Raw genomic sequence first — 115,343 nt, 5'->3', positions numbered from 1 at the left:
CGAAATCCCGCTTCCATATTGGTGAGGCCCAGAATACCCATGTACGCGATCTTCCCTTTGCCGCCCAGTAAACGTACCATCTCGTTACCCTGCATCTTACCGATCTCATACCAGTCGGTGCCCAGAAAGGCATGGCGTTTTGAATTCGGTATATCCGAATCATACACGACCGTTGGTATGCCAGCCGCCACCGCCTTGTTAAGTGCCGGTCCAATAGCCGGATCGGTACCGTTGATGAGTAGCCCGGCCGGACGGGTGCCAATTACCTCCTCAATGGTGTTGATCTGCGCCGGAACGTCCCAATCGGCAGGGCCCAGAATGGATACTTTCACCTTGTGTTCGCGGCCCCACCGCAGGAACGTAGCCTGATCGTGGTTAACGTACATGGGCATCGACACGGCGGTTGTCACCATGACGTACTCTTCCGTAGTACCTGTTGGGGCTGCTTCGGCAACGGAGTTCGCCATGTCGGCGGTCGAATTCTGACGGGGAGGAAGTTCGCAGGACACAACCCCTAACAAACTGAATAGCAGTAGTTTTTTCATGGTTAAGCTACCCGTTTTTGCAGGGCTTTATCGGTCCAGACGGCGGCCATTAAAATTAGGCCGAGAATAATTTCCTGCCAGTAGCCCGACACCCGGGCGAGTACCATGACATTGCTGACCAGCCCCATGAATACGGCACCGAGCAGCGCACCAGGGATCTTGCCGTGTCCACCCGATAAACTGGCGCCCCCCAGAATGACGGCTGTAATCACTCTGAGCTCCAGGCCACGACCTGCGGTAGGCAAGGCTGTACCAAGCCGGGAAGCCAGCAAAATACCGGCTGCTCCGGCTAGTAAAGAGGTCATGACAAAACCCCAGAGCTTCATCTTTTTAACGCGGATTCCCGACAGTTCGGCGGCCCGTTCGTTGCCACCAATGTAGTAATAGCGCCGAAAAAATACCGTTTTGTTCATCAGGAAAGCAAACGTACCCACAAGCAACAGCATGTACCAGACGGGCATCTGTACTCCCAGCAGGCGGGATTGACTGATGGCGTTGAACCAGTAGGGCAGATTCTGAATGCCGGAGCCGCCCATTAGCAGCGCTCCCCCCCGAACGATTCCCATGGTGGCCAGGGTCTGAATCATCGGATTTATACCCTGATAGGCAATCAGATAGCCATTCGAGAGCCCGATCAGTCCGGCGCTGGCCAGCGCTACGAGTAGTGCCAGAGGGATGGGCAGGTTCAGCGACATTATACTATAAGCCGCCACGCCACCCGCAAACGCAACGACCGAGCCAACCGATAAATCAAAAGCCCCGGATACTAAAAGCAGCATCATGCCGATGGCCACAATAGTATCGGTACTCAGGTTCAGCAAGAGCTGGCTCCAGTTGCCCATTGTTGGAAACGTCTGCGGAAAAGCTATGGTCGCGCCAATGCCCACCAGCAAAATTGTTAGTGTCAGCGAATAGATTCGTTCCTGAAGAAGTATGCGCATCTGGTTAGCTATACATGTTGGTCAGCAAACGCTCAACTTAGTTACAGAGCAGCGTGATTTTTGGCCGCATCGTCCAGTACCAGCACCCAATCCTGGCCGTACCCGTGCGTGGGTGGTTTGAACTGAAGCGGCTTCTGATTATCGAACGTACCCGCCGACTGCGTTTTTCCCGTGCGTGGATCGAACCAGGTGGCGGTAATGCTGCTGCCGGAAATCTTTGCGGGGTTGACCGTAAAAGGCTTGCCAGCGGCAGAATACACAAAGGCGTAGTCGGTGCCCCGCGTGGCCTGAATACGTTCTGCCGGGCTCAGGTTGTTTTCGACAATGAGCGATTGGTCGGGTACGCGGTCAAGCAGTGGACGGGCCGTCATTAACTTTCGAACATGTTTCATCTGATTGGCACCGGGCAGGTCCATGGCTTCCTGCCAGTAGAGGTGCGGTCCATTGACGGCTGGCCGTTTAGCACTATACATTTGCCAGATGTCGTGGCATCCGTAGGTGTGGCCATGTGCCCCCGCAAACAGATCCAGATAGGCGTATAAACGCACGTCATAGGCATTGGAGGTTCCCAGATCTTTAACGTTGAAACAAACCGGATGATCTTCGTAGATCGGTTCGGCATCCATCGTGGGCTTGGTGGGCTGGAGGTTGTAAGATACGGTGATGTTGTCATACATAGCTGTATTACGGCAGTGGCCGTTCTGGTGCATGTTAAAACTGAACCAGTCATCTTTTTGAAACCATTTTGCTGCCCCTCCCTCCAGGCCGTTGGGCTGTGGATGATAGGTTATGAGTGGCTTTGCAGCACCGCCAATACCCTGTTGAATACCAGCGGCCATTGCCCGCCAGGTGTCTACATCCGATGACCCCGCGCGGGGCTGCCGGTCACCACCTAGCACCCAGACGATATTTTCGCGGTTTTTGTACCGATTTCCCAGGTATTGGCCATACGTCCCCGCATTCGTGGGGTTGAAAATCTCCGGGCCGTTGCCCCATCTATCCTTGAAGACCTTATCGCCCCAGGTTGGCAAAAACGCGATCACCAGACCATACTCGGCCGCTTTGTCGATGATGTAATCGACGTGTTTGAAATAGGCTTCGTTGGGTTTGGTCGGATCATTGTTAACAAGGGGTACTTCACCGTAGGGGTTTTGCTCTTTGAGCCCATCGAATTCGGCCAGCGCCACCGCCTGAATTACCGTAAAACCCTGTTCGGCGCGGTGTTTGAGATACTGATCCGCTTCTTCGCGGTTTAGTCGGTGAAAGAGCTCCCAGGCCGTATCGCCCATCCAGAAAAAAGGAGTGCCGTTCTGATGAACCAGGTAGCGTTTGTTGTCAGACACCTTTAACCGTCCGCCAGTAAAGGGCTTCTGCGCCAGTACCAGCCCCTGAATAGCGGCAAACAAGAGTAGAAAAATAGACTTTTTCATGGTTTAGGAATGAAAGAGATTAGGCCGGTAAATCCCGGTAAGTTGGTTTAACCCTAGCGGGCTGTAATATCCCTGACCTGCTCGCGGATGTCGTCAATTTCAAAAATGCGTTCCCAGCCTTCGCGAAACAGAATGGGTTTGGCACGTTTCGAGATTTTATACGCTGCATCGGAAAACGTCCCGTTGACCTCCCTGAACAGTACCGCAATCTGAATACGGAGATGACCCAGCACAAAGTCGCGGGCGGCCGCTTCAGGAACGCCGAGGGTTACAATCCGGTCGAAGCCTTCTTTCACCACTTCCATGCAGGTCTGGGCGAGTGTTTCCACCATAGCCGGTTCCAGAATGGCCATTTGTTCCAGCGTAATTCGATGGGTATCCTTAATGGGCCCATACATGTCCTGCGCGACCTGTTCGCCCAGCGCATAGTGTGCTTCTGTGCCGTGCATGAGCGCAACCACAATGGATTGTTTCGCGGAGATACCGCCGTAGAAATCCCGAAAAGCAGCCTCAGTTGGCTCCCAGTTGAACACCGTCGGGTGGCAGGGGTGTGCGATCACATAACCCAGGTCGTCGCGGTGGGCAATTACGCCATCCAGTGGGGCCGCCGGGTCCAGTGTCAGCACAAGCGCACCCGGTTTCATTTGCGGAATAATCTGCTCTGAAAGTTTGCCAATGGCCACATCCGGCAAAGCCAGAATAACCACATCTGCATCGGCGATGGCGGCACTTTGTTCACTAACGGATACGCCCCGCTGCCGAAGGTTTTCAATGCCCTGTGGCGCTATTTCCAGGTAGGAAACCGTGTACGTAGCCAGTTTTAAAAAGTTATCGGTTAGTCGGCAGCCCATCTTGCCACCCGCGCCAACCAAAGCTAGTTTAGTCATTGTTTTGTATCCGTTGAAAAGTAAAGAGTACTTTTATCTAGTAAATAAGTTGCTGTTTATGAGGTAGTTTATGCTGTCAACTGCCCATCTTTCCTCTTTGTCGATACTGACTGGCAGGCTTGACTCAGGCACTACCCATTGCTCTAAAATGGCGGTCTGACAGCGGTTGTACGTGGCTACCTGCTCCACCAGCCATGGTATGTTTAACAGGCCCTTTCCGGCGGGCCGCCCATCAATCTGGAAGCCCATCAAATGGGGTAACCGCCGAATACCAAAATCCTTCAGGTGCAGATTGACCGTATACGGCGCCAATGTGTGTACGACCTCGGCCAGGCCTTCGCCCGCGCCCATCGAGTTGACAGAATCCAGGCAGATACCAAGCTGTTCGCTCCCAACCTGCTCAACAATATGGGCAAACTCGCGGGCCAGCAAGCGATCGTGATTTTCCAGACCCAGTGTAATTTTCGCCTTCTTCAGGCTGGGCAGCGCGTTTTTCAGGATACCAATGACCGTATCGAGCGTTGGCTCGTAAGCAGACGAATCAATGACGAAGCGGAGCAATCGGCTTTCCAGATCTACGGTCAGGTTGATATATTGGTCAAGATTGGCTTCTGTTAACCCGCGTGCGCCAACTTCGAGCCGGATGTCCTGTTGCTGGGCTTGTTGCTTAAAGACACGTACTTGTTCCATGGACAGCGTATGCAGTGGCAAATTGTCGCCAATCTGCACCAGTCTGAGCCCCAACGCGGCTGCGCGGTTCAACAGGCCCAGCTCGTCCAGGACTCGATCTGGTCTGTTGCCGGGCATGCCTACCGCCCAGCCATACGTATATGTCCCGATTCCAAGTTGCATGGTTTACAGGGAGTTTCGCTGGATTAATCCGCCGGGGTTGGCAATTTTCTCCCGCTGGCGGCTGGTCAGCAATCGGCCTGCTGTTTTTCCCATCTGCGCAAAATCGGTCGAGATAACGCTTATACCCCCAGCCAGAATTTCTTTCATGGGCGTATCGTCATACGACAGCAGTCCCACTTCCTGGCCAAGCCTAAGACCCAGATGATCAACCTGTTTCAGGAAGGAGACCAGATCCCGGTCGGCGAAGAGCAGAAAGGCCTCGCCCGCCTGTACCAATGCATCCGAATAGGAGTCGACAACCTGGCAAGGGAAGTTATGATCCCGCCCAAATTGCCGGAACCCCGCCAGCGTAGCCGCCGGAATATATTGAAACCGGTCTTTCGACTGCACCAGGGTCAGGCTGTTGTATTGTTTCAACCGGTCAGATGCGGCAGTCAGCGCCTGGTAAATATCCTGTTCAAAATCCTGATACACCGCTGAATAATCGCCTGGCAAGCTGGGCAGTAGCTGGTCCAGCAGCAACAGTTTATCGACCGGAATCAACGCTACGGTATCCGTAACATCGCTATCGAAATGGGGCATGAGTACGTAAGCGTTGTATCGGCCAAGGTTGTTCCGGATCAGCGATTCAAACACGCTGGGATTGTAGTGATGAAAGAATACACTTAGGCTGGCATCGGCCGGTAAGGCGGCTTTCAATTCATCGTACAGCACTTCCTTGTAGGCGTTGAGTGTATCGAAAATCATGAGCACATTCAGCGATGCGCGGACGTTGGTGCTGGCTACGTAAAAGCCTTTGCCATGCTGCGACCGCACGACGCCCCGTTGCCGAAGCTCTTCATAAGCTTTGGCTACCGTCACTTTCGCTACGCCCTGGTTACTGGCCCATTCATTGATGGAGGGCAGTTGCTGACCCAGTGTGAGCGTTCCCTGCTCAATACCCACCAGAACAGTTTCAATTAACTGCTGATATTTTGGCTGAGCTGCATTTGGCTGGGCCACATTTGGCGGATCGACTAGGCTATCCTGCATACGCCCTATTACTTTTTTTAGATTTTCTTGTGAATAAGACAAAAGAAGCTACATTTGCTTCAGAACTTAGCCAGTACAGTAGAGTAGAGTACAGTAAGACAAATGTACTGCCTTTTTGAAATAGTCAAACAAAATCGTCTAAAAAGTAAAAATATTTGTTGATGAGCCATTCACCATCAGTGGGTGTTACAGCTCGCAGCTCGACAACTAGTACCACGCAGAAAAACTTTACACGAAATGAAGTCGTTAAAATTTGCCGTAATCGGAACGGGATTCTGGGCTAATTACCAGATTCCTGCCTGGTTCACCGTTGGCGGAGTTGAACTGATTGCGCTCTATAACCGTACCAGAGCCAAGGCCGATGCATTTGCCCGGCAGTTCAATGTACCGAATGTGTATGATTCGATTGATGAACTGCTGGACAATCATGCACACGAACTCGACTTTGTGGATATTATCACGGATGTGGATACGCATCTGCATTTCACCAGCAAAGCTGCCGAACGGGGGCTGGATGTGATCTGCCAGAAACCAATGGGAGCCAGTCTCCATGAGGCCAGACAGATGCTGGACATTTGCCAAAAAGCGGGTACCCGGCTATACATCCATGAAAATTTTCGCTGGCAAACCCCTATTCGAGCCATCAAGGCAGCCCTTGCGTCGGGTGTGATTGGCACGCCGTTTAAAGCACGGGTTAGCTTCTGCTCAGCTTTTCCGGTTTTTGATAATCAACCCTTTCTGGCCGAGTTGGAGCAGTTTATTCTAACCGATATTGGGTCTCATATTCTGGACATTACTCGATTTCTGTTCGGTGAAGCACAGTCGATTTATTGCCAGACGGCGCGCATAAATCCCCGCATAAACGGAGAAGATGTCGCCAACGTATTGCTCCGTATGAAAAGCGGTCTGAGCTGCTACGTGGAGATGTCGTATGCCTCTATTCTGGAAAAAGAAGCGTTTCCGCAAACGCTCGTCAGCATTGAAGGATCAGCCGGTTCGCTAGTACTGACCAACGACTATGTGCTAAAAACGACAACCGCTGCCGGAACGACTACCACCATAGCGACGCCCCCAAACTATACCTGGGCCGATCCGGCGTATGCGCTCGTTCATGCATCCATCGTTGCCTGCAATCAGAACTTACTCGCTGATTTACAGCAGCAAAACCGGTCCCCGGCTGGTCCTGCCGAAACTACAGGTTCCGATAATTTCGAAACGATCCGACTGGTTTATGCCGCCTATGATTCGGCCCGGCAAAATGAAGTGATTAACCTGACGAATTGATTCACCCGTGTATGCTCCAGCTCCTCAACATCAGCAAGCAATTTCCCGGCGTAAAGGCACTTGACAACGTATCACTAAGCGTCGATTCGGGCGAAATTCAGGCGCTCTGTGGTGAAAATGGAGCCGGTAAAAGCACGTTGATGAACATACTGACAGGAAACCTGCAACCCGATTCCGGTCAGATTCTGCTTAATGGACAGGCGGTTCAGATCGAGAACCCGGCCCATGCAACCGCACTGGGTATTGCTATCGTTTACCAGCAACTGAGTCTGGTTGATAGCCTGACCGTTGCCGAAAATATATATGCAAATCGCCAGCCCAAAAACCGCTTCGGTTTAATCCAGTATAAGACCTTATACGCTCACACCCAAGCCCTGCTGACCAGGCTGGCTTTACCCGATATACGGCCGCAAGCGCTGGTGAGTGAGCTGTCGCCGGGTCAGAAACAGATGGTTGAAATTGCCAAAGCTTTGTCGCAAGATCCGACAATCTTACTACTGGATGAACCCACGGCCTCTCTAACAAACCGGGAAACGGCTACCTTATTTGCGTTACTACGGCAGTTACGAACGGAGGGCAAAGCCATCGTTTATATCTCGCACCGACTCCCCGAACTGTTCGAACTGGCCGACCGGGTTTCGGTGCTGAAAGACGGACGCTACCAGGGAACCGAACAAATGACCAGTACCACGCCCGATGCGCTCATTAGTCGAATGGTTGGTCGGCGTTTAGTAGCGGAGAAAAGTGCATCATCAGCTACAAATGACGTGTTAATGCAGGTACAGAACCTGTCGGGTGAGCGGTTTGATCAGATTAGTTTTCAGCTTCATAAGGAAGAAATCCTTGGTATGGCTGGCCTGGTTGGTGCTGGGCGCACGGAGATTGCGCGGGCTATTTTTGGGATCGACAAACACGATTCAGGAACCATCCGGTTGCATGGAAACGAATTGACTATTAAGCACCCGTCCGATGCGGTCCGGTATGGGATTGGCTACCTACCCGAAGAACGTAAACGGCTGGGCTTATTCATGGAACAGACTGTTGCTCAGAACATTGTCGCAGCCAACCAGCCAGCGGCAGACCCCTGGTATAACCGCAGCCGGGCAGCGACTGTAGCCGAATCATTCCGGCAGCAACTGAGCATCCGAACGCCTTCTGTCCAGGAGCTGGTGGGAAATCTGAGTGGGGGAAATCAGCAAAAAACAATGCTGGCCCGCTGGCTGCTGGTCAACCCCGACGTACTGATTGTTGATGAACCCACGCATGGCATCGATGTGGGCGGCAAAGCCGAAATTTATGCCATCCTCCGAAGCCTGGCAGCGCAAGGCAAGGGTATTCTGCTTATCTCGAGCGAACTTCCGGAACTGCTGGCCCTCGCCGACCGTATTCTGGTGATTCGTGACGGCCAGCTTTCTGGCGAACTAAGCCGCGAGGAAGCGACCGAAGAACGAATCATGAGGTTGGCTACTCAATGACGGTTGACTGCATCCAGCGGTCGTACCGAGCTTTATTGGGGAGTAGCCAACATTCGTAAAAGCCACATCGTCTTAGGAAGAAGCGTTCTTCCAAGACTGACCCATTCGGTTACAAGTCCTGGAAGAACGCCCCTTAAGTTTTCTATTCGCTTATTGACTTACAAGCCGGTAATTATACGGGCGTAGACATTGTTGGTCGAGTTACTATCATACGTCCTGGTGGCATCGTCATTCACATTGACGGTAATGTTGGAGACACTCCCGGCGTTGGCACTGGTGCGCGTGACCGAAAGTCCAACCACCGCGGCCTCCCCGCCAGCAATCGACTGCCCGGCATTCATCACCAGGGTAAGTTGCTGATCGTTGATGGTGTTTCCAAGGTGCCACTGATTGTTGGTCACGGAAGTTGTGCTTCCCCCCGCCACATCAATACTAGTTCGGGTATTGTCAAAGGCAACGGAATAGCCTGTTGGCACGGTAACGGTGAGGGTGACAGACGCCGATGAAGTAGGTAGCCCTCCCGTTTCAAAGAGGTTAACGATAAAATTATGGGTTGCGGTAGGGCTAAAGTTGGCATCTGGCATAACCAGGGTCGGACTAAGATCGGGGCCGTCGGAGAGGGTTAGGGTCACGGTCTGGACCTGCTTACAACTGCCCGCACTACCCGTTACTGAGTAAGGACCCGCTGTACTGACCGAAATAGCCGCTGTTGTTGCGCCCGTTGACCACTCATAGATGGCAGCCCCTGAGGCTGTGAGCGTAGCACTGGTTCCGCTCAGGATCGTTAGAGAAGGCGTAGCCCCGATTGCCACCGGGAGGCTGCAAGGACCCCGGCTGACCTGAACTGAAGCCGTGGCGGAACAAGCGTCTGTTGTACCGGTAACCGAATAGGTACCCGTGGCGGAGGTCGAAATAGCGGACGTAGTTTTGCCCGTTGACCAGGTATACGAGGTGGCTCCTGATGCTGTGAGCGTGACGCTCTGACCGGGGCTTATCGTGAGGGAAGGTGTGGCCGTAATGCTGACTTCAGGCTGCAAACAACCTGAGGTCATCACCAGCTCAGCGTGAGGACCGGCCAGATCGTTGGCGACGGCCACAAACAACCCATCGCCGAAGGTCATCGATACCCATTCATTATTATTCGCTGGAGATCGTTTGGTCCAGGTAATGCCATCCGGACTCGTCATGACATAGATTGGAGGATTAGTGAAATCTATACGAGCAACGGCTACAAACTGCCCATTGCCGTAGACGACCGATGTCCACTCCGCCACGTTTGAGAGGGCATTTCGTTTGGTCCAGGTAATGCCATCCGGGCTGGTCATTAATAACCGAGGTTTGACATCATAGTTCCCCCCACTATTGCCCAGAGCGACATACATCCCATTGCCGTAGGTAACCGTTTTCCAGAGTCCACCCGGATCTGATGGGGCCGTTCGAGCAGTCCAGGTGATACCATCGGGGCTGGTGATCACCCCCTCAACACCGACGGCCACAAATTTACCTCCTCCATATGTGACACTAATCCAGCCCGTACCCGGGACATTTCGAAATGTCCAGGTGATGCCATCCGGGCTGGTAATCACGCCATTATTGCCGAAGGTCACAAACAGCCCGTTGCCATAGGTGATTGTCCCATAGCCACCAGGGCCCAGAGCTACCTGCTTGGTCCAGGCAGCCCCATCGGGACTCGTCGATATACCACTGGGCCCTGTCGATACATACAGCCCTTTGCCGAAGGTTACTGACCCGCCCACTAAAGGGGTATTATGGGTCTTCCAGGTGATTCCGTCGGGGCTGGTCATCGACTGCTTGTAATAACCATTGACGGCCACAAACCGTCGATTGCCATAGGTGACTGACCCCCAGCTGCCTGCCCGCGTTTCAACGATCCCGGTCCAGGTGACGCCATCGGTGCTATTCATCACCCGCTTGTAATCGCCGTAGGCGGCTATGGCCACAAATTTTCCATTACCATAGGTAACCGCTACCCAATCATTATCTGACGATGCAGCTCGTGAGGTCCAGGTGATGCCATCGGGACTGGTCATGACCCGATTGCCCGTCCCTGAGCTAGCCACGGCCACAAACAACCCGTTGCCATAGGTAATCGCTTTCCAGTCATTATCGGCGGCTGCGGTTTGGGCGGTCCAGGTGATGCCATCGGGACTAGTCATGACCCGATGATCATTACCCGCATTGGCTACGGCCACAAACAGCCCATTACCGAACGTGACAGCCTGCCAGTCATTGTTGGCGGCTGCGGTTTGGGCGGTCCAGGTGATGCCATCGGGACTGGTCATCACCCGATCCCCCGTTCCCGAGTTGGCCACGGCCACAAACAACCCATTACCATAGGTGACTGAAGACCAGAAATTAGCCGAGGGCGCTGTCCGGCGCGTGTACGCGATTCCATAGTTGGTGCTGGTCGCCACCCCCTCGCCAACGGCCACAAATATTCGGTTGCCAAAGGTCAGTGACGAGCAGTTTTGGGTATTGACGGTACCATTAGTTACATCCCAGGCGGTTCCACCATTAAAACTGTGAGCTCCATAGTAGTGGTCATCATTGCCGATAGCCACAAACTGTCCATTGCCAAACGTCACTGCCTGATAGCTAAACTTATAATTAGGCCCGGCTGGCTTTCGGGATGTCCAGGTGATGCCATCGGGACTGGTATGGATATTACTTGCACTGTTGCTTTCTCTGGCGACGGCAACATAGAGCCCATTACCATAAGCAAGAGACGTATATTCAGTAGTGGGAGCCGCTTCCCGTCCTGTCCAGGTAAACTGCGATTTTGCCAGCCCTGGCAGCAGGCAGAGTAGTCCAATCCAGAAGCGAACCAGAAGAAAATAGGGCCGATAACGTGATACCAGCGTGTGATTTTTCGGTAGATGTAACGATTGTTTCATAACGATCCAGAATTAAACGCGTGGCTGAGATAATTGCCACGGGCTAAAACTAGCCTCGCTACGATTGGCGGGCCTGCACTATTGTAACATCGACTTGACCTATTGTAACCACCCGATAAAGGACGCTAAAAAGAAGCCCGATAGGCCGTTGGCATGTTCATTAACAGGTTTTACATCTTGACAGTCACCCCTGCTCTGCCTGGCTGAAAGCGTTCAGCTTATGTACCGCAAACTCAATTATAGGATCAATTAGCCTATAAAATAGTAGCTTGATAGTTTCATTTATTCCTATTCGGTAGTTACCCTTATGGGCAATGTCAGTCAGGTTGCCTTGTGGATGCGGCTCAACGGGTAAAGAATCAAGCCCAACGAGTCATGTATAAACATAAATAATAGACAGTTTAGCCAAAGCCTTCACTCAGTAATCGGATCATGTGCTTTCAGATTCGTTTTTTTCGGCCGTTGTATAAGGCCCTTAGCAGGAGATGGTGGCAACCAATAGGCTACGTATGTATCGTGATGGGCGCACTCCTACCCACACTATTGGCGCAATCGTTCACCCTACCCCGACCTGAACTGATTACCGCTCGCCAGGGTCTGCCACAGGCATTTGTACCAGCCATCGTTCAGGATCGGCAAGGGTTTATCTGGATGGCAACTCGGGATGGATTAAGTCGGTATGATGGTCGTAGTTTCAAGGTCTTTCAGCCTACAGCCGAACGCCCGTCACTATCGTCTTCATCGATGGCGGATATACAGACGGATACCAGTGGGCGGCTCTGGATCATGAGTGAGGAGAAAGAGTTCGATTTATTTGATCCCATCCGGGAAACGTTCATTAATTATTCCCGGCTACCGGTCTTTCGGCGGCTACTTGGGCATCAACAGGTTGATAGATATTACCCCGATCGGCAGAATCGCCTTTGGCTGATCCTCCGTAATTCAGGTCAGGTGGTCTGCCTTGATTTAGCCACGAACCGCGTTCACCAATTTCCTGCATTAAAACATATTGTCGCCGTTCGGCAGGATTGGGAAGGAACCATGTGGTTAGCCACCCAAAGTCAGATCTTCCGGCAGAATAAACAGACGGGCCAGTTTACAAGCTGGTTCACGCAGGCTGAAACGGATCCGTCGCGCCCAGACCCCATTCGAAATATGTATATCCGGCCCGACGGCTTACTCATGCTGGGATCGGACCGGTATATGACGATTCTACACCCCCAGCAAGGCCTGTTCACTCGGATTCTTTTGCCGCTTTATCACTCTCAGTGGAAATTTTACTTCGCTACTGATAGCCGCGGCAACACCTTCTTTAATCTCGATACGTTGCTGCTCCGCTACAATCCAACTGTAGATAAGCAGCGTCTGGACGAGCTTCCCGGCTCACGTTTCTGCCGAAGCCTGTTTATCGACCGGTCTGACGTGTTATGGATGGGTACCAATGGGCACGGTATTCAGAAGTTTAACCTGCGTGCGGCCGCCTTCGAGGCCCGTCCGTACAAGCTTGATTTTATGGACGATCTCCTCCTGATGCATCTTGGCGTGTCAGCCAGTCAATTTACCGGGTTCCCGTCCCTTTCCTCGACATATGCATTCCGATACACGTTTGATCAGGCCGGGCAATTCTGGTTCAATGCAGGTACGACACCGTTCTACCGGCTGGACCTGACTTCCCGAAAAATCACCCCCGTTCCGTTTCCGGTGACGCTCACTAAAAGCGCGCTGGATTTAAATCAAACGGCTCCACTGGCGACCGATCCGGCGGGTCGGGTGTGGGCTATTTATGATTCGCTGGTGGTTTATTGGCAAGACGGGCAATGGAAACGGTTTCCGTTCCCAATTCGGGGGAAGATCAGTGTACCGGCTGTACAATTGGTGGTTGACCAGCAGGCACTGTGGCTGGCCACCTCCACAAAGGGACTTTACCGAGTTGACCGGGCCAGTGGGAACGTCCGGCACTACGTTTCCCAGTCAGGTAACAAAACATCATTGAACAGTAATGAATTGATCGCCTTATTTGCTGATCCGCTGGACACTAACCTCTTATGGATTGGCACGTTTGGCAATGGCCTCTGCCGGTTCGACAAACGAACCGGTCAGTGTCGGCGACTAACCACGCAGAATGGTTTGCCCAACAACGTCGTGTATTCGGCTATTCCTGACCGACAGGGCGGAATCTGGGTCGGCACGAATCAGGGACTTTGCCGGGTTGACCGTCATACGTTTCGTACCCGGACCTATACACAGGAGGATGGTTTACAAGCTGATGAGTTTAATCGATTTCACAATTTACACCTGCCCGACGACCGCATTTTTCTGGGGGGAGTGGATGGCATTACGGGCTTCGACCCTAAACAGATTGCGGAGGATACGTACCAGCCCGATGTCCAGTTGACCAGCATTCAGGTGAATAACCGCCCATTTCATCCCGACCGCGATTCGCTTACCGTACAGGCCATGCAGGAACTGGTATTGACGCATGATCAAAACTTTGTGACGGTTGGCTTTGCCGCCATGCAGTACAATCGCCAGACAAAAATTCAGTACCGATACCGGCTGGAAGGGCTGAACGATAACTGGATTTACACGGACCGTCCGGTAGCCGATTTTACAGCCTTACGCCCTGGCACCTATACGCTCCGGCTGAACTCGTCCAATACGTCAGGGCATTGGAGTTCGCATAGTCGCATGCTTACGGTGACAATTCAATCGCCCTGGTGGGCAACCTACTGGGCTTATTTGTTCTATACTGCGCTGGTGGCGGCAACCGTCTATTCATTGGCGCGGCAATACCAGAAACGGTTTTTTCTGAAACAGTCCGTTGCTTTCAAACAGAAAGAAGCGGCTCAGCTGCGCGAAGTCGATGCCATGAAGACGCGCTTTTTTACCAACATTACCCATGAATTTCGGACACCGCTGACGCTTATCCTAACGCCCGTTGAGCAAATGATGCAGGAAGATCGGTCGACAACCGACCAGCGCCGACTCACGGTAATTGATCGAAATGCGCATCAACTGCTGGGTCTGATCAATCAGTTACTCGACTTGTCAAAACTGGAGTCAGGCCATCTGAGCGTTAACGAAAGCCGAGGTTCGCTGGCCGATTTTATCGGAGAGCGCATGCAGTCATTTGGCGCTGAAGCCGAAGCAACGGGTATTCAACTCCAGTATCAAGCTCAAATTGAGGGCGATTACTGGTTCGACCGGGATAAGCTGGAGGGTATTCTCTCAAACCTGGTGGCGAACGCCCTCAAATTTACGCCGTCTGGCGGCACGATTACCGTAACGGTAAAGCCCGGCATTTATCTATCCGTTTCCGATACAGGCATTGGCATTCCCGCCGATCAGACACCGCATATTTTTGACCGATTTTATCAGGTCCCGTCTGGATTGGTAACACCCGATTCGGAGCAGAGTCGTTCCACCGCCAAACCGGAAGGGACAGGTATCGGCCTGGCTTTGGTGGTCGAATTGATTGAACTTCAGGGCGGTTCCATTGATGTCGTCAGTCGGGTTGGGTCAGGTACTACGTTTACTGTATTTCTTCCGTATCGTTCGGTTACGTCTTCAACGGATCAATCGTTGGCGTGGACTGCAGCTGACTTGGCAACCGAGCCGGAACGTGGGTTAGTCGATTCAGAGGCTGAAACTGGTAGTCAAGCTGATGAAACACCAACGGTATTACTGGTGGAAGACAATGTCGAATTGCTGGAATTTATTGCCAGTAGTTTACCGCCAACCTACCGGATTTATCAGGCAACCAACGGTCAGCAGGGGCTGGAAGCAGCCATCAGCAACGTGCCCGACCTGATCATCAGCGACGTGATGATGCCGGGTATGGATGGCTTCACGCTGTGCCACCACCTGAAAGAAGATCCTCGTACCAGCCACATCCCGGTTATTCTGCTGACGGCACGAACAGCGCTGGAAAGTCGATTGCAGGGTCTCTCGCAAGGGGCTGACGAATACCTGACCAAGCCGTTCCATGTTCAGGAGCTTCGCCTGCGGGTTAGCAACCTGTTGAAACGTCAGCGCCAATTGCGGAATCAGATTCGAAAGGAGTTGACGAGCCCCGACACCGCACTTCCGCAACCGGATAAGCCAACCTCTCATCCATTTCTGGAACAACTCTATGAATTACTGGAAAGCCATCTGGATGATTCAACCTTCGGCGTGGATGAATTAGCCCGAAAGGCCTACCTAAGCCGTATGCATTTACACCGTAAACTTAAAAATTTAACGGGCTTATCAACCTCCGATTTCATACGGGCTTACCGACTCAAGCGGGCTACGCAATTACTGATCCAGGGACAACCGGTTAGTCAGACGGCCTATTCAGTAGGCTTTGAGAGCCCAGCTTATTTCACTCGCAGTTTTCGTCAGCTATATGGTATGACGCCTTCCGACTATGCTGGGAAGACTCATTAAAAACCGCTTAATTCACCTTCTTCACTTCGGGCTGATACAAACTCAGTAATCTCCTACTGATAAAATACGGACCAGCCGTCAATAGCATTAAGTAGAAATTCGACTACCGTCCTTAACCGATCAGAAGCAGGCACCCTATTTTTTCATAACGCTCCGATACGGTTGGCTTACCCGTCTTTGAGCAAACAGCCACTCCAGTATGCCAGGCGTAGCGTCTAAGCTAGGGTTAAGATAGTGCCCAATTCCCGCAAACTCGGTGTAACGTGGGTGTCCACCCGCTTGTTGAATTGCCTTGATGAGCGTCCGGCACCCCTCAACCGGTACATTCCGGTCCGTTTCTCCGTGGAAAGCCCAGATAGCTATGTCCACCATATTTTTGGCCAAGGTAGGGTCACCGGCTCCACTTAAGGGGATGGCAGCGGCAAACACACCAGAGTGAGTCCCAATGAAAGACCAGGCTCCATATCCCCCCAGCGAATGGCCTGCCACGTACCGCCGATTGGGGTCAATGCTAAATTCTCGTTCCAGAGCGTTCAGCAAGTCCAAAACGATCGTATCCCGGGCAACCAGGTGCGGCAAACCGCCCCAACTGGTGCCACGGGGACACTGAGGGGCCAGAATAAAGGCGGGGTACTTTTTTCGATTCTCTGGCTCGGTTAGCCGCTGAATTTCCCAACTGGCTAATTGGCGGATATTGTCGGTGCCGTAACCGGCTCCGCCGTGCAGGCTGACCAACAGTGGATAGCGTTGGGTAGAATCATACCCTTCTGGCCTGAGCAGGCGATACAAGAGCGTGTCGCCACGCTGGTTTGTAAAGGTGCGCGCTTCGAAAATTCGGGCCTGCCTGATGGCTTCTGGCTGGGGATGGCTGGCCCTGATTCCTTCGCCGTACAGGCTTACGCCCAGAAACAGGAACGCAGCTATGCCGATCAGTCGAGCCGCATCCACCAGGATTGTTTGCCAGGAAGATAGGTTCGAATCCACGGGTTGTGATGGTACAGCCGGATGCTGCCAAAAATAGCCGATGAAAAACAAAGGCTGTAAACTGGCCATAAACGAAAGCCCCAGTTGCCACCTCTCCAGGGTTGGCGTACTCCGGCCGTTATGGGCCTGCATCGAAAAGATCAGCAGGGCTAGGGCACTGCTTGCCACCAGGAAGCTGTACACGCCAGCGGCTTTTAACCAGCCGTTTTTTCCTGCGCGTGAAAGCACCAGACTGATCGCAGCTAAGAGGCCAGCACCGAGATCGAGTACTAACACCAGGGGATAATAGCTTTCAAAGGCCCTGGTCAGCGGGACCAGTAGACTATAAAGCAGTACTACACGCAGCAAGGCGGTAAAAAAAGCGATCAAACCCGTTACAAAAGCTACTTGAAATTGCTGGATATAGTATAATCGAAGTAGATATGCTACACCCAATAAAGAGATCAGATTAGACGCCAAAAAATAATTGGCGAACGAGGGTTGCGTCACCAGGTCCTGGCCAACTGTCAAATAGAGCAGGCTTTGAAAGAGGCCCATGACTGTGGTAAGGCCCAGAAAGAAAATGGCAGACTGGCTAAACGTTTTTGTCATGATAAGTGTCGATCTGGAATGGGCCTAGCGATAGATCAAAACCTTATCTCTAAACGGGAACACGCAATCTTTCTGGAGAAGTCACAATAACTTAGCCGACAAAAATGTAATAGCTTTTCATCTAAACCAAACTCGCTCACTACCAATGACTGAATCAGAGATTTTGCTTAATCAGACCGAAAATGCTTATCAATGGATTAATAAGTTGGTGGAGACGGTGCCGCTTGAAACGTGGAATATCATTCCTCCGACAGTTGAATCAAGTATTGATTGGCAGCTTGGGCATTTGCTTATCAGTCATTATTTCCATTCTATTATGGTCATTCGGGGGCACCAACTGGATATACTCCAGCAGCTTCCAATTCGAGAATACAGTGAGTTGTTCACAACATCAGCCCCTTCCCTATCCGTAGGCAAAGTAGATTCAGCGAAATTAGTAGAGGATTTAAAATATATGCAACAAAAGTCGTTGGCTATCCTGACGACGCTGCAAGCGTGGGAACTGGACAATCCGCTGGAGCCCACCCCTACTCCTCACCCTATCGCCACCACAAAACGGGAGGCCATTGATTGGAATACAAAGCACACCATGTACCACTGCGGTCAGATTGGGCTTATTAAACGTGTGGTGGATAAGCGCCATGATTTCGGTCTACGATTAGCCAAATGACAAACTCATCAACGCATTTTTGTGCTGCCGGATATCCGTTCTATTCTTGACGATGGTAGTTAAATCGGCTGTTGTCTGCTGAACAAACGTACAACTGCCGAATTAACTACCATCATTGAATAGAGAACGTTTGGTCCCACTTTGCCAAGCCGATGTTACCGGCAATTGATTCTTTTACTTTTGGCGCGATAAAGTTGCCAATAACTCTTCCAGGTTTTTCAATGCCATAGCCGTTCCTTCTTTGAAGCCCATGTCGAGCATCTTCTCTAAGCGGGCAAGCGATTCATTATAAATACTGACACGTACCGTTGTCTTCCCGTTTTGCTCGCTGAACGTTAAATCCCACTCCGAACCTGGCAATTCCGGGTTTTCATCTTTGTCGGCAAACGCATTCATCAATTTGAAATTGGTTTTCGGACTGATGGACGTGTATGTTTGAACGGACCAACGCTCTTCTCCTTGAGGGCTTACCATCGCATAAAACCGACGGCCACCAACCTCAAAATCCATAAATTTAGTTTTTGAGGTCCAGGGTTTTGGAGCCCACCATTGATCAAGAATTTCCGGCTTCGTGTATGCATCCCATACCAACGAAAGGTCGGCATCAAAATCTCTGGAGAAGGTTACTGTTTTTGTTGTTTTGTTAACGGTGAAATCGTTCATGTTTAGCCTTTTTTGAGGGTTGATAATACGTCGTCAAGTTGATTAAACCGAGTTTCCCAAAGTTTCCTGAATTGGTTTATCCACTGATCAATCTCTTTTATTTTTTCCACTTCCAGTGAGTAGTAAATCTCCCGGCCTTGCTGCTGCTGTTTCACCAGGTCGCATTCTGTAAGTATGCGTAGATGTTTGGAAACAGATTGTCGGGTCGTGTTGAAGTTCTCAGCAATGGCGTTGGGCGTCATTGCCTGCAAGGCAATCAGGGTTATGATTGCTCGCCTTGTAGGGTCGGCTATGGCCTGAAAAATATCTCGTCTCATCTGGTATAAATTTTACTCTGCGAAACCGAATGGTTGCAAATGTACGTGCAACCATTCGGTTTCGCAAATTTTCTTAGATTGAAAAAGAATCAGTTCGTATTGTCGGCTTTAAGGGCATCTTAAAATGGTTACTGACTCGCTGATTGCCTCAGAAAACGCCCCAATTATAGAGAAGGCACAAGACCAATCTTTCGTCTCAGGCAGGAATGTTTGCCGGGAACAAATCGCTGTTGATTAGATTCTTAGGAGACTCTGCGATTGCCGTTGACATGCGAACCAAACCATCTATGTAGTATGTATTACATATTACCTTGTATTGTAATATAATTGTTGTAAAAAGATAATCTTATGACCAACATTGAGTCTGTTGAATCAACACCATTTTGGTTTCCTGGCCGTTGGATTGAGGGCGTTTCCATGATTATTGCACCACTGCTCCTACTTCTTGCCCAACTGCTACTCCTCCAATTTGAGTTCTTCTTTCCCCAACAACTTAAAGCCTTTGCCCAACTGCCAACTCAAGTCACGACGGCTTACAGTCTGTTTCTGGCTGGTAATATCCTCTTGTGGCCAGCGGTAGTCACCTTAGCTAAATTGGTTGGGCAAAGACAACCGGCTTGGGCACTCTGGGGAGGAACCATGGTGATATTGGGCTTATTCGCTCGTACTTTCCACTATGGGATCAATCATTTAGCCTTTCAATTAGTAAAGGTGCAAAACCTGCAGCTCGCCACCAAGGCCATTGCCGACTCATACGGTGCTTTCCACATTGTTTCAAGCTTGTCGGCGGCCATCATGTTTGGCTGGGCTATCCTGGCGATTGGGGCTTACCGCTCAGGTGTGCTAAGTCTGGTTGGCTCAATTGGCTTAGGCCTGATGTCGGCTTTAATGTTAGGCGTACTCAAGGGTGCTTCACTCGTATCGGTCTTGGCCACAACGGGTCTTTGCGTAGCTCTGTTACCCCTTGGCAGGGGCGTGTTAATGGCTGGCCCCATACCTGGCGTTCGAACGGTAGTAAGTTGGTCATTATTGATTCTAGCCTTAGCTACACTTATGTACTTTTTCGGGCAAGCAGGCTAATGTAAATGAGGAATATATCGTGGCAAGCTCATAAATCACCCCATCTTAGAAAGCACAGAATGAAGGCTATTTCGGCTTATCTAAGAGCTTTTGTGAGATTCCAAAACGAACAATAACGTACACAAAAACATTTTCATAGTACCAGTCTATTAACCAGCCACAACTTTTCTACACATACTATCAGCACTGATGTTGAGACGATTACTGACTATATACTTGATTAGTTATCCATAATCGTACAACCGTTGTCCGCAACTAAACTGCTTTATTAACCGCCCAATAAAATCCCTCTCACCTATTCTGCTTCAGAGGGTTGGGGTAAAGCCGCAATTCCTAACATGAATCAGTAAAATTGAACGGATTTATTGAACGAAACAGGCCGATTCCTACCCTTCTCTCCTAGCCTGCCACCTTTTAGAAAAACGTCCGAATGCTTTCAGGAAAAACCGTCGGCGATGGTCGGCATTCTTTTTTGCGGCAACTGCTTGAGTACCTCCTAAGCAAAGCTTCACTCCGCAGGTATAAAGCGACTGGCCTAAAAACGAACAGATATGGCCAGAATCCAAACGACCGTTCATTAGAATTAAAGGAATTTTGTCAGGTAGTCATCAAGGCCCGCTCCTGATATCCTATTAATTAATCGAACCGTATGAAGAAGACCGTTTTTCTGAAATGGATTTTGGGTGGCGTCCTGTCATTTGTGCTAGTAGCCTTAGCCATCGTTTATAGCTGGTCAATGCTGATCATGCATAAAACCTATGACGTCCCGCTTACCACAATTCCCATTCCTTCGGATACAGGTGCCATTCGGGCAGGAGCCAGACTGATTCGGATCGAACACTGCCAGCACTGTCACGGTGAACAATTCGAAGGGAAACGATTTCAACACAGTCCGTATCGAGCAGATCAGGTTGCTCCTAATATTACCGCCCTGATCGCTACCTATTCGAACGAAGAATTAGAACGGCTCATCCGGCATGGGGTCAAGAAAAATAGAGAATCTGTTATTGGAATGCCCTCGCAAATGTTCTTTAACCTCAAAGATGAATCGGTCGCCAACATAATCGCTTATTTACGAACGCTGAAGCCAATCCCTTCCTCACCAAACCTGCCAGCATCCTCTACGATCTATCCATTGGGCCGCTGGGATATAATAACAGGGAAGTATCTACCTGCAGCGGCACGAATTAATCACCTTGCCTCTCGGCAATTGGCGCAACACGACAGTTCCCAACTCGCTTTGGGGAAGTACCTTGTCATGACGGCCTGTACCTCCTGTCACGGGGGAAATTTGCAGGGGCAGGGCCATGCCCCCAATATGCGTATTGCCGGTGCCTATACGAACAGACAATTCATTCATTTTTTGAAGACCGGCGAAGGCGCCCTGGGCCGAAAAGAGCTATCGGTGATGAGTGCGATGGCCAAAAATCATTTAAGTTATCTGAATGCGACCGAAATGAACGCCATTTATACATTCCTGAAATCGCTATCTGAACCCATAAAACTCGCCGAGAAGTAACATGCCAGCGCAGTCTCTAGTAAACCGAGATTCTATGATAAAAGAGAGTTACAAAGTTTGTACTGGCCAAATGGCCTTCTATACCGCACTTTTGAAACAGGAAATGTCTATCCACACCCTTATTAATCCTTTACCAAATCTGAAACTACTTATTGGCTGATACTCATTTTCTTCAGCGTTACATTTTCATTCACTATTTACTAAATCCTAGAAAGATGCCCTCTCCTCCTACTCCCGCTGAAATTGCCGTGTTGCTTGACATCTTTAACAACAAAGATGGCATATTTCGAAAAACAGACTCAATTGACCTCAATCATTTAACGAACTTATTCGATGAGGAAGTGAACCGGCTTCGCCAGTTCACTAATGACAGTAACCTGGATAGAGCGACTACGCTCACACCGAGTCGTTTACAACTAATCAGGAGTCTCTCAGCCGTAGACACCTTTACGATTGCTCCTGTTCCTATCAGTAGTATTCGGGCCTTTATTGACGCATTGAACCCTTCATTAAACTATTTAGCTATCTATTATGGATTTGACCTAAGCACCCAAAAGATAGTACTGGTGATGCAGGGCATCCGATTAGATGGCAGTGGTGATGGCAGGAGACTTGCCAATAAACTACTTGAGGACCAGGTATCTGAAACCCAGATTACAACGACGGATTTAACACCCCAGCCACGAGATTTTACCCTTGTACGGCAATTTAGAGAACTGTTTCGGCCCATTCATGGAAAAGAAAATTTCGTGTGGGGTGCCTATATGAAACTCAATGCGTTGAGACGGGTTCTATCCGAATTTAATGATGAGGATTGTGATCAGGTAAAAATTACGTTTGGGTTCCAAAAAACGCTGGCCGTACGGATAAGCACGCTGGATCGAAATTGTTTTCATTTGATTTTCAGGGGTGTAAAGCCAGATGGCACGCTTTCAACCAATATATTCTCGACATTTGATGGAGAGCCAGGGTACGTGGCTCCCAAACCAAGCTGCCCGCCTTTCGGCAGCTTCGATGAATAATGGTATTGTAACAGTTAACGCACTGCTGATGAAACTGGTTGACGTGGCTATGTATCTGGTATACATAGCCACTTATGGTGTTATCGTTCCGGTTGGGATTGGACTTTATTTAATCAGGCATCTGGATAAACCGCTCAAAATAGTATGGTTCGGTCTGTGCTTATCCCTGCTGCTTGACCTAGGACTGCTGGTCGTAAACTTTAAGACGACCAATACCTTCCTGTATGCATTTTCGGGTGTCGATTTGCTGATGATGGCCTGGCTCTACTCATCGGTCATTACACATAAAACGCTCAGTACCATCATTCGGTGGAGCGGTATTTTCTTTATTCCCCTGGTTGTTCTGGATGCCTTTTTCATCTCTGGCCTGACAAATAATGGGTGGAGCAATGCGGTGGAAAAATTCTATGTCATGCTCGTTGCTTTGTATTATCTGGCTCAGTTGTTTCAGGAGAAGATTGACGATGATATACGTCGGCAACCGCTGTTTTGGGTAAGTGCCGGGATCGTGGTCGCCAACTTAGTAGGTTCCTTTGACATTTTTAGCAGACCGGTCATTAACTACTCACAGGCATTCTATTTGCAGTACTACATGTTCTGGTCCTTTGTGACCATCCTGATGTTTGGCGCTTTTTCCTATGCTTTCTGGCTGAGCCAATCTGAGCGGTAAACACCCCCATTTTATGAACTATGTTACGTTTCTGTTACTGCTTGTAAGCCAATTCGCACTGGCCCAAACCAACCGCCCACTGGCTAAAATTATCAGCGTAGAAGCGGGGAATAATCAGATGGACTCGGCTTTTTCTACAATCAATCTACAGCAAAAAAAACCGGTTATCCTCGCCTACGATCATAACTATCTGCATTTCAAGTTTATTAATCCGTACAATCCCGCCCTAAAATCCTTTTCCTACAAACTCAGCGGTTTAGATTATACCTGGGTAGACTGCACCGATTGCTCACAAGTGCAGTATGCTCATCTCGACGGGGGCGATTACACCTTTGAGGTAAAGACTACCCAGGCTGGCGATGCTCCAGCGCAATTCAACTTTACTGTCGAAGGCAATCTGTTGCATAAATGGTGGTTTGTGCCCATGCTTTTCCTGTATCTTCTTCTCTTCGCTGGCATTATTATCTACTTCTTTATTTTATTTCAGTTTAGGCAAAAGCTTAAAGAGCAGCGACTCATTCACAAAGAAAAAATGGCCTCTATGGCCGAACTGACGGCGGGCATTGCTCACGAGATTCAGAATCCGCTAAACTTCGTCAACAACTTCGCCGAACTTAGTGTCGAACTAATTGAGGAACAGGCCGAAACCTTAGTCAAAGGCGATATTCAGGAAGCGCAGTTTATTGCCAACGATCTGAGTCAGAATTTGCAAAAAATCGTCCACCACGGTAAACGAGCCAGTAGCATTGTTAAGAGCATGCTCGAGCACTCCCGAACCAGTTCTGGTCAGAAGGAACCCACCGACCTCAATGCCCTGGCCGCTGAATACCTGCGGCTGGCTTATCAGGGTTTGAGAGCTAAAGACAAATCCGTTTCCTGCGAGCTAATCACCAACTTGGCCCCAAACCTGCCGCTGGTAAGCATAGCACCCCAGGAGATTGGAAGAGTGCTACTCAATCTCTACAATAATGCTTTCTACGCCGTTCGAGAAAAGCAAAAGACGACCCCAACGACTTATCAACCAACCGTTTGGCTCAGTAGCCATCGACTGGCCAATACAATTGAGATTCGGATAAAGGATAATGGCACCGGAATTCCCGAATCAGTAAAAGCTAAAATCTTCCAACCCTTTTTCACCACCAAACCAACAGGCGAAGGCACGGGCTTAGGCCTGTCGTTAAGTTATGACATCATCACCAAGGAACATGGTGGAACCCTGGAGGTAACTACCGTTCTGGATGAATTCACAGAATTTAGTATCGTATTACCAGTTAGCTAACCCACTCCATATCAGACTAGCCGACTGCGCTGTCAATCCCGACTATGGCTTTGCAAAAGAACCTATCCGTTTTGATGGACAACAGGTAATGGCCTAAAATCAAACACATTTGGCCTGAACAGAAATGCCCGTTCAGTGAAAGTTGAGGAATATTGTCTGCTTGTCCCAACCCGACTTGCCTTCATCCTATTTTTCAGACAAAGGCCATGAAATCCCCTTATCACAACAGTTGTTTATCCATCCTTCGTATCGCTACGTGGCTTTCCGCTTTTATCCTACCATCTGTTCTTACCGTCAACGCTCAGTTAATCGATACGTATCCCGGTGCAAGCTGGCAGAAAGCGAATCCCAAAACGCTGGGCTGGTCGGCTGAAAAGCTAATGAAGGTTACGGACTATGCCCAGACGCTCGGCCCTGGTGGTCTGATGATCATTGATGGTGGAAAGGTCATTACCGATTGGGGCGATACCGATCAGCGGCATAAAGTCAGTTCCGTTCGAAAAAGCCTGCTCAGTGCATTGTATGGCATTCATGCCGAGGCTGGCCGCATTGATCTGACAAAAACACTCGAGCAGTTAGGCATTGACGACAATGCACCCGCGCTTACCCCGGCGGAAAAACAGGCCACGATTCAGATGCTCCTTCAGTCGCGGTCTGGCGTGTACCATGATTACGTCAGTGGTACGCCTGCCATGCGGACGACCCAGCCTGCCCGCTACAGCCACGCACCAGGCACCCATTGGTATTATAACAACTGGGACTTCAATGCCCTGGGCACCATTTTCGAACAGCAACTGCATACGAAGATGGCGACTGATTTTCAGGAGCGAATCGCCAGGCCCCTTCGCATGCAGGATTTTCGGCTGGAAGATCAATATTACGTAACGGCTAAGGAATCCATTTACCCCGCCTATCCGTTTCGAATGACCGTTCGTGATCTGGCCCGATTTGGCTATCTCTACCTACGGCAGGGGAAGTGGGAAGGCAAACAGATTGTTCCGGCCAACTGGATTAAAGAAAGTACACAGAGCTATTCGGATGCAGGCGAAAATGGCGGCTATGGGTATCTGTGGTGGGTTGCTCAAAAGGGTCATCATTTTCCAGGAGTAACGCTGGAAGACGGCAGTTATAGTGCCCGGGGAGCGGGCGGGAAATACATTGTTGTTCTGCCTGTCCGCGATCTCGTGATAGTTTATTGTACCAATGTCGATTACCCGGATCATGCCGAGCATATAGCAGCCTCGGAGATTCCCAGGGGCATAACCAGTGCCGAGATGGGGCACTTGCTGAATCTCATCCTTCAGGCCAAGCCACAGCCGTAAATCCTTTGCTGACGTGAGGAAGATCATCCTTTTATGCTAAACTTATTAATCGTCCAGGACAAATGAAACGTAGAAATTTCCTTCAAAACACAGCCTTGTGTGCGGTTGCCGTTAGTACCACCGGTTTTATTCAATTTACTGGCGAAGGCTACACCGGCGATTGCGAAACCACAACTGATATTCTGGGGCCGTACTACCGGCCCGACGCCCCGCTCCGAACCAACCTTGTTCATAAAGAAGACTCCGGTCAGGAGGTTATTCTGAAGGGGATTGTCCGGCATAAAGACTGTATTACGCCTTACAAAGGGGCTAAAGTAGAACTCTGGCATTGCGACCCAGGTGGCCAATATGATAATACGTCTTCAGCATTTCGGTATCGGGCTACGACCCTCTGTGATGAGCAGGGGCGCTATGAGTTTCTGACCCTATTGCCCGTTCCCTATGACGATCAGGGCAATGGTGTATTCAGGCCCGCCCATTTTCATTTACTCATTTCGGCCCCTGGTTATCAGAGCCTGGTTACGCAGCTCTACTTTTCTGGAGATCCCCACCTATCCACAGACCCCTATGCGGCTTCATCGACGGCCAAGTCGAGAATACTAACCGTCGAACCAGTACCTGAAGGCCGAAAACAGGTATCCTTCAACGTTACCATGACCGAAAAACGACAGGTTGAGCCTAGGGTTATTGACCGATTAACGGGCATCTATATCGATGAGAACGATAAGACCTTGAAAACCGAATTCTTTAAACGGGGTGGACAGTTATGGCGGAAATCAGGCCGTGTTGTCTATGGCCTGAACTACGACTATATTGGCAATAACACCTTTATTCAGAGCGGCTTACCAGCCGGGCTTGTCAATGCGTGTGCGTTTGAATTTCTGCCGTATGGTGCGGTAAAAATGACCCGTACGCAAGTTACGGGCAAAGGGGTTAAAACAGTCAATGTCGCTTTCAAAGATCGCTAACCCTCCTTCTCAATTCCATGAAAAAACTTACCTTTCTCTTCTTTCTGGGTGTCTGCACGGCTCCGGCCCAATCACTTGTCAAACCTGAAATAGATATAATAGCCACGGTCAAAAAACAGATGCCCGAAACCGAAGCCTTTCTGGAAAAAGTGGTGAACATCAACAGTGGTACGCTCAATAAAGAAGGAGTTCGCCAAGTTGGTAAGCTGATGGCGGCTGAGTTTGATAAGCTGGGTTTCATGACCGAGTGGATCACTTTGCCGGATTCACTTAACCGGGCAGGGCATCTGGTCGCTACCCGACAAGGAAAAAAAGGCAAAAAGCTCTTCCTGATCGGTCATCTGGACACCGTATTTGAAAAAAGCCTGCCTATGGAACCGTTTACCCACACGACGGATTCGACGGCCACAGGCCAGGGCGTCAGGGACGCTAAAGGTGGTGATGTCGTGATCATTACCGCGCTTAAAGCCCTGCAAGCCCAGAACCTGCTCGACGATACCTCCATCACCGTCTATCTGACAGGGGATGAAGAGACAGGCGGAACGCCAGGTAATGCTGAAGGGCGCCGGGATTTCATCGAACGGGCGAAAGGCTGTGATGTTGCGCTGGGTTTTGAACCGGGGTTAGGCTTTAATCTGATCGTAACCAGTAAGCGAGGGGCCAGTACCTGGACACTGGATGTGAAAGCCCGTTCAGGTCATTCCTCAAAAATCTTCGCCGAAATGGGCTACGGCGCGGTTTTCGAAGCCGTTCGAATCGTGAACGAATTTAGGCGGACGCTGGGCCAGGAGAAAAATCTGACGTTTAATCCCGGCCTAATCGCTGGCGGAGCGGAGGTGCATTACAATGAAAAAACAGCCAAAGCGGAAGTCGTCGGGAAAGATAACATCGTAGCGGGAATGGCTGTAGTGAAGGGCGATTTGCGGTATCTGACCAACGCTCAGAAAGAAAGTGCCAAAGCTCGAATGCGTGAGATTGTGGAGAAAAGCCTGCCACTCACCAAAGCCACCATCACGTTTACGGATCTTATGCCACCCATGGAACCGACGGCGGCCAACGATGCGCTGCGCCAACAGTTGGAACGAGTGAATCTGGACCTAGGCTTAGGCCCCGTACAAGCCGTTGATCCGAGCGTACGTGGTGCCAGTGATATATCGTATGTTGGCCAGTATCTGCCGGGTATCGATGGTCTGGGGGCACCGGGCAAGGGCGAGCACAGCATCGAGGAAACCATCTACACGAAAGAGTTGGGGCCAGTCATTCAGCGGGTGGCCCTGTTCATCTATCGTTTGACGCGCTAATAATTCACGGTAAAGCTTACTTTTAGTTATAGTGCCAATAGCTACTCAACGATCTCTATCATAATTACTTTAAGAATGAGTGAATAAAATAGTATGCGTATCCTCTTACGCTTCACCCGTCTGATTATGAAACCTGCTCTACTGGTTATTTTGTGGTTTTACGTTCAGGTGGCCTTTGCCCAAAATAAGGTAGCTGACAGCTTAGTACACCAGTTAGCCGTTGCCAAACAGGATACCAGCCGGGTATTGATCCTTGGCAAACTGTGCGAGCTATATCGTTGGAACAAGCCTAACATTGCCATGAACTATGGGCAACAGGCCCTAACACTGGCACGTCAGATCCACTTCACTCGGGGCGAGGTAATTGCCTTGCAGGAGACGGGCTACCTCTACCGGGAGCTTGGCAATATACCCCAAGCCTTAGAATTAGTCCTGAAAGCCCTCAGCCTGGCTGAAGCGAATCAGTATCTGGCCGAAATAGCCCGATGTAATTCACGTATTGGGAGCATCTATCACGACTTAAAAGACTACCAGCGAGTAATCTATTATGGCCAGAAGAGCAAGAAAATTGCTGATCAGATCAGGGATGAACACCAAATTACCGTACAACTCTTCAATATTGGGTCCGGCTATTTATACCTCAATCAGTTAGACTCGGCAAGCCGGTATTTACAAACTGCTTATAAACGCATTAGTCAGCGTAAGATGGTTACCCAATATCCGTACATATTCAGATGTCTGGCTCTGTTGCAGGATAAATTAAAAAACTACCCGCTGGCACTGTCCTATTATCGGCAAGCTATTCGGACGGCGCTAACCAATAATGACCATCGCAATGCGGCCTTTAACTATACTATTTTGGCGGCATTTTATCTACGGGCCCATCAACCGGATTCATGCATTGTGTATGCCCGTAAGGGTTTAAGCGAAGCCCAGGCCGGACCTTTCAATCTTAAGATACTGGAAGCTAGTGAGTTGTTGGCCAGTGCGTATAAGCAAAAACAGGACTTTCGGCAGGCATCTGCCTATCAGGAATTGACGCTCAAAACCAAGGAGGGTTTGTTTGGAGCAGGTAGCATTCAGGCTCTACAAACCATCGTTGCCAATGAAGAGAAACGTCAGCAGGAAGTAGCCCAGGCTAAAGAAGCTTATCAAACCCAAATCCGGCAAGTAGTGCTGTTGGGTGGATTACTGGCCATTGGGTTGATCGCCTTTATACTCTATCGCAATAACCGTCAGCAACAACGAGCCAATCGGCTGTTGCATCGGCAAAAAGAGGAAATTGCTCAGCAACGCCATCAAGTCGAGCAGGCCAATGCCGGTTTGGAAAGGACGCTTTTTGAACTCAAAGCTACCCAAACTCAACTCATCCAACGGGAGAAAATGGCCAGCCTGGGTGAACTGACCGCCGGGATTGCCCACGAGATTCAAAACCCCCTCAACTTCGTCAATAACTTTTCGGAACTCAGTACCGAGCTAGTGGAGGAATTAACCCAGGAACTGGATGAGGGACAATCCAAAGAAGCCAAAGCCATTGCTCTTGATTTGAGTCAAAATCTCCAGAAAATCGTCCATCACGGCCAGCGGGCCAGTAACATCGTCAAAGGCATGCTCGAACACTCCCGAACGAGCACTGGTCAGAAAGAGCCTACGGATATCAATGCCCTGGCTGACGAATACCTGCGACTGGCTTATCAGGGCTTTCGGCGGTCCGGCGATCCGGCCAAAGACAAGGAATTCAACTGCGAACTGATTACAGACTTTGCTCCTAATCTGCCCCTAGTGAACCTAGTGCCCCAAGAGATTGGGCGAGTCTTACTGAATATATACAATAATGCCTTTTATGCCGTTGGGCAACGCTATACCGTAGCGACAAGGCATGCCTTGTCGCTACCACAAACCTATCAACCCAAAGTTTGGGTCAGTACCGTTTTGCTCCCTCTCCTGCCAGGAGAGGGCCGGGGGGAGCGGGTCGACGCTTCGGTAGAAATTCGGGTCAAAGACAACGGCACAGGAATTCCCGATGCGATCCATGAGAAGATTTTCCAGCCGTTTTTCACTACTAAACCTACAGGCCAGGGCACTGGATTGGGATTGTCGTTAAGCTATGATATTGTGACTAAAGGGCATGGTGGAACGATGACAGCAGAGAGTGAGGAAGATACCTTTTCTGTGTTTATTATCACCTTACCCACTCGAGGATCGATATGAGACAGTATTACATCCTTTTGCTATTGTGGGCTTTACCGCTATCGATAACCTTGGGCCAGAACGCCCAGATTGATAGCCTCAGACATCTGCTTAGCCAAACTCGCCAGGATACCAACCAGGTTTTGATTCTTACGGAACTGGCTGATAATTATAGCCGCTATTCCCCGGATTCCAGCCTGAAACTGGCTCAACAAGCGTTGAGTCTTACCCACAACCTCAGATTTGCCAAAGGAGAAGCTAAGGTCTTTCAAATCTTTTGTACGGTGTTTCGGGTGAACGGTGATTTTCCACAAGCCCTGGCCTACGGCTTCAAGGCTTTGGTGCTTCACAAAACACTTCATAATGAAGATGGTGAAGCATGGGCGCAGAACCTGATTGGTATCACTTATTTCGATCTGGGCGAAATCCGTAAAGCGCTCGACCATTACCAGCAGGCCGGGCAAACTTTTAAAGTTCTCTCAGACGAAGTAGGCACTGGCACTGTATTGAACAATATGACCAATGCTTACATCAGCCTGCAATTATTGGATTCAGCACGCATTGTCAACCAGCGAGCCCACCAGTGGATCAAACGAATCCCTGGAAACTCCCTTCAGAAGCGTGTATTATGCCTGTATTCAGGCCGACTGGCATTCTTAGCAGGCAATTTCGTAAAAGCACTTCACTTCTATCAGCAGGCCTTGGCATTGGGTATACTATCCGATGATATTCGCATTCAATCAACCACTCAATTGAATATAGCCGAGTTGTTTAGCCAATTTCATCAACCCGACTCCAGCCTCCACTATGCGCATCTTGCCCTAAACAATAGTCATCGGCTGAATTATAAAACCAATGTCTTGCGTGCCACCAACTTACTGGCTCAGCTTTATAAGTCAGCGAATAATTCCGACAGTGCTCTATACTATCAGGAAATCGCGAGAGCCGTTAATGATAGTTTATACGGTCCTAAAAAATTTCACCAACTCCAACTCCTACTGCTCACCGAACAACAACGTCAGCAGGAATTGGAAGCTACTCAGAACGACTATCAAAACAAGGTTCGCGTTTACAGTTTGCTATCGGGGTTGGGCGTCGTCTTGCTACTGGCTTTTGTGCTCTATCGCAGCAACCGGCGACAGCAACGGGTGAATGGCTTACTGCATCGACAGAAAGAAGAAATCGATCTTCAGCGGGCTAAAGCCGAACAAGCCCTCGCAGAACTCAAATCCACCCAAACCCAACTCATCCAGCGGGAAAAACTGGCCTCTCTGGGCGAGTTGACTGCCGGTATTGCTCATGAAATTCAGAACCCGTTAAATTTTGTCAACAACTTCTCCGAACTCAGTGCCGAACTGGTGGAGGAATTGAAAGAAGAAGCCCAGTCCGGCCAAATCGATGAGGTACTCGGCATTGCCGATGACCTCACTCAGAACCTCCAGAAAATCACCCACCACGGTCAGCGGGCCAGTAGCATCGTTAAGGGTATGCTGGAGCACAGCCGAACCAGTTCGGGCCAGAAAGAACCGACTGATATTAATGCGCTGGCTGACGAATACCTGCGACTGGCTTATCAGGGGCAACGCAGTAAAGACCAAACCCTCAACTGTAAACTGATTACCGATTTTGCCGCCAACCTGCCTCCAGTCCATATAGTGCCCCAGGAAATCGGTCGAGTCTTATTGAATTTGTTTAACAACGCCTTCTATGCCGTTTTGCACAAGCAGAAAACGGCCCCTGCCGACTACCTGCCTGCCGTTACGGTGAGCACTGTTTTACTTCCTCTCCTGGCAGGAGAGGGCCGGGGGGAGCGGGTCAACGCTTCGATACAGATTCAGGTGTGCGACAATGGGCCTGGTATCGCCGACCCTATAAAAGACAAAATCTTCCAGCCCTTCTTCACCACCAAGCCCACAGGAGAGGGCACGGGATTGGGCTTGAGCCTGAGTTATGACATCGTCACCAAAGGGCATAATGGCACGATGGCGGTTGAAAGCCAACCCGGTGACCATGCGTTGTTTGTCATCACCTTGCCGATTTCTAAACCTGTCTGATCATGAAGCTTACTCTGTCCATATTGTTTTTGCTTTGGGCGGCCAGCGCCTATCCGCAAGATCGGCAAATTGACAGCCTGAAGCATCAGCTTACCCTGGTCAGACAAGACACCAGTGGGGTACTGGTTTTGGCTGAACTAGGCTTTCGCTTCAGAAATTTCAATCCCGATTCCAGTTTACGCTACTTAAATCAGGCGCTTGCTTTAACCAGAAAGCTAAAATTTCTGAAGGGCGAAGCCCGGATACTGAGTTTTATGTGTACGACCAAACGCATTCAGGGCGACTTCCCGAAGGCACTGGAAATGGCGCTAACAAGCCTGAAAATAGCTAAAGCGAATGGCTATCAATTTGAGGCCGGAAGAAGCCTGAACAATATTGGTGTTATTTATACTGAATTAGGGGAGTTTCAAAAGGCGCTGAATTTTCATAGACGATCAAATAAGTTATTTGTTAGCCTGCATGATACAAATTATATAGCTCAAACACTGGCGAATATAGGTCATGACTTTTTACAAAATCGCCAATTAGATTCGGCTTTATATTATACGCAACGAGCCTACCATTTAACTCAGATTAATAAAGATGAAAACACCTTTTTAATTAATTTGCTGATTATTGGGGATATACAAAAAGAGTTAAACAAAAACGAATCTGCACTTAGCTATTACCAGCAAGCCCTCCAACTGAGTTCGAAAGAGAATCGTCGATTGAATTCTCTCGCCAATAACCGAATTGCTACGGCATATAGAAACATAAATAATACCGACTCCTGTATTTATCATGCAAAAAGGGCACTTGCTGAAGCGCAGCAGGCTCATTATCTCCAGGAAGTTTTAAAAGCCAGCACGTTATTATCTGAAGCGTATGAAGCAACAAATACGGCCGAATCGTTTCGCTTTTTAAAAATAGCGACAGCCGTAAAAGACAGTTTATGGGGTGTGAAAAAAGTACAGGGGTTACAAAAAATCCTTGCGGCCGAACGGGAACATCAACTGGAAGTAGAAGCAGCCCAAATAGCTTATCAAAACCAAATCCAGCAATACAGTATGTTGGCCGGATTAATCGTACTTTTAGTCATTGCGTATATCCTGTATAGGAATAACGGCCAAAAGCAGAAAGCCAATAACCTTCTTCATCGCCAGAAAGAAGAAATTAATCACCAACGAGATAAAGCGGAACACGCGCTCGCTGACCTGAAAGCTACCCAAACGCAACTCATTCAACACGAGAAAATGGCCAGCCTGGGCGAACTCACGGCGGGTATCGCCCACGAGATTCAAAACCCGTTGAACTTCGTCAATAATTTTTCAGAACTGTCTACAGAGCTGGTTGAGGAATTAACCCAGGAACTGGATGAGGGTCAACCCAAAGAAGCCAAAGCTATTGCTCTTGATTTGAGGCAAAATCTACAAAAGATTACCCACCACGGCCAGCGGGCTAGCAGCATTGTCAAAGGCATGCTGGAACATAGCCGAACCAGTTCGGGCCAGAAAGAACCGACTAATATTAATGCGCTGGCTGACGAATACCTGCGACTGGCTTATCAGGGATTTCGCGCGAAAGACCAAACCGTTAATGCTACACTGATTACCGACTTTGCTGCTAATCTGTCCCCTGCGAACGTAGTACCGCAGGAAATAGGTCGGGTCCTATTGAACCTGTACAACAATGCCTTTTATGCGGTTGGGCAGAAACAGAAAACCGCTCCGGCTGAGTATCAACCCACCGTTTGGGTCAGTACGCAACGCAGCGAATTAAGTGTAGTCATTCACGTTCAGGACAATGGCACAGGGATTCCAGAATCAGTCAGGGCCAAGATTTTTCAGCCCTTCTTCACCACCAAGCCCACTGGTGAAGGTACGGGGCTAGGGTTGAGCTTGAGCTATGACATTGTCACCAAAGGGCATGGAGGAGAGATGTGGGTGGAAAGTCAGGAAAATAGGTATACCGAGTTTGTCGTCACATTACCCACCAATAATGTGTTATGAAACGATTTTGTCTTTTCCTCCTCTTATGGACCTTTTCTATTGCTGTAACCACCGCTCAGTCTAGCCGAACTGTTTCGGTTGACAGCCTCAAACGGTTGTTGGCCCTCCCGAAGCAAGACACCAGCCGGGTACTGGTTCTGCTGCGGTTGGGGGCAGAATTACTCTATACAAATCCTGATTCTGCCATGAACTATGGCCAGCAGGCACTATCATTAGCGCGTCAGCTTAAATTCTACCGGGGCGAATCACGGGCGTCGATGGGAGTTGGGTATTTGTTCAGAGAGACTGGTAACCTGCCTAAAGCGTTAGAAGTAAACCTGAAAGCTTTGCGTATTGCTCAGGACCACCAATTCCAATTAGAAATAGCCATGTGTACACAACGAATAGGGGGTATTTACTATGATTTGAAAGACTACGCCAAAGCGATACAGTATTATAAGCAGAGTGAGAGAATAGCTGATGTGATTCATGATGAATCGCTTATAGCTGTTCAGCAAAATAATCTTGGAGCTGCCTACTTGTATGCCAATCAACTAGATTCAGCCGAACAGTACTTACAATCAGCTTACCATAATTCAATTCGATTAAAGTTAGACAGACACCTTTCATACATACGGAGAAACCTGGGTATGTTACATCAACAATTAGGACATAATGACCGCGCCTTGTCGTATTACAAGCAAAGTGCGCAGTATGCTCTCCAAATTAATGACCTGCGCAATGCTGCATTTGCTTATAACCACATTTCTGGCTTCTACTTGAAACTAAATCAGGCTGATTCGGCTGTTGTGTATGCCCGAAAAGCATTGGCGCAGGCAGGGTCGTTTACATTACAAGTACTGGAAGCGAGTAGGTTGTTGGCCGCTGCCTATAAGCAAAAGCAGGATTACCGACAGGCCTTAGCCTATCATGAGCTAATGCTGAAGACTAAAGAAAAATTGTTTGGGGCGGGTAGCATTCAGGCCATGCAGGCCATAGTAGCCAATGAGGAAAAACGTCAGCGGGAAATAGAACAAGCCAAAGCAGCCTATCAAACCCAAATCCGCCAATATGGTCTTCTGGCAGGGCTGGCAGTGGTATTGCTGATTGCTTTTATCATGTACCGAACGAATCGGCAGCAGCAAAAAGACAATCGGCTACTGCGTCAGCAGAAAGAAGAAATTGATCATCAACGCCATAAAGCAGAAACCGCTTTCACCGAACTAAAAGTTACTCAAGCGCAACTGATTCAGAAAGAAAAAATGGCCAGCCTCGGTGAACTGACTGCTGGGATTGCTCATGAGATTCAGAACCCGCTCAACTTCGTCAACAATTTCTCCGAATTGTCAGCAGAATTGGTCAGCGAACTAACTGATGAGCTGGACCTAGGAGATACGCAGGAGGCTAAAGTAATCGCGGGGAACCTGTCACAAAATCTGCAAAAAATCACCCATCATGGCCAGCGGGCCAGCGGCATCGTCAAAGGCATGTTGGAACACTCCCGAACCAGTTCAGGCCAGAAAGAACTTACCGACCTCAACGCCCTGGCCGCTGAATATCTCAAACTGGCTTATCAGGGCTTTCGGCGGTCCGGCGATCCGGCCAAAGACAATCAATTCAATTGCGAATTAGTCACAACGTTTGACCCGAATTTACCCAATGTAGAGATAGCTGCTCAGGAGATTGGTCGGGTACTCTTGAATCTGTACAACAACGCCTTTTATGCGATTGGGCAACGGGCGCGGGGCATAGGTCATGGAGTTGATTACCAGCCCACTATTTGGGTCAGCACCCTTTTGCGCCCTCTCCTGGCAGGAGAGGGCCGGGGGGAGCGGTTCGACGCTTCGATAGAAATCCGGGTCAAAGACAACGGCATGGGTATTCCCGACTCAATAAAAGCCAAGATTTTCCAACCGTTTTTCACCACCAAGCCTACGGGTGAAGGTACAGGATTGGGCTTGTCGTTGAGTTATGATATTGTAACCAAAGGGCATGGCGGAACACTGTCTGTAACGACCGAGCCGGGTGCGTTTACGGAATTTAACATCTTACTGCCCTTATAGGGTGTTGCGACAGGTAATGACCTAAAAACGAACACCTTTGTCCTAAAATGAAAAGCCTGTTCACCAGACGTTAGCCAATATTGTACACCAGTCAATGCGACTGAAATGTACACGCCAATCCGTCTTGTGAACCATGAACCTATTTTATAGTTTAAGCTGCTTTCTCATTGGGGTATGCACACCCGCTTGGACTCAAACCCGGCTTACCGGAGCGATCTGGGATGATAGTGGCAAACCCCTCCCCTTTGCCAGTATCGCCCTGCTGAGAAGTCCTGACTCGAGCTTGGTAAAAGGGACCATCAGCCAGGAATCGGGTAGCTACGCGCTGGATAATATTCGACCGGGTCAGTATCGACTGGTGGCCTCAGCAGTAGGCTACGCACCCGGTCGGTCGGAGCTGGTGTTGGTTGGTACAACGCCCATTCAACTGCCAGTGCTCACCTTACAGGCGGCTACGAAATCACTTCGTGAAGTAGCCGTAGCCGCCAGGAAACCCCTGTTTGAGCAGCAAATTGACCGTCTGGTGATCAATGTCCAAAGCAGCATTACGGCAGCGGGTGGCTCCGCCCTGGACATCCTCGAACGGTCGCCGGGTATAACCGTTAACCGCCAGAACAACAGCCTGACCTTGAGCGGAAAAGGGGGCGTGATGGTAATGCTCAACGCTAAACTTACTCGCCTGCCCATAGCGACGGTAATGGAAATGCTGGCGGGTATGCCAGCCAGCGACATTGAAAAAATTGAACTTATTACCAGCCCACCAGCCCGCTATGATGCTGAAGGCGACGCGGGGCTTATCAATATTGTTACGAAGAAAAACAGTGCTTATGGTACCAATGGTAGTCTCTCTGCTACCGTCGGCTACGGCTGGTATGAACGCCCTTCGGCCACGCTCAACCTCAACCACCGGCAGCAGAAACTCAATCTGTACGGAAGCTACTCGTTTGTCCGAAACCGGAGTTGGGAAGAGTATGCCCTGAATCGAGTGGTGTCGCAAACGGACGTCCCACTCATGACCGACATTGTCTCGAACCGCTTTACGTTACGTACCATCCATACGGCCAGACTTGGGTTCGATTATACCCTAAATCCGCATACAACATTAAGCGGACTGATCTCTGGATTTAGCAATAAATGGTCGGCCGATATGCCCACACGTTCGTCTATCTGGAAAAATGGCGAACTCATCAGCCAGAACACGATACAGTCAGATCGAACCAACCAATGGAAGCATGGACTTATAAACCTTACCCTACGGCATGTTTTCACGAATAAGCAGGAGTGGAGCCTGGACATTGACCGACTATATTACTACAATCAGAATCCAGCTTACTATGCCAATACGATTCAGTATCTACAGGCAGCTACACAGGATAAGCAACAATTCAGGACACTGAAAGAAACGCCCGTTCGGATGTGGGTGCTAAAAACAGACTTTACGAAGCCGCTTGGCACGAAAGGACGTTTAGAAACCGGCCTGAAAACTAGCATTGCTTCGCTCAATAATTCTGTCACCTTAGATCGACAAACCGGGGATCGCTGGCAGGCGGATACACTTTTTACCAACCAATACAGCCTCACCGAGACGATTCTGGCCGGGTATGTCAGCCTAAACCAGCCACTCGATGCTAAAACAACCCTTCAGGCTGGGGTTCGCTATGAATATACCCAAACCGACATCGACACCCCAGAAGGCAACTCGTTGGTACACCGGCGGTATGGCAACTTTTTTCCAACTATTTTTCTGTCACGAAAACTCAACAGGCAACACACCGTCAACCTGACCTATACCCGACGGATCACCCGGCCATCCTACGACGCTCTGGCACCTTTTTTTGTCTTTTATGACCCAAACACCTTCCTTTCTGGCAATCCAGCCTTGTTTCCTGCGATTTCAGATGCCATTCAGGGGAGCTATATTTTTAAGGATATTTATGCGTTTTCGATAAAATATACCCAGAGTCGGAATGTAATTGCGCCCCTTCAACCGCACCTTAACCCAGCCACCAATCAACTGTACTACTACCCCGAAAATATGGCCCGGCAAAACACGCTTTCGTTAACCACAAGCTTACCGATAAAGATTACGTCCTGGTGGCAAAGTCAGAACAATCTGACGGGCCTTTACCAGAACCTGACGACAACGTACCAGAATCAGCCCATAAACCAGGCCCTATACACGCTTCAGCTTACGTCGTCGCATACGATTAAACTGCCTCGCCGATTTACGGCCGAAGTGACTGGTATGTATCAGGGCCCATTCGTTTCAGGCCTGTATCGTACGCTGGCTTCAGGCCAAGTGACGGTTGGTGTTCAAAAACTACTGCCTGCCGATAAAGGAACGCTCCGGCTGGCAGTCAGTGATTTGTTCTGGACCAACGTGTATCGTACACAAAGTAATTTGCCTACCCTTAACCTGAACGACCGGGGCACCTACCATTTCGAGCCACGTGTAGTTCAATTCACCTACATGCGCAATTTCGGTAGCCAAACCGTGAAAGCAGCCAATCGACGCGTTACGGGCTCGGAAGAAGAACGAGGGCGGCTTAGCCAATGACGTCAAAGATTAATGGATAATGAAAATGAATAATGGATAATGACTTACGATCTGTTCATCAGACACTTCATCATTCATTTTACATTATCCATTATCCATTATCCATTATCCATTTACTTAAACCTTCTCTTTTAAACCAGCCGATGAGTCGCTTCGTACTATGGATAATCCTGCTGACGTTGCCATTGATGAGCCTCAGCCAGTCGCCACGAGCCTATTTTGAGCAGCTTACAACGGCTAATGGCCTACCCGAAAATTCGGTTAGTTGCCTACTACAGGATCATTTGGGATTCATATGGATGGGTACTCAGAACGGATTAGTGCGGTATGATGGCACCCGGATGACCGTGTATCAGTACGGTCCGAATGACCCATATAGCCTGAAACACAATGCCATTAGCTATTTGTATGAAGACCGACAGGGCAATGTATGGGTAGGCTGTGTGGGTGGGTTGTATTGCTTTGACCGGGCCACCCAACGATTCACGTCGTACTCGACAGAAAAAGGAAAGGAATTTCCAGGCCTGTTTGCCTTTATTTATCAGGACAGGCGGGGTAATTTTTGGGTCATTACCGACAAGGAAAATTTACGAGTCCTACATCAGTATAATTCAAAAACGGCCCGGTGGACGCACTACGAGCATGATCCCGCTCAACGGGATGGCCTGGCGTATACCGATGTGTTGATTATGTCGGCAACAGGGGTTCGGATGGCCTGTTTCCAGGAAGATGCCCAGGGCGATATTTGGGTAGTAACCCGCAATGGAGCCACCGTAAATTCCGACGCACTGTTATACCGATATGACCGGGCCAGTGATCGGTTCAGGCCCTATCAGCCCAAAGGCATTTCAGCGATACATCCCCCCCTGAATTATGTTAAAGCTCCCTATGTAGACCGTAAAGGCATGCTTTGGGTGCCTACCCACGGAAATGGCCTGTATCAGATCAATCCCAGAACCAATCAGCTCATCGCTCATTATCGGAACAATCCACACGATGCCCATAGCCTGATTTCCGATACGACCCGGACCATCTATGAAGATCGCTCTGGATTTTTCTGGATTTCTACGTTTTATGGCCTGGATCGACTAGACCCTAAAACCCATGAATTTACTCATTTTCCGCATGACCCCAACAACCTGCATAGCCCATCCGATAAAGTACTCGATGCATTTGGGGAGACGGCCAGTGGCAACGTCTGGTTTGGGACAGCGCTGGCCGGAATCGATGAATATGACCGAAAGACAGGGCGTTTTGTTCGCTACTCGCGGAACACTGGGCAGCCGGGTGGTCTGGCAACCGGAAAGCCGGGATCATTTATGATCGACCAAAGCGATTTGGTCTGGGCAGGAACCATTCGAACTGGCCTCAACAAGCAGAGCCGGATGACCCGTTTCTCCGTTTTCGATTACCGATCTCAACTACCCGGTCACCTGGCTTCTTCTACGGTAAGCACAGTCTATGAAGCTCCTTCCGAACCAGGTGTGCTTTGGTTTGGTACGGATGCAGGACTTGATCGGTATGATACTAAAACAGGCAAGTTGACCCATTATGCACTGGATCTGAAGAATGTAGCCACCACGGGTAACGACCGGGTGAGCAGCCTAACCGAAGATGCCAATGGCCATTTTTGGGTGGGAACCACCAACGGGCTTTACCGGATGGATCGAAAACGGGATACGTTCATCCGGTATGGACAGAATCCAGCTAACGCGAATTCGCTGAACTACAATTGGATCAGGACAATCCTGTCGGCACGGGATGGTACGGTATGGATTGGCACTAATTACGGGCTTAATCAATTTGATCCGCAAACAGGCCAGTTCACCCATTACTACCTGGCCGATACCCTCTATCATCCAGCCCTCTATCGCTTCGTTAACGCCATTAGTCTCCCTGAGCGTCGGCTTGCTTCGGCCTGGCACACCAAAGAGGGAAACGATGTTACGAGGCTATTTACACTCTCTCAACCAACCACAGTCGCCATTTCGGCGCTGGGATCAGTCACTTCGGCCCAAAAGAATGAGTATGGCTGGATTGAGGATGCCACCGGACGTAAGGTATGGGAACTAAGTTATCCGCGTACTCGCTATGCTGGGAGCGGAAACAAACGGATGCAGATCGAGCCACTGCATTTACCCGCAGGCACTTATCGCCTTCAGTATAGATCGAATGACGGGTCTGCCCAAACGCGCTTCAATATGCCCGTTCCTACACCCTATCATCCAGAGCTTTGGGGTATTCAGGTCGTAAAAATTTCGCCTGTGGAAGCGGATACCCTAAGCCGGTTGGCCAAAAAGTGGGTTTATTCCGGCTTGTCATCGGTTGTTATCAATGTACTCCACGAAGATAAAAAAGGGCGGATCTGGATTGGCACCAGCGGTGGTGGTCTGAACAGCTACGATCCCGCAACAGGCAAGTTCATGGTCTATAGTGAACCGATGAACGGGTTTAGCCAAATCATGGCCATTCACGAAGCACCCAACGGAACCCTGTGGGTGGGCGATTATTTCCATGGATTGTTCTCGTTTAACGCCGACAAAAGGATCTTTAACCACTACACGACCGCCCAGGGCCTATCCCACAATAGTGTCATGGGCATTGTGTCGGATGGGGATGGGTCTCTCTGGTTGAGTACCTTCAATGGTCTGTCCCGGTTCGATCCGGCAACCAACCGCTTTCGCACCTACTCGAGTGCGCATGGATTGCAGGGATTAGTGTTCCGCTATCCTCCGTTTCGAAGTTCGGCAGGCGACGTGTTCTTCCCCGGCGATCATGGTATCAGCACCTTAGCTCCCAATCAGCTTTTCGATGATCCTCATCCGCCAAAAGTTGTGCTGACCGACGTAGCGATATTCAACCAGAAAGCAGCCATTGGTCCCGATGCCCCACTGCTTGCCGATGTATCGATTGCGGATAAAATTACTCTGGCCCACGACCAGAATGAATTGACGTTTTCATTTGCCGCGCTGCATTATAACCGTAGCCCGGAGTGCCGATATGCCTTCAAACTTGAGCCCTACGATACCGAATGGGTGCAGGCAGGAACAACCCGGCAGGCCCGGTATACAGCCCTGAAACCTGGCTCCTATACCTTTCGGGTTAAAGCGGCCAACGCCGATGGCGTTTGGAACGAAAAAGGTACACGTATTTCAATCGTCATTCTACCTCCGTGGTGGCAAACCTGGTGGGCCTATTTGCTCTATGCCGTCTTTATTGGAGGAAGCATAGGGACGTTTATTCAATACCGTTCGAGTGCCCTACGGCGAGAAAATCGGGTGCTGGAAGAAAAAGTGGCAGACCGGACGAACCAACTCCAGGAATCCCTGGAACAGCTTAAGTCTACTCAAACGCAACTCATCCAGCGGGAGAAAATGGCCAGCCTGGGCGAGTTGACTGCGGGTATCGCCCACGAGATTCAGAACCCGCTCAACTTCGTTACTAATTTCTCCGAACTCAGTGCTGAATTAACCGATGAACTTAAACTGGCGGCTACCCAGGGCGATACGCAGGAAGTCCTTGCGCTTACCGATGACCTGGGTCAAAATCTTCAGAAAATCGTCCACCACGGCCAGCGGGCCAGTAACATCGTCAAGGGCATGCTCGAACATTCCCGCACCAGTTCAGGTCAAAAAGAATCGACTGATATCAATGCCCTGGCCGATGAATACCTGCGACTGGCTTATCAGGGTATTTGTGCCAAAGACAACTCGTTCAGCGCATCCCTGGTTACCGACTTTACGCCCAATCTCACACAGGTTCATGTAGTTCCTCAGGAGATAGGACGGGTCTTATTGAATCTGTACAACAACGCTTTTTATGCGGTTGGGCAACGGGCGCGTGGCATGGGGCATGAAGTTGACTATCAGCCCACTATTTGGGTTAGTACGGCACAAGTGGGTAGTCATGTACAGATTCGGGTCAAAGACAACGGGATGGGTATTCCCGAAGCGGTGAAAGCCAAAATTTTTCAGCCCTTTTTCACCACCAAGCCCACGGGCGAGGGCACAGGGTTGGGTCTGTCGCTGAGTTATGATATTGTGACCAAAGGGCATGGCGGAACACTGACGCTTGAAAGTCGGGAGAGGGAGGGAACAGCATTTATTATCACTTTACCCATAGCTAACAAACTATGAACCGATTGTTTGGAATCTTCCTCCTTTGGGTCTTTTCAATACCAGCGGTAATCGGTCAGACCACTCGAATTGATAGTCTGAAACGATTATTGGCCCAAACTGCTCAGGATACCAGCCGCGTGTTATTACTGAGCCAACTGGTTACTGATTTTGTGCTCTATTCGACCGATTCATGCATGAATCGGGCTCAACAAGCCCTGCAACTGGCTCAAAAAATCCATTTTGCAAAAGGAGAGAGTCAGGCCTTAACAGCAATGAGTATTGCTCATCGGGAACGTGGAGAGTTTCCTAAGTCCTTAGAGTATGCCCTTAAAGCGCTATCGATTGCCCGAGCCAATCAGGATCAACCGAAAGAGGCATTTGTACTGCATAATATCGGGGTTTTATACAATGCACTGGGCGAATACCGACAGGCCATCAATTACTACTCGGGGCCAAACACATTTACGAATCACTTTCCGACAAGCAGGGAGTTGTTAATATGTGGACCAACATGGTAAATCCATATATGGAACTGAACTTGCTGGATTCCGCACGATTTGTTGTTCAGCAAGCGTATCGACTAAACGGGGAGAAACTCAATGCTCAATTACCCAATATCCTAAGGAGTTTAGGTCGGCTTGAGGCTCTGGCTGGCCATAATCAGGAAGCCTTGCGTTATTACCGGGAAGCTTTGCGGTTAACCTATTTGACTAACAATGTTCGCAACCGATCCAGCATCCAAACCTTTATGGCTAGGCTGTTCGATGAGATGCATCAGCCCGATTCCAGTTTGTATTACGCGCGGTTGGCCTTCGTGAATACTAGACAAGCCTATCAATCAAGGTTGCCAGAGGTTAGTCTTTTATTGGCGAAACTCTATAAGTTGATGAATCAACCGGATAGCGCCTATGCCTATCAGGAAATTGCCCGGGTCGCTACCGACAGTTTGTTTGGGCTTGCAAAATTTCAGCAACTTCAACGCCTTACCCTGGCCGAACAACAACGCCAGCAGCAGTTGATCAACGCTCAGAAAGACTACCAAAACCAGGTTCGGTTTTACGCTGTGCTAATTGGATTGGCCGTTTTGGGTTTACTGGCAATTATTCTTTGGCGCAACAATCGACAACAACAGAAGGCGAATGAACAGCTTCATCGTCAAAAAGAAGAAATTGAACGTCAACGAGGTAAGGTTGAACAAGCTCTTACAGAACTGAAAACTACACAAACTCAACTCATTCAACGCGAGAAAATGGCTTCTCTGGGTGAGTTGACCGCTGGCATAGCTCATGAAATTCAGAACCCCTTAAACTTCGTCAACAACTTCTCCGAACTATCCACGGAGTTAATCGGGGAACTGACTGAAGAGCTGGATAGGGGTGATACCAACGAGGCCAAAGCCATTGCCACAGATCTGACCCAAAATCTGCAAAAAATCACTCATCATGGTAAACGGGCCAGCAGCATCGTTAAGGGCATGCTGGAACACTCTCGTACCAGTTCGGGACAGAAAGAACCCACCGATCTCAGTGCCCTGGCTGATGAGTATCTACGAATAGCTTATCAGGGCTTTCGAGCGAAAGACAAGACCTTTAATGCTGAGCTAAAAACCAATTTCGATCCTGATTTACCCTCAATAAAGGTAGTGCCCCAGGATATCGGACGAGTCCTGTTGAACCTGTACAACAATGCCTTTTATTCGGTTGAGCAACAGGCGCGGGGCATGGGGCACGGGGTTGACTATCAGCCCACTATTTGGGTCAGTACCCTTTTCCTCCCTCTCCTGGAAGGAGAGGGCCGGGGTGAGGTGCAAATCCAGATTAAAGACAACGGGATGGGTATTCCTGAAGCGATAAAAGCCAAAATATTCCAGCCCTTCTTTACCACAAAGCCCACCGGCGAGGGGACGGGATTGGGCCTAAGTTTGAGCTATGATATTGTCACCAAAGGGCATGGGGGAACGCTGGATGTAACGACTGTTCCAGGAGAATTTACCGAATTCATCATCGCACTACCAATCGCTTAACCAGAACAGCTAGTGGCCTGAAAACGAACATAGTTGACCTGAAAACGACTGTCTATTTTCTAAATAATAAGGAATATTGTCTGTCCATCAGGATGGCACTCACCTTTCAAAATTATGAAAAGATACCAGTTTATAAAGACCTGTTTGGCGGCAGGTGCTTTCGTGGTTTCGCCCATTGCTCTGATTGCCAACTCAATAAAGAAATACAGAGTGGGTAATGGGTTTATGGTAGGCGCTGGGAAAGATCGATTTGATAAACCAATTACGCTTTTACAGGGAGACACTTTTTTTACCAAGATTTCAACGCAGGATACCAATGGCGACTTGTTTGTGTTCGAATCGACTCGGTTAAAGGAAGGCGGCCCGTCGCATCATTATCATTTTAATCAGGACGAGTGGTGGTATGTCCTTCAAGGTGAATTTCTGATCAAAGTAGGAGAAACGACGTATCACGCCAAAGCCGGTGACAGCGTTTTCGGCCCCAGGATGGTTCCTCACAGTTTTGCCAAAGTTGGCGAAGGCGAAGCAAAGCTTTTAATGATTTTTCAGCCTGCTGGTCGAATGGAGGAATACTTTAAAAAAGTGAGTGAAGGTGCCACCAAAGATTTAACGGAAGAACAGCGCATACGGCTTAATGAAGAATTCGGCGTAAAGCAGGTTGGCCCTCCGATAACCTATTTAAAGCGATAACCTTCCTCTTTATTTACCATGAACACTAGCCTGAATCCCCTCCCGGCCCACCCACCCATACCTTCAGCCAACATCCGCATCGAATCCATTGATGTACTTCGTGGCATGGTCATGGTGATTATGGCTCTGGATCACGTCCGGCATCTGTTTCACAGTACGGCCTTTACTGCCGACCCACTGGACCTGACAACCACAACGCCACCCCTGTTTTTTACCCGGTGGATCACCCATTTTTGCGCCCCCATTTTCGTATTTCTCTCGGGTACATCCATCTATTTACAAAGCCAGCGGAAGACAAAGCGGGAACTAAGCAATTTTCTGATTAAACGAGGCTTATGGCTGATTTTCGCCGAGCTAACGATCATTACGCTGGGCATTACCTTCAACCCATTTTATAATGCCCTTATCTTTCAGGTAATCTGGGCCATTGGCATGAGTATGCTTATCCTGGGCCTGCTGATTCACCTGCCTTTCAGGCTGATGCTGGTAATAGGGTTGGCTATTGTGCTAGGGCATAATCTGCTCGATATACCCGAAGCTGTGCCGGGATTTAAGCCTGGTTTCTGGTGGTCATTACTTCATTATCCGAACAGGTATTCCTTCGCGGTCGATCATCGGCTTATCTACGACTATCCCTTTCTGCCGTGGTTGGGGCTGATGATCGTCGGTTATTGCGCGGGTGTCTTCTTCGAGTCTACCGTCTCACATGCACAACGACGCGCGCTATTGATTCGCATGGGTCTTGGGCTGATTGCCTTCTTTTTCCTGCTGCGGTTCAGCAATCTTTATGGCGACCCGCTGGTGTGGAGCCCGCAAAAGAATTGGCTTTTCACGCTGCTTTCGTTCATCAACGTGGATAAATACCCGCCCTCCCTGCTCTTCATGTGTATGACGATTGGCCCGGCGCTGCTCTTCCTGGCTGTTATCGAATCCGTCAAAAATCAGTTTACAACTGTCATGCACACCTTTGGCCGGACGGCGTTTTTCTACTACATTGTGCATTGGTACCTCATTCATACGCTCTGCCTGATTGCTTTTCTTCTACGTGGCCATACGTGGGCAGATACCTGGAACATACCAAAGGCCACCAAGTTTATCGTGCCCGGTGAGGGAGTCAGCCTGCCTGTTGTTTACATGATTTGGGGATTGGTAATCCTGACGATGTATCCACTCTGCCGGTGGTACGATACCTATAAAACCAGCCACAAAAACCAGTGGTGGCTCAGCTATTTGTAAAAACAGCTTCTTAGGCGTTGAAGATTACCCGAACTTGTTAATTCCAAGTGTATTACGTCCAGAAATTCGTAATTTTTACGCCAAATAATCAGCCAGTTATAGCGACCCCATGATAACAATTTTAGTTGTCGATGACGAAGTGGATCTGGAGCCGCTTCTGCGCGGTAGATTTCGGCAGCAGATTCAACAGAAAATGTACACCTTTCTGTTTGCTCAGAACGGTCGCCAGGGCCTCACCATCATTCGGGAACAGCCTGCCATCGACCTGATTCTGCTGGATATTCAAATGCCGGAGATGGATGGGCTGGCGCTACTCAATGAACTAGCGGCCCTCAACGTATTGATTGGTACGGTCATGGTGTCGGCTTATGGCGATATGAACAACATCCGTACGGCCATGAACCGGGGCGCCTTTGATTTTGTGACGAAGCCAATTGACTTTGCCGACCTCTCACTGACTATTGAAAAAACGGCCCGCTATGTACAACAACTACGTGAGTCGCAGCAGTTAAAAGTGATTAGTGAATTAAAAACGCGCTTTTTTGACAACATTACCCATGAGTTCCGTACGCCACTCACGTTGATTCTATCACCAGTCGAGCAACTTCTGCAACATCCTCCCGAGCCTCAGGATCTGCGCACGAGTCTGCTGATGGTGGAACGTAACGCCCAACAACTGTTGCGACTCATCAATCAGTTGCTGGATCTGGCTAAACTCGAAGCGGGATACTTACCCCTTTCCCCAAAAGCAGGCGATTTAACGGCTTTTGTGGGGCAGATTGTACAAACCTTCAAACCGCTCGCCGATAGTCGGCAGGTCGAGTTAGACTATCAAAGTGACCTGGCTGGATTCTACGTCTTCGACAGCGAGAAACTTGAGCAAATCATATTCAATCTGTTGATGAATGCGCTCAAATTCACGGCTGCGGGTCAAGTAACTGTGCAGGTAACCCAACGGGCGACCATTCAGATAAGCGTCTCCGATACAGGCATTGGCATTGCGCCAGAAAAATTACCCTATATTTTTAATCGCTTCTATCAGGTTATTCCTTCCGGGCACCGACAATTCATTAAAACCGATGAAGTGCCTGGCTTTACAACCCCAGGCACGGGCATTGGTCTGGCTTTAGTGAAAGAATTGACCGAACTTATGGGCGGAACGGTATCTGTACAAAGCACGGTCAGACACGCAGCCGGTGAAAAATCGGGCACCCTTTTCACGATCAGTTTACCGTTTCTGGCTGTGTCGGGTACACCCCCAATTGATTCGGATGCCAAGCCCGTATTGCAGCCGTTGGAATGGCTAAGTCAACCAGCAACTACCCCATCGAATCAACCTTCAGGGTCGGTAGGTACAGAACTTACCCGTTCGTCGGATTCAGAAAAAGCTTTAGTGCTGGTGGTTGAAGATAATCCTGAACTCTGTGCCTTTATCGCGAAGGAATTATCGAGGGCATACCGAATTCTAACGGCTGACAATGGCGAAGCGGGATGGAAACTGGCAAAAGCCGAGCTACCCGATATTGTGTTAACCGATGTGATGATGCCCGGAATCGATGGGTACGAATTAACCCATCGACTGAAAAGTGACCTCACTACCGACCATATCGCCGTGGTGATCCTCTCGGCAAAAACCGCTCATCCAAGCCGGATAGAGGGCTTACAGCAAGGGGCCGATGATTACATCAGCAAACCGTTTCATGTTGACGAATTGAACCTGCGATTACAGAACCTACTGACCCGTCAGCAAACCTTACGGGCTCATTATCAACAAGTACTTTCTCAACCAGGCAATCTTTCTCCGACTGAAGTGGTACTGGACAAATTTCTCCAGAAACTACAAGCCTTGCTCGAAAAGCATTTAGATGATAGTCAGTTTGGGGTTAACGAACTAGCCTATGAGGTAGGCATGAGCCGCCGAACGCTTGCCCGGAAATTGATGGCAATAACCAATTTATCCATCAATGACTTTATGCGTCAGTTTCGATTGCTCCGAGCAACACAGTTCCTTCAGGAAGGCCATAACGTATCGGAAACCGCTTATATGGTAGGATACGAAAGTCCGGCCTACTTTGCCATTGTTTTTAAAGAGTTTTTCCAGAAGACTCCATCCGAGTTTATGAGACGTTAGTGCATGATTCCCAGTGCTATAAAAAGGTCAACCCTCTATATTGGGTACCTTTCTAATCGGCATAGCTGTAGCTTTTGTTACTCAGATACGTATATAGATATTTATATTTTCACCAGACTGTACACGTCTTATAACATATGTTTGGCAATCGGCAACAAGATGATTAACTTGTAGCCGCCAAATCTGTACCTTATGACGATTACGTTTACCCCAATTGAGCTCCCTTTCAAAGTAGGCGCTACTGTATATGTCAATCAGGAGCATGGACAGCGACTTCAGGATGAGAAAGGGCCAACCTTTCCTTATTTTGAGGCCCAGATCGAGCGCATTTTCTTTGATGGCCGATTAGAGGAAATGAGTGTCATTGATCAGCCGGTTGATGTCTATGAATTGAAAGTAGCAACGGCTGTCTATGAACTAAAACCGATCGGTCAGTACGACGGTCTGGTCAAAATGCCGTTGAAGCTGAAACTGCCCGTAAAAGAACCCAAGCTATTTGGTAGTGAACAGGAATTGATGGATTACCTGAAATCCCTACAGCATATCGAACAGCATGTTATTCCATCTAAGACTGACCCGGAAGGCGAACCGTCTTAAACCAGTACTCCCGTATACTGATCACAATATCCAGCAGTTGGCTGTGGGTAGACGGCTTCATAATGACGGATTGAGCCCCTAGCTGATAGGCTAGCGACACTTTATCGACATCTTCAACACCCGTGAGCATAATAACCGGAATATCGGCCCACTGTCGATTGATCTTTAGATTCATCAGAATTTCCAGCCCGTCGGGAAAGGGCATGTGCATATCCAGAAAGATCAGATGAGGGCGGGCTGATGGGTCGGCCAGTACTTCCAACAGAATTAATCCATTGTAGAAAATCCGTAAGCGACAATTCGGGATAATTTCGTGGATAGCCATCTCAAACAGGATGGCATCTTCCTCATCATCATCTACTAAATACACTAATCGATTAGGATCACTTTTGGGTAGAGATGATGATGTCATAAGTTGAGTTTTCAAAGTATGAATACGTAGCTATTCATACATAACTAATGTGGCCCCTGAACGTCCCTGATAAATTTAAATTTTACGTCAAAGCTATGACTTTCTCAGCGATAACCATACGAAAGCTGGACAATTAGGCCGAAAGTAACTTATTGGTTTTCAGTTTATGGTTTATTGAGAACTGGGCATCAGGAAGATTGCACACAGCTCCTGATAAACCATAAACCGAAAACGCTTACGGAAATTTTGGAAACTTGCTAAAGTCGGGTTTGCGCTTTTCTATAAAGGCCTCTTTCCCTTCTTTGGCTTCTTCTGACAGGTAGTACAGCAATGTAGCATCGCCAGCCAACTGCTGAATACCGGCCTGCCCATCCAGTTCGGCATTAAACGAAGCCTTCAACATCCGAATGGCGATCGGGCTCTTTTCGAGGATTTTCCGGCACCAGCTAAGCGTTACTTCTTCCAGTTGATCGAGTGGTACTACTTTGTTGACCAAACCCATTTCCAACGCTTCCTGTGCGTCGTACTGATCGCACAGAAACCAGATTTCGCGGGCTTTTTTCTGACCAACAATACGCGCCAGATAAGAGGCACCAAACCCGCCATCGAACGAACCAACTTTAGGCCCGGTCTGACCAAACCTTGCATTTTCGGCCGCAATGGTTAAATCGCAAACGACGTGCAACACATGCCCTCCTCCGATGGCGTAGCCTGCTACCATGGCAATGACAGGCTTCGGAATGCGCCGGATTTGCATTTGTAAATCCAGTACGTTCAGGCGTGGTACTTTGTCCTCTCCAACGTACCCACCGTGTCCACGCACTGACTGATCGCCACCCGAACAGAACGCTTCACCCCCTTCGCCCGTCAAAATAATGACGCCAACCCGTTCGTCCTGTCGGGCTATTTCCATAGCCTCCGACATTTCCTTAACGGTCAGCGGAGTAAAGGCATTACGCTTATGTGGCCGATTGATACTGATTTTAGCAATCCCTTCGTAGTAGCTGAACAGGATTTCTTTGTATTCCTTAATCGTTTCCCAGGGGTAATTACTTGTCATAATGATTGAATTACTGAATGATAGAATGATAGAATGGGTGTAGGAGGGTTATATTTTCTCACTTTCACCCATTCTATCATTCTATCATTCACTCATTGAAAATTCTGTTTCATGATACTGCACATCCCAGGTATGATCGGCCATCATACGGACGGTGGCGAGGCAACGCTCAAACGGGAATTTTCGTCCCCATTCGGTTGGCCCTACCATCGAGAGGAGGTCTGTGCCATTTTTACGCTGATAGAAATAGTACGTGTGTCCCACTACCGGTTCGAAACTCATGTGCGCGGCATAAATGCGCTCCGATATTTCGACGCGATTTCGTATAGCCGTAGCCTGCTCGGCCAGCAACTGCATCTGTTTATACAGTTGACTGAGCTGCATGTCGGTTTGTTCGCGCATGGCCGCTACGGCCCGCCCTGTGATTTTACCCTTGTCTTCAGGGCGAATAATAGCCCCACCGACTGAGTGTGCATACGCCAGCAGTCCCGGTGACTCGGCAACTTTATCCGGCGAAATCGGATTGATGAAAACTTTCGCTTCTTCCATATTTGTTAATTGGGTAACCGCCCGGCAAACGTCTTTGTTCGCTGTCGTTGAATGACAAAAAATAACGCATATTTACGCCGATGATTTCGGCATATTGCCACAAAAGTACACCAAAACCGTTATGGATACTACGTTTCTGCCCTCAGATCAGTCAACTATGCATCGTCAGGAGTTTTTTCGGCTGGTGGGTATCAGCATTGGCACCATACTGCTCAAACGTTGTATGATCGGGTGTAGTGACCAGGCGGATGGGAACCCTCCCCCCACCCCGACTCAAAAAGTTGACTTTACCCTACGACTGGACGATAAAATCAACGAAAATCTGACCGTTAAGGGTGGCTACGTGATCGCTAACGGGGTAATTGTCGCCCAAACGAAAGACGGACAGTATGTAGCCGTATCGGCCAACTGTACTCACCAGAACACGCAGCTTGTCTATAAATCCGTTGAAAATCAGTTCTATTGCCCACTACACCTCTCCCGCTTCGCCACCAATGGCAGCGTGATTGCGGGTCCGGCAGTCGTTCCGCTCACGCAGTACACTGTGGAGCCTAACCTCTCGGCTGGTACCATACGGGTTCATAATTAAGCGACCATTCAGCTAGTGCGAAATCGGGTTATTTATGGGTTATTGACGATTTGTATCGTCGGAGCTGGACTGGCATCCAGGGCATATATGAGCCATAGTTCGTTCGTTAAAAATTACGTTGGCGATGCCTTATGGGCGCTGATGGTATTTTTGGGATTCGGAATTCTGTTCCGTCACTGGTCGACAGGCAGGCTTGCCTTGGTAGCCTTCTTTTTCTCGGCAGGTATTGAATTTAGTCAATTGTATCACGCGCCCTGGATCGATCACCTACGCGCTACGCGGCTGGGTGGTTTAGTTTTAGGGTTTACGTTTATCTGGAGCGATCTGATCTGTTATGCGGTGGGTATCGGAGTCGGCGCCCTTGCCGAACATCTGCTGTTACCTACTTATTCTACAAATCACCAACATAAGCCGGTACAGTCAACTCGTACCCATTAGTGTTCTTATTCCATGTTTATTCCATCATCTGGACAATGGCCTTCGCCCAATACACTCTATGAATCCGAGACATTGGCTTTTTGTCAGGCCTGGCAAAGTGGTCAGCAGGAATTTACCCTGAAAACATCCGGCTCAACCGGCATCCCTAAACCCATTCGGCTTACACGGGCGCAAATGCAGGCGAGTGCTCATTTAACCGGGCAAACGCTTGGCCTACAGGCAGGTGATCCAGCACTAGTTTGCCTGAATATTCAGTATGTAGCTGGAACAATGATGCTGGTACGCGGCCTGGAACTAGGGCTACCCATGACCATTATCGAACCCACCAGCAATCCATTAGAACAATTTGACCCAACCAACAACCACTTTGTCTTTACCGCTTTGGTCCCGCTGCAACTGCAAACGATCCTGGACACATCGCCCGAGAAACTTCCAATCCTCAACGGCATGAAAGCCATTCTAATTGGTGGAGCGGCTACCAGTCCAGCGTTAGAGAAGGCGTTGCAACGTATTACGTCCCCTGTTTTTGCCACCTATGGCATGACCGAAACAGTTTCGCACATTGCCCTTCGGCGGCTCAATGGCCCCGATTCAACGGACAGTTTTACGGCCCTTGACGGAGTAACACTTGGCACCGACGAACGAGATTGTCTGCACATCACGTCGGCGGCCACTAATTTTGAGCGGGTTCAAACCAACGATGTCGTCGAACTACTCGACAGCCAGCATTTTCGCCTGCTGGGCCGGGCCGATACCATTATCAACACGGGGGGGGTAAAAGTGCAACCCGAATCAGTAGAGAAAATTATTAGTCATGTACTGAGTGACAATGGCTTTCTGAACAGGGTTATCGTAGTTGGACAGACCGACGAACAACTGGGGCAGCGGGTAGTGGCCGTAGTCGAACAAGCCGATGCGATTCCGTCTGAGCCATTTTCACGAGCCTGGGAAGTGGCAAGGGCCAGCATCCGTCAGCAGATTGGTCGGTATGCCGTTCCAAAAGATGTCATTATTGTCCCTAAATTTGTCGAAACCGCTACGGGTAAAATTGACCGTCGGGCAACCGTCGCCAAGTATCTTGAACAATCGGCCTCCTAATGGCTGGTTTTCTACCAACGCCTATGTTTAAACACCTCCAGATTCGTTTTCAGACGGCTCGTTCGCTGCCTGCCCCATATGCCTATTTTTACACGCTGACAGCCCGTCCAGTCGGCACTAATTCCCTACAGGTCGAACTCGTCGTCACCTATCCTGATCGCGACGATATTGATGATGATGAGTTAGAGGCAGAAGGTTATACCCGCAATGACGATTTTAGCTGGAAAGGTCAGTTGCCTAAAACCTGGCTGGATACCCTGACGAACCTGATTCGCAAAACAGAATTACAGCCTCTGGAGGAAGATGCTCTGGACGAAGACGATGATTTCTGGAACATGACCATCGAAACTAACAACATCCGGCAAGGTCAGCCCAGCAACAACGACGATTGGCATTATCTGGTACAGGAATTGATGCAGGCCACCTACGAACTTACCGGAAAGGAACGCCCGTTTGAACTAACTTACCTCGACCTGAACAGCCGCCAGGGCGACACAGAACTCTATCTGACGGGCTCCTTCGCCGAACGACAGGTAACCCTTCGCAGCCTACAGCAGCGACGTGAAGGCACACGTACCCTCCCCTGGACGACTTTGCAACAGGTTATGAGTAAAGTGTACAATCATGATTTCTCAACGGTTGAAGCGCTGACCAAACGCCCAAAACGGGACGGGCGCTGGCTAAATCTGGGCGGTGAGGAGTGGTACGATGTTCATTCGATACCTGCCCTAACCAAGCTATTCGGCAACTTGTAGGCAATAAAATTCCTGAATCTATCGAGTCCAGACTTCCGAAGCCACCATCCCTTGGAAGCGGTGTTTTTGTTCACGCAATGCTAAGCCCGTTTTAGCCAGCACCAGCTGCCAGTTGGCTAACTGTCGGATCTGGATACCGGCTGCCACCCGAAAAAATCGGATCATCAGCCAGAGTAATGCCTGCTGCCACCAACGAACAGTGGACACAAAGTCGGTAACGAGCCAAAATCCGCCGGGTTTCAACACGCGATACAGCCGAGGGACAAACGTCGTTTGCAGAAATGATGCCGTAAAGAGGTCGAGCACAAAAGGGGTCATGATCACATCGAACTGATCGTTTTCGGTCAGGCTGGTTTCATCGCCCAGCCGAAATTCCACAGAGCCCATGACCGACTGATCTAAAATCCGCCGACTGGCACGGGCAAGCATTTGAGACGATGTTTCCAGATACACCACTTGCCTGGGCTGGCAACGGGTCAACACTTGTTGGAGCAACCAGCCCGTTCCTCCACCAACTATCAGAATGGTAGCCCCTGTCGGAATTCGGTTTAACCAGATCAGTTGCGCCTGCTGTAGTGTACGACCAAACACCATAAAAGCCAGTGCATCGTAAATCGGTGCTATTGCATTGAAGTTTCCACCCACTCTAGGTTTATTGGTTAATTATTTTTCCATCTCCTCACCAAACGACAGGAAGTCTTTGTACATCGCGCATTCGCGAATCATTTCCTGATTGAACGGACTACGGGTGTGATTGTTGAAAAAGTCTTTGTAATACTGGGCGTATTTCGTTTTACGGAGAGCCAGCATATTTTTGACAAAGGTTGAATCTTCTTCATATACATACCCGTTTCGAACCTGCTCGATGGACTTCTGCAAGGAGAACGCATTGGCTTCGCACCGAGCTGCCATATAAGCCGACCGATCAGCCAACGCAGGCGTTTTGGCCGATTTAGCCGATTTTTCGAAATAAGTACGGGCCGTAGTTGTTGTATAATAGTCCGTATTCATCAACTCATCGAATCGCTTTTGCTTTGCTGTCGGATCGGTTGGCGTGTTGTAAACTGGCGGCTCTCCCCCACTCCAGAACGATTTCGTTACCAGCCAGGCATTACCGTACCAACTCATATTCCAGGCCCCGCAGCCTAACTGATAATACAATTCAGCCGCTTTGTCGCCCGAAGCACCTTTAGCCTGCTGTTCCAACTCGGCCATCCGCCGGGCAAACGTCACAGGAGTATAGGCATTTTCCTCAGACTCAGCGGGGAAGCTCATACCTTTCCCTTGCAAGCGAGGCATTTTTACAGCAAATGGATTTCGGGTAAAGAAGGTATTAAAGGCATCGTTCTCCCAGGTTTTCGGGTCAATTTTGGCAAATACGTCGGCCGCTTCAGCGTAGTGGTGTTCCATCATCAGCCGTCGCCCCAGCAGCAGATTCAGGTAATCATTGGTTAGGCCCGACAGCTTCAGCAGTCGTTTGTCAAAGTCCGTTAAGCTTTTCTGGTTGGCGTAGACAAGTGTCTGCTGAACGGTGATTGACGGAATCGAATCTTCAATGGCAATAGGGTCGCCGATGCTCGAAAAATCGCCATTGCCCTGAGTCGTCAACATGGTTAGCAGGTAGGCTTTCGCCTGACTCGGGCCGTCTACATCAGATGTTTTCGAACGCGAACAACTGGAAAACCATCCAGTTTTAGTTTCTTGTTTCTGCTGGTAAATTGACGCAAACTGTTTGCAGGTAGCGACAAACGCATTATTTAGCCGAAAGCTCTGAGTCGTATCAAACTCTTCCAGATACCCAATGAGTTGATTCTCTACTTCGGGCGTCATGGCTGAGGTTTGAGCGGCCAGCAGCAACATACGTTGTAACGCAATCTGCTTTTTCAGGTTCGGATTGTTGGTCGGTAGCTGAGCTGCCTGATCCAGATGCGTTTGTGACTCTTTATAGTCTTTTCCGATGTAGTCCAGGTAGGCAGCCGCTGTGTACCAGAAAGCCCCATCGCCAAGTTCTTTGCTTTCCGCTGATTCGAGGGCAAACGACCGAAGCTTATCGAAGTACGTAACCGACTCTGCCTTACGACCAACGAATCCAACTGAATCGGGCTCCATACTCATCGTACTGCTCATGTATTCCGGCCCATCGATAAAGAAATAATATTCGTTCCGGTTGATTTCCCGCGCCATCACCAGCTCGACCAGCGGGTTTTTAGGTGCCAGATGGACCAACGCTTTAAGCAATTCGAGGGCGTCCTGACCGGGTTGAATGGCGCATAAGGCATAAACGGCAGCCCGCTCCCCATCGGTTTTGGCGTACTGCAGCGCTTCGTCGTGGAACTTGATGCCGTATTTCCGCAGACTCGTTTCGGCCGCTCTCCGGCGCGATGGACACCGATCAAATACCTGCGCAAATTCATAAATCGCCAGCGACGTATCGCCCAATGCCAACGATGCCCCCGCCCGGCGACACAACGCCCAGTCGCTCATGAACGTCTTTTTAGGCAACGGCTTGACAAGCTGGTCATACAAGTTTGACGCCTGTTTGTAGTCGGCCAGTTCACAAGCCAGCTTTACTGCCTGAAACGCATACCGTTCTTTCAAAAAAGCATCATTGGTGGTCTTGTAAGTGGATTTTGCTTCCTCCAGCAGTTGCGGTAGTCTGGCGCTATCTACGGGAGTTGCATCAGCCGACCATGGATTTGCCTGTCCATCGTCGGCCGACCAGGCAAATTTCAGATACGATACAGCCGGGGCTTTGGTCCGCTCTAACGCCGAGGTGAGCTTTGTAACGGCTTCAGCCTCTTCGCTATACAATGCCTTACTGACTTCCGTTTCGGACAATCCCCCCCCAGCATATTCGGCCCAGGCTTTTACATTCTCATCGACGACAATCGTGTCTTCCGGGTACACTCCCCATTCGGTATCGGCATAAAGTTGTGGAGAGAAGACAAATCCCCGATCACTCGGCAGCATCGTTGCCGATTCGGGTTGAAAAAAGCTCATGAACTCGTTGGGGTCGAAGGAAGGGCCACAGGCAAAACCCAGCAGTACAGCAACAGACAGGGCAATCTTACGGAATCGAATGGAGGAGGGTTTGGATGGTTTCACGGGAATAAGCCGATAGAACGGTAGAATCTAGGTGGTATAATGTAAATGTAACGGTCGGGTTGCTAATCTGATGAAGCACTCTATTTTTTTCAGTCATTAACACGTCAGCCGAAACGGCTTCGGCCCGGAACAAGTCGCCCCGTCGAATAGAAAACCCAAAAGCTAACGTATCGCGGTTCGCTACAAAACGGTTAGTGTCGGCCTGTATTGCCAGAAAACGGCTGTCTATCAGCGCCTTTCGGTCTATGTTATTCAGAAACGTCAGAAAGCGATTGTTTCGATATACGACTGTCCAGCGAATCAGAGGCAGGACCAGGTCGAGCGGTAACGGGTAAGTGGCTACGTACGACAAATACTGGTTCGCTACTTCGGCATCATAAATGGAATTGCGTGTATCAGCCCGTTTCCAGTCGGCCAAGTTATACAGCATCAGCATGCCCCGACTTACGGGTGGTATTCCCGTCTGGTCGGTGTACTTGATTTGATGAAGCCGAATGGTAGCCGAGAGCGGGCAACGAAGTTGAGTGCTCAACAGCTTCAGCAGCCGGAAATAGCGATCGCGGGTACGGGTGCTCCAGTCGCAGTCAAACTGGACTTCCTGAAAACCAATAGCCTGCTGTTGGCTGATTTGCCGAATGGTTTCGGAAATATGTGTAGCCAGTTCGGGTAAACTCGCCGATGTCAGGTTCAGCAACGTCCGATTGGTGATGAACACAACCGGTACGATATGACCCATCGGTTTTTGCCGAAACCGGATCAACGCTTTAGGAACCGCCTGCCGGGTTTTCGCATCCCAATCCACATCGAACAGGTGCAGATACAGTGTTTTAACCTGTACTTTCCTGAGCAGGTCAAGTTCAGATGCGGTCGGATTGTAGGTTGCCTTCCAGTGATAAAACGCGGGTGTAAGTTGTTTTGGCGAGTCGGCAGGCTGGCAGGAAAACAGAAACAAACCTACCCCGGCCAGGAAGTATATATTGCCAAAAAATCGTTTCCGTTTACCCATTTAACGCAAATGAACAAGTAAGAATAGAACCGCACCCGGTGCGGTTCTATTGATAATTTACCGATATAATTTAGATGGATTTTCGAGGGTATTGATCCAGCGCTGAACTTCTTCTAATGTACCCATCATGGCGCCTGCCTGCCCTTTTACCCAACCCTGATTTTTCTCGATATCCAGCGTAACCTCGCAGGATAATAAACCGGGATAAAGCCGAAGGTGCATCGTAACCGTCGAGGAGTCTAGCCATTTCACATCATCACCAGACCACAAATAATCAAGCTTAAACAACGTGACATCATCACTCACTCGGATTAAATAAGGTTGATCAATCCAGTGGCTCATGCGAATTTCATTACTGGCAAAACTCACTTTGTAGCGCTGATCGGGTGAAAAAACTTCTTCCATTGGTCATTGTATCTGTTAGGCAGCAAAAATAGGTGGACAAGAGTGGTATCGGCCATACCCATTTAGTATCTGGTAATCCTGCCTGAATAGTTGGTCCAGAAAACCAAACCACTTACAGAAAAGCCAACATCCCGAACAGCTTTACCTGTTCGGGATGTTGGACAGATCAGCAACACCACTTAACGACCGAAATTCAATCCATAAGCGAAATTGAAAGAAAATGCCCCACTCCCCTGACTGAAACTGGTAATGAAACTAGTTCCTACATCCACATAACTTCCATTAGCCAATCGTATCGCATAGCCGAACATGGGCTCAAACCGAAAGGCAGTAGTCGCCAGTTGACTGACCCCAATATCGACACCAAAGTTGAGCCCTGCATGTAAACCGTCGATGATGTAAAAGCGTGGACCCACCGTGATGGGGATGGAGATGCCGGAAGCCGTATTGTAGTAATACCGATAATAGTCCTTGTAGCGACCTTTTACCAGAAAGTACTCCATACCGGTCTTCCCCGTGATGGCAAAGTTGGCTCCCAACGGCTGCTGATAGCGAATATCCAGGCCTGTCTGGAAACCCGTTCCATTGTATCGGCCTACGCCAACTGCCACGGGCGTACCGATGAATAGTATCCGGTTGCGGCCCTGAGCCCGGACCGAGGTATGCAGAGCCATAACGGCCAGTACCAAAAAAGCAATGCGTATGATGCTGGGTTTCATGGCCGATCTATTTGGACGCGTTGAACTTTAAGGCCAGTGATTCACCCGATTGTGCGTCCGTTTCCGACAGGTTGAAGATAATCGAACCACCGTCGGCATCGGCCACCAGCTCGCCATCGACATAGAGGCCATACGCTTCGCTGGATTTCTGCACTTCAACATTATCAATATCAATAGACGCATCCTGCTGACCAGTGGCTTTGAGCGTGAGGGTCATCGTAACATGATCGTCGTCGGTAGCGGTCAGTCGTACTGTACCCGAAATGGTTTGTCCGCCTTGCGAGTATGGGAGTTTGGGCAGGTCGATCTCGTCGGTACCGGCTGCGTAGTAGAAAGAAGTTAGTTTATACGAGCCCGCAACGGCTTCGGCGGGTTTCCGCGGATTTACGTCGTTATCCCCTTTTTTACAGGCGCTGAAAATCAATACGAATCCTACGAAAAGAATGAGCGTTTTCATGATGCTTGGCTGTTTTACATTGGCGATTACCGTCAATCACCGAGGCAAAACTATCCACCCAACCAAGGCCCATCAATACCGCATTTGTATGATTTTAATGATTGAATTATTGAATGATAGAATGATTGAATAAGCTCTCTTTCCGTCTATTCAATCATTCTATCATTCAATAATTCAATCATTGTCTTCTCCCTAGGTACTTATTCACGGCTTCCACTTTGGAGTGGACCTGGAGCTTTTCGTAGATGTTGAAGATGTGTTTGCGAACGGTCGTTGGGCTAACGAATAACTCTTCGGCAACTTCTTTATGACTATGACCTTTCGACAGTCGATCCAGAATTTCGCGTTCGCGAGGGGTCAGTACGTCCAGTTCGCTGGTAGCCGTGGGGCTTACATGAAAGGAAACAGCGATTTTACGAGCAATGGTGCTGCTCATGGGTGATCCACCTTCGTATAGTTCCTGAATGGCTTCGAGCAGTTTGTGGGGTGGGCTACGCTTCAGAATATAGGAGTTAGCGCCCGCTTTGAGGGCTTCGAACACGGTTTCGTCCTCGTCGTACATGGTACACATCATAAACTGCGTTTGGGTACACAGGGCTTTGAGGTGTCGTACACAGTCGATACCGTTCATGCCCGGCAGATCGATGTCCATCAGCACAACATCCACGCAATGACCCGGTAGATACGCCAGTGCCGCTTCGGCCGTTTCGAAGGTAGCCTGACAAGCAAATCCATCGGCTCCGTCGACCAGAATGGCTAGCGATTGACGGATTGGCTCTTTGTCTTCAACGATGGCAACCGTAATGGGGGTTTTCATCCAGCAATATTGACCGTTTTTTCAATTCAATGCTATACTACGTTTGTAGTATTTTGTCCATAGCGACAGGTGGGTATGGATATGTAATTTTTACGTGTGTACCCGCCGAAGTCGAAATAATTTCGCACGTTCCGCCCGATTCGGCCATACGATTCTGCATATTTCCCAGTCCATTCCGCAAAGACGACCTTTCAGAAGGTGTAAATCCATGCCCGTTGTCGGCTACCTCAATTACTAGTTGGTCTGTTTCCGGGCGCATTATCAGCGTCACCCGTGTAGCCTGCGCGTGTTTGACCACGTTGTTGAGCGCTTCTTTCACCGTCAGAAACACGTTCCGGCGGTCAGTCCCTCGCATGGCAATCTCCTGGGGTGATTCGTGAACATCCGTTTTCAGAATAAGGGGTGTATTGTCGATAAATTCGCTGGCATACGACCGGGTGTAGGCGATCAGGCCGTTCAGGCTGTCGTTTTTGGTGTTCAGCGACCAGATGATCTCGTTCATGGCCGTTACCATCTCAGCCGATATGCTCGAAATCTTTTCAATTTCGGGCGTGGTGTTTGGCCCCATCCGACTTTTCACTACCTCACTCAGTAACCCAATCGCTGTCAGGGAAGCCCCCAGATCGTCGTGCATCTCTTTCGAAATTCGTAATCGTTCCTTCTGCTGCCCCTGCAATTCCGACTGCACCACGGCCAGTTCGCGCTCACGCTGAGCCGCCAGCAAGGCATTATGAGCTGACTGTTGGCGCTGGCGGGTATACAGGTAAGCGAACCCCAACGCGCCGATAATGCCAACGACAAGCAGTCCAACAATAAGAAGCCATAAATTCTGACGCGCCTGTTTTTCCTGTAACAGATCGATGTGACGTTGTTTTTCGGCCAACTGCTGTCGCGCTTCTGCCTGTTTGAGTTTCACTTCATATTCTTCTAATAACACTTTCGTTTCTTTGGTAGTCAGCGAGTCCTTAATACCCATGAGCTTATCCATCCACTCTACCGACGCTTTATAATCCTTAAGACCATAACTGGCCAGTAAGTATTCGCGGTAAATATTATCCAGCTCGGTTAAGCCAGGTTTGGTTTTTTCGGCAAGTGCATTCGCCTGATCAAGCATTTTTTTAGCCTGGCGATAATCGCCCGTCTGGTTAAGCGTCTGAGCCAGCGACATGAGCTGATGGAGTTCATGACGAGGATTGTTTAGAACTCGGCTTAGCCTGAGCGATTCGCGTCGGTAATACAGGGCCGAATCATATCGCTTCGCAAGGGTGTACTCAAAACCCAGGTTATTATAGAGATTGACCATAAAATCGATGTCGGTTTTAGGGTCAATCCATTGTCTGGCCTTTCGATAATAAGAGAGCATCTCTCGGTTTTTGCCCAGGTCACTATATACCACACCCATATTGAAATAATCGCCGGCAATCGCCCGACGGTCGGCAGGTTCCTTCGTCCAGGTCGTATCAATTGCCAGGGCTCTACCATAGTAGTCGAGCGATTGCTGATACATTTTCTGGTGTTTATAAATTAATCCAAGGTTTTGATAAATGGCCGATATAGTACGCAGGCTCCCAAGTTGGCGCATATAAGTGGCGGCCTGTTGGTAGTTAGGGATAGCCTCCTGGTATCGGCCCATGTGTAGCGCTGTATTGGCTACGGCAAAATAACTAAGCCCCAGGTGCCGTTTTGACGTATCCTGTTTCGCTTTCTGTACAGCTGCCAGGGCAATTTTCCGGGCTTCTTCGTGTCGCCCCAGATTATTGAGTTGATAAGCCAGTAGTCGGATACTCTCAAAGTAACCTTTGGTAAAATTTATTTTCTTCGAGAAGGCAAAGGCTTTCTGGTAATAGGTCAATGCTGTGGTAGGTTGGCTGGTTTCGACAGCCTCTCCTTTTTTCAACAAAGCCATTACGTAACTGGTATCGGTCGGATTGGGAACAGACTGAGCAACGCTTGCTATAGCAACCATAACCAATACTCCCAATAATGGCAGACAAAGATAGAAACGAGTAAACATAGCCGCTGAACAGGTGCATTGATTAACAAAGATAATCGACTTGGTCAGTCATCATCTATCTGCAAATGGCAATTGGAGCGTGTGGTGTCAGATGTGAGCATCTGACCCTGTGAGGTTTCTCAAAACCGAACGGTGCAATAGGTTTTGAGAATCGCAGTGGCGAACCACCCCACAGGGTCGGTTAAAAGTAACCGAACCCACAGTAGACTCAGACATAACGTCGATGCATCCGTTTACTTAATCAAGGGCAGGGCAACGACGAAATCGGTTTCGGTTTCCTCTACAACTGGGGTTTCCTGACCCAGCAGCTGGTATTTCGACAGGATGTTTAATAGGCCTTTCTGCGTCGAGTTGACCCGGTTCGTTGATTTTCGCTGGAGTGTATTCCGTACACGTAACCAGCCATCTGGATTAGTATCCAACTGAATCGACAACGGCTGTTCGGCCGAAACGATGTTATGCTTTACCGCATTTTCGAGCAGCAGCTGAAGTGTCAAGGGCGGAAGCCTATACTGTAAAAAGCGGTCATCAACAGTTTTATCCAGATTTATGCCAGCGCCATAGCGGGTTTTAAGCAGATGGTAATACGACTCTACAAAGCCTAGTTCGGTTTGCAGGGTGGTCAACTCACTGCCATTGTTACGTAGCAGATACCGATACACGCTCGACATTTCATCGACAAACCGCTCAGCCTGTTTCGGATCATCGGCAATGAGCGACGACAGCGTATTGAGGCTGTTAAATAAAAAATGGGGGTTGAGCTGCGACTGTAAGGCCATCATCTGCACGGCCGACATCTGTTGCTGAAGCTTTTCGGTTGTTAGCTCTGACTCAAGCCGCTGTCGTTGTAAAAGCTCCCGCTCGCGGGCCAGGCGTTGCTCTACTATGGCACTTTTTATAGCCGCCCGACGCTGTCGATAGCCTAAAATCAGGGTGAAGCAGATCAGTTCGGCCAGTATCCCAAATTCAAAATAGGTCAGGGGTGCATCCAGAAACGAATCAGGCTCTTTCAGCTTAAGCCCCACCGCCGTCAATACCATCGAAGCGGCTCCGCCTATCAAAATAAATCCAGACCCGAGGGCTACATACTTCGGCACAACACCATTTAGTCGGTAGATGCGCCAGACGCCATATCCCGCCAGGCCAATCATGAAGAGTCGCATCGACGTATGGGCAACATCGTAAAGGGTCGGATACCACTCATCAACGACGAAACACAAAGCCGCCATTAAGACGACATAGGCCAGAATGAGCCCTTTGGCGGCCGTAAACCAGCGAAACAACACCGGCAACCGGTCCCGAATCTGAATCAGCGCATTGGCAAAATCGAAGTAGACGAAATAGGCAAACATAGGCGCGGCCACTCGCACAAAATACCAGGTGCTGTTTGATACGTAATGGTAAATCTCGGCCACCCTCAAACTAAAGTACACCAACCAGGCCAGCATATACAGCGTGTAAAGGCCATAGAGACGCTCGCGGTAAATGCCCCACTGCACGATGTTCAGCATTAAAATCGAGCTGACCATTCCCGTAAACAGCAGATTCCAGGTGGTAAACGTCATGAAGTACGATCTCAGTTAGGTAAAAGCGCTTAAGATGGTCATTTTCAGTAAAATCCGTCAACCATTTACCGAATGAACCGGCAGTTCGTCCCTATGAAGCATCATAAAGTGGATATGAACCGTCATTCAGTCTTTAAGCAGTAACCGGGCAAATTTACCGATCACTGCCATACAGAACACACAACCTTTGTTCATATGCCATCTATAAAAAATGTGGGCTTTCTACGCCTGAACGGCATAAAAAGCCCACTCCAATTTAGTAACTGTATTAAGATCAGATTGGTTATGCCTCAACTTTACTACCCACCGTTTTTTTGCTTTCGGGTTTCACCACGACCTCTTTCCCAAACAGACGGAGGGTTACTGGCTCCCCAGAATAGTTGTGAACCGTAGTGTCGGTCTGAGTAGTTGTTACTTCCAGGAGTGCATTCCGGAACCGGATCTTAAATGAGAAGGCCGTCCAGTTATCGGGGCAAGAGGGATTCAACACCAACTGCTGGTTTTCGACCCGCAATCCGCCAAAGCCTTTCACCACGGCCAGCCAGGTTCCGGCCATGCTGGTAATGTGGCAGCCATCTTCGGTATCGTTATTATAGTCATCAAGGTCGAGCCGGGCGGTGCGGAGGTACATTTCGTAGGCCTTCTTTTTGAGACCTAGTTTCGAGGCTAAGATGCTGTGTACACAGGGTGATAGCGACGACTCATGAACCGTCATGGGTTCGTAAAACTCAAAGTTACGTCGGAGTGTATCCGTATTGAACTCGTCTTCAAAGAAGTAAATTCCCTGCAACACATCGGCCTGTTTGATGAAACACGATCGCAGAATTCGATCCCACGACCAGTTCTGATTAATGGGCCGCTGCCCTTTCGGAATGTCCGAAACCGGCATCAGGTCTTTATCCAGGAAACCTTCCTGTTGCAAAAACACACCCATTGATTCATCGGCTGGCAGGTACATGTTATCGATGATCTGCCGGGCGGTGGCCAGTTCTTTCTCTTCACGGAAATGAATCCGGTCGATCAGTTCGGCATATTTTGCGGGGTCCAGTTCCTTAACTTTAGCTACCGATTCGGAGGTATAGCGGAGTGTCCAGGCGGCTATGTAATTAGTGTACCAGTTGTTATTGACGTTGTTTTCATACTCATTAGGGCCCGTCACACCCAGCATCACGTACTTTTCCTTCGCCTTCGACCAGTTGACGCGCTGGCTCCAGAACCGACTGATGGCAATAAGAACCTCCAGCCCATAATCGACCAGATACTGCTCATCGCCCGTGTACCGAACGTAATCGTAGATGGCGTAGGCAATGGCCCCGTTCCGGTGAATTTCTTCGAACGTAATTTCCCATTCGTTATGGCATTCTTCACCGTTCATCGTCACCATCGGATACAGAGCTGCACCCGCCCGGAAACCTAATTTCTGCGCGTTTTCGATGGCTTTCCCAAGCTGCTTATACCGATATACCAGCAGGTTTCTGGCTACTTTCTGATCGGAGGTGGCGAGGTAGAAAGGCAAACAGTACGCTTCGGTATCCCAATAGGTCGAACCGCCGTATTTTTCGCCCGTAAAGCCTTTGGGGCCAATATTCAACCGTTCGTCTTCGCCCGTATAGGTCTGATTCAACTGAAAAATATTGAACCGAATACCTTGCTGAGCGGCAATGTCGCCTTCAATAACAATGTCGGCCATTTTCCACTTATCGGCCCAGGCCTGCTTCTGCTCAAAGAGCATTTTATCGAAGCCTTTACGCGTAATTCGCTGGATATAGTGCCGGGCCTCTTTGATAATGGTATCGGAGTCGTAATTCAGCGACGACAGATTGACTCCGAATTTATAAATAACTGTTTCCTGCCCTTGCCGACAGTCGAGCGTAATCCGATTGGCCACATACTTTTCATACTTGATCGGCTGGGATTGATAATCAACCCGAACGCCATCCTGCTCGATCTCAACGCACATTCCCGTAGCGACGTGAAAGCCCGTTTTGCGCGTCCGCAGTTCGATGTATGCTTCGCCATAGCCCGTTTCCTTCCGTACTTCATCCCAGAAGGTTTCGTCGTAGTTGGCGTCACGGTTGCGGATGTCGCCGTCGATATAGGGAGTTATGGTAATTTTGGCGTCGAAGTTCAGGGGTTTGATAGCATAGCGAATGGCTCCCGATTCGTCGTCGACAATCGAACAGAATCGTTTGGCAATGACCTGTACTTCCTTGCCGCTTTTCAGCCGGGCGATAAACGAACGCTCCAGAAAACCTTCCTGCATATTCAGCACCCGCCGAAAATCGCGCACCTCACAATGTGCCAGATCGAGCGTTTCGTATTCAATATCGATGTCGATGCCAATCCAGTTGGCCGCGTTCAGGACTTTGGCGAAGTACTCGGGATAGCCGTTTTTCCACCAGCCTACGCGGGTTTTGTCGGGATAATACACGCCGGCCACGTAGTTGCCCTGAAGGGTTTTGCCGGTAAATTTTTCTTCAAAGTTTCCCCGCTGCCCTAACCGGCCATTGCCGAGTGACATCAGGCTTTCGGTAATTTCGTTATAGTCACGGTGAAAACCTTCTTCAACAATGTTCCAGGGGTCTTGGGTCAAATACTGTTTCATTCAAATCATAGGTTATATATTTTTTACAGGGTATTCGGGTTCCAGGTAATGTAGCCTAGTTCACGAGCTAACCCGTTCATTCGTTCATCAGCACTAGCCAGAATCACAGTCGGATACGGAAGCTGTTGGAAAGTTGCCAATTGAATAGAATCCAATGTACGTAGCGAATGTCGAACAGCAAATGTCTGAATCAACTGTTCAGCCGACCGACAAACCTCTCTACTAATCGGTTCAATGTAAAAATTAGTTAAGGATTCCTCAAATGCCTGCATGGCATTTAGCCATTCTTGATGGTCAATTTGACTTGTACGGCATTTGGTAGCCAGCGAACTTTTGATTTCAATACAAGCCAATTGCGAAATAAATATGTAGGTATCAGGGTCCTGAATAATAGCGGTTACCTGCTCAGTTCCTTTTTCGTTTGTATAGTATTTAACTAACGCTGAGGAATCAAAAAAATAGATCATATTCTATCTTCACGTTCGACAATGGTAGACTGGCTAATAGAACCGCTAACGTCTTCCAATGCCTTTCGCACAGTTAAATATGCGTTGTTCTTGGTCCGGCGCGGGGGCAATTGCCCTTGCAATTCTATAATATACTGTGACACCTTCGCCAGTTCCGCTTCTGACAGTTGATTCAGCTGAGAAGATACTTGTTCTTTAAGGCTCATAACCAGTTATTCATTAAGACTGAGCAAAAGTACCCAATTCTGCTTTAACTCGCAGAGCTTGCTTTAGATGCCGCTCGGTATGGGCCACCAACATCAGAAACGCGTCGCCCAGCCGAATCTTGATCCAGTTACCAAACAGCGTCATAACTTTGTCCTGATTCCAGTCGAGATAAACCGCTTTATCCAACAAGTCGCGCAGCAGCGTTTGTAGATCCATAAATTGACTCAGCACATCAGCCGGATTTAGGTCGGGGGCCGATCGGGGACGAATCATGCCGGGTGCGGGTAGTTTAACTTTCCCTTGTGGATCTACCGCAAACAGCAGCGCTTTTCCTACCCAATCGCTTTGCAACACCTGGTCCGTTGCTACGGTCTGGACTAAACCCAACTTATCGACTTTATGCTGAATATTTCGAATGTAGAATCGTTCGGCCAGATTCAGGTGCTGTAAACACTCGACAATACTCCAGCGGTCGGGGGCCGGTTTCCAGCGAAGTTGCCCGTCGGTCAGCGAACCAAACTCCTGTTCTACCGTTTGCAGAATCGCCGAAACTCGCCGTTGGAGATCATGAGCCGTTGTAAGTTTTTGCATATAGTTAAACGCAGAAATACCAGAAACACAGAGACCGACTCGCAATATATCTATAAAACTTGGAGCCCGTTGTGTCTCTGTGTTTAGTCAAACCTAGTGTGCTTCCATATGTGCCTGTTGAAATAACTCAACATCCCGTTTGGTATTCAAATCGATCGAGCCCGCTTCAAATGGCACTTCGGCACAATCGTCCCGGTGACGGACAATGATCCATTGCAGGCTTTTATCGCCGTCTAACTGAAGTAGTTCCGTGATATAATCACGATGGAAGATAGCGGGTACTCCGATCTGTGTTCCGTATCGACAGGCGATAATCCCTTTGTCCAACTCGTTTCGCACCTCAAGCATATGCAGTAATAGCCCAAGCGACACCAATGGCTGATCGGTATGAAGTACCAATAGACCATCTATATCTTTATGTGTCAGGTAGAGTGCCGCCAGTCCTGTTTTCAATGAAGATGCCTGACCGGAAGCCCAGCCAGGATTATCGATAAGTGTGACAGGCAATCCTGTCAGCTCTGGTATAATTTGTTCGCGATTGGCCCCAAGCACGACCACCACTGGGCCACGTTGCAGGGCTAAAGCACTTTCGGTAATCCGTCGGATGAGGGTTTGCCCTTTGTAAATCAACAATTGTTTGGGATCACCACCCATACGGGAAGAGTCGCCCGCAGCTAATATGATTGTTCCTATTCTCAAGAGACGTTGTTTTTGCTTCAAGACGAATGTAGGAAAAAGTAGTGAGTAGTTAGGAGCGAGGAGTGAGAATAGCTGACGCAACAAGAGAAAATATGCGTCAGCTATTCTCACTCCTCGCTCCTAACTACTCACTACTTTTATTAGTAAACACCTCTATCGGGTACCCTACCTGTACAAGGGCCAGCCCTTCGGCCGGAGCCGCTCGCCCGGCCTGTCTGCGATCACGAGCCAGGATGATTCGCTCAACATCAGCCACGGAGAGTCGCCCTTGCCCTACAGCCAGCAATGTGCCAACTATAGCCCGTACCATACCATGCAGAAATCGATTTGCCCGGATGTGAAACACTAAATCGCCAGTCGGTTTTTGCTCCCAATAGGCCCAATAGATCTGACAATGGAACGTTCGAACGTCGGTTTTCACTTTACTAAAACTTTCAAAATCAGTATGATTCAGAAAAAGAGAGGCTGCTTCGTTCATCTGCTCTACAGCCAGTGACGGCGTAAACACATAAGCAAGTCCTTCCATGAACGGGTCTTTCCGCCGGATAATCTGGTATTGATAATAGCGAAAGGTAGCTGTATAACGAGTGTGATCGTCGGCTCGTACGGGAAAGCAGTCATAGACAGCAATATCGGGTGGAATCAGGCTGTTCAACGAACGTAACAAATGCGCGGGAAGTGAAGCTTCGGTTTCGAAATGGGCAAATTGCTCACGGGCATGTACACCCGCATCGGTTCGGCCGCTGCCCACAATGGTTATGGATTGACGTAATACGGTCGAAAGGGCTGTTTCGAGTACTTCCTGAACACTCAGTCCATTCGGCTGACGCTGCCAGCCGTGGTAGTTGGTTCCTCGATAAGCCAATTGAAGAAAATAACGCATAGCCGCAAAAATACGGTCTTATCCGCGTATCTGAACAGCAGGGGCTTTGGTACCCGGAAAAACCAGTGTCCAAAGCCCCATTCTTAGAGGAAGGGGCGAAAAAGCGATACGAACTAAACTGATTGAGCAGGCTTGTTGATTACGTATTCGTATCGAGAACAGCAACTTTTACCTTTAAAAGCAGGTGACCACGTTGGTATACTCCCCAACGACTAATCGGTAGATAGAGTTCTATTTTATTGTTTCAAGTTTAAGGTTTCAGGTTGGCTGGCGCATCAATAAGTTTTGCGCCAGCCAACCTGAAACCTTAAACAGATTACAGTCTTTCCACTTCAAATCGCATCTCTTCGATGAGTTGCCGAAGCCGATCCATATTGGGCGGAAGCGGGGGCATGGTCTGACTCACAAAAGCACAAACCTCCCAAACCTCCAGTACTTCCTTTAAGGCAATTTCAAGATTCGGAATATCGGCCCGGTCGGCAGTTAGCAATAAAGTCCCTTTTATTTTTACCTGATTATACACACGTCGACAACAGATCCCCGACCCCGCCGAGGCAACCAAGAGTACATACTGCTTTCCATCGGAAATATCGAACCAATTCCGGATAAACCGACCGACAAGCAGCGCCCCCGGAAATACGAAATCATCTCCTGCCTCAAACGCGCGGTAATGGCCTTCGGGCAAGGTGGGCAGTTGCATAGCTGGCAATCGATACAGGAAATCGGGTTGCTGATGTCGTTGTCTATACTCACCAAAGAGCCGCTGCATGACCACCGGAATACTGGGAGCTACCGACTGTGATCCACCCGAAGCGGGTACCGATCCAAACGAGTCCTTATATACGTTATTGAATGTCAGCGGCTCCTCCTGTCGGGGAGCAGGCATCGTTGACCTTGGAATCGAAGACTGACCAAAGAGTTCATCGACAGCCGGTTGGACTGGCTGATTGATAGGCCGAACACTCGGCTGCACCGACTGAAACGAGGCTGGCTGGCGTGACTGTTCTGGCCGAATTGGCGACGTAATCACGGGCGGTCCCGGTATAGGATGCTCGGTTGGTCGGCGGGATTCTTCCTGGGTTTTGTAATACTTGTTCAGTACCGACGATAAAGGTTGTGGCTCGGGGATCGATGGTGACGGCTGGGCAAAAATATCCGGGAAATCGGGATGTTGAAATGGGTCGTTTTCGTCCGCGTCAAGCTTTCCGTCGGTACGAATAGACGAGGACCGTGAATCTATTGGTTTTGAAGCTTGCCCAAGCGGGATACTTAGATTCGGGGTTTCGCGAATTTTCCGCAGGTCCTGCCGCGTCAATAACTCAACGGTTGTGTTGAACGCTTTGGCAATCGCCTGCATGTTCTGCTGATTCGGATTGGCACGGCCCTCCTCATAAGCTCCAAGTAGCGAACGCTTTATATTAATTTTTCGAGAGAATTGCTCCTGCGTCAACCCATTGAGCTTGCGCAGGTAGCGGATATTATCACTAACGAGCGACATCCAATATTGGTGATAAAGTTTCAGCTAAGATAAACGATTCATCCTGTAAATCCATATCAACCATTATTTTGTATTTTTATCGTAAAAAGTATTCGGTTTACGGTTTTCAGTTTACGGTGGACTATCGCAACCTTGAACCAGTCTATCAGCAACACGTTTAACTAATCTTTCCAAAACCGAATACGGTAAACCGTAACCCTTTACCCTATGACCACTTCAGCTCCGAAAATTGACGTTCACCCTACGATTCAGGCTGCCTTTGATGCCCAGCGTCGGCAGGCTCCTCAACAGGCGCTGACCACTGTTGACCAGCGAAGCGAACGCATCCGACGCATCCAAACCTGGATTACGGTTCATGAAAAGGACATTCAGCAGGCCATGTATGATGATTTTCGGAAACCATCGGCCGAAGTCATGATCGGCGACCTGATTCCACTTCATGCCGAAATCAAGTATGCGCTCCGACATCTGAAGGGCTGGATGAAACCTCAGGCGTTACCCACTCCATTACCCCTGCTCGGAACGCGCAGCTACATCCGTCATGAACCCAAAGGGAATGTGTTGATCATCTCGCCCTGGAATTATCCGGTTTCGTTGAGTATCCGTCCGCTGGTATTAGCCCTTGCGGCTGGGAATGTAGCTATTCTGAAACCGTCTGAACTGACACCCCACACCTCGGCGCTACTCAGGCAGATGATAAGCGAGCTGTTTCCGCCGGAAGAAGTCGTTGTCTTTGAAGGGGATGCGATGGTTTCACAGGCGCTGCTTGACCTACCATTTAACCACATCTTTTTCACCGGAAGCCCGGCCGTTGGTCGGGTTGTCATGACGGCTGCGGCCAAACACTTAGCCTCGGTAACACTCGAACTCGGTGGTAAATCACCGGCCATTATCGATGAATCAGCTAATTTAAGCCAGGCTGCCGAACAACTGGCCTGGGGCAAATGTCTGAATGCGGGCCAAACCTGCATTGCGCCCGACTATGTGCTGGTACATCAGTCGGTTAAATCGCCGTTTCTACAACTCCTTCAGGAGCGCTTACGAAAAATGTACAGCCCCGATGGTCAATCCGTCGTCGAATCGTCGGACAGTTATGCCCGGATTGTCAACAACCGCCATTTTCAACGACTGCACCAAACACTGACCGATGCGCTGGCCAAAGGGGCTACTATTGCGTATGGCGGGAAGGTGAACCCTGCCCAAAATTTCCTCGAACCCACCGTACTGGAAAACGTGACGGACGACATGCAGGTGATGCAGGATGAAATCTTTGGGCCAATCTTACCGGTCGTCTCATTCAACGATCTGGATGAGGCTCTGCAAACAGTCAACCGACGTGAAAAGCCGTTGGCGCTTTACATTCATAGCCGCAACCGGGCGCATACAAACTATATTCTGGAGCATACGTCGGCAGGCGATACGGTAGTCAACGATGCGTTGATCCAATTCTCGGCTATTGATTTGCCTTTTGGGGGTGTCAATCACAGCGGCATCGGTAAGTCGAACGGGTTTCACGGATTTCAGGAATTCTCAAATCAACGGGGGGTGATGTACCGCGATTTCGGAACTATGAAATTCATTTATCCGCCCTATACCGACACCGTAAAAAAACTAATCAACTATATTGTGAAGCTGTTGTAGGGTTTAGACCTGTATTAGTAATCCCTTACGCTTACTTTTGGGCAAAAATCCCAAGACAACTCATTGCCCGACTGTTTCTCTGACAGCTCTCTGCCCAACGTTACCATATGACAAATTCCTCGTTAAGTAATCTACTGGCTCGGGTTGGCCTCGACTGGTTTATTCTGGCGTTGCTGGGCATGATCGGGCTGGCAAAACTCTGGCCGGAACCCGGTACACAGGAAGGACTTTTATCGCTCTCGTCGCTAGCCACCTATGGTGTTTCGGCCATCTTTTTCTTTTACGGACTTCGGCTGAATATGGATCAGCTACGAGCTGGTTTGCGCAATCATCGGCTGCATCTGGTTATTCATCTGACCACGTTTGTTCTGTTCCCGGCTATCGTTCTCCCGGTCCGCTCCCTGCTGATGACACCTGAAACCTCCTTACTATGGCTGGGTATTTTTTATGTGGCTGTCCTCCCCTCCACAGTATCCTCGTCGGTGGTTATGGTATCTATTGCAGGGGGGAACCTTCCGGCTGCTATTTTCAACGCCAGCATTTCGAGCCTGATCGGGGTATTCATTACGCCCCTCTGGATGAGCGTTTTGCTGACCAATACAAGCGGGCAGTATGATCTGGGCAGTGTGATTGGCAAATTAACAGTCCAGGTTATTGTACCCGTTATACTTGGTCTGCTGCTTAACAAACGGCTGGGCTGGTTTGCCAGTCGATATAAGACCTACCTGCGCTATGGCGATCAACTTACCATCCTGCTCATTGTGTATACGTCTTTCTCCGAATCGTTTTCGCTCAACCTGTTTGCCAACTACTCCCTGGGCGATCTGGCCTGGCTGGCGTCGCTGATGCTGGGATTATTTTTCCTGGTCTTTGGTCTGGTTTATCTCATCAGCCGGTTCATGAAATTTTCCAGGGAAGACAACATCACGGCCTTGTTTTGCGGCTCCAAAAAATCGCTGGTACAAGGCAGTGTTATGGCAAAAGTCCTGTTTCCAGCCACTACGGCCGGGGTTATGCTCCTGCCCATCATGATTTATCATGCGCTTCAGCTTATCATCGCCAGTATACTTGCCCAGGCAATGGCTCGCCAAACGAAAATTTCAGAGGTCATTCAGGAGTGATTTCAAGGGCTTCGTCGGGTCGAAACCGGCATTCAGCCAGAATGACCCATAGGCCGATTAAACGCTGGTGGTGGCTTTCCTTCTAAGAATCAGTAACGCACAATAAAACAGATACTGATCATGAAAAAGACCATCGCCACCGCCCTTACATTTTTCGCCTTTGCCACTACGGTAACCTTTGCTCAGGGCGTATATTCAAAACCTTTCGATAACCGTGCTCCCCAATATGGCGGCCAGCGCTACGATAGGGATCAATTCCAGGATGAGCTGAAAATAGACCGGATCGATGCCCTCGTTGGCTTATCCCGTCGTCAGGAAAAGCAACTGCATAAAATCGAGGACAATTACGACCGCATCATGCAGACGTCCCGCATGAGCCCTGATGGCCTTCGTCAGCTTCAGCTCCGCAAACGTCAGGATATGCTGGCCGTACTGACCTCGGCTCAACGCGATCGGTTATTTGCGGCCCAATCCAATACCCGTTATAACCGCAACATGCCTCCTTTCGGCCGTCGTGGCTAATAAATAGTAATGAAAAATGGATAATGGATAATGAAAAATGAAAAATGAAAAATGGTAGGCTATCAACCATTATTCATTATCCATTATCCATTATCCATTATTCATTATTCATTACCATACGCCTGTATATTAAATTATCGGGTTGGGGATTATCTTTTAGGGTAACCCGGTAGCTTTGCGCGTTCAGCAAACAACGCATACACGCTGTGTTACTTAACTCAACGCTACAAACTGATTTTGACCGTCATGCCTTTGGACCTGATTTTACCTGGGGGACTGCCACAGCCGCTTACCAGATTGAAGGAGCAGTAGACCGTGATGGACGCACACCTTCGGTATGGGATATATTCAGCAAACAGAAAGGGAAAATAAAAACCGGCGAAACGGCCGATAGTGCCTGCGAATTTTACGACCGCTACGAGTCCGACCTGTTGCTTCATAAAGAGCTGGGATTTAACGCGTTTCGCTTTTCGTTGTCGTGGCCTCGTATTTTGCCCGATGGAGTTGGCCCTCAGTCGGGCGGACGTATCAACGAAGCAGGAATCGCTTTTTATGATCGACTGATCGATCATTGTCTGGCGTTGGGTATTACTCCCTGGATTACCTTGTATCATTGGGATTTACCCCACGCCCTCGAACAGAAAGGTGGCTGGCCCAACCGGCAGATTGTCGATTGGTTTGCGGAGTTCACCAATATCTGTACCCTGGCTTTTGGCCATAAGGTTAAGCACTGGATTATTCTGAACGAGCCACTGGCGTTTTCGGTACTGGGCTACTTCACTGGTCAACACGCTCCGGGTCGGCGGAGTTTTCGGAATCTGTTGCCTGCTATCCACCATACAGCACTCGCTCAGGCAGAAGGTGGGCGGATTGTCCGACAAAACGTACCCGATGCGCACGTTGGCACCACGTTTTCCTGTTCGCCGATCGACCCATTTACTCCCCGCGACCAGGCGGCTGCTACGCGTGTCGATGCGCTGATGAACCGGCTTTTCATCGAACCCGCCCTTGGCCTGGGCTACCCTACCAGAGAATTACCGTTTTTAAGCGGCATTGCTAAAAAAGTAGCGAAACCCGGCGACATGGAACGGCTGGCGTTCGACTTCGACTTCATCGGCCTTCAGCACTACTTCCGTGCCGTGGTCGAGCAGTCGTATTTTATGCCGTATCTCTGGGCAAAAGACGTCTCTCCCCTCCGACGCAACGTACAAACGATTACCGAGATGGGCTGGGAAGTGAACCCGGATACTATGTACCGCATCATCCACCAGTTTGGGCAGTACGAAGGGGTCAGGAAAATCTACATTACCGAAAGTGGAGCGGCTTTCTACGATACGGTTCAGCAGGGTTTAGTCCATGATCCGGCCCGTATGAGTTACCACCAGAATTACCTAAAAAGTACGCTACAGGCAAAGCAGGAAGGCTTACCTGTAGCCGGTTATTTCGTCTGGACCTTTCTGGATAACTTTGAGTGGGCCGAAGGCTATAGACCCCGTTTTGGCCTTGTCTATGTCGACTTTCGGACCCAGAAACGGATTATAAAATCGTCAGGACGCTGGTTTCAGCAGTTCCTCAATGATTAATATCAGGCAGTCCGACCGTAGTTATCACAAAAACAGGCTGGGTCGGTTGGTAGTTTTGTCTTCGAATTCATTCATTTCTGACTAATACAACCACACAATGGCGTTTCATTTGCCCATTACCAGTCCAGAGAAAGCCGTTTCGGCCATTCAGTCCGGCAATCGTGTTTTTATCCATAGTGTTTCCCAAACTCCGCATACACTCATCCATGCCATGGTAGCCCGCGCCGATGAACTGCGCGATGTGGAGATTTGCCATATGCACACCGAAGGACCGTTGCCTTATTTGGACCGGCAATACCAGGCTTCGTTCCGACCGAATTCCTTTTTTATCGGCGCCAATATGCGGAAGCAGTTGGCCGATGGTATCGGTGATTACGTGCCTATTTTTCTGAGCGAAATACACCTGCTCTTCCAGCGAAATATCCTACCCATTGATGTAGCCCTTATTCAGGTTTCGCCCCCCGATGAGCATGGCTACTGTTCGCTGGGGGCTTCGGTCGACATCTCGCTGGCGGCCATTCATTCGGCTAAATACGTAATCGCTCAGATTAACCCCCGTGTACCTCGTACCCACGGCGATGGGCTTATTCCCGTTTCCTTATTACATGCCGCCGTTGAAGTCGATACGCCTATTTATGAGGTATTGCCCGCGCCGATCAGCGATCTGGATCGAAAAATTGGTCGTTACATTGCCGGGCTGGTCGATGATGGAGCTACGCTTCAGTTGGGTATTGGTGGAATTCCGAACGCTACGGTGGCCGAACTCATCCATCACAAACGGCTGGGAATTCACACCGAGATGTTTTCGGATGGCGTTATCGATCTGATCGAGCGGGGAGTCGTTACCGGCGAACACAAAGTAGTACTCCCCTATCGGGTTGTATCTTCCTTCGTAATGGGAAGTCATCGAGTGTATGACTTTATCAACGACAACCCCGGTGTAGCGATGAAGCAGACCAGCTTCACCAACGATACGGCTATAATCCGCCGAAATCCTAAGGTAACGGCCATCAATTCGGCCATTGAAATTGATCTGACCGGGCAGGTCTGCGCCGATACGATTGGTACCTACCAGTATTCGGGCGTTGGCGGGCAGATGGACTTTGTTCGGGGCGCTACGCTGTCGGAGGGAGGAAAACCCATTATTGCTTTAGCGTCTACAACCAGCAGGGGCGAAAGTAAAATTGTTCCGTTTCTGAAAGAAGGGGCGGGTGTTACCACCACCCGAGCCCATGTACACTACATCGTGACGGAGTACGGCATTGCCGACTTGTACGGTAAAAATCTCCGTCAACGCGCCCGTGCCCTGATCGACATCGCCCACCCCGATCATCGGGAGACGCTGGAGCGGAAAGCGCACGAACGGTTTAAATAACGGAGGGCTATCACAGTAGACCTACCCCAGGTTAATCAATTCTGCCGTGACGGCACTATCGGCAGCTACCGACTTAGCAAAGGGCATGTGACCTTTAGGGGTAAGTAGATAGAGCTGGCCACCTCCACGTAACGCTAATTGATTGAGCAGTTTGAGCTTAGAGATCAACCCATCTACCGGGTCGGTTTTAAGTACGACGGTAAAGTAGGATTTCTGCTCAAACTGCTGAGCCGTTACATCGGGAATAAATGTTTGACCATCCTGTTGGCGACCAAAGCCGCCTGGTTTTGGATACCCTTCTATATTGGCCTTAATGTCAACAAAACCACGGGATCTAGCCCAGGCAACCGCTTGGGCAATGTAAATCTGTTTGCTCATTTGCAGAATTGAATTGTCAAGAAATAGTTTAATAGAGTTGCTTATGACGGTAACGAAAAGGACTGTTCCAGTTCAGTAACAGCCCGTCGGATATGACGGTTCAGATAAACTCGCTGGTCATCGATAAAGAAAGCCTGTTCATCATCGAATCCAACGGAGAAAAAACAGCCGTTGGCAAAATACCCCCAGCCCTCATTCGTGTATCGGTTTAAGCGATTGGCAGCAAGCTGGCCAGGCTTTTCGGCAGGTAGACCGGGCAGGCAATCATTCATCCAGTTAATCAACGAGGTAATGTCCTGTATTTTACCGTTTACACCCACATCGTCCAGGAAATCAACGCGTTTACCCGCCTGATCGGCCAGCACCAATACGCTGTGGAGCAACTTGATTAATTGAGTAAATTCTGATTTCCAGGGATCGTCTTCGGATGTATTGAGGTTGAATACGGGCGAATTCAGCGCTGTACGTATCGTTAGTAAGTAATTTTTGAGCGGATTGCTGTTGGGCTGCATGATAGAGGGCGTATACGTTTAAACTTCGGATGGCTGATACGGATAAACTTCGTATACCATTGCGGATGTAGTTCCGTCGGAGAACTGAAGCGTTTTCAGCAAACGAAGAATTCCCTGATTATAATCCGTCGGCGTCTGATTGAAAGCTACATAAAACTGACGGTATGTTAACTCGGTTTCACCACCCGATTTGACCTGTAGGCTCACCTCGTAGCCATCCATTTCAATAGCGCCTAGTTGAGATCCTTTGGGCAGAGCGACTTCATTGAAACCGGCAAACAGGGTAATCGTAAGATCCGTAAACATGAGTAGGCTTTCGTTAGCAACGAGCGGTCAAAGACCAAACTGGGGAATCAAGTCCTGCCGTTTAGCAGCCTGATCCGCTGTCAAATACAAGACTGTACGTGGCATATCCCGTACTAAATAAGGCTTTTTACTGGCTTCAATCAGTTGATGAGCGGCTAGCTGACGTTCTTTTGACGTTAATTTCATGCGTTCTTTACTAGTAAAGACAATTAATTTTTCGAGGGTATAATCACAAGCACCGGGCGAAGCCGGTATACGTCAGGAGCTAACGAAGCGGTTGACCTACAGGTACTAAACGGACCATTGAAAAAATAGACCCACCTGCGTTGTGGAAGGGATAACAGTTGGGATAGTAAAAAGGAAGGCTTATCTCTGTGGCAAAATGGGTGCGAGTTGTAGCCCATCCGATTTGCTCACCTAAACCAGCGTTGGCCGACTTAAAAAGCAACGGGTTGCTCTGTATAAGCCTGATGAAATTTGCCCAGATCAGATGCGGGGCAGTAAGGAGATGATTAATCCAATTGGTAACCAGGTAGTCAATCATGAGCATGGCATTTGACCGCCGGTTAGCACACACGCAACAACGTAGTAAACCTTTAACGCGTTATCACCTAAAAAGATTACAATTTCTCCTACTATTTAATGAAATTTATAAATAAGGTCAAAAAATACGACTATTTCCAAAATACTTTGAAAATCAATAGGATAGTTCAGTTAATACTTGTAAATTTACGTAATCTTAATAATTAGAAGAATGCAAATAGGAACCGTTAAATTTTTTAATGAACTCAAAGGATTTGGGTTTATCAGTCCTCAAGACAATCAAGCCGATATCTTCGTTCATGCCTCCGGCCTGATTGATCAAATCCGGGAAAATGACCAGGTGAAATTCAATGTCATCGATGGTAAGAAGGGCGTAAACGCTGTGGATGTAGAAGTAATTTAAGTTGCTTTACTATATAGTCAAGACCTGTTAAAACATGCCCAATGGCATGTTTTTTCATTTTACTCCATGCTGAAAATTTGTCTGACGTATCTTTCCTTCAGCCTAACGGCTGGATAAACTGGGGAGACCAATTAGCAACCCATCACAGGTACCCGTCATAGCTCCGTGATAGCTACGTCAAACGAGTTAATTTACTGGTGAAGGTAAGCTCCGTTTCAGATGAGCCCGTTGTTCCCGTCACGGGGGCTGCCTCAGCCGGATCGGGTGCACAGGCTAATGGAATATGACCTTCCGTAGCCAGCATGCCTGAGGTTGGGTCAAGTCCAATCCAGCCTGCGCCCGGCAGATACACCTCCGCCCAGGCATGTAAGTCCAGTGAATTCACCACATCGTTGGAACTATCATCTTTTGAGGGATCGGGTGTCGCTACCTGGGCCAGATACCCCGAAACAAAACGGGCTGCCAACCCTACCGATCGTAACAACTGCACCAGTAGCCAGGCTGAATCCCGGCACGAACCCATTGCCCGGCGGAGCGTTACGTCTGCTGGTTGCACGCCTGTCTGCATACGAACCTGGTAAGTAATGGCCTGGTTAACCTGCTGGTTTAGACCAATCAGAAAATCGAGGGAGTTCTGCCTGGGATGCTGTTTAAGTTGATGGATCCACTGAGTCAGATAGTGCCCCTGTTCAGTAACTTCCAGATAAGGTGTCAACGCTTTCTTGAGCGGGGCCTCATAATCAAACGGAAAGGAACTGGCGTAAACATCAATAAAAAAATCGAAGGGGTTAATGGACTCCAGATTCGCAATCAACTGAATACGAATCGTCATAGAGGTCACAGAACCCGAAAAATCGACTCGTGTAACAAAATTGCTAAAAGGGTCCTGCATCTCATGCACTACGTGATTGGCAGGTTCAATAGTCAACTGGTACGATTCAATCACAGTCCGGCTATGAGCAGCCGGTTTGAGCCGTATCAGTTGGGGCGACAAAAAGGCCGGTCGGTTATACTGGTACAGAGTTTGGTGAATAAGCTCGACACGGATGGCCATATGGATAGATAGAGTAAGGACAATACGTTAAATTTTTTCAAATACCATCCGGTAATGCTCCATCGTTTCCTGCTCAAAACACACCCGGTTGGGGCTAACCCGAAACACGGCGATCAGATTTCGGAAGGCTTTATTGGTCAACAACTTGGGAAGTAGGGACGCATAGAGTCCATATTTTTGCAGGTTAAACGCGCGAAAGCGCTTTCGCCACTGGCCAATGGTTTCAATATAATCCAGCCGACCGCTACTTTTCGAGATGAGTTTGAAATGAGGTTGCGCGTTGCGGACAACCTGCTCGTGTCCGTATGGAAGCCAGGACCCCGGAAACTGAGCGATCATCAAGGCCAGCGCATAGGAGGGCGAATTGGTAGGTGCATCCAGACTGATTTCTTCGAAGGGAATCATGTTCTTGCCAAAAACCATGGTCTGTATGTAAGCCCTGCCCCCAACGGGTAGTAAGTCGTTCAGTTTGGCAAAGAAATCAGCGTAAACCGCGTCCTGCTGACCCGCCTGATACTGCTCTACCGAACAGAAATGCTCCATAGCCCCTACGCTGCTGATGGCGTCGAATGTACCGTAATCGGCGGGTGTAATCTGGCGACAATCTTTAATGTCGACCATCAGGCCGTTTGCCCGACAGGCTGCGGCCTGCCCCTGCGAAAGCGTTACACCTTGGCCAATGGCTCCCCGGTCTTTTACAAATTGAAGAAAGGGGCCCCAACCGCAACCCAGATCCAGTACCCGCGAACCAGCACCCACCCGCAAACTATCGGCAATGAACTCATGTTTCTGGCGTTGGGCCTGCTCCAGCGTCAGTGAGAAATCGCCGTTGTACATGGCTCCGCTGTAATCGCCGGTTTGGCCCATGCTCAAACGAAATATTTTATCAATCGTGGTGTAGGTGAAATCAAGGTCTTGTTGAGAAGCCATAAGCCGAGTTGTTAAAAAGGAGAATACAATACGTTATGAATTGCAGCAAGTTGCTCTAGGCAGGTCGACCCAAGGTTTGTAACAGGCGAAAATGGGAATAGAGTGCCGAGCCGAAGCTGCGATTCTCCAGATAGGGTAACCCAAATTCATGCGCCGTACTTCTGACAATAGCCGTAATAGCCGGATAATGAATGTGGCACACCTTAGGAAATAAATGGTGTTCAATCTGGCGGTTTAAGCCGCCACAGATAAAGGCCGCCAGGGCTGAGCGGGGGGCAAAGTTGGCCGTCGTGCATAACTGGTGCATCGCCCAGGACTCCTGTAGGTTACCTTTTTCGTCTGGCACAGGGAACGTAGTACCTTCTACAGTATGGGCTAATTGAAAAACAAGTCCTAATACCAGCCCCTCAGCCAGGTGCATGACCAGAAACCCGATTACTATCTGCCACCAGGCTAAACTGAGCGCAGCAAACGGCAGCACCAGAAAGAAAACATAATACAGTACCTTGGTCACGAATAGCTTAACGTATTCGCGTCGAGGATGCGAGGTGGTATCGTGTTGTCCAATCCGGCTCTTAAAGAACTTGACATAATCCTTTCGCAACACCCACGATAGCGACGCCAGAGCGTATAGCGGAAAGGTGTACCACTGCTGATAGCGATGCCAGGGCCGGAGCGGCTCCTGAGGATCTAGTCTGACCAGTCCCGGTGCTACTTCAATGTCTTCATCATGACCAGGAATGTTGGTAAATGTATGGTGAACAATGTTGTGGGTAATTTTCCAGACATAGGGATTAGCTCCCAGCAGGTAAAAACTCCCACCTAACAATTTATTTACCCATGGACGAGCCGAAAAAGCACCGTGCAATGCATCATGGGAAACGTTAAAGCCAATACAGGCGGCAAACACGCCGAGTAAAACGGCTAGTACCAGCATGGTCCCCACACCAAACTGATTGGACAGAATCAGCCCGTAGAGCAGGGCGTAACCCACCAGAAAAAACAGCGTCTTAGCCCACATGGCCCCGTTGGCGTGGGGCGAAAGGGCGTGTTCGATGAAATACGCATCGACCCGCCCACGAACGGTAGTAAAAAATGTAGACCGGTTCGTATTGGTAAATTTAAGTTTGGCAGGCATAAAAAGCAGTTTAGAGATAAGTAGACCGATCTGTTGAATCTGCCTCAGCAGTTGTAAGGGAGAACGGCCTTTTTCAGTAATTGTGATTCCACGCATAATGCCAGTCGCCAGCGTAGTATAGAATCGCCATTGGCGCAGCTGATCAACAAGGCTTACGGATTAAAGTAGATTAGGTTCAACGCGCCATTGGAATCACTCCTCATTATAGTCTGAAGGCGTTCGCTGAACCAGGTCAGTTGGCAACGAGGTATCAAACGGATTAACCAATCGTTTATTTACCACTAGTTTACAGGCAGGGCACCAAAGTGAGGCCGATTAACGGAAGAATCAGGGATAAATGTCCTTTAAAAATACGCAATAAGAATGATGAGAAAAGAAGACGTAATTTGTTGAATGAGACTGAAAACGTAATGGGAGTAAATGCCGAACAGGCTAAAAGAAGGGCGTCTAAACTGTAAGTAGAGCTTTACTAATACTTACAAAACAACCAGAAAAGTAGCGAGCGAGGAAGATCCACGTTCTAAGTGAATCCATGTTCTACTAGTAACTGGCTAATGGATCAGTTTGTTCATTACCAGCCAAATTTAAATAATAAAAAAAGTCGGTAAAAACGAGGATCGTGAACCGCGGTTTCACCGACTACGTACGGAAAAAGCGACAGGCCGCATATGTTGCGTACCTGGCTAAACTTGAAATCAGGCGCTTCGTCCCTCCCGGAGGGTAAGTTAGCCAGGGTGCATTTTTAAAAGAGCCTGACTAACTCGCATTCGATCCAATCTAAGATCTATGAATACGCTGTCTGCCCATATCACCTTTGCTATTACATCGTTTTCAGCTTGTCGATATTCCGGTAGCTGATGGCGATAGATTCGAGCGGAGGCAGTTTGCAAACGTCCTGCTCAACGAAGTAATGCGTCAGTCCCGCCGTTTTCTTCTCATCGAAAATACGCTGGAAGTTGATAGACCCCGTACCCACGGGTGCAAACGCCCGTTCGGCTGTTTTTTCCATGTCTTTCACGTGCCAGAGTGGGAACCGCCCAGGGTGTTTTTTGAACAATGCTACCGGGTCCTGATTGGCAAACGTTGCCCAGTATAAATCGAGTTCGAGTTTGACCAGTTTAGGATCAGTGCCACTTAGGAGGATGTCGTACGGCAGTTTTCCGTCCATTTCCTTAAACTCAAAATCATGGTTGTGGTAGCAGAACTGCATTCCTGCGGCTTTAACTACCTCTGCCGACTTATTGAACAGATCGGCAAATTGCTTATAGTCGTCCAGTTTTGTGCGTTCGTTGGGGAACAGGTATGCGCAAACCATGTATTGCTGACCCAACGTAGCTGCATCATCAACGGCACGTTTCCAGTCGTTGGTCAGCGTGCCCTTAACGGTGGGCATTGTTTTGCCGGTCGTATAATGTCCGCTTGGCACGGCCAGACCGAGGTTTTTCAGAAGAGCCGAAAACTCCTTCGGGGTTTTGCCGAAGAACTTTCCATCAGCATAGCCAAATAGTTCAACTTCTTTGTAGCCAATTTCGGCCACCTTTTTAAGTGTACCCTCCGGGTCCTTTGCCATCAAATCGCGCAAGGTGTACAACTGCAAACCGACTTTCTTGGGCGACATCGCCAGGGCATCCAGATTAGGCAGGAAAGCTGCCGAGGTTGCCAACGCACCAAGTTTAATAAATTGCCGACGGGTAATGTTTGACGAATGGTTCATGACTAAATAAGTCGGTTAATGAATTGTAGCAGGCTACTTACCTGCTCCCCTAGTGGCTAAAGAATCAGGTAGTCTGGGTTTACTGCTCTCCCCTAATCAATATCCAGCTATTGGACTCATTAACGGTCGATTAGTAAAATCAATACATGATTTTTTTGAGTGTTTCTGCATTCCTGACGGCATTTCCACCCCCATCGTTGTTAAAATACACAAAGATTTCCTTACCCATCCGCTCCCATTCATGTAGTCGGTCGGCCCACCAATGCAGGTCAGTATCGGAATAGGAACCACCGTATAAGTACTGTGTATCAGGGCCATGCATACGTACATACACAAATGGAGCCGTCGCCCGCAGGATACAGGGCAGGTGCGCTCCGCTCATAATGCAGTAAGCGACCTGGTGGTGCTCCAGAAGCTGAAAAATAGATTCCTGCTGCCAGCTTGGGTGTCGAAATTCTACGGCAACCCGCATCCAATTGGGAATTTGCTCCAGAAAATAGGCCAGCCGATCATAATCACAGGCATGGTTTGGTGAAAGCTGGACCAGCAATATGGCCCGTTTTTCGCCCAATTCGTGCCAGCAGGCTTTTATCCGATCCAGCCAGACTTCGGGCGCATACAATTTTTTGGCATGGGTAAGGCCACGTGGTGCTTTTACAGTTAGCAGAAAGCCATCGGGCAAACGTTGTCGCCAACCAGCAAAGGTGGCCTGCTTTGGCCAGCGATAGAAACTGCTATTCAACTCAACAGTCTGAAACCGCTGAACATAATACTCAAGTCTGCGATGAACAGGCGTTGCCGGTGGGTATAAAACGCCCTGCCAGTGGTCATAGCTCCATCCTGAGGTACCAATATGAATGCCCATAAAAACGGGTAAAGTTTTGAAAACTTTACCCGTTTGAACGCTGGATCTAGCAAACTGTTATTTCTTTTTCGAAGCAACCGGCTTCCGGGCCGATGATGATGCCTGATAACTGATTTTAAAAAGGGTTCCATGCAGGTCGTCTGTCACATAAAGTGAGCCATCGGGGCCTTGCGCCAGACCACAGGGACGATGCTGAACGGGGCCGGTCGGTTTTTCCAGATCGATACCCGCAAAGTTGTCGGCAAAGATTTCCCAGGGACCCGATGGCTTACCATTTTTGAACGGCACGAAACCAACCATATAACCTTTGTGAATCGGCTGCGACTGGCTATGAAAGGCAATAAAAGCCCCATTCCGATATCGCTCGGGGAAAGCCTTGCCCGTATAAAACAACAGTCCGTTCGGGCCGAGGTGCGCCGGAAAGGCCATTACTGGATTGATTGCTTTCTCACCACCGGTTTTCTTGCCATCACCACCGTATTCGGGAGCCAGGATTTTCTTTTTCTGAACCGGATCGTAATAGATGTACGGCCAGCCCGCATCATCACCCTGATGGAGTTCAAACATGGTTTCGGCCGGCAGTTCCATACTCATCTGTGGCGTGTAATATTGCGGGTAAAAATCATCGAACTTACCCCGGCCATGCTGCATCACAAATAGGGTATTGGTTTTGGTGTTCCAGTCTAGTCCAACTACATTTTTCAGTCCGGTCGCGTACCGGATGCCATCGCCGTACGATTGATTCTGCGCATCGACTTTGAACCGCCAGATACCAGCCGCCGAATCCAGAATAGAACACGGGCTTATGCCTTTGCCCGTTCCGGCTTCGCGGCAGGCATCATTATAGGAAGCCACGTTGACATACACATAATTCTGATTATCGACAACGATGGATTTCGACTGATCCCGATCCCGTAGAACTAATCCCGACACTAACTTTTCGGGCTGATCGGGGTTGACGACTTCCTCGTTGGCGTCGAGTTTATACCGAAAAATGCTGTTGTTCGATGAGGTGTACAAGTAGCCATTTTTTAGAAAGATGCCCGTGCCAGGGTAATCACCAAACCCCATCCGATCATCGATCAGGCCATCTTTGTCGGTATCTCGTAGCCGGTAAATTCCCTTTCCATCCTTCAATTTCGAAAGCTTCACATAAATATCCCCATTTTTGGTAATGGCAATGTGTCGGGTTGGGCCCAGGTCTTCGGCCACGATGGTTCCGGTAAATCCTGACGGCAATTTCAAGGCAAGCGGAGCGTCACTTTTCTTTTCCGTATGGGATACAGGTTTGGTAGGTTTAGCGGGGGTCGGTTTACTGGTACCATCTGTAGCCAGCAAGGTCGCCAGTAGACACAAAATGCCGAAAAAAGGTTTATTCATGGTTTTCGAAAAATAAGACTGACAAGGTTGAGATGTATTTGTAGTCTTGCCTAAAAGCGGTTTTTTCCCTGAAAATACTGAACCCGCCCAGAATGGTCTGCCCATAAAAGAAGCCGTGTTAAGGTTCCTGACCCTAACACGGCTTCTGCTAAAATACTACGCCTAATTGATAGCAGGTTTACACCAACCCTTTCTTTATCCCCTTCACGGCATAATCGGCCGCACGGGCGGTCAACGCCATATAGGTCAGCGACGGGTTCTGGGTGGACGTCGAGGTCATACAGGCCCCATCCGTCACAAACACATTTTTACAGTGGTGTACCTGATTCCAGTTGTTCAGAATAGATGTTTTCGGATCTTTCCCCATCCGGGCACCGCCCATTTCGTGAATGTCGAGACCAGGGCTGCGGTGGTCGTCACGAACGCGAATGTTTTTGAAACCCGCTTCCGTAAACATTTCCGTCAGTTGCTCCTGATAATCCTTCACCATTTTATCGTCGTTGTCGTCGTAAACGATGGAAATTTTCAATTGCGGAATACCATACGGATCTTTTAATGTCGGATCAAGCGCTACATAATTGGTTTCTTTCGGAATGGTTTCACCCATCATGTGCGAACCTACGTACCAGCCACCTAGTTTTGGATTGAGCAGATTTTCTTTCAGATCGGCTCCTACCCCACTCTGATCCGTTCGGGAACTACGACCTGCCGAGAAACCAGCCGCATACCCGCGCAAAAAGTTCGTTTCCTGCTTCTGAACATTCCGGAAACGGGGAATATATGGACCATTGGGTCGACGGCCATCGGTAGTCGAATCCAGATTACCGTCGTATTCGGCCGAAATCCCAGCCCGGTAATTATGAAACGCAACGTATTTTCCCAGAACGCCACTATCGTTGCCCAATCCATTTGGGAAACGGTGCGAGGTTGAGTTCAACAGCACCAGGTTGGAGTTCAGGGCAGCCGCATTGAGGAAAATAATCCGGGCATAAAACTCATGCATCTGTTTCGTCTGCGTATCCACTACCCGAACGCCCGTTGCCCGACCTTTGGCTTCGTCGTAAATAATCGAGTGTACCGTCGAATGCGGACGCAAGGTCATTTTACCTGTTTTGGCCGCCCAGGGAATCGTACTGGCATTGCTGCTGAAATACCCGCCAAATGGACATCCCCGCTCACAGATGGTACGATGCTGGCACTGCGCCCGACCCTGCTGAAAATGAATAGGTTGTGGCTGAGTAATGTGAGCGGCCCGACCCATAATGACATGTCGGTCCTTATACCGGGCAGCGATTTTTTGCTGAAAATGTTTTTCGACGCAGTTCCACTCATGGGGAGGTAAGAACTCGCCATCGGGCAAGGTAGCCAGGCCATCTTTATTACCCGTAATACCCGCAAATCTTTCGACATAACTATACCAGGGGGCAATATCGGCATAACGAATCGGCCAGTCAACGGCAAACCCGTCGCGGGCAGGGCCCTGAAAATCGAAATCACTCCAGCGTTGGGTCTGGCGTGCCCAGAGGAGCGATTTACCCCCTACCTGATAGCCACGAATCCAGTCGAAGGGCTTTTCCTGCACGTACGGATGTTCGGCATCTTTCACAAAAAACTGCTCGGTTCCTTCGTAAAAGGCGTAGCATTTACTGACAATTGGGTTGGCCTCCCGAATATCCCGTTTGAGCTGATTCCGGTGCTCAAACTCCCAGGGCTGCATGTTGGTAGTTGGGTAATCGGTTACGTGCCGCACATCGCGGCCCCGTTCGAGCACCAGCGTACGCAATCCTTTAGAGGTTAGTTCTTTCGCTGCCCAGCCCCCACTGATCCCCGAGCCAATCACAATGGCATCGTATGTGTTCTGCGCCTGTGCGTCAATATTGAAATAAGACATGGTTTATAGGAGTGAGGAGCGAGGAGTTAGGAGTGAGAATGCTGGCGCATCAAGATAGAGTATGCGCCAGCATTCTCACTCCTAACTCCTCGCTCCTAATTACTTTTTAGATACAGGAACACAGCCGTAGTAGTGGCCGGGTATGAACTGATAATGGGTCAGCTTGGTCATTACGTACTCCGATGTCATGTAGCCACGGATGGTCAGGCCTTTCACGAGGCCGTAAAAATCTTTCTGGGCCGAATCTTCCGATTTCGACAGTTGTGTCATCAGGCCCGTACGCTGCCCGACATCACCCTGACTGAATGATTTTCCGAATGACGTTTGTGCCCATCCGTCGAGCGAGTCAAGGCCGTTTTTGAACCGGTCCTGTGCCGTTTTATCGTAACAATCGGCAACCATTTTCTGAACAAACTGATGTACACTCAGGGCTTTGGCACCTGGTGTATCCGAAGCCGGAATAATGGTTTCGACCATCTCGGCCAGCAATTCGGTTTGTCCGGAAGAGATAAACTGTTGGGATGAACGGATCGATTCGGAGGTCCAGCCATTCGCCCAGGCAGGCAGGCTGATCAATCCCCCAACGGCTCCCGCCATCGTTTTTAATGCATTACGTCTTTCCACAGGTTTTGTTTACGCTACTTGTTAAGTGGTCTTACCAATTCATGTAAAGATACAACGTAAAGGCAACTACTGTATGCGACTGCTTTGTAACGCGGGTGGGAACCCGCGATTTTTAGGCTGATAGCGCGGGTTCCCACCCGCGTTACAACAGCTTTATTAAACAACCATTAAATCTGAAACAAACGAACGAGGAGTGCAACATTTTTTGTTATAATAACGTAAGCCTTAGTAGATAAGCAGACCTGCTTATTCGACTTAATCTATAGAACAACAAGTTATGAATTACGTACAAAACGTAACAAAATACCTGCTCTCCATCCGTACTTATTCGTTTCGGTGGTTATTCGTAGCTGGATTTATTATAGCTGTATCCGCTTGTCAGCAAAAATCAGAGGACGTTACCCCCCAAACCTCGGCTTCGACCAGCGAGAATACAACAATCAACGACTGGATTTTGCAGAACATGCAGGAGGTCTATTATTGGAACGATAAGATTCCGGCCAACCCCGACAAAACACTTTCGCCAGACCTGTTTTTCGACTCACTCCTGAATAAATACGACGCCACCACCAACCCGACCGGCGACCGGTTTTCGTGGATTGAAGAAGATGCCAACACGCTAACAGCTGAATTGAGTGGCCAAACGACCACTACAGGCATGGAATACAACCTGTACCTGCGTGCGTCGGGCTCTACCGGTGTGATTGCTCAGGTGTTGTACGTACTACCCGGTTCGCCAGCCGCTCTTGCCGGCATCAAACGGGGCGATATTATCTCGAAAGTGAATGGCCAGTCGATCACCACGTCCAACTACTCGGATCTGCTGTTCTCTGGAAAAACGTATACGTTCGGCTTTGCTTCGGTAAGCGGTTCGTCGCTGGTCGATACCGATAAAACAATTAATGTAACGGCGACTACCTTCCAGGAAAATCCGGTCTTTATGGATTCGGTTTATACCGTTGGTAGTAAGAAAGTGGGCTATCTGGTTTATAATCAATTCGTCCCGAGCGCGAATGGCAGCGATGCCGGTGAATATGATGCCCAGGTGGACGCTATATTTAGCAAGTTCAAGACGCAGGGTGTTAACGAACTGGTACTTGATCTTCGCTACAATCCTGGTGGCTATACCTCATCATCAGCCAATCTGGCCAGTCTAATTGGCAAAGGTGTAAGCTCCAGCAAGTTGTATTTCCGCGAAGAATGGAATAGTTCGATTACCCCCGAGTTGCAGAAGGAATATGGCTCCAGTTTCTTTATCCAGAACTTCCTTAATAAATCGCAGAACATCGGCGCCAACCTGTCGCGGGTATTTGTACTCACCACCGACCATACGGCCTCAGCCAGCGAGCTTATCATCAACGGCCTGCGTCCTTACATGACCGTCACCACTATTGGCACAACGACGTATGGCAAAAATGTCGGTTCCATCACGATCACCGACGACAGCGGCAAAATCAAGTGGGGTATGCAGCCGATTGTGTTCAAATCGTACAACAGTGCCGGAACATCAGACTACTCGACCGGTTTTACGCCCAATGTTGAAGTGGAAGAACCAATCACGCTACTGCCACTGGGCGATACCAACGAAGTGATGCTGAAAGCAGCGCTAAGCCAGATTTCGGGTAGTACAGCTAATGGCCGTCAGGCAGCCAGCGAGCGAAATCCGTTACTTCAGGTTGGGTCATCAATTCAGCGGAAGGCCGGAGGAAAGTCGATGATTCGTCCGATCAAGAATTTGAATCTGTAATGCGGATGGTGTGACTACAGATCATGTAGACCACGACGGGTAGCTTAACATATTTTAACACGCCTTATTCCCAACGGCCAGAATACAAAGCGGGTCTTTGTGTCATGGCCGTTGGGCTTTTTTAATCCATTGTTAACCCAGCTACGTATAATTAAGAATTTTTATGAAAGAGACTCATTGGTTAGTAAACCCAGTTTACTGTAATTTTGCAGGAATTAATTGATACGCTTTATCTCCTGAATCAGTTAGTCAATTCGTTTGTTCAGGACAATCAGGCTGTCAATACCGTCGTTTTTAACGCAAATAGGTGTACCTTTACGTTTTCGTTCGTTTGATCACGCTCGTTTTTCATGATTCATTTACCATTTCGATTTCTTTCGGCTCAAAGCTCCCAGTCGGAATCTGTATCATCTGAGACCCCTTTCTCTACCCAAAAGAAGACCTCACGTGTCAACTGGATATTAGCCCTGATTTGTACAGGCTGGGCTGGAGCGCTCATCAGTTGCTCCACCTCGGATACTGTCTCCACCCTTGGTGACTGGACCGTAAAGTCCGAACTAGAAGGTGTAGCCCGCTACGGTGCTGCCAGTTTTGTTTCGGGCAATATTGCCTACATGGGCACTGGCTCAGATGCCAACAACAACCGCCTGAAAGACTTCTGGGCGTATGATCCTGCGCGGAATGCCTGGACGCAAAAAGCGGATTTCGGCGGAGCAGCTCGTAACGTTGGGGTCGGCTTTGCCGTAGGTACCAAAGGCTACATCGGCACGGGTATCAATGCAAATAGCGACCGTCTGAAAGACTTTTGGGAATACAACACAGCCACTAATACCTGGAAACAGGTAGCCGATTTCGGTGGTACCGCCCGTCAGGCAGCCGTTGCGTTTAGTATTGGCACCAAAGGTTATGTCGGCACCGGTTTCGACGGCAACTACCTGAAAGATATGTGGTCGTACGATCCTACCGCGAACGCCTGGACAAAAGTAGCCAGCTATGGTGGTTCTAAGCGTCTGGGAGCCGTTGCCTTTGTTATCAACAACAAAGCGTATGTAGGCACAGGTAACAACAACGCACTTAACCAGAAAGACTGGTATGAATACGATCCGGCACAGGATCTGTGGACGCAAAAAGCTGATTTCACGACCGATCAGTCGGCTATTGCCCGTAGCTATGCCATCGGATTCTCGATCAACGGCAAAGGTTATATTACGAACGGCGATGCGTCAACCAAGGATGTCTGGGAATATGACCCTACGGCGGATACATGGACTACACGTGGTGTCTTTGAAGGAACACCCCGTCAGTATGGTGTAGGGTTTGCCATCGGTGCTAAAGGATATGTTACGACAGGCCGGAGTGGTACCACGCCATTCGATGACCTGTGGGATTTTGATCCGACAGTAGCTCAGGTACAGTAATGCCAGACGTTACTCCCCATACGCAACCTAAACGGTCACGAGCCCGTCTGACTCAACAGGGTTTATTGCTGATACTGGTTAGTCTAGCCTGTTTGACAGTCTACCAATTTTATGGCCAGCATGAACCTGAATTTCGGGTTGAGGTGATTAAAACATCGGATGGGTGGGGATATAACATACTGAAGACGAACAAATTGGTTATACACCAGCCTACCATTCCAGGACAACCCGGAACGGTAGGCTTTACCAGCCAGGAACAGGCTCGTCGAGTTGGCGAATGGGTGGTTGAAAAAATTAAGCAGACGAAGGCATTGCCAACGCTGACGAATGAAGAGTTACGCCAGTTAGGCGTAAAAATTCCCTGAATTCTTTGAATATGCGTACTTTCTGGTACGCCGGTTTGCTGCTGCTGACCGGTATGGTGCTATTTGCTTGTCAGTCGGGCGATCTTCTCGTCGGCCAGTCGATCATCAATCCACAGGAATTGGTGATCCAGTCCGTCGATACGATGACGATTAAGACGTCTACGGTCATGCGGCCGGACTCATTCGTTACCTCTGGCGATGTTAATCTGCTGGTGGGACGCTGGTCCGATTCGCAAACCGGTACAATGACCGCCCGATGCTTCGCGGCCGTTAATTATGCGAACAATTCGTTTTCGACGCAAACGAATCTGCGACTCGACTCGCTGGTGCTCGAATTGAACTATGCATTTGTACAAGGCGACAGTTCCTCTCTATTCGATCTGAGTGTGCATAAGCTGAGCAAGGAATTGCTGATTCAAGCTTATTACAACACCAATTCGGTTGGGTATGATCCAACCCCCTATCTGCGGAGAAGTGTTCAGCCTCAGCCGAAGAGCCGTAACAAACAAATTCAATTTCGGATACCTGACGATCTGGCTCAGTCGTTTTTCGATAAGTTAAGTTCCGGGCAAATTACCGGTACAACAACTCTATCTGAATTTCTGCCTGGTTTTGCATTCAATTGTAACTCCACCGCCAATACGTTTGTCGGATTTACAGCGGCTACAAGTGGCTTACGGCTCTATTATCATACGACCGATTTAGATCGTACGTCATCGAGCCTTTTGTTTCCCTTCTCGTCCATTTATTTCACACAGTTAGTGAATGACCGGACAGGAACCGTATTAAGTGGGCTAAAAAATCGTTCCGATGCCATCAACAGCCGATCGACGAATAATACCAGTTTTGTTGTACCGGGTGCTCAACTGTATACCCGTATTGAATTTCCGTACCTCAACGACTTTATTCGCCCAGAGCAGTATGCCGATCTGAACAAAGCCATACTCGTGATTCGGCCTGTTCGGAGTAGCCTGAACGACAATGCTGCTCCACCAACCCAACTAGCGTTGTATTTCACTAATAACCAGAATGACATTCTATCGATTGCGGTTCCGGCGGGTATAGCAGGCACAACGTCGCCATTGACTACGTACACCTACGATCCAACGGCATTAATACTCGAAGATGCCTATAAGTTTGATCTGACCTACTACATTGGTCAGGTTATTAAACGAAAAGCATTGATTCAGCCACTTTTATTGGGTGCCCCTACCGGGTCATATACCCTGAAAGACTGGGTGCAACGCGTAACGATCGGCAACCAGCAAAACGCCAACGATAAACTCCAGTTGCAGTTGTTTATGACATCTGGATCATAAACAGGTTTCACTGTCATAGCAAACCCCTGTTTACATGCCATGTTAGCTGTAAACAGGGGTTTTTCAGTTATTGCCCTATTAGTTCGTACACCTTTCCTTTCTGGGTTGGAAACGTGGTCAAATAACCAATGGTTGCAGCCTTTGATTCGGTTTTTATGCCTTTGACCGTTATGGGCCGGGCTGTTCTGATAGTACAAAGTTTGCCATTGAGCGATTTAACGGTAGCCGTCGTCAACTGATGGGCCTTCCAACGAAAACTGATCTCAAACCCACCCCTTGCTTTTAAGCCTGAAACGGTCCCTTCTTTCCAGGCATCGGGCAAAGCAGCCAGTAGATGAATGTCTGACAAGTGGCTTTGAATAAGCATTTCGGCCATGCCAGCAGTGCCGCCAAAGTTTCCATCGATCTGGAAAGGCGGATGAGCGTCGAAGAAATTAGGATAAGTTCCCCCTCCTTCGCGTCCGCCATACCGGGTGCCTGTCTGGCTGGTAAAATTCAGCAGTTGACGCAAAAGCAGGTACGCATGATCACCATCGAGCAGGCGGGCCCAGAAGTTTATTTTCCAGGCACGGCTCCAGCCGGTTCCGGCATCCCCCCGGATTTCCAGCGTTTTTTTGGCCCCAGCCGCAAACTCGGGTGTAGTCGTCGGGGCAATCTGTCGGCCGGGATGTAACCCAAACAGGTGCGAGACATGCCGGTGTTGTGGGTCTACGTCCTCCCAGTCTTTGTTCCACTCCTGCAGATTGCCTTTGTGTCCGATGTGCAACGGGTAAAACTTCTTTTGCTTGTCGATAAGTAACTGGCGGAACTCAGGCTCAACATTGAGGGTGGCAGATGCATCGATCAGGTTGGTGAATAAATCCCATATGATCGACATGTCCATGGTAGTCGCTACCGAAATGGGTGAAGGATTCCCTTTCGCATCGATGAAATCATTCTCCGGCGACACCGACGGCGACACGATCAGGTGTCCATCTTTATCTTCAATAAGCCAGTCCAAGTAAAACTGAGCGGCCCTTTTCATGATCGGATAAGCCGTTTCTTTTAGGAAGGTTTTATCGCCCGTAAATCGGTAATGTTCCCACAAATGCTGGGAGAGCCAGCCTGCGCCCTGATTCCAGTTTGCCCATTTGGGATCACCCTGCCCTTTATCCCCTACCGGATTCGCAATTGCCCAGATATCGGTATTATGATGGGCTACCCAACCGTGCATGTTGTAAAACTCTTTGGCGGCTGCCGTGCCATTTTTAGCCAGTTCGCCAATAAAGCTCAGTAGTGGCCAGTGCAGTTCAGATAAGCCCGTTACCTCCACCGGCCAGTAGTTCATCTGGGTATTGATATTGATGGTATAGTTCGAACTCCAGGGAGCCCGCAACTCTTTATTCCAGATCCCCTGAAGGTTGGCAGGTACGCCCGGTACGCGCGAGGATGAGATCAGCAGGTAACGACCATATTGGCAGTACAACGTCTCCACACCCGGATCATAAGCACCAGTGCTGTAGGCCTGTAAGCGTTTATCGGAGGGCAAAGCGGTGTTTGCATTTTTAGCCGTACTGTCATTAAGCTGAAATGCAAACCGGTTAAAATACCCCTGATAATCGGCCATATGGCGACTTAACAGTGTTAGATAGGGTTTACCAGTCGCTTTTCGAATAATTTCTTCCGCCAGTTTAGCTTCATCCTTCCCGTCTTTGTCAGGGCATTTGTCGTAACCATTGAAGCTGGTTGTCGCTGTTATCAATAGCATCACCTCCGACGCATTTCGGACGTGAATTCCCGCTGTATCCGACTGTACAGTTCCACCCTGAACAACAGGCTTAATCCGCAATTGGTAACGCATTCCTTTACACCCCGTCACGTCTTCATATACTACAGGCTGGCGATCTTTCGGGTTGTAATAATTGGGTTCGACCTGAGCCGGTGCTTTCCCGCTCATGACCCATTCACCCACTGCGGATGGTTTGTTCTGAAATCGCAACTGGCTTCGGGTCGATACATCAAAACTAAGCTGACCGGGCTTACTGGCCGTTAGTCGAACCACCAGAACCTGATCGGGAGCCGAAGCAAAAATCTCCCGTTTGTATTCGATGCCCTTGGTCGTAAATCGTGTTGTTGCCAGCGCTTTTTGAATATCCAAATCCCGGTAATAGGCAGAAGGGGTTGCTCCTTTCAGGTCCTGTTTAAGCAACAGATCACCCAATGGCAGGTACGATTGGGTGTAGAGCCCCTGCATGTGTTTAACCAGCTCTACCGCTTGTTTGTACTCTTCTTTTTCCAACGCCTGACGAACTTGTGGTAGGTAAGCGGGAGATTCGGGATTGACCGGACCGCTTACCGGCCCTCCCGACCAAAGCGTGCTTTCGTTGAGTTGGATAAGCTCGTGGTCAGGTCTTCCAAAAATCATGGCCCCTACCCGTCCATTGCCCACGGGTAAGGCTTCGGTCCAGACCTCAGCGGGCTGATTGTACCATAGTTTCAGATTGGCTTGTGCAAACAGCGAGGTTGTACAGGAAACGGCAAATAGAAGCAAACAAAGTTTTTTCATCATTGGCATAATAGATCAGGCTAAAAAGCAGTAAGAGCATCTTTTATCACGGGTGGACTCAGTCATTTTCTGGAAAAGATTCTTTAAAAGTGTTAAAATCCCTCAATTGAGCAGATAGGGTCGCCACGAAAGCTTTCCGCTTCTCGTACTGAAAATAGTAGGCAAATCGGCCTAAATACTCGTCGGAGCGGTGTTTTTAGCTGACTAGCTTTCGATCACCTGTGGTCAAAGAATCAGTATTTACTCCGACGGACTGTTAAAAAAGGCTAAAAACAACTGAATTGAAGCCCTCTCCCTCAAACCTGCACAAGCGATTGATCGACCTGTACGTTACCTATTTAAACCGTGAGACAGCGGATAATCTGAATAGCTCAACCCATGCAACGTACACCCATCAACACCGCGACCGAAACCAACGCGCCTAGCTTACAGACCTTGTTATCCCAATCAGAGGATGGGTTCTATGGCAGCCTGCAACGAATCTGGAACCACGTCCTGCAACTGGAAGACATGGGCCTGATCCGACAGGAAAACGACAAGTTTGTATATGCCTATCGGTTTGCCGAAGCCGAACTTCAACGAGCCTATACAATACCATCAACTCCTATTCAATCCATTAAGTAGCTACTGTTTCAGGTTTCAAGTTTACTGTTTCAAGTTGGCTGACGAATCAGAGCTCCCTCGCCTTAGCCAACCTGAAACAACAAACTTGAAACCTGAAACATTTTTTGCGCATGAAAACCTACCAGAATGAATACGTACGGGTGGAGGTTGACTGTAGTGTACACCTGTTGCAACAGACCTGGTTTGGTGTACCTGACAGTGAGCACTTCCGCGATGGCTCCCTGGCAGCTCTGGCCTTAGCGAAACGGCACCAGGTAAAGCGGTGGCTGATCGATCTGCGGCAACTTCGGATGTTCAACCCAGTCGATTTACACTGGTTTATTGAGCATTGGTTACCGCAGGCCAGTTCAGGAGCTGGTTTAACCCGGCAGGCAAGAATTGCTATTGTACTCAACGACTCCAATCAATTTGGCAAACTAGGGTCCGATTTGATTTTAAGAGCTTCTGGCCGGTTGAATGACTCATTATCCAGCCGCTATTTTGTTGGTGATGAAGATACTCACCAATGGCTGCTGGACAACTAAGTATTTATGCCCAGTTTCTGCTCGATTTTATCAGTCAGTACGGAGCCTTTGCAACGGAGACTATTTTATTTGCGTACAAGCGGTAAATAGCCGAACTGCGTACGCTTCATGAAAGCTTCTATACTCTCCCTCCTTATTGGGTCTCTTCTCTGGATCGGATTTGCCTGTCAGCCTAAGTATTCAGAGCTTTCTCCCAATACAGGTACTACCACCAATCCAGACTGGACGACCGAGTCACATAGTGGGGATGCCCCTCCAAGCTATTCAGTGGCATTTTCGCAAACGGATGTGAAAACCATGGAAATAACGATGACGGCCGATCAGTGGAAATCCATCCAAACGGATATGGCTGCTAAATCGTGGGGGACATTTGGAACTGGAAACACGGGTGGAGGTATGCCCGGTGGCGGCTCATTTGGAGCAGACCCAGCCTATGTGGCTTTACCGGTCTACATCAATGGAAAGCTCTGGACCAATGTCGGCTTCCGGCTAAAAGGTAATTCCAGCCTCTCATCAGCCTGGCGAGCAGGTATCTACAAGCTGCCCTTCCGGCTTAAAATGGACGAGTTTGAAGATACATACCCCGACATTAAAGACCAGCGTTACTACGGATTTAAGGAACTGAGTATGTCGCCGGGCTTTAGCGATAATTCGTTACTCAGAGAAAAGATAGTGGCCGATATTTTCCGATCGGCTGGCATTCCAGCGGCCCAAACAGCTTTCTACCGGGTATATATCGACTTTGGCTCAGGTAAAAAATACTGCGGTGTGTATACGATGGTTGAAGTGATCGACGATACAATGGTGAAAACTCAGTATGGGGAGAAAAAAGGCAATATCTACAAGCCCGAATCTACCCTCCAGACGTTTGTACAAAGCCAGTTCGAAAAGAAAAATAACGACGATAAAGCTGACTACTCCGATGTACAGGCGTTTATCACGGCGCTTAATGCATCAACCCGCACGTCTGATCCAGCCACCTGGCGTGCTAATCTGGAAAAGACCTTCAACATGGACCATTTCCTTAAATACTTGGCCATCAACAACACTATTGTCAACTGGGATAGCTACGGGGCCATGGCCCACAACTATTACCTCTACAATTCGCCCACGAATCACCTCACCTGGATTCCGTGGGATCACAACATGGCCATGACTACAACGTCGGGCAATGGGCCCGGTGGCGGAAAAGCCGTTTCCCTCGAAATGGCCGAAGTAACCAGCAGTTGGCCACTTATTTATTATGTAGCCCATGATGCAGTTTACTACGCTAAATACAAACAGTATGTTAAAGAATTCAGGGAGAACGTGTTTACAGCAAGCAACATTAACGACATCATCGACCAGAATTTTTACCTTATCGCACCGTATGTCACTGGCATGGAGCCCGAGCAAAAACCGTATTCATACCTGACCAGCACAACCGATTTTACCATGGGGATCATAGCCTTAAAAAATCATGTTTCAAATCGCATTCAGGCTGCAACAAATTTTGTAAAATAAGTCAACTCACCTGTTCGAAAACATTTAAGCTAAACAAGCTCTCTGTATAAACCCTTAATTTCCAGGATCTTCCCAACTTTTCTAAGTAAATACAACTAATAAATAATGTATCGAACTACTGCCACGTTTTATCACTAATACACGTACTGGAATATAAACAGCCAATTGATCAGGCCCTATCCATTGTCAGGTTCGGAAAGAACTGATAGTTAATGCGATAAACCGACAATTGACAGTACTCTAGTACACAAAACCCACTCGCTTGTATGACTCGTTTAGAATTTTTGAAATCAATGGGATTTACGGGGTCAGCCTTAATGGCCTTGCTTACCTCCTGCGTACATGAGGAAGATACGGTAGTAAATGCGCTTACCCTGTCGGGCACCACAACACCTACTACCTCTACCACAACAGGAACATCCAGCGGCACTACTACTAGTGGCAGTAGCACCACAACGACTAGCGGTACTACAACCAGCGGTACTGATCTGAGTAAGATTACCAATCGACTACTTACCATCGATCTGACTTCCTCGGCGGCTTCGGCACTGAAAACAGTCGGAGGCTATATAACCCAAAGCGGTATTGTGGTCGCACAATCTACGGCAGGGGTGTATGTGGCAGCAACGCAGACCTGTAGCCATGAGCCTAAAAAGGCGATCATGTTCAACAAGACAGAATACTACTGCACCCAACACGGTGCCCGTTTCGACCTGACAGGCAAAGGAAAAAACAGCTTCGGTAGCAAAGGCTTAACCGTTTATAAAACGGCTACTGACGGTAAAACACTGGTCGTTTATAGCTGATGCATTTATCCAACTAACAAGAAATAACCAAAACCACAATGAAGACCCTTTTGACAGTCGTTCTCTTTAGTCTGTTGACCACTTCGCTCAACTGGCAACTAAATTTCGATCAGGCCAAAACTGAAGCAACGCAGGCACATAAACTCATCCTGCTCAATTTCTCGGGTTCGGACTGGTGTGGGCCGTGTATAAAACTGAAAAAGACCATTTTCGAATCGGATGAATTCAGTCAATTTGCAATGGATAATTTAATCCTCGTCCGGGCCGACTTCCCGCGCTTGTCCAAAAATCAACTCGATGCCAAACAGACCGCACATAACGAGGCCCTGGCTGAAAAATACAACCGACAAGGAAAGTTTCCGTTTACGGTACTGCTTAATTCAGACGGCAAGGTGCTGAAAGAATGGGATGGCTATCCACAATCGCTGACGGTTTCGTCCTTTATCGAATCTATCCAAGCTGTTCGCTTAGCTGCAAAATGACCCCTGCGCCTGGCATCCACAAACGCGTGCAACGGCTCATGGGCAATCGCTTTGAGCTCAGTGTTGTGAGTGCCGATGCCACCTGGGCCAACGACTGTCTGGACGCAGGCATTGCGGAGATCAGTCGCATTGAACAGCTACTGACCACGTTTAACGAAACTAGTCAGACCAACCAGATCAATGCGAATGCGGGTATACAACCTATTCGGGTCGATGCCGAAGTATTTGCGCTGATCGAACGGTCGCTGCGGCTGTCGGCGCTCACTCAGGGGGCTTTTGACATTACCTACGGTTCGCTCGACAAGCGATTCTGGAATTTCGATACGACGATGACATCGCTGCCTGACCCCAAAAGCGCCCGGCGCATGGTTCGGCTAATCAATTACCGGAATGTACTGCTCGATCCCAACCAGCAGACGGTCTTTTTGAAAGAAAAAGGCATGCGGATTGGATTCGGTGGAATTGGAAAAGGCTATGCGGCCGAACAGGCCAAACGGATTTTGCGGGAACGGGGTGTAGAAAGCGGGATTGTCAATGCAGCCGGGGACCTGACCACCTGGGGCATGCAGCCCAACGGGGACCCATGGACGATCGGCATTGCCGATCCAAACCTGTCCACTCGCGAAGCGTTTTCGTACCTGGCCATCAGCAACATGGCGGTGGCAACATCGGGTAGTTATGAAAAGTATGCCCTCATTAATGAAAAACGCTATGCTCATACCATCGACCCGAAAACGGGCTATCCGGTATCGGGTATCAAAAGCGTGACCATCATTGCGCCGAATGCCGAACTCGCCGATGCCTTGGCCACTCCGGTTATGGTGATGGGCGTTCGGGTTGGTCTGGACCTGATCAACCAGATGCGTCACATCGCCTGCATTATTATCGATGATAACGACGGTCTATACACGTCGGCCAATATTCGGCTTACGACACCAGCCCGTGCTTCTTAACTTGTATAAATCGACAAAATGAATAAGAACCAGTTTCTCAAAACAACAGGACTGATAGCCTGCTTTGGGCTTCTCAGTCTGACCGGTTGTACGACCGTCAAAGAATACCAGAAAAGCCGGATCAATGATGCTGAAATGGAATTATCAGCTCGCAAGTCGGAAAAGTTTGAACAGAATTTCTACCTCTACCGCGAAGGAGCCGCCGGAGCTAACGGTGGTAAAAGTGGCGGTGGCTGTGGCTGTAACTAACAAACGCAAACCATGAAAAAAATCTGTATTTCAGTTGGCGTTTTGCTTAGCTTATTCCGGGCGGGATACGGTCAGTCAACGACGCAGCCAGCTTATGAAAGACGTAAACTCAAAGTTGAAGAGATCAATCTGGTATCGACCTACTACCAGCAGGATGGGAATAACTCGGCCGTAACGGGGGGAATTGGTACAGAAAAACTCACCGACTACGCCCAATCGTTTGACCTTGTTCTGAAAACTACCGACAAGCGAGACCGGCAGCATACGTTCGCGTTCGATTTCAACATCGACCATTACACTTCAGCTTCGTCCGACAACATCGACCCGCTGACGATTTCATCGGCATCCCGGAGCGACACGCACATTTACCCGTCGCTATCCTGGAATGTTCATAACGACAAGAACCGAACAACCAAAGGGCTTGCCTTTTCGTACTCGACCGAGTATGATTATAAGTCGTACGGGCTTAACCTGAATTTCGCCAAGGCATCGGCTGATAATAACCGGGAGGTAAGCCTGAAAGCGGGGGCGTTCTTCGATACCTGGAAAGTCATACTGCCGCCCGAACTCCGGCCCGATGGCTATGGCTCTGGTGCTCATGGCGATAGAGACCCGATTGACTATAAACCTCGTAATTCGTACAACCTGAGTCTGTCCGTATCGCAGATAGTCAATAAGCGAATGCAGTTGCTGTTTACGGTTGAGCCATCGGTTCAACAGGGCTTGCTGAGCACCCCATTTCACCGCATCTATTTCCAGGATGGTGGCGAAACGGTAGAAAAATTGCCGGGCAATCGGCTTAAGCTTCCGGTTTCGTTCCGGCTGCACTATTTCATGGGCGATCGGGTCGTTGTTCGTACGTTCTATCGCTACTACATTGATGATTGGGGTATGCAGGCACATACCGTCAATCTGGAGGTTCCCGTTAAACTGACTTCCTTTATTTCGGTAAGTCCTTTTTACCGGTTCAGTCATCAAACAGCCGTTCGCTATTTCGCTCCCTATGGGCAACACAAACAGACGGAACAATACTATACCAGCGACTACGATATTTCGGGATTCAACAGCCAGTTTGTGGGTATAGGTTTTCGCACGGCTCCGCCCGGTGGTTTGTTCGGCATAGGGCATTGGCAAAGCATTGAGTTGCGGTATGGTCGTTATACCCGAACAACCGGTATGGTGGCTAATAGCATAACCTTATTAGCTAAGATTAAGTAAGTGTTCATTTGAACTGCACCGGGCCGTCGGTGCAGTTCAAATGATCCATAAGCTATTGCAAACGCGTAGATATACGCAAACTTTTTCTTTAAGTAAAAAATAGAAGTTTAGTAATAAAGCTCTTCATAATTAAGATGTAACTTGTTATCCCTCTATCCATTAACAAGTTAAAGCACAAGTTTAAAAAGTTTTGTTTGGGAGTGAGTTGTGTGTGCGGAATCGAAGTTTTGAATGCTTGTTTATGCGAACATCTACTTTTTGGATTTTATACTGGCTTCTCATACTGGGTCTGCCCTTATCCTCACTGGCGACTCACCAGGTAGGTGGTCAGATCGAGATGCAGGCGATCGGTGATGTGCCCGGTCACTTCAAGATCATCGTTACCAATTACCTGGAAGATGGTACACAAGGCATAGCCCGGCAGGCCTCAACGGGAACTGTCGCTATTTATCGTCTTCGCGACAATGTTCAGATGACTACCTTTACGGTTACCCAAACGGGCATTAAAGCTCCCGTTGTGTACGCCAATGCCTATTGTGCATCGCAGCGAAACCTAAACTTTGTTGTCTGGACCTACGAAGCGACTATTCAGCTCAGCCCCGGTACCTATACTGATCCGCAAGGGTATTATATGTCGTATCAAACGCGGAACCGAAATGCGGGGATCAACAACATCGTCAGTCCCGATCAAACTGGATTTACATTTTACCTGGAATTTCCTGCCCTGCTACAAAACGGCCAGTACGTTCAGAACTCATCTCCTCAATTCAATAAAATAAATGGTGAATACGTCTGTCTGGGCGATGCATTCACCTTTGCGTTTGGCGGAAATGACCCCGATGGCGATGAACTTCGCTATTCGATGATTACGCCATTGAACCAGAAAGGAACGGCTCAAAATGCGGTTTCGTCAGGTCCTTACCCCGATATTACCTGGCGTCCGGGCTTTAGCGCCGACAATGCCATGCCCGGAAGCCCAACCCTGCAGGTCAATCCACAAACGGGCCAATTATCTGTCACCGCAACTGAGTTGGGCTTATATGTCTTTGCGGTGAAAGTGGAAGAATATCGAAATGGTGTAAAGATTGGCGAGGTCCGTCGCGACTTCCAGTTTCTGGTCATCGACTGCCCTCCCCAAACGACACCCGATCCAGCCGTTCAGTTTCGCAGCTTCCCAGCTATGCGCTCACGAACCATCTGTCTGGGCGATTCGGCGGTGATTCAGGCAGCTTTCAATGCCAACTGGAACTACCAATGGCGGAAAGATGGAATCAACATTACGGGCGCTACCAGTTCGTCGCTGGCCGTTCGCGAAGCGGGTACGTATATGGTCGTCGTTTCGCAGAAAACCATCTGTAGCAAAACCGGAAATTCCGAAAACCTTTTGGTGAAGGTAGTAGGTACGCAGGCAAAGGTGTTTGAAAGCGGGCATTTATGCGCCACAACAGGTACGGTCCATTTAACGGCTGTAGGCGATAGTAACGTTACGTATCAGTGGTATCGGAATGGGCAGGCGCTGGCTGGGCAAACAGCCGACTCCATCGCGGTTGATCAGCCAGGAAATTATTGGGCGGTTACGACCGATTTGATGTATGGTTGTAAAGCCCAAAGCGATGTCGCACTCCTGCAACGGTCGGCGGCCGTACTGGCGGTCATTCAATCGGCGTCGGGTCAAAATCGAATATGCCCCCAGGACGTGCTCCAGTTGAATGGCAGTGGTGGCGTTAGTTATAGCTGGCAAAAGGATGGGGCAACTGTCGGTGGCAGTGATGCCCAATATACTACCAGCGAGCCTGGTACTTTTGTCCTGATTGCCACCGATACGTACGGATGCAAAGGCACTTCTACTCCCGTAACGATTATTCAACTTGACCCAATTGACGTCCGACTCGATACCATTCCAGAAGTGTGTGGCGACAACTCGCCTGTGTATACCCTCGTCGGGAGCCCGGCTGGCGGAGAGTTTGCAGGTACGGGTGTAACGGGGGATAAATTTGATCCTAAATCGGCTGGGATCGGTAATTTTCAGATAACCTACACGGTCAAAGCGGCTCCCGAATGTAAAGGTACGGTGGCAACTCGACTGGCCGTTGTGGCTCCCATACCGACCATTCAGCTAGCCGATTCGATGGTCACCTACAAGGGAAATACGTTCACGATGAATCCGGTTTATACCGGCAATCCAAACCAGTTCCAATGGGCATCGTCGACTTACCTTGACGATCCCAGCGCGGCTAACCCTACCGTTACGTCTATCGGAGAGGATATCACGTATATAGTCGATGTAAAAAACAAAACGGGCTGTGAAGCCAAAGATACCATCCACATAACGGTGTACACACGCGTCTGGATACCCGATGCATTCTCACCCAATGGCGACGGCATGAATGATACCTGGGAATTGTTTGGGATTGAGGCATTCCCAGATGCCATCGTGACTATTTTCAACCGCTGGGGCGAAATCATCTATTCGTCCGACAAAGGCTATACAAACCCCTTCGACGGTACGTTAAACGGCTACTCACTCCCCGCCGGTCTATACGCCTATACAGTTCGAACGGTCCCCGAAAAACCCATCATTCGGGGCAGTTTAATGCTGGTTCGGTAGGTTTTTATACGTCTTTCTTACTTTTTCGGCCGGGTCCCCAGATGGGGCGACCAGGCAAAGCGCCCGTATGTTCGCCATTTTTCAGCACGATTTTGCCATTCACCAGCACATGCTGCACACCGACGGCATAATGAAACGGTTCGGCAAAGGTGGCTTTGTCGGCAATGGTAGCTGGATCGAAAATGACAACGTCGGCGTAATAACCCGGACGAAGCAGCCCCCTGTTTGGTAGTCTATGGTTGGTTGCGGGCAGACTCGTTAGACGTCGGATAGCTTCTTCCAGCGAGATCACGTGTTCGTCACGGACGTATTTACCCAATAGGCGGGCAAAATTGCCAAACGTTCGCGGATGCACCACGCCAACTTCGTTACGATCTTCGGCCAATGACCCGGCATCCGAGCCGAACGACACCCACGGCTGGCTGATGCCTTTTTTCACGTTCTCTTCCGACATCAGAAAGTAAGTGGTTTCGACCCGTGTTTTGTCGGCCACAATCAGATCCATTACCGTTGCAATCGGGTCTTTGTGCCAGATTTTGGCGATTTGCCCCAAGGTCATCCCGTTGTATTTTTTCAGCGAGTCGACTTCGAACGCTGTCAGCAGAATATTCTCTGGTGAGCCGGCCAGATCGTACATATTTTCCCAATCCTTACCCTTTTGTTGCATCTCAGCCTTTAACTTCTGGCGGGTAGCCGGGTCTTGTAATCGCTTCCAGCCTGCCATGAATCCACCATTGAACAGATAAGGTGGCAGGCATGAGGTCAGTCCCGTAGCCCCGGCCGTATAGGTATACATGTTGGCCGTCACATTCTGTCCCTGCTGACGAACCCGATTAATCAGGTCGATAGTCGATTGCATCTTGGGCCAGTTACGCTGTCCCGACGCTTTAAAGTGGTATAGCTCGACCGGTACATTGGCTTCCCGGCCAATTTTAATCAACTCACCAACTGCTTCTTCCAGCCGATCACCTTCACTACGAATGTGGGCAATATAGCGGCCACCGTAGCGGCTTGATTCTTTACAAAGCGCAATTAACTCATCGGTATTGGCAAAGGAATTAGGAGGATAGATCAATGCCGTAGTAATGCCCAAGGCTCCTTCTTCCATACCTTTCCGAACAATAGCCCGCATCTGGTTCAACTGCTCTGGAGTTGGTTTCACATCAGCTTCAGCCAGAATCGCCTGACGAACCTGACCCGCTCCCAGATACGTAGCAATATTGGGTGTGATCCCTTTTTTCTGAAGCTTCATCAGAAACTCGGCCAGGGTTGTCCAATCACAGGTTTGGTTGTAGGGTTTCAGGAACAGATTGACCTGGTCGCGCATGTCCTGAGTGGCAATCGGTCCCCAGGTGTCCTCACCAAATATTTCGGTTGTCACGCCCTGTTTGGTATCGCTCATCGACCGTCCATCGCGCAACAATTCTATACCCGTATGCGACAAAACATTAACGAAACCCGGCGAAACGGCTTTCCCTTTTGCATCAATAACGGTAGAGGCTTTTGCACCTGCCAGTTTCCCCACTGCCACCACCCGGTCGCCCTGGATACCTACATCACCCAATTTTGGCAGCTGCCCCGAACCGTCATAGAGCAGCCCATTGCGAATGAGAATATCGAAATGTAGACCCGTTGTTTTTGTTGTTTGAGCCACCAGTTTACCGAAACTGGCGATGACGATCAGCAGGACAAGTGTAAGACGCATAGCAGGTTGTTTGATCGCCCAAAATACGAATTACTCTGCATAACAACCCCACGAAGACCTCCGATAAGCAATCAGCTAGTGCTTATCGGAGGTCTTCGTGGGGCTGCTGGTATATAGAGAACCAGATGCTTTAGTTATTTCCGTTCGTTAATGACGGTTCGTATAGCCAACACTCATGCTGTTGTAGCGCACAGCCGATTCGGTTCCCAGGAAATCCATGACCACCGACGAGTCGTACCTGATATCATCACTGAAGTCCCAGGCATTTCGAACCCATAACTGCTCACCCGTTGGCTTGTAGATTGCCGTAACTTTGTAACGTCCCATCGGAATATCTTTGATCTCGGTTTGGTAGCGCTTTTTAGCCTGTAGTTTCAGGACTTTACCCGTTGACCCGTCAATTAACGAACCGACAGGGGTTAACGTGAACTCGATATTTTCATTATCATAGAGGTCATCAGCGTTCAGATCACGCGACATTTCCATAGTTCCACCATAATACAGATCCAGACTTAAATCGGGGATATGGCCGGTTAGTTTCCACTGGAAGTTACGAACGGGCTTTTCGTCGCTCGTAAACGGATCGTCGTTCTCAGGATGAAGCTGGATTTTGTAAACCCGATCATTATACTGTTTCAGTATGTAGCCTTTGGCAATCCACTCGCCCGCCAGATTGATCATCTGAATTTTGTAGCTACCATCCGAAGCAGACTTCACTTCAGGACCATCTCCCGAAAAAACAGTGTGATCAATAAAGACAGTGGCTTTGGATAACGGTTTACCTTGCGGATCGGTGACTTTACCGGTCAGGTATCCGTCCTGTCCAGTTGTTCCAGTGCCTGGATTGGGGGTTGTAGTTGGGTCAACCGGATTTTTCTGGCAGCCTGTCATTGTGAGTAAGCTACCCATGAGTAAAATGCCTGTGATGGCGCGAAAGGAATGGATCATGTTCATACGATACCTGTTGTTTGACGAATCAAAGTTGAGTCATCTATACCCCTGACTTCAATCAGGAAGCGTTTGGGTTGCAACAAGTACCGTATGAGTTGCGGAAATCAGTGGCTAAAATGCGGAGGAATTCATTTGCAAAGCTGCTCCGTCTCTTCAAAACTAAAAATACCGGTAAAGACAATTGGTTGCCTTTACCGGTATTCACGTTCAATCAGGTTATATGCTTGTGAGTAAGCTAATTAAGCTTGCTTCGTCAACTGAATGTTCAGTACCAGTTTCACATCGTCGCTTACGACAACGCCACCGGCTTCCGTAACGGCATCCCACGACAGACCAAATTCTTTCCGTTTGATGGTGCCGCTAAGTTCAAAACCAGCTTTGGTTTGACCATAGAAATCGCCCATCTGACCACCGTATTCAGCTTTCAAAGTTACTTGTTTCGTAGTCCCTCGGATAGTCAGATCGCCCACTACTTTATACGTATCGTCGTCAACTTTGGTCATGCTGGTCGATACGAAGGTCAGTTTTGGATGGTTTTCAGCGTCGAAGAAATCGGCTGATTTCAGGTGTCCATCCCGTTGTTCCTGTCCGGTGCTGATACTGTCGATATCGGCCGAGAATGAAACTTTTGCATTATTAAAATCATCACCTTCCGTTTCTACCGTTCCTTCGAAGGTTCCGAATGAACCCGTTACGGTTGAAATAACGAGGTGTTTTACTTTAAACTGTACTTCAGAGTGGGAAGGATCGATAGCCCAGGTTGTCAGAGTGGCTGTTTCAGTTGCCATAATTGTAAGTAGTTTGAAAAATTATGTGTTAAGGTATTTGATGTATATACATTTAATTTTTCGAAAATGTTCACGGCTTTTAAAAATTCTTTTCAGGCGGGTTAACTATCGAACCTATTTAAACTTTTTCTTTTGTGGAAAATGTAAGACTCTTTTTCTTGTCATTCCGACCGGAGGGAGGAATCTCAAGCTTGACTAATAAGCAACTTTGAGATTCCTCCCTCCGGTCGGAATGACAAAAAATCGATCCAGTTATACCGAAACTTAAAAGTTTAAACAGGTTTATCGTCAGGTATGGTCAAGAGTAGTCAAGTCTGGTTAAATTTTCTTTCAATACTTAATACTACTTAACCATACTTGACTACTCTTGACCATACCTGACGACTACTGACAAGTCATTCATCTGGCCGATACTGGTTTCTCAGTAGGGTCAAGTACTTTGGTCAGTTCCATGCCTCCCCCCGTCAGTTTAGCCACTTTCCCCTGCTGATCGAGTAGGAAGCTGATGGTATCTTTCCCATTCCAGAATTGATCATAGGTGAGTCGGAACGTGTCGAAATGCCAATGATTGAGGTAGCCCGTCAGTACACTGTTGATCGACGCATATAATCGGCCATCTTTCAGTCTTATATCGACAGTGCCATACAGTGGATCGGTATAAGCGCCAGTGTAAGCCGTTAGAGGCAGAGAAGGCTTCGTATTCGCTACACGAGTACTATCAGCTTTACGATTTGCCTGTTTGGCCTGCTGCCTGAAACCGCCGTACAAGTGCAGAAATTCCTTACTCCAATCATGTTCAACACCCAGCGCAAATTCATCGAATGCCCGGTACATGAGCGCATGACGGAGTTCGGCATGATCGAGATTCCCCTGAATATAGACCGCCAGTTTCTGATCGGGCAACTGCCCGTGAATAGCCACCATACCGGTCAGGCTCCCCGTATGAAAGTTAACCCGATGCCCCCGATAATCATGCTGAAACCAGCCTAAGCCGTAGGTTTTCCAGACGGGTTTGGTCAATACTTGGGTCGGATAAAACTGGCTGTCGGTGACTAGTGTCTGTGGTTTGAAGAGTTCTGCCCAGGTTGCTGGTTTGAGCAGGGTTTTACCGGCGTAGCGACCACTATCGAGCATACACTGCATCCAGGCGCTAATATCATCAGGGCAGGTCCAGACAGAACCCGCTGGGCCAACAGCATCCACCAGCCCTTCCTCTTTCAGACTATTGACCACCCGTATTGTATCGTTGACCTCGAAATGTGGTTTGGCCCGGTTGGCATCCGTAACCTCTTTGAAAAGAGCTTTTGTCCGGCTCATGCCTAGTGGTTCGAAAATTCGGGTGCGAATAAAGGTCTCCCAGGGTACTCCACTTACTTTCTCGATTACCTTTCCGGCTGCCAGATACATGATGTTCTGATAAATAAAGCTTGATCGTAACGAATACGATGGCTTTATCAGGCGCACCCTCCGCAGAATCTCATCCGACGGAATTTCCATAGCGGCCCACAGCACATCGGCATTGCCCACCCCCGTATTATGAATCAACAGGTCACGGACACGCACTTCGTGGGTTACTGCCGGATCGTAAAACTGCAAATCGGGTAGATAATTCATGACGGGGTCATCCCAGTGCAACTTGCCTTCATCGACGAGCATACCCAGGCAGGCGGCTGTCATCGCTTTCGTCGTTGAGGCCATCGCAAAGAGCGTCTGAGAATCCACTGCACCAGGTTTTGCCAGCTCACGAACGCCGTACCCTTTTTTCAGCAACACGCTTCCATTTTTTACGACCGTAACGGTCAAGCCTGGCACTTTCCAATCGTTGACAGCCTGTTGAATGTAGGCATCGTAGCGGCTGACCGGATCAGCCATCGGCTTTTTCGATTGGGCCAGCGTTGTTTGCCAACCGATGGTAAGTAACCCCAAAAAGGCGAGTGGTTTTACAAAGCGGAGAGTTTGTTGCATAGCCGAATGTTTGTTGCCCTAAGATAAGCTTTTATCGCCTTTGGCCGACCCACGGTATCGGTACGCTGTGTAGATTTGTTCTCTTCAAAAATTTAGTCAGGCAATACAACCATGATTCTTCTCAACAAACGAACGGTATGCCAATGGCTCCCGATACTGGCACTACTACTGTCGGCAGGTAACTCAGTGACGAGTCAGGCACAGTCAAAAACTACCCAAACAGCTAATGCCGCATCGGCGATCAAAGAAAGCGACATCAAACGGGATCTGTTTGCGCTGGCGGGCGACCACTTTCGAGGTCGGGAAGGGGGCTCGCTCGATGAATTAAAAGCATCGGCCTGGATTGCCGATCAGCTACGGGCTATGGGCCTCCAACCGGCCGGAGACGATGGCACGTTCTTTCAGTTCTTTCATATTCAACGCACCCGCATCACCGAAACCAGTCGGCTCACTATTGGCACTCACGCGCTTACACATGGGCAGGATGCGTTTATTCTGGCCCCCGCCATTGCCTCGGTCGATGCACCGCTGGTTTTTATAGGCAAAGGAACGCCCGAAGAACTGGCCAGGGTAGACATTAAAGGAAAGGCTGTAGCGCTGGAATTTTCGGGAACGCCCCCCGCCGAATTGAGCTACCGCCGATTTCTGACGGGCACGATGAACCGACGGGCTGCCGAATTGGTCAAAGCGGGAGCGCTTGCCGTTATCTGGATTTCAAACGCCGACGCCCAATTCTATTTCGACCGCTGGACAACGGGCCTGGAACGGGGTCGGTACGATCTGCCTGGTGGGCCAAATACGCGTGTATTTTCGCAGGCCCCAACCGTCTGGCTACCTACCAGTGCGCTCTCGTGGATCAAACAGCCGGGGCAGCAATTTACAAATGTGGTCAACGTAGAAAGCTTTAGCTATCCGTCCGTGAACATCGTCGCGAAAGTGCCGGGTACTGATCCAACGCTGAAGAATGAGTATGTTTTGTTTAGTACGCACCAGGATCATGACGGTGTTCGGCGGGCTGTCGCTGGCGATTCGATCTGGAATGGGGCCGATGATAATGCCAGTGGCTGCGTGGCAACGATGGCCATTGGGCGTGCATTCGTGCAGAAACCTGGTAAGCGTTCGGCGCTGTTTGTTTTTCACGGTGCCGAAGAGCGGGGTTTGTTAGGTTCCCGCTACTATGTCGACAAACCGACCGTTCCGAGAGAATCCATTGTAGCCGTTTTAAACGCAGAAATGATTGGCCGAAACGCCCCCGACAGTGCCTGTATTCTGGGACAGCAGCCTCCGCACCGCAATTCGACTGATCTGGTCAATGCAGCTTTGGCCGTCAATCAGTCGGAAGCCCATTTCAAACTCGACACACTTTGGGATAAACCCGATCACCCGGAAGGTTGGTATTTCCGGTCGGATCACCTCCCCTACGCCCGTGCTAATGTGCCCGCTATTGCTTTCACGACGCTGCTTCATGCCGATTACCATACACCCAAAGACGAGCCCGACCGCATCAATACCGCGAAAGTGACACGTATTGCCCGGTGGATCTACCTAACCGGCTGGGATGTAGCCAACCGACCGCAGCGTGTACGGATGGATAAAGGCTTTAAACTGGAACGGTAAGATATAGTCATTTGATGGTCATTAATTGTTATTAGGTAGTCATTAATTGTCGTCTGTCATAAATGTAGAATTCGAAGTGAGACGAACAACGATCAATGACTAGCTAATGACTACTTAATGACCATCAATGACCACTTTTAGGGCGTCCGCAGTACATAACCTTCACCGATGACGGTATGAATTAGTTGAGGAGAGCCGGGCTGGTCGATCTTTTTTCGCAGAATGCCGACGTACACCTCAATCGAGTTGCTGCTCATGGTGTACTGCATATCCCAGACCTGTTCGGCAATAGATGCTCTTGACACCACCCGCCCCTGATTTTGCATCAGGTATTCGAGCAATTGAAACTCTTTGGCTGTCAGATTAATCGGTCGATCCCCGCGTTTTGCCGTACGTTCATCCTGATTGAGAACCAGATCACCGACGACCAGCGTTGGTTCAGAATTTAAGCGGCCGGTATGACGACGGGTTAAGGCCCGAACTCTGGCCATCAATATATCGAACTGAACTGGTTTGACGAGGTAATCATCGGCCCCTACATCCAGACCCGTAATGATATCGTTGGACGTACCCAGTGCACTGAGCATTAGAATCGGGACATCGACCTGTTGTTTACGAAGGGCTTCTACCATATCCCGCCCATTTTGCCGGGGAAGATTGACATCAGCAATAACCAGATCATACGGATAATCGAGGGCCATTTTTTGCCCCATCAGTCCGTCGGAGGCAATCTGAACATGAAAACCGTTCGCTTCCAGTCCCTTTCGAAGAAAACCGGCTATCGACGCTTCATCCTCAACGATGAGTATATGCATAATGATATTTGTTGGGACGAAATTAAAAAAACTTCCGTACCAACTTATCAGCAGGAGTCGTAAACAGCTATAGAAAAGGGAGGGGCTGGTACATAAAAATCGTTTGTACCAGCCCCTCCCTATATGGTTAGTTCAATTCCTTTATCGACGGCCACCATGAAAACCACCGCCAAAGCCGCCGTGGAAGCCCCCACCACTAAACCCTCCACCGCCGAACGAACGGGAACCCCCGCCCCACGACTGCGAGTGGTACGTATTCGCATTGGCTCCCTGATACCGACCGGGTGATGCTACACGTGCTGAGCCCGAATTGAAGGAACCCGACCGACTGTACTGACCAGGATTGGTTAACCAATTAGCGCGGGAATTTGGTATGCCCGCCCCGAATGCGCGATGAGCAGCCGACATGAAACCTGCATTGACCGGCGCCCAGACATGACGTTCGCCAACAGTCCGGACGTAGTAATTATTAAAGCGGTTATACAAATGGGGATACGCATAATGGCCTGTATTAAAGAACCAGTTCGAGAAGCCCATTGAGGGTAGACCAAACATGACCATGCTACCCCCCAGTCCATAATAAAAGCCCGTACCATACCACCAAGCCGACGGGTACCACAGTGGTGATGCATACCAGTATGGGTAGCCAAACCAGAAGGGATACGGATTCTGATAATAATACGAGCTATTGACCCAGGCGGGGTTCGGATTAATGCCTGTATTATATCCATTTGCCTGTGCATACGCCTGTCCAGCCTGTTGAAGCTCCTGTTTGGCCTGTGGATCGTTGTTCAGCTCATTCTGATAAGCCGCCAGTTCCTGTTGGTTCTGTACCGTCAGGCTATCGTGTAAAGCCGTTAAATCGTTGGTAACCTGATCTGGATTAGCGCGGTAGGCTTCACCCAGACGAGTCGTTTTGTCGATCTGATCGGTCAGTTGGGTCAGAACGTCGGGCATATTAATAAGCTGCCGAAAAGCGGTCTGCGTCGGAATGTCCAGCTGATTGATCAGGTTATCGAACGCCAGATCGGCCTGCTGGTTCAGATTATCGACCTGTACCAGATCGTCGTGATGATGGCGGTACAGTTTCCAGGCGGTTTCCTGCAAATCGGCAGGCAGGTTTTTCGTCAGGTCTTTTACCGATGATTCACTGGTGCCTGTAGGCAACGTTGCCAGCGCGTGCATCACATCGGGGAACCGGGCGATGTCGTAAAACCAGGCTTGTTTCTTCTGTCCATACATCTGGATCTGGTTCACAAAGGCCTGCTCACTATTGGCGCGTTGCTGGGCCAATGCCGTCAGTACCTGAGGTTGCTGGCTAGCCAGTAAAATAGACCGACGAACATCGTCGCGGTAGGGTGCAATGGCCGAGATAATCGTTTGATCGGTTATGGGTGCCGATTGCTGTTCGGGTTCGGCCA

At 49.1% G+C, this 115,343-nt stretch carries 95 protein-coding genes (2 of these 95 only partly in view); 48 read left to right on the top strand and 47 right to left on the bottom strand.

From position 1 onward, the window contains the following. The 6 genes in view from ACYVFD_RS03485 to ACYVFD_RS03460 are tightly spaced (at most 53 nt apart) and all read right to left on the bottom strand, a layout consistent with a single transcriptional unit that may run on beyond the window. Positions 1-545 carry the 5' portion of a substrate-binding domain-containing protein gene (locus ACYVFD_RS03485; protein ID WP_461088364.1) on the bottom strand. 466 nt of this gene lie to the left of the window's left edge, so only the first 545 of its 1,011 coding nucleotides appear in the window; the start codon lies at positions 543-545; its stop codon lies off the left edge, out of view. A 2-nt stretch (positions 546-547) separates the two neighbouring features. After that, complete coding sequence (locus ACYVFD_RS03480; protein WP_461088363.1) at positions 548-1,486, bottom strand: ABC transporter permease; 939 nt, start codon at positions 1,484-1,486, stop codon at positions 548-550. A 41-nt stretch (positions 1,487-1,527) separates the two neighbouring features. Beyond that, positions 1,528-2,916 carry a glycoside hydrolase family 140 protein gene (locus tag ACYVFD_RS03475; RefSeq protein ID WP_461088362.1) on the bottom strand — a complete coding sequence of 463 codons (1,389 nt, stop codon included), beginning with the start codon at positions 2,914-2,916 and terminating at the stop codon, positions 1,528-1,530. A 53-nt stretch (positions 2,917-2,969) separates the two neighbouring features. After that, complete coding sequence (locus tag ACYVFD_RS03470; protein ID WP_461088361.1) at positions 2,970-3,803, bottom strand: phosphogluconate dehydrogenase C-terminal domain-containing protein; 834 nt, start codon at positions 3,801-3,803, stop codon at positions 2,970-2,972. 33 nt (positions 3,804-3,836) lie between these two features. Next, complete coding sequence (locus ACYVFD_RS03465; RefSeq protein ID WP_461088360.1) at positions 3,837-4,655, bottom strand: sugar phosphate isomerase/epimerase family protein; 819 nt, start codon at positions 4,653-4,655, stop codon at positions 3,837-3,839. A 3-nt stretch (positions 4,656-4,658) separates the two neighbouring features. Further along, positions 4,659-5,687: a GntR family transcriptional regulator gene (locus ACYVFD_RS03460; protein WP_461088359.1), complete on the bottom strand. Its 1,029-nt coding sequence runs from the start codon at positions 5,685-5,687 to the stop codon at positions 4,659-4,661. A gap of 237 nt (positions 5,688-5,924) precedes the next feature. On the opposite strand from ACYVFD_RS03460, the gene ACYVFD_RS03455 reads away from it, so the two are divergent. Both ACYVFD_RS03455 and ACYVFD_RS03450 read left to right on the top strand, forming a co-directional pair. Beyond that, the gene (locus ACYVFD_RS03455) at positions 5,925-6,971 is read left to right on the top strand and encodes a Gfo/Idh/MocA family protein (RefSeq protein WP_461088358.1); all 1,047 of its coding nucleotides are present in this window, start codon (positions 5,925-5,927) and stop codon (positions 6,969-6,971) included. 11 nt (positions 6,972-6,982) lie between these two features. Further along, positions 6,983-8,446, top strand: coding sequence for a sugar ABC transporter ATP-binding protein (locus ACYVFD_RS03450; protein WP_461088357.1), 1,464 nt, complete (start codon positions 6,983-6,985; stop codon positions 8,444-8,446). Between the two features lie 158 nt (positions 8,447-8,604). Here ACYVFD_RS03450 and ACYVFD_RS03445 read toward each other — a convergent pair whose 3' ends face one another. Further along, positions 8,605-11,361, bottom strand: a complete 2,757-nt coding sequence (locus tag ACYVFD_RS03445) for a hypothetical protein (protein WP_461088356.1) — start codon at positions 11,359-11,361, stop codon at positions 8,605-8,607. 519 nt (positions 11,362-11,880) lie between these two features. On the opposite strand from ACYVFD_RS03445, the gene ACYVFD_RS03440 reads away from it, so the two are divergent. Then, on the top strand, positions 11,881-15,789 hold the full coding sequence (locus ACYVFD_RS03440) for an ATP-binding protein (RefSeq protein ID WP_461088355.1): 3,909 nt from the start codon (positions 11,881-11,883) through the stop codon (positions 15,787-15,789). 135 nt (positions 15,790-15,924) lie between these two features. Here the strand turns inward: ACYVFD_RS03440 and ACYVFD_RS03435 are convergent, their stop codons facing one another. Next, positions 15,925-17,364, bottom strand: coding sequence for a carboxylesterase family protein (locus ACYVFD_RS03435; RefSeq protein WP_461088354.1), 1,440 nt, complete (start codon positions 17,362-17,364; stop codon positions 15,925-15,927). A gap of 145 nt (positions 17,365-17,509) precedes the next feature. Between ACYVFD_RS03435 and ACYVFD_RS03430 the strand changes: the two genes are divergently transcribed. Next, positions 17,510-18,034: a DinB family protein gene (locus ACYVFD_RS03430; protein ID WP_461088353.1), complete on the top strand. Its 525-nt coding sequence runs from the start codon at positions 17,510-17,512 to the stop codon at positions 18,032-18,034. 174 nt (positions 18,035-18,208) lie between these two features. Here the strand turns inward: ACYVFD_RS03430 and ACYVFD_RS03425 are convergent, their stop codons facing one another. Further along, positions 18,209-18,697: an SRPBCC family protein gene (locus ACYVFD_RS03425; protein WP_461088352.1), complete on the bottom strand. Its 489-nt coding sequence runs from the start codon at positions 18,695-18,697 to the stop codon at positions 18,209-18,211. A 2-nt stretch (positions 18,698-18,699) separates the two neighbouring features. Next, the gene (locus ACYVFD_RS03420; protein WP_461088351.1) at positions 18,700-19,014 is read right to left on the bottom strand and encodes an ArsR/SmtB family transcription factor; all 315 of its coding nucleotides are present in this window, start codon (positions 19,012-19,014) and stop codon (positions 18,700-18,702) included. Positions 19,015-19,362: 348 nt separating this feature from the next. Here ACYVFD_RS03420 and ACYVFD_RS03415 point away from each other — a divergent pair, with 348 nt between their 5' ends. The 20 genes from ACYVFD_RS03415 (at position 19,363) to ACYVFD_RS03320 (ending at position 49,801) form a co-directional block, all read left to right on the top strand. Then, positions 19,363-20,094, top strand: coding sequence for a hypothetical protein (locus ACYVFD_RS03415; protein WP_461088350.1), 732 nt, complete (start codon positions 19,363-19,365; stop codon positions 20,092-20,094). A 649-nt stretch (positions 20,095-20,743) separates the two neighbouring features. Continuing rightward, the gene (locus ACYVFD_RS03410) at positions 20,744-21,613 is read left to right on the top strand and encodes a c-type cytochrome (protein ID WP_461088349.1); all 870 of its coding nucleotides are present in this window, start codon (positions 20,744-20,746) and stop codon (positions 21,611-21,613) included. A gap of 215 nt (positions 21,614-21,828) precedes the next feature. Continuing rightward, positions 21,829-22,635 carry a hypothetical protein gene (locus ACYVFD_RS03405; RefSeq protein WP_461088348.1) on the top strand — a complete coding sequence of 269 codons (807 nt, stop codon included), beginning with the start codon at positions 21,829-21,831 and terminating at the stop codon, positions 22,633-22,635. Positions 22,636-22,663: 28 nt separating this feature from the next. Next, positions 22,664-23,305, top strand: coding sequence for a hypothetical protein (locus ACYVFD_RS03400; RefSeq protein WP_461088347.1), 642 nt, complete (start codon positions 22,664-22,666; stop codon positions 23,303-23,305). Between the two features lie 13 nt (positions 23,306-23,318). Next, the gene (locus tag ACYVFD_RS03395; protein ID WP_461088346.1) at positions 23,319-24,584 is read left to right on the top strand and encodes an ATP-binding protein; all 1,266 of its coding nucleotides are present in this window, start codon (positions 23,319-23,321) and stop codon (positions 24,582-24,584) included. 206 nt (positions 24,585-24,790) lie between these two features. Continuing rightward, positions 24,791-25,906: a serine hydrolase domain-containing protein gene (locus ACYVFD_RS03390; RefSeq protein ID WP_461088345.1), complete on the top strand. Its 1,116-nt coding sequence runs from the start codon at positions 24,791-24,793 to the stop codon at positions 25,904-25,906. A gap of 62 nt (positions 25,907-25,968) precedes the next feature. Beyond that, the gene (locus ACYVFD_RS03385) at positions 25,969-26,874 is read left to right on the top strand and encodes a dioxygenase family protein (protein ID WP_461088344.1); all 906 of its coding nucleotides are present in this window, start codon (positions 25,969-25,971) and stop codon (positions 26,872-26,874) included. Between the two features lie 17 nt (positions 26,875-26,891). Further along, on the top strand, positions 26,892-28,175 hold the full coding sequence (locus ACYVFD_RS03380) for a M20/M25/M40 family metallo-hydrolase (RefSeq protein WP_461088343.1): 1,284 nt from the start codon (positions 26,892-26,894) through the stop codon (positions 28,173-28,175). A 126-nt stretch (positions 28,176-28,301) separates the two neighbouring features. Continuing rightward, positions 28,302-30,386: a tetratricopeptide repeat-containing sensor histidine kinase gene (locus ACYVFD_RS03375; RefSeq protein WP_461088342.1), complete on the top strand. Its 2,085-nt coding sequence runs from the start codon at positions 28,302-28,304 to the stop codon at positions 30,384-30,386. Further along, entirely contained in the window at positions 30,383-32,419 is a 2,037-nt protein-coding gene (locus ACYVFD_RS03370; protein ID WP_461088341.1) for a tetratricopeptide repeat-containing sensor histidine kinase, read from the top strand. The genes ACYVFD_RS03375 and ACYVFD_RS03370 overlap by 4 nt, the downstream gene beginning before the upstream one ends. 2 nt (positions 32,420-32,421) lie before the next feature. Next, complete coding sequence (locus tag ACYVFD_RS03365) at positions 32,422-34,407, top strand: tetratricopeptide repeat-containing sensor histidine kinase (RefSeq protein ID WP_461088340.1); 1,986 nt, start codon at positions 32,422-32,424, stop codon at positions 34,405-34,407. Further along, positions 34,404-36,449 carry a tetratricopeptide repeat-containing sensor histidine kinase gene (locus ACYVFD_RS03360; RefSeq protein WP_461088339.1) on the top strand — a complete coding sequence of 682 codons (2,046 nt, stop codon included), beginning with the start codon at positions 34,404-34,406 and terminating at the stop codon, positions 36,447-36,449. The genes ACYVFD_RS03365 and ACYVFD_RS03360 overlap by 4 nt, the downstream gene beginning before the upstream one ends. Before the next feature lie 133 nt (positions 36,450-36,582). Continuing rightward, on the top strand, positions 36,583-39,006 hold the full coding sequence (locus ACYVFD_RS03355) for a TonB-dependent receptor domain-containing protein (protein ID WP_461088338.1): 2,424 nt from the start codon (positions 36,583-36,585) through the stop codon (positions 39,004-39,006). Between the two features lie 143 nt (positions 39,007-39,149). After that, a complete protein-coding gene (locus ACYVFD_RS03350) occupies positions 39,150-43,142 on the top strand; it encodes a sensor histidine kinase (protein ID WP_461088337.1) in 3,993 nt (1,330 codons plus the stop codon). After that, positions 43,139-43,642, top strand: a complete 504-nt coding sequence (locus tag ACYVFD_RS03345) for a tetratricopeptide repeat protein (protein WP_461088336.1) — start codon at positions 43,139-43,141, stop codon at positions 43,640-43,642. The genes ACYVFD_RS03350 and ACYVFD_RS03345 overlap by 4 nt, the downstream gene beginning before the upstream one ends. Before the next feature lie 8 nt (positions 43,643-43,650). Beyond that, on the top strand, positions 43,651-45,147 hold the full coding sequence (locus ACYVFD_RS03340; RefSeq protein ID WP_461088335.1) for an ATP-binding protein: 1,497 nt from the start codon (positions 43,651-43,653) through the stop codon (positions 45,145-45,147). Between the two features lie 114 nt (positions 45,148-45,261). Beyond that, positions 45,262-45,837: a cupin domain-containing protein gene (locus ACYVFD_RS03335; RefSeq protein WP_461088334.1), complete on the top strand. Its 576-nt coding sequence runs from the start codon at positions 45,262-45,264 to the stop codon at positions 45,835-45,837. Positions 45,838-45,855: 18 nt separating this feature from the next. Next, complete coding sequence (locus ACYVFD_RS03330) at positions 45,856-47,073, top strand: DUF1624 domain-containing protein (protein ID WP_461088333.1); 1,218 nt, start codon at positions 45,856-45,858, stop codon at positions 47,071-47,073. Between the two features lie 109 nt (positions 47,074-47,182). Next, on the top strand, positions 47,183-49,204 hold the full coding sequence (locus ACYVFD_RS03325; protein ID WP_461088332.1) for a hybrid sensor histidine kinase/response regulator transcription factor: 2,022 nt from the start codon (positions 47,183-47,185) through the stop codon (positions 49,202-49,204). A gap of 192 nt (positions 49,205-49,396) precedes the next feature. After that, positions 49,397-49,801 (top strand): hypothetical protein, encoded by a 405-nt coding sequence (locus tag ACYVFD_RS03320; RefSeq protein ID WP_461088331.1) that lies wholly within the window; start codon positions 49,397-49,399, stop codon positions 49,799-49,801. On the opposite strand, the gene ACYVFD_RS03315 is transcribed toward ACYVFD_RS03320, so the two are convergent. The 3 genes from ACYVFD_RS03315 to ACYVFD_RS03305 form a co-directional block, all read right to left on the bottom strand. Beyond that, positions 49,770-50,213, bottom strand: a complete 444-nt coding sequence (locus ACYVFD_RS03315) for a response regulator (protein WP_461088330.1) — start codon at positions 50,211-50,213, stop codon at positions 49,770-49,772. The two genes, ACYVFD_RS03320 and ACYVFD_RS03315, sit on opposite strands and share 32 nt — an antisense overlap. Positions 50,214-50,448: 235 nt before the next feature. Further along, on the bottom strand, positions 50,449-51,273 hold the full coding sequence (gene menB / locus ACYVFD_RS03310; protein ID WP_461088329.1) for a 1,4-dihydroxy-2-naphthoyl-CoA synthase: 825 nt from the start codon (positions 51,271-51,273) through the stop codon (positions 50,449-50,451). An 84-nt stretch (positions 51,274-51,357) separates the two neighbouring features. Continuing rightward, positions 51,358-51,822: a DUF2452 domain-containing protein gene (locus tag ACYVFD_RS03305; protein WP_461088328.1), complete on the bottom strand. Its 465-nt coding sequence runs from the start codon at positions 51,820-51,822 to the stop codon at positions 51,358-51,360. Between the two features lie 121 nt (positions 51,823-51,943). On the opposite strand from ACYVFD_RS03305, the gene ACYVFD_RS03300 reads away from it, so the two are divergent. Genes ACYVFD_RS03300 through ACYVFD_RS03285 form a run of 4 tightly spaced genes read left to right on the top strand, consistent with a single transcriptional unit; the run spans position 51,944 to position 54,702 of the window. Continuing rightward, positions 51,944-52,411, top strand: coding sequence for a QcrA and Rieske domain-containing protein (locus ACYVFD_RS03300; RefSeq protein ID WP_461088327.1), 468 nt, complete (start codon positions 51,944-51,946; stop codon positions 52,409-52,411). Positions 52,412-52,426: 15 nt separating this feature from the next. Continuing rightward, positions 52,427-52,849 (top strand): ribosomal maturation YjgA family protein, encoded by a 423-nt coding sequence (locus tag ACYVFD_RS03295; RefSeq protein ID WP_461088326.1) that lies wholly within the window; start codon positions 52,427-52,429, stop codon positions 52,847-52,849. A gap of 12 nt (positions 52,850-52,861) precedes the next feature. Next, on the top strand, positions 52,862-53,947 hold the full coding sequence (locus tag ACYVFD_RS03290) for an AMP-binding protein (protein WP_461088325.1): 1,086 nt from the start codon (positions 52,862-52,864) through the stop codon (positions 53,945-53,947). Between the two features lie 23 nt (positions 53,948-53,970). Further along, a complete protein-coding gene (locus ACYVFD_RS03285; protein ID WP_461088324.1) occupies positions 53,971-54,702 on the top strand; it encodes a hypothetical protein in 732 nt (243 codons plus the stop codon). Between the two features lie 18 nt (positions 54,703-54,720). Here ACYVFD_RS03285 and ACYVFD_RS03280 read toward each other — a convergent pair whose 3' ends face one another. The 15 genes from ACYVFD_RS03280 to ACYVFD_RS03210 all read right to left on the bottom strand — a co-directional run bounded on the left by ACYVFD_RS03280 (position 54,721) and on the right by ACYVFD_RS03210 (position 71,740). Further along, the gene (locus ACYVFD_RS03280) at positions 54,721-55,347 is read right to left on the bottom strand and encodes a class I SAM-dependent methyltransferase (RefSeq protein ID WP_461088323.1); all 627 of its coding nucleotides are present in this window, start codon (positions 55,345-55,347) and stop codon (positions 54,721-54,723) included. 18 nt (positions 55,348-55,365) lie between these two features. Further along, on the bottom strand, positions 55,366-57,807 hold the full coding sequence (locus tag ACYVFD_RS03275; RefSeq protein WP_461088322.1) for a hypothetical protein: 2,442 nt from the start codon (positions 57,805-57,807) through the stop codon (positions 55,366-55,368). Continuing rightward, positions 57,770-58,813 carry a hypothetical protein gene (locus ACYVFD_RS03270; RefSeq protein ID WP_461088321.1) on the bottom strand — a complete coding sequence of 348 codons (1,044 nt, stop codon included), beginning with the start codon at positions 58,811-58,813 and terminating at the stop codon, positions 57,770-57,772. The genes ACYVFD_RS03275 and ACYVFD_RS03270 overlap by 38 nt, the downstream gene beginning before the upstream one ends. Before the next feature lie 57 nt (positions 58,814-58,870). After that, positions 58,871-59,218, bottom strand: a complete 348-nt coding sequence (locus ACYVFD_RS03265; protein ID WP_461088320.1) for a hypothetical protein — start codon at positions 59,216-59,218, stop codon at positions 58,871-58,873. 179 nt (positions 59,219-59,397) lie between these two features. Then, positions 59,398-59,937, bottom strand: coding sequence for a hypothetical protein (locus tag ACYVFD_RS03260; protein WP_461088319.1), 540 nt, complete (start codon positions 59,935-59,937; stop codon positions 59,398-59,400). Between the two features lie 7 nt (positions 59,938-59,944). Beyond that, entirely contained in the window at positions 59,945-60,394 is a 450-nt protein-coding gene (locus ACYVFD_RS03255) for a hypothetical protein (protein WP_461088318.1), read from the bottom strand. A gap of 178 nt (positions 60,395-60,572) precedes the next feature. Continuing rightward, positions 60,573-61,211, bottom strand: a complete 639-nt coding sequence (locus ACYVFD_RS03250; protein ID WP_461088317.1) for a response regulator transcription factor — start codon at positions 61,209-61,211, stop codon at positions 60,573-60,575. Between the two features lie 37 nt (positions 61,212-61,248). Then, positions 61,249-63,177, bottom strand: a complete 1,929-nt coding sequence (locus ACYVFD_RS03245) for a tetratricopeptide repeat-containing sensor histidine kinase (RefSeq protein ID WP_461088316.1) — start codon at positions 63,175-63,177, stop codon at positions 61,249-61,251. Positions 63,178-63,458: 281 nt separating this feature from the next. Next, positions 63,459-64,790, bottom strand: a complete 1,332-nt coding sequence (locus tag ACYVFD_RS03240) for a sensor histidine kinase (RefSeq protein WP_461088315.1) — start codon at positions 64,788-64,790, stop codon at positions 63,459-63,461. 283 nt (positions 64,791-65,073) lie between these two features. Next, positions 65,074-67,395: a glycoside hydrolase family 65 protein gene (locus ACYVFD_RS03235; RefSeq protein WP_461088314.1), complete on the bottom strand. Its 2,322-nt coding sequence runs from the start codon at positions 67,393-67,395 to the stop codon at positions 65,074-65,076. Between the two features lie 23 nt (positions 67,396-67,418). Next, positions 67,419-67,862: a type II toxin-antitoxin system VapC family toxin gene (locus tag ACYVFD_RS03230; protein ID WP_461088313.1), complete on the bottom strand. Its 444-nt coding sequence runs from the start codon at positions 67,860-67,862 to the stop codon at positions 67,419-67,421. Between the two features lie 219 nt (positions 67,863-68,081). Further along, positions 68,082-68,660 carry a DinB family protein gene (locus ACYVFD_RS03225; RefSeq protein ID WP_461088312.1) on the bottom strand — a complete coding sequence of 193 codons (579 nt, stop codon included), beginning with the start codon at positions 68,658-68,660 and terminating at the stop codon, positions 68,082-68,084. A gap of 93 nt (positions 68,661-68,753) precedes the next feature. Continuing rightward, on the bottom strand, positions 68,754-69,359 hold the full coding sequence (locus tag ACYVFD_RS03220) for a nucleotidyltransferase family protein (RefSeq protein ID WP_461088311.1): 606 nt from the start codon (positions 69,357-69,359) through the stop codon (positions 68,754-68,756). A gap of 124 nt (positions 69,360-69,483) precedes the next feature. Then, the gene (truA, locus tag ACYVFD_RS03215; RefSeq protein WP_461088310.1) at positions 69,484-70,242 is read right to left on the bottom strand and encodes a tRNA pseudouridine(38-40) synthase TruA; all 759 of its coding nucleotides are present in this window, start codon (positions 70,240-70,242) and stop codon (positions 69,484-69,486) included. A 316-nt stretch (positions 70,243-70,558) separates the two neighbouring features. Beyond that, positions 70,559-71,740, bottom strand: coding sequence for a helix-turn-helix domain-containing protein (locus tag ACYVFD_RS03210; protein ID WP_461088309.1), 1,182 nt, complete (start codon positions 71,738-71,740; stop codon positions 70,559-70,561). Between the two features lie 207 nt (positions 71,741-71,947). Here ACYVFD_RS03210 and ACYVFD_RS03205 point away from each other — a divergent pair, with 207 nt between their 5' ends. The 5 genes from ACYVFD_RS03205 to ACYVFD_RS03185 all read left to right on the top strand — a co-directional run bounded on the left by ACYVFD_RS03205 (position 71,948) and on the right by ACYVFD_RS03185 (position 77,982). Then, positions 71,948-73,381: an aldehyde dehydrogenase family protein gene (locus tag ACYVFD_RS03205; RefSeq protein WP_461088308.1), complete on the top strand. Its 1,434-nt coding sequence runs from the start codon at positions 71,948-71,950 to the stop codon at positions 73,379-73,381. Positions 73,382-73,488: 107 nt separating this feature from the next. Then, a complete protein-coding gene (locus tag ACYVFD_RS03200) occupies positions 73,489-74,502 on the top strand; it encodes a bile acid:sodium symporter family protein (protein ID WP_461088307.1) in 1,014 nt (337 codons plus the stop codon). A 120-nt stretch (positions 74,503-74,622) separates the two neighbouring features. After that, on the top strand, positions 74,623-75,024 hold the full coding sequence (locus tag ACYVFD_RS03195; RefSeq protein WP_461088306.1) for a hypothetical protein: 402 nt from the start codon (positions 74,623-74,625) through the stop codon (positions 75,022-75,024). A 206-nt stretch (positions 75,025-75,230) separates the two neighbouring features. Further along, positions 75,231-76,607 carry a GH1 family beta-glucosidase gene (locus ACYVFD_RS03190; RefSeq protein ID WP_461088305.1) on the top strand — a complete coding sequence of 459 codons (1,377 nt, stop codon included), beginning with the start codon at positions 75,231-75,233 and terminating at the stop codon, positions 76,605-76,607. 97 nt (positions 76,608-76,704) lie between these two features. Continuing rightward, positions 76,705-77,982 carry an acetyl-CoA hydrolase/transferase family protein gene (locus ACYVFD_RS03185; protein ID WP_461088304.1) on the top strand — a complete coding sequence of 426 codons (1,278 nt, stop codon included), beginning with the start codon at positions 76,705-76,707 and terminating at the stop codon, positions 77,980-77,982. Positions 77,983-78,003: 21 nt separating this feature from the next. Here ACYVFD_RS03185 and ACYVFD_RS03180 read toward each other — a convergent pair whose 3' ends face one another. From ACYVFD_RS03180 to ACYVFD_RS03165, 4 genes are read right to left on the bottom strand one after another with little or no spacing between them, the layout of a single operon-like run. Continuing rightward, a complete protein-coding gene (locus tag ACYVFD_RS03180; protein WP_461088303.1) occupies positions 78,004-78,360 on the bottom strand; it encodes a hypothetical protein in 357 nt (118 codons plus the stop codon). Between the two features lie 41 nt (positions 78,361-78,401). Continuing rightward, positions 78,402-78,872, bottom strand: a complete 471-nt coding sequence (locus tag ACYVFD_RS03175) for a hypothetical protein (RefSeq protein WP_461088302.1) — start codon at positions 78,870-78,872, stop codon at positions 78,402-78,404. 18 nt (positions 78,873-78,890) lie between these two features. Next, positions 78,891-79,178, bottom strand: coding sequence for a hypothetical protein (locus ACYVFD_RS03170; protein ID WP_461088301.1), 288 nt, complete (start codon positions 79,176-79,178; stop codon positions 78,891-78,893). A 27-nt stretch (positions 79,179-79,205) separates the two neighbouring features. Beyond that, complete coding sequence (locus ACYVFD_RS03165; RefSeq protein ID WP_461088300.1) at positions 79,206-79,364, bottom strand: hypothetical protein; 159 nt, start codon at positions 79,362-79,364, stop codon at positions 79,206-79,208. 568 nt (positions 79,365-79,932) lie between these two features. On the opposite strand from ACYVFD_RS03165, the gene ACYVFD_RS03160 reads away from it, so the two are divergent. Then, on the top strand, positions 79,933-80,124 hold the full coding sequence (locus ACYVFD_RS03160) for a cold-shock protein (protein WP_020598062.1): 192 nt from the start codon (positions 79,933-79,935) through the stop codon (positions 80,122-80,124). Between the two features lie 172 nt (positions 80,125-80,296). On the opposite strand, the gene ACYVFD_RS03155 is transcribed toward ACYVFD_RS03160, so the two are convergent. The 8 genes from ACYVFD_RS03155 to ACYVFD_RS03120 form a co-directional block, all read right to left on the bottom strand. After that, positions 80,297-81,178, bottom strand: a complete 882-nt coding sequence (locus ACYVFD_RS03155; protein WP_461088299.1) for a transglutaminase family protein — start codon at positions 81,176-81,178, stop codon at positions 80,297-80,299. A 27-nt stretch (positions 81,179-81,205) separates the two neighbouring features. Continuing rightward, positions 81,206-82,108 carry an SAM-dependent methyltransferase gene (locus tag ACYVFD_RS03150; protein ID WP_461088298.1) on the bottom strand — a complete coding sequence of 301 codons (903 nt, stop codon included), beginning with the start codon at positions 82,106-82,108 and terminating at the stop codon, positions 81,206-81,208. A gap of 55 nt (positions 82,109-82,163) precedes the next feature. Further along, entirely contained in the window at positions 82,164-83,246 is a 1,083-nt protein-coding gene (locus tag ACYVFD_RS03145; RefSeq protein WP_461088610.1) for a fatty acid desaturase family protein, read from the bottom strand. Between the two features lie 820 nt (positions 83,247-84,066). Further along, positions 84,067-84,960: a sugar phosphate isomerase/epimerase family protein gene (locus ACYVFD_RS03140; RefSeq protein WP_461088297.1), complete on the bottom strand. Its 894-nt coding sequence runs from the start codon at positions 84,958-84,960 to the stop codon at positions 84,067-84,069. Between the two features lie 139 nt (positions 84,961-85,099). Then, positions 85,100-85,825 carry a DUF72 domain-containing protein gene (locus ACYVFD_RS03135; RefSeq protein ID WP_461088296.1) on the bottom strand — a complete coding sequence of 242 codons (726 nt, stop codon included), beginning with the start codon at positions 85,823-85,825 and terminating at the stop codon, positions 85,100-85,102. Between the two features lie 57 nt (positions 85,826-85,882). Further along, a complete protein-coding gene (locus ACYVFD_RS03130; protein ID WP_461088295.1) occupies positions 85,883-87,205 on the bottom strand; it encodes a PQQ-dependent sugar dehydrogenase in 1,323 nt (440 codons plus the stop codon). A 178-nt stretch (positions 87,206-87,383) separates the two neighbouring features. Next, positions 87,384-89,096: a GMC oxidoreductase gene (locus ACYVFD_RS03125; RefSeq protein WP_461088294.1), complete on the bottom strand. Its 1,713-nt coding sequence runs from the start codon at positions 89,094-89,096 to the stop codon at positions 87,384-87,386. Between the two features lie 99 nt (positions 89,097-89,195). Further along, positions 89,196-89,693: a gluconate 2-dehydrogenase subunit 3 family protein gene (locus ACYVFD_RS03120; RefSeq protein ID WP_461088609.1), complete on the bottom strand. Its 498-nt coding sequence runs from the start codon at positions 89,691-89,693 to the stop codon at positions 89,196-89,198. A gap of 304 nt (positions 89,694-89,997) precedes the next feature. On the opposite strand from ACYVFD_RS03120, the gene ACYVFD_RS03115 reads away from it, so the two are divergent. The 4 genes from ACYVFD_RS03115 (at position 89,998) to ACYVFD_RS03100 (ending at position 94,569) form a co-directional block, all read left to right on the top strand. Then, on the top strand, positions 89,998-91,467 hold the full coding sequence (locus ACYVFD_RS03115; RefSeq protein ID WP_461088293.1) for a S41 family peptidase: 1,470 nt from the start codon (positions 89,998-90,000) through the stop codon (positions 91,465-91,467). Positions 91,468-91,817: 350 nt separating this feature from the next. Then, positions 91,818-92,885, top strand: a complete 1,068-nt coding sequence (locus ACYVFD_RS03110; RefSeq protein WP_461088292.1) for a Kelch repeat-containing protein — start codon at positions 91,818-91,820, stop codon at positions 92,883-92,885. After that, entirely contained in the window at positions 92,885-93,250 is a 366-nt protein-coding gene (locus ACYVFD_RS03105; protein WP_461088291.1) for a DUF4907 domain-containing protein, read from the top strand. The genes ACYVFD_RS03110 and ACYVFD_RS03105 overlap by 1 nt, the downstream gene beginning before the upstream one ends. 11 nt (positions 93,251-93,261) lie before the next feature. Next, complete coding sequence (locus ACYVFD_RS03100; RefSeq protein ID WP_461088290.1) at positions 93,262-94,569, top strand: DUF4270 family protein; 1,308 nt, start codon at positions 93,262-93,264, stop codon at positions 94,567-94,569. A gap of 67 nt (positions 94,570-94,636) precedes the next feature. Here the strand turns inward: ACYVFD_RS03100 and ACYVFD_RS03095 are convergent, their stop codons facing one another. Beyond that, on the bottom strand, positions 94,637-97,117 hold the full coding sequence (locus tag ACYVFD_RS03095; RefSeq protein WP_461088289.1) for a glycoside hydrolase family 95 protein: 2,481 nt from the start codon (positions 97,115-97,117) through the stop codon (positions 94,637-94,639). A 375-nt stretch (positions 97,118-97,492) separates the two neighbouring features. Between ACYVFD_RS03095 and ACYVFD_RS03090 the strand changes: the two genes are divergently transcribed. The 9 genes from ACYVFD_RS03090 (at position 97,493) to ACYVFD_RS03050 (ending at position 106,081) form a co-directional block, all read left to right on the top strand. After that, a complete protein-coding gene (locus tag ACYVFD_RS03090; protein WP_461088288.1) occupies positions 97,493-97,738 on the top strand; it encodes a hypothetical protein in 246 nt (81 codons plus the stop codon). Between the two features lie 110 nt (positions 97,739-97,848). Continuing rightward, positions 97,849-98,262, top strand: coding sequence for a hypothetical protein (locus ACYVFD_RS03085; protein ID WP_461088287.1), 414 nt, complete (start codon positions 97,849-97,851; stop codon positions 98,260-98,262). A 108-nt stretch (positions 98,263-98,370) separates the two neighbouring features. After that, entirely contained in the window at positions 98,371-99,765 is a 1,395-nt protein-coding gene (locus tag ACYVFD_RS03080; protein WP_461088286.1) for a CotH kinase family protein, read from the top strand. 266 nt (positions 99,766-100,031) lie between these two features. Further along, complete coding sequence (locus ACYVFD_RS03075; protein WP_461088285.1) at positions 100,032-100,571, top strand: Rieske 2Fe-2S domain-containing protein; 540 nt, start codon at positions 100,032-100,034, stop codon at positions 100,569-100,571. Between the two features lie 38 nt (positions 100,572-100,609). Continuing rightward, the gene (locus tag ACYVFD_RS03070; RefSeq protein WP_461088284.1) at positions 100,610-101,053 is read left to right on the top strand and encodes a thioredoxin family protein; all 444 of its coding nucleotides are present in this window, start codon (positions 100,610-100,612) and stop codon (positions 101,051-101,053) included. Continuing rightward, positions 101,050-102,006 carry an FAD:protein FMN transferase gene (locus ACYVFD_RS03065; RefSeq protein WP_461088283.1) on the top strand — a complete coding sequence of 319 codons (957 nt, stop codon included), beginning with the start codon at positions 101,050-101,052 and terminating at the stop codon, positions 102,004-102,006. The genes ACYVFD_RS03070 and ACYVFD_RS03065 overlap by 4 nt, the downstream gene beginning before the upstream one ends. 18 nt (positions 102,007-102,024) lie before the next feature. Continuing rightward, on the top strand, positions 102,025-102,255 hold the full coding sequence (locus tag ACYVFD_RS03060) for a DUF4266 domain-containing protein (RefSeq protein WP_461088282.1): 231 nt from the start codon (positions 102,025-102,027) through the stop codon (positions 102,253-102,255). A gap of 12 nt (positions 102,256-102,267) precedes the next feature. Further along, entirely contained in the window at positions 102,268-103,473 is a 1,206-nt protein-coding gene (locus tag ACYVFD_RS03055) for a DUF3570 domain-containing protein (protein WP_461088281.1), read from the top strand. Between the two features lie 241 nt (positions 103,474-103,714). Continuing rightward, positions 103,715-106,081: a T9SS type B sorting domain-containing protein gene (locus tag ACYVFD_RS03050; RefSeq protein WP_461088280.1), complete on the top strand. Its 2,367-nt coding sequence runs from the start codon at positions 103,715-103,717 to the stop codon at positions 106,079-106,081. A 4-nt stretch (positions 106,082-106,085) separates the two neighbouring features. Here the strand turns inward: ACYVFD_RS03050 and ACYVFD_RS03045 are convergent, their stop codons facing one another. The 4 genes from ACYVFD_RS03045 to ACYVFD_RS03030 all read right to left on the bottom strand — a co-directional run bounded on the left by ACYVFD_RS03045 (position 106,086) and on the right by ACYVFD_RS03030 (position 111,490). After that, positions 106,086-107,786 carry an N-acyl-D-amino-acid deacylase family protein gene (locus ACYVFD_RS03045; protein ID WP_461088279.1) on the bottom strand — a complete coding sequence of 567 codons (1,701 nt, stop codon included), beginning with the start codon at positions 107,784-107,786 and terminating at the stop codon, positions 106,086-106,088. A 147-nt stretch (positions 107,787-107,933) separates the two neighbouring features. Then, positions 107,934-108,740 (bottom strand): carboxypeptidase-like regulatory domain-containing protein, encoded by an 807-nt coding sequence (locus ACYVFD_RS03040; RefSeq protein ID WP_461088278.1) that lies wholly within the window; start codon positions 108,738-108,740, stop codon positions 107,934-107,936. Between the two features lie 236 nt (positions 108,741-108,976). Then, entirely contained in the window at positions 108,977-109,525 is a 549-nt protein-coding gene (locus ACYVFD_RS03035) for a YceI family protein (RefSeq protein WP_461088277.1), read from the bottom strand. Between the two features lie 399 nt (positions 109,526-109,924). Further along, positions 109,925-111,490: a serine hydrolase gene (locus ACYVFD_RS03030; RefSeq protein ID WP_461088276.1), complete on the bottom strand. Its 1,566-nt coding sequence runs from the start codon at positions 111,488-111,490 to the stop codon at positions 109,925-109,927. 111 nt (positions 111,491-111,601) lie between these two features. Here ACYVFD_RS03030 and ACYVFD_RS03025 point away from each other — a divergent pair, with 111 nt between their 5' ends. Next, a complete protein-coding gene (locus tag ACYVFD_RS03025) occupies positions 111,602-113,107 on the top strand; it encodes a M28 family peptidase (RefSeq protein WP_461088275.1) in 1,506 nt (501 codons plus the stop codon). Between the two features lie 137 nt (positions 113,108-113,244). Here ACYVFD_RS03025 and ACYVFD_RS03020 read toward each other — a convergent pair whose 3' ends face one another. Both ACYVFD_RS03020 and ACYVFD_RS03015 read right to left on the bottom strand, forming a co-directional pair. Next, positions 113,245-113,922, bottom strand: coding sequence for a response regulator transcription factor (locus ACYVFD_RS03020; protein ID WP_461088274.1), 678 nt, complete (start codon positions 113,920-113,922; stop codon positions 113,245-113,247). Positions 113,923-114,063: 141 nt separating this feature from the next. Then, positions 114,064-115,343: the 3' portion of a hypothetical protein gene (locus ACYVFD_RS03015; protein WP_461088273.1), read on the bottom strand. It continues 88 nt past the right edge of the window; only the last 1,280 of its 1,368 coding nucleotides appear in the window; its start codon lies off the right edge, out of view; its stop codon occupies positions 114,064-114,066.

It is taken from the genome of Spirosoma gilvum (assembly GCF_054776815.1).
The sequence above is the reverse complement of the archived record's forward strand: the minus strand, read 5'-3'. Positions and strand labels throughout refer to the sequence as shown.

What these genes read in the sequence shown, in the direction of transcription:
- ACYVFD_RS03480 (WP_461088363.1), bottom strand. Translation starts at nt 1,486, where the DNA reads ATGCGCATACTTCTTCAGGAACGAATCTATTCGCTGACACTAACAATT.
- ACYVFD_RS03475 (WP_461088362.1), bottom strand. Translation starts at nt 2,916, where the DNA reads ATGAAAAAGTCTATTTTTCTACTCTTGTTTGCCGCTATTCAGGGGCTG.
- ACYVFD_RS03470 (WP_461088361.1), bottom strand. Translation starts at nt 3,803, where the DNA reads ATGACTAAACTAGCTTTGGTTGGCGCGGGTGGCAAGATGGGCTGCCGA.
- ACYVFD_RS03465 (WP_461088360.1), bottom strand. Translation starts at nt 4,655, where the DNA reads ATGCAACTTGGAATCGGGACATATACGTATGGCTGGGCGGTAGGCATG.
- ACYVFD_RS03460 (WP_461088359.1), bottom strand. Translation starts at nt 5,687, where the DNA reads ATGCAGGATAGCCTAGTCGATCCGCCAAATGTGGCCCAGCCAAATGCA.
- ACYVFD_RS03455 (WP_461088358.1), top strand. Translation starts at nt 5,925, where the DNA reads ATGAAGTCGTTAAAATTTGCCGTAATCGGAACGGGATTCTGGGCTAAT.
- ACYVFD_RS03450 (WP_461088357.1), top strand. Translation starts at nt 6,983, where the DNA reads ATGCTCCAGCTCCTCAACATCAGCAAGCAATTTCCCGGCGTAAAGGCA.
- ACYVFD_RS03445 (WP_461088356.1), bottom strand. Translation starts at nt 11,361, where the DNA reads ATGAAACAATCGTTACATCTACCGAAAAATCACACGCTGGTATCACGT.
- ACYVFD_RS03440 (WP_461088355.1), top strand. Translation starts at nt 11,881, where the DNA reads ATGGGCGCACTCCTACCCACACTATTGGCGCAATCGTTCACCCTACCC.
- ACYVFD_RS03435 (WP_461088354.1), bottom strand. Translation starts at nt 17,364, where the DNA reads ATGACAAAAACGTTTAGCCAGTCTGCCATTTTCTTTCTGGGCCTTACC.
- ACYVFD_RS03430 (WP_461088353.1), top strand. Translation starts at nt 17,510, where the DNA reads ATGACTGAATCAGAGATTTTGCTTAATCAGACCGAAAATGCTTATCAA.
- ACYVFD_RS03425 (WP_461088352.1), bottom strand. Translation starts at nt 18,697, where the DNA reads ATGAACGATTTCACCGTTAACAAAACAACAAAAACAGTAACCTTCTCC.
- ACYVFD_RS03420 (WP_461088351.1), bottom strand. Translation starts at nt 19,014, where the DNA reads ATGAGACGAGATATTTTTCAGGCCATAGCCGACCCTACAAGGCGAGCA.
- ACYVFD_RS03415 (WP_461088350.1), top strand. Translation starts at nt 19,363, where the DNA reads ATGACCAACATTGAGTCTGTTGAATCAACACCATTTTGGTTTCCTGGC.
- ACYVFD_RS03410 (WP_461088349.1), top strand. Translation starts at nt 20,744, where the DNA reads ATGAAGAAGACCGTTTTTCTGAAATGGATTTTGGGTGGCGTCCTGTCA.
- ACYVFD_RS03405 (WP_461088348.1), top strand. Translation starts at nt 21,829, where the DNA reads ATGCCCTCTCCTCCTACTCCCGCTGAAATTGCCGTGTTGCTTGACATC.
- ACYVFD_RS03400 (WP_461088347.1), top strand. Translation starts at nt 22,664, where the DNA reads ATGAAACTGGTTGACGTGGCTATGTATCTGGTATACATAGCCACTTAT.
- ACYVFD_RS03395 (WP_461088346.1), top strand. Translation starts at nt 23,319, where the DNA reads ATGAACTATGTTACGTTTCTGTTACTGCTTGTAAGCCAATTCGCACTG.
- ACYVFD_RS03390 (WP_461088345.1), top strand. Translation starts at nt 24,791, where the DNA reads ATGAAATCCCCTTATCACAACAGTTGTTTATCCATCCTTCGTATCGCT.
- ACYVFD_RS03385 (WP_461088344.1), top strand. Translation starts at nt 25,969, where the DNA reads ATGAAACGTAGAAATTTCCTTCAAAACACAGCCTTGTGTGCGGTTGCC.
- ACYVFD_RS03380 (WP_461088343.1), top strand. Translation starts at nt 26,892, where the DNA reads ATGAAAAAACTTACCTTTCTCTTCTTTCTGGGTGTCTGCACGGCTCCG.
- ACYVFD_RS03375 (WP_461088342.1), top strand. Translation starts at nt 28,302, where the DNA reads ATGAAACCTGCTCTACTGGTTATTTTGTGGTTTTACGTTCAGGTGGCC.
- ACYVFD_RS03370 (WP_461088341.1), top strand. Translation starts at nt 30,383, where the DNA reads ATGAGACAGTATTACATCCTTTTGCTATTGTGGGCTTTACCGCTATCG.
- ACYVFD_RS03365 (WP_461088340.1), top strand. Translation starts at nt 32,422, where the DNA reads ATGAAGCTTACTCTGTCCATATTGTTTTTGCTTTGGGCGGCCAGCGCC.
- ACYVFD_RS03360 (WP_461088339.1), top strand. Translation starts at nt 34,404, where the DNA reads ATGAAACGATTTTGTCTTTTCCTCCTCTTATGGACCTTTTCTATTGCT.
- ACYVFD_RS03355 (WP_461088338.1), top strand. Translation starts at nt 36,583, where the DNA reads ATGAACCTATTTTATAGTTTAAGCTGCTTTCTCATTGGGGTATGCACA.
- ACYVFD_RS03350 (WP_461088337.1), top strand. Translation starts at nt 39,150, where the DNA reads ATGAGTCGCTTCGTACTATGGATAATCCTGCTGACGTTGCCATTGATG.
- ACYVFD_RS03345 (WP_461088336.1), top strand. Translation starts at nt 43,139, where the DNA reads ATGAACCGATTGTTTGGAATCTTCCTCCTTTGGGTCTTTTCAATACCA.
- ACYVFD_RS03340 (WP_461088335.1), top strand. Translation starts at nt 43,651, where the DNA reads ATGGAACTGAACTTGCTGGATTCCGCACGATTTGTTGTTCAGCAAGCG.
- ACYVFD_RS03335 (WP_461088334.1), top strand. Translation starts at nt 45,262, where the DNA reads ATGAAAAGATACCAGTTTATAAAGACCTGTTTGGCGGCAGGTGCTTTC.
- ACYVFD_RS03330 (WP_461088333.1), top strand. Translation starts at nt 45,856, where the DNA reads ATGAACACTAGCCTGAATCCCCTCCCGGCCCACCCACCCATACCTTCA.
- ACYVFD_RS03325 (WP_461088332.1), top strand. Translation starts at nt 47,183, where the DNA reads ATGATAACAATTTTAGTTGTCGATGACGAAGTGGATCTGGAGCCGCTT.
- ACYVFD_RS03320 (WP_461088331.1), top strand. Translation starts at nt 49,397, where the DNA reads ATGACGATTACGTTTACCCCAATTGAGCTCCCTTTCAAAGTAGGCGCT.
- ACYVFD_RS03315 (WP_461088330.1), bottom strand. Translation starts at nt 50,213, where the DNA reads ATGACATCATCATCTCTACCCAAAAGTGATCCTAATCGATTAGTGTAT.
- menB (WP_461088329.1), bottom strand. Translation starts at nt 51,273, where the DNA reads ATGACAAGTAATTACCCCTGGGAAACGATTAAGGAATACAAAGAAATC.
- ACYVFD_RS03305 (WP_461088328.1), bottom strand. Translation starts at nt 51,822, where the DNA reads ATGGAAGAAGCGAAAGTTTTCATCAATCCGATTTCGCCGGATAAAGTT.
- ACYVFD_RS03300 (WP_461088327.1), top strand. Translation starts at nt 51,944, where the DNA reads ATGGATACTACGTTTCTGCCCTCAGATCAGTCAACTATGCATCGTCAG.
- ACYVFD_RS03290 (WP_461088325.1), top strand. Translation starts at nt 52,862, where the DNA reads ATGTTTATTCCATCATCTGGACAATGGCCTTCGCCCAATACACTCTAT.
- ACYVFD_RS03285 (WP_461088324.1), top strand. Translation starts at nt 53,971, where the DNA reads ATGTTTAAACACCTCCAGATTCGTTTTCAGACGGCTCGTTCGCTGCCT.
- ACYVFD_RS03270 (WP_461088321.1), bottom strand. Translation starts at nt 58,813, where the DNA reads ATGGGTAAACGGAAACGATTTTTTGGCAATATATACTTCCTGGCCGGG.
- ACYVFD_RS03265 (WP_461088320.1), bottom strand. Translation starts at nt 59,218, where the DNA reads ATGGAAGAAGTTTTTTCACCCGATCAGCGCTACAAAGTGAGTTTTGCC.
- ACYVFD_RS03260 (WP_461088319.1), bottom strand. Translation starts at nt 59,937, where the DNA reads ATGAAACCCAGCATCATACGCATTGCTTTTTTGGTACTGGCCGTTATG.
- ACYVFD_RS03255 (WP_461088318.1), bottom strand. Translation starts at nt 60,394, where the DNA reads ATGAAAACGCTCATTCTTTTCGTAGGATTCGTATTGATTTTCAGCGCC.
- ACYVFD_RS03250 (WP_461088317.1), bottom strand. Translation starts at nt 61,211, where the DNA reads ATGAAAACCCCCATTACGGTTGCCATCGTTGAAGACAAAGAGCCAATC.
- ACYVFD_RS03245 (WP_461088316.1), bottom strand. Translation starts at nt 63,177, where the DNA reads ATGGTTGCTATAGCAAGCGTTGCTCAGTCTGTTCCCAATCCGACCGAT.
- ACYVFD_RS03240 (WP_461088315.1), bottom strand. Translation starts at nt 64,790, where the DNA reads ATGACGTTTACCACCTGGAATCTGCTGTTTACGGGAATGGTCAGCTCG.
- ACYVFD_RS03235 (WP_461088314.1), bottom strand. Translation starts at nt 67,395, where the DNA reads ATGAAACAGTATTTGACCCAAGACCCCTGGAACATTGTTGAAGAAGGT.
- ACYVFD_RS03230 (WP_461088313.1), bottom strand. Translation starts at nt 67,862, where the DNA reads ATGATCTATTTTTTTGATTCCTCAGCGTTAGTTAAATACTATACAAAC.
- ACYVFD_RS03225 (WP_461088312.1), bottom strand. Translation starts at nt 68,660, where the DNA reads ATGCAAAAACTTACAACGGCTCATGATCTCCAACGGCGAGTTTCGGCG.
- truA (WP_461088310.1), bottom strand. Translation starts at nt 70,242, where the DNA reads ATGCGTTATTTTCTTCAATTGGCTTATCGAGGAACCAACTACCACGGC.
- ACYVFD_RS03210 (WP_461088309.1), bottom strand. Translation starts at nt 71,740, where the DNA reads ATGTCGCTCGTTAGTGATAATATCCGCTACCTGCGCAAGCTCAATGGG.
- ACYVFD_RS03205 (WP_461088308.1), top strand. Translation starts at nt 71,948, where the DNA reads ATGACCACTTCAGCTCCGAAAATTGACGTTCACCCTACGATTCAGGCT.
- ACYVFD_RS03200 (WP_461088307.1), top strand. Translation starts at nt 73,489, where the DNA reads ATGACAAATTCCTCGTTAAGTAATCTACTGGCTCGGGTTGGCCTCGAC.
- ACYVFD_RS03195 (WP_461088306.1), top strand. Translation starts at nt 74,623, where the DNA reads ATGAAAAAGACCATCGCCACCGCCCTTACATTTTTCGCCTTTGCCACT.
- ACYVFD_RS03185 (WP_461088304.1), top strand. Translation starts at nt 76,705, where the DNA reads ATGGCGTTTCATTTGCCCATTACCAGTCCAGAGAAAGCCGTTTCGGCC.
- ACYVFD_RS03180 (WP_461088303.1), bottom strand. Translation starts at nt 78,360, where the DNA reads ATGAGCAAACAGATTTACATTGCCCAAGCGGTTGCCTGGGCTAGATCC.
- ACYVFD_RS03175 (WP_461088302.1), bottom strand. Translation starts at nt 78,872, where the DNA reads ATGCAGCCCAACAGCAATCCGCTCAAAAATTACTTACTAACGATACGT.
- ACYVFD_RS03170 (WP_461088301.1), bottom strand. Translation starts at nt 79,178, where the DNA reads ATGTTTACGGATCTTACGATTACCCTGTTTGCCGGTTTCAATGAAGTC.
- ACYVFD_RS03165 (WP_461088300.1), bottom strand. Translation starts at nt 79,364, where the DNA reads ATGAAATTAACGTCAAAAGAACGTCAGCTAGCCGCTCATCAACTGATT.
- ACYVFD_RS03160 (WP_020598062.1), top strand. Translation starts at nt 79,933, where the DNA reads ATGCAAATAGGAACCGTTAAATTTTTTAATGAACTCAAAGGATTTGGG.
- ACYVFD_RS03155 (WP_461088299.1), bottom strand. Translation starts at nt 81,178, where the DNA reads ATGGCCATCCGTGTCGAGCTTATTCACCAAACTCTGTACCAGTATAAC.
- ACYVFD_RS03150 (WP_461088298.1), bottom strand. Translation starts at nt 82,108, where the DNA reads ATGGCTTCTCAACAAGACCTTGATTTCACCTACACCACGATTGATAAA.
- ACYVFD_RS03145 (WP_461088610.1), bottom strand. Translation starts at nt 83,246, where the DNA reads ATGCCTGCCAAACTTAAATTTACCAATACGAACCGGTCTACATTTTTT.
- ACYVFD_RS03140 (WP_461088297.1), bottom strand. Translation starts at nt 84,960, where the DNA reads ATGAACCATTCGTCAAACATTACCCGTCGGCAATTTATTAAACTTGGT.
- ACYVFD_RS03135 (WP_461088296.1), bottom strand. Translation starts at nt 85,825, where the DNA reads ATGGGCATTCATATTGGTACCTCAGGATGGAGCTATGACCACTGGCAG.
- ACYVFD_RS03130 (WP_461088295.1), bottom strand. Translation starts at nt 87,205, where the DNA reads ATGAATAAACCTTTTTTCGGCATTTTGTGTCTACTGGCGACCTTGCTG.
- ACYVFD_RS03125 (WP_461088294.1), bottom strand. Translation starts at nt 89,096, where the DNA reads ATGTCTTATTTCAATATTGACGCACAGGCGCAGAACACATACGATGCC.
- ACYVFD_RS03120 (WP_461088609.1), bottom strand. Translation starts at nt 89,693, where the DNA reads ATGGCGGGAGCCGTTGGGGGATTGATCAGCCTGCCTGCCTGGGCGAAT.
- ACYVFD_RS03115 (WP_461088293.1), top strand. Translation starts at nt 89,998, where the DNA reads ATGAATTACGTACAAAACGTAACAAAATACCTGCTCTCCATCCGTACT.
- ACYVFD_RS03110 (WP_461088292.1), top strand. Translation starts at nt 91,818, where the DNA reads ATGATTCATTTACCATTTCGATTTCTTTCGGCTCAAAGCTCCCAGTCG.
- ACYVFD_RS03105 (WP_461088291.1), top strand. Translation starts at nt 92,885, where the DNA reads ATGCCAGACGTTACTCCCCATACGCAACCTAAACGGTCACGAGCCCGT.
- ACYVFD_RS03100 (WP_461088290.1), top strand. Translation starts at nt 93,262, where the DNA reads ATGCGTACTTTCTGGTACGCCGGTTTGCTGCTGCTGACCGGTATGGTG.
- ACYVFD_RS03095 (WP_461088289.1), bottom strand. Translation starts at nt 97,117, where the DNA reads ATGATGAAAAAACTTTGTTTGCTTCTATTTGCCGTTTCCTGTACAACC.
- ACYVFD_RS03090 (WP_461088288.1), top strand. Translation starts at nt 97,493, where the DNA reads ATGCAACGTACACCCATCAACACCGCGACCGAAACCAACGCGCCTAGC.
- ACYVFD_RS03085 (WP_461088287.1), top strand. Translation starts at nt 97,849, where the DNA reads ATGAAAACCTACCAGAATGAATACGTACGGGTGGAGGTTGACTGTAGT.
- ACYVFD_RS03080 (WP_461088286.1), top strand. Translation starts at nt 98,371, where the DNA reads ATGAAAGCTTCTATACTCTCCCTCCTTATTGGGTCTCTTCTCTGGATC.
- ACYVFD_RS03075 (WP_461088285.1), top strand. Translation starts at nt 100,032, where the DNA reads ATGACTCGTTTAGAATTTTTGAAATCAATGGGATTTACGGGGTCAGCC.
- ACYVFD_RS03070 (WP_461088284.1), top strand. Translation starts at nt 100,610, where the DNA reads ATGAAGACCCTTTTGACAGTCGTTCTCTTTAGTCTGTTGACCACTTCG.
- ACYVFD_RS03065 (WP_461088283.1), top strand. Translation starts at nt 101,050, where the DNA reads ATGACCCCTGCGCCTGGCATCCACAAACGCGTGCAACGGCTCATGGGC.
- ACYVFD_RS03060 (WP_461088282.1), top strand. Translation starts at nt 102,025, where the DNA reads ATGAATAAGAACCAGTTTCTCAAAACAACAGGACTGATAGCCTGCTTT.
- ACYVFD_RS03055 (WP_461088281.1), top strand. Translation starts at nt 102,268, where the DNA reads ATGAAAAAAATCTGTATTTCAGTTGGCGTTTTGCTTAGCTTATTCCGG.
- ACYVFD_RS03050 (WP_461088280.1), top strand. Translation starts at nt 103,715, where the DNA reads ATGCGAACATCTACTTTTTGGATTTTATACTGGCTTCTCATACTGGGT.
- ACYVFD_RS03045 (WP_461088279.1), bottom strand. Translation starts at nt 107,786, where the DNA reads ATGCGTCTTACACTTGTCCTGCTGATCGTCATCGCCAGTTTCGGTAAA.
- ACYVFD_RS03040 (WP_461088278.1), bottom strand. Translation starts at nt 108,740, where the DNA reads ATGAACATGATCCATTCCTTTCGCGCCATCACAGGCATTTTACTCATG.
- ACYVFD_RS03035 (WP_461088277.1), bottom strand. Translation starts at nt 109,525, where the DNA reads ATGGCAACTGAAACAGCCACTCTGACAACCTGGGCTATCGATCCTTCC.
- ACYVFD_RS03030 (WP_461088276.1), bottom strand. Translation starts at nt 111,490, where the DNA reads ATGCAACAAACTCTCCGCTTTGTAAAACCACTCGCCTTTTTGGGGTTA.
- ACYVFD_RS03025 (WP_461088275.1), top strand. Translation starts at nt 111,602, where the DNA reads ATGATTCTTCTCAACAAACGAACGGTATGCCAATGGCTCCCGATACTG.
- ACYVFD_RS03020 (WP_461088274.1), bottom strand. Translation starts at nt 113,922, where the DNA reads ATGCATATACTCATCGTTGAGGATGAAGCGTCGATAGCCGGTTTTCTT.